Genomic DNA, 115,343 nt, shown 5'->3' with positions numbered 1-115,343 from the left:
AGAACCTCTGGAGACGATGGCTACAATGATTACTTTTATTCTGATTTGGGTGTAAATCTCAATTCTGTGGAAACCATTGTTTTTCATAATGGCAATTCCAGTTCAGACCAAAATGTGCTGAATAAAATAAACAAAGCAGAAGCCATTTGGTTTGCTGGTGGTGACCAATGGGATTATATTTCCTTTTGGAGAAATACACCGGTGGCGACGGCCATAAACAATGGTATTAACAATCGCAATATTGTTATTGGGGGTACAAGTGCCGGAATGGCAATCCAGGGTAAATTCTATTATACTGCCCAGAATGGGTCTGTGACTTCAAACGAAGCGCTAAGAAATCCTTACGATAATTATGTTACTATAAGTAATTCAACATTCATCCAAAATGATTATTTGACCGATGTTATTACCGACACGCACTATGATAATCCAGATCGAAAAGGGCGCCATGTGACATTTTTAGCGCGAATGGTTAAGGATTATGGAATTAGGGCAAAAGGAATTGCCTGTGATGAATATACCTCTGTTTGTATTGATGAAAAGGGTTTGGCTACCATTTATGGGGGAGCACCTGATTATGATGATAACGCGTATTTTATTCAACCAAATCCAGAAATTGAAAACAATGTACCAGAAGTTTGTGAAGATGGGGAACCTTTGGAATGGAATAAAAATAACAAAGCACTAAAAGTATATTCTGTAAAAGGTACTAATGACGGTAACCACACCTTCAATCTTAACGATTGGAAAACAGCTAATGGTGGTGAGTGGCAATATTGGTATGTGGAAAATGGTGAGTTAAAGGAATAAGCTTTTGAGTAACTCTAGATTTTATAGCTCAAAATTAAAGCCCTTTTGGGTAAGCTTTTCATATATGGCGGGATCAAACTTGTAGAGTTTGGCAGCTCGATGGGAAACGTCTTTTTGTTTTTCCTTTAGATCTACCAACAATTTCATTTTTAAAATTTTTCTTCGGAAGTTCGGTTTGTCCAATTCAACATTTAAGATTTCCTGATAGAGTTGCATCAATTGCAGCAATGTAAATTTTTCAGGAAGCAAATTGAAACCGATTGGTGCTTGTCGCACTCTGTTTTTCAATTGATTCAAGCTGTAATCAAGAATTTCCCGGTGATCATAAATAAGTTCGGGGATTTCATCAAGTTGGTACCATTTAGCGTCGGAAGCAGTAAATCCAGCTTTTACATCGTAGTCATCTTTTTTTATCAAAGCGTAATAACCAACGGTAATTACCCGGCCGAGAGGGAATCGCTCTGGATCGCCAAAAGCTTTAAGTTGCTCCAAATACACATCCGCTATACCTGTAAGCTCAAACAATAATCTATTGGCAGCTGCATCGATACTTTCATCTTCTTTTATCCATCCTCCGGGAAGACCCCATTGTCCTTTGCTTATTCCTTCGGCATGCTCAACCAATAAGACTTCCAATTTACCTTCGTTAAAACCAAAAATAACGCAGTCAATTGTAATGGCATTCATTACTTTTTGTTCGGTGATTTTTCCCGACTCTCTATCGATGAATTTCTTGATCATTTGTACGGTAGGTGATATTTATGCATAGATACGAAATTATTTATATATAGCTGTTTTCACTAAACTTAGTACAACTTTTGGTGGTTTTACACGTAAAACTTTGATAAAGATAAAATAATTAATTAGTATTGTAGTCATATTTACCATAAGTTGTTTTCTGAATAGCTTTTTTTATATCGGAACTATGTATTTTTTAGGAATAGATTTAGGGAGTTCATCAATTAAACTATCGGTTTTAGATGCTGAAGCGGGAAAATCTGTGGCATCGGTAACCGTGCCCGATTTTGAATTGGAAATAAATGCTCCCCAAGACGGTTGGGCCGAACAAGACCCTCAAATGTGGTGGCAATATGTTAAGGATGGAATCGTAAAGTTAAGAAATGAAGAAGGTGTCGATGTAAAAAAGATACAAGCTGTTGGGATTGCCTATCAAATGCACGGACTGGTGCTGGTGGATGAAAACTTAGCTCCTGTGCGTTCTTCCATAATTTGGTGTGATAGTCGGGCCGCTCAAATTGGTGATGAAACCTATGAAAAAATGGGTGCTAAAGACTGTCAGGAAAAAATATTGGGCAGTCCGGGAAATTTTACTGCCTCCAAACTAAAATGGGTAAAAGAAAACCAACCTGAAATTCTGGCGAAAGCTAAATATATGATGTTGCCTGGTGATTTTATTGCCGCAAAATTGTCTGGGGTAGCCCAAATAAGTACTTCTGGATTATCAGAAGGAGCCTTATGGAATTTTAAGGAAAACCGCTTGGCGACTGAAGTCCTTGAAGCAATGGATTTGCCAAGTTCCCTTATTCCTGAAATCGTTCCCAATTTTGGAAAACAAGCAAAAATTAATCCAGAAGTCGCAAAAGAACTGGGACTTTGCGAAGATGTATACATTACGTATCGCGCAGGAGATCAGCCCAACAATGCTTTATCACTTAATGCCCTCAATCCAGGTGAAATTGCAGCCACGGCGGGAACTTCTGCAGTGGTTTACGGAGTGAGTCAAACCGATGATTACGACGTAAACAACCGAATCAATACCTTTCTTCATGTAAATAACGCAGAGAATTTTAAGCGGAATGGAGTTATGGTATGCATCAATGGTTCGGGGATTTTGTATCAATGGTTGCGAAAAATCCTTTCCGAAGACAAAAAAGAATTGATAGATTATGAAAAGCTGAATTCTTTGGCTTCAGAAAGTGAAATAGGAGCGAAAGGCTTGCTTTTTTATCCTTTCGGAAATGGAGTGGAACGGATTTTTAATAACAAACCTGCCTTTTCAGGACTAAAAGGATTGAATTTCAACATTCATCAAAAAGAAGATTTGGTGCGTGCTGCTTGCGAAGGAATTGTTTTTGCATTGAATTACGGTTTTGAAATCATGCGAAACGTTGGTGTAGAAGGAAAAGTGGTAAGAGCAGGAAAAGCAAACCTGTTTTTAAACCCGATATTCAGGGAGATATTTGTAAATACCACCAATACTATTTTAGAATTGTATAATACCTCAGGAAGCGAGGGAGCCGCGAGAGGAGCCGCTTACGGATTTGGATACTTCTCCAGCCTAGAAGACGCTTTTAGCGGATTAGAGTGCGTAGAACGTACAACACCAGACCCAGATTTGGTTAAGGAATACAGAAAAGTATATGAAACTTGGAAAAACGGCATTAGTTAGCCCGTTTTAATAATACATTAAAAACAAATAAAAACTGAAGAGATGAAATCAACTTACTTTAAGAATATAGACAAAATAAAATATGAAGGCAGGGAAAGTGATAATCCATTAGCCTTTAAATGGTATGATGAGAATAAGGTAGTAGCGGGAAAAACTTTGAAAGAGCATTTACGTTTTGCAACTGCATATTGGCACACATTCAACAACAAAGGAGGTGATCCTTTTGGTGCACCAACCGAAACTTTTGAGTGGGATAAAAGTGATGATCCTGTTCAAAGAGCCAAAGATAAAATGGATGCCGCTTTTGAATTTATGAGTAAGTTGGGAACTCCATATTACTGCTTTCACGACGTGGACGTGGTAGATGAGGCTCCTTCGTTAAGCGAGTTCGAAGACCGTATCCAGCAAATGGTTTCATATGCAAGGGAGAAACAAAAAGAAAGTGGAATTAAGCTGTTGTGGGGAACTTCCAATTTGTTCAGTAACCCACGCTATATGAATGGTGCAGCTACCAACCCAAATTTTGATGTCTTAGCGCATGCTGGTGCTCAAGTTAAAATAGCAATTGATGCTACTATTGCCCTTGGCGGAGAGAATTACGTTTTTTGGGGTGGAAGAGAAGGTTATATGAGCCTTTTAAATACCGATATGGGTAGAGAATTAGATCATTTGGGGAATTTCTTGTCCATTTGTAGGGATTATGCTAGAAAACAAGGGTTCAAAGGGAACTTTTTAATAGAGCCGAAACCTATGGAACCTACAAAGCATCAATACGATTTTGATGCGGCAACTTCTTTAGGATTTATAAATAAGTACGGTTTGCAGGATGATTTTAAACTGAATATTGAAGTAAACCATGCTACCCTCGCCGGACATACTTTTGAACATGAATTACAAGTAGCCGCGGATAATGGTATGTTAGGAAGCATTGATGCGAACAGAGGTGATTACCAAAATGGTTGGGATACCGACCAATTTCCAGTAAATATTCAAGAGGTTACCGAAGCTATGTTGGTAATTCTTCAAGCGGGAGGCTTACAGGGAGGAGGAATAAATTTTGATGCAAAAGTAAGAAGAAACTCTACTGATTTGGAGGATAAATTTATCGCTCATATTTCGGGAATGGATACATTCGCGCGCGGACTTATTGCTGCAGATTACATTTTACAAAACACCGACTACCAAAAGCTTAGAAAGCAACGATACGAAAGCTTTGATAGTGGTAACGGAGCCAAGTTTGAGAACAAAGAGTTAACTCTGGAGCAGCTCAGCGAAATAGGAAAATCTAACGGTGAGCCTAAGCAGTTAAGTGGAAAACAAGAGCTTTTTGAGCAGATCATTGCCAATGCAATTTAATCTGTGCATTAGTTTTCAATATTTAAGGGGCGGTTTAAAATATAGTTTTAATCAGTAATTAAAGAATCCTTATCCCCAGAATAGTAATCAAAAGCTCCGAGAGCAGGAGCGTAGGTACGGAGCGACGCGGAGTTTTGATTTCGATTTTTCGACTTTATGGTCGAAGAAATTCCTTGGATAAGGCGCCGTTTTCTTTGTTTCGTTTCTTTTGGGCGAGCAAAAGAAATGAAAGGGTTATCTTTGAAACGAAGAATACTATGATTAATAACGTAAAGTTAAGCTATAGCCGATGATTACAATAAAATGGGGTTAATCTTTTTAAGATTAACCCCATTCCATTTTTGTGCCTGTATTACATTTTACGCAATTAGGTTCGCCAATTAATTTACCGTTCTTATCAAATTCATATTGGCAACATTCACTAAGTTTTTGCTTTAAAATTTCCTTGGCTCTTCTAACTCTTGCCTTTACATTTTCTAAACTTATGTTGAGGAAAATAGCAGCGTCTTTTTGCTTTTCACCTTTTATGTAAACCAATTCAATAACTTCTCTGTAAACTTTGGGTAAATCGTTTATAAAAGAATCAAAACAGCATAAATGTGCTTGATTCTCTGGTGGCGTTTCTTTTCCCTCGTTAGATTTTTCTACGTACATAGCCTCTTTTTTAAAATGATTGGCTATTTCGTTACGTGCTATTTGAAACGCCCAAGCCCTTGCTTTTTCTGTATTTTCAAGGGTGGATAAATTTCTGTGGATTTTTACAAATGTATTTTGGAAAACATCGTTGGAAGCATGTTTGTCTTTCATCTTTTTTAGGATGAAAAAGTACAATTCATCATTCAACTCATTCCATATTTGCTGTGTTTCCATATTCAAAAATAAAAAACCTTAACAACAATCACATTTGCTGCAGGTGCAATTTGTGCATGGGCAATTATTTGCTGAGCAGTTAACGCAGTTACAATTTTTACAATCGCAATTAGTACAGTTACAACTTTTCATAATAGTAAATTTTATTGTTCTTCAGTAAGTAGACTGAGAAACTTTAAAAAGGATACATTTTTATTCAAAAAAAATAATAGAAAGCTTACATATTTACAATCAGCAAACTATAAACATGAGATACGAATTGTGAATATCTATTTTAAGTAGCAGCAATATATTTCTTTATCAACGGTTATATTTGGCGTCCTATAAAAATTAAATATTATGAGCGCAACTTGGTACGAATGCAAGGTTAAATATAGAAAAACAGTTGAAACCGGAGCCCAGAAGGTGGTTACTGAGCCTTATTTAATAGACGCTGTTTCTTATACGGAAGCCGAGTCTAGGATTAACGAGGAAATGTCTGCTTACATTAGTGAAGAATTTAAGATTACCAATATAAAAGTGGCCAATTATGCGGAAATTCATCCGTTTGAAAATACCGACCGTTGGTTTAAATCCAAAGTTGCCTTAGTTGCTTATGATGAAGAAAGCGGAAAAGAGCGTAAAACAAATATCTATTTGCTGGTACAAGCCAATGATGTAAAGGAGGCGTACGACAATACCGTTGAGGTAATGAAAAACACGATGGGTGACTACACCATCCCGATGATTACAGAATCTCCGATTATGGATGTGTTCCCATATTTTTCTGGCGATGAAGAGGAATTGGAAAGCGTAGAGAAATTCAATAAAATTAAAGAATCCACCTTAGAAACTTCGGAGGACGAGGTAGAAGAGGTTACTGAAGAAACAGTATAAGAGATATTTCTTTGGAAATAAAAACTGGATTTAGAACTTAATGACTATTATAAATCCAGTTTTTTTTCAAATATGAATTAGGTATTACAACTGTCTAGATTGAATACAAACATGAAATTGATCTTGAAAGCTCGAACAATTTTTTCATTTTTGTCTTGACACAAAAACGAAACAAACCTGCCTGCCGGCAGGCAGGAAAGTCAAGACTGATTTAAAAAATATAAAAAAATCTACGGAAACCTCCCCCACAGATAAAAAGAACTCGCTACGCTCAAACAGCTTTTTATCTCTAAGCCCAAGCTGCTTCCTTGATTTTCAATATTTTTTAAATAGGTCGATTTTTATCAACAATTATAATTTTAAAATCTAACTGCTATTAATCTACAGTAATTGGTGTGCTATTTTCAGGGGCTTTAAAAAATTCACTGTTTTTATCTACAAATTTGATGTTTTTCAAAGTAGCAGTTCCAATGGTGTCTTCCAGTCCGGTTTCCTGTGACCAATTATGAAACGTCCATGCAGTAGCAATAGGAATGTTTTGAACTTTTTTATAGTTGTGATAAGCAATAGCATGCGGATTGGCTTCTGCTTTTTCCAATGTCTTTCCAAATGTCACTATGTATCCAGCAGCCTCCAACAAACCAGTTTCCTTATCGGCATAAAGTATATACCAGTCATCCGGAGCGTCGCCTGTATTTTTGTCAAAAGTCAGTTTTGCGGTGTGGTAGGAAAGGCTATCAAGTGAATGGTCTTTCAGTGTTTCAATATTCGTTCCTTGGTCACTCAATTTAAAGGGTAGCGCAAAAAAATACGCCCATGTAAACATATCGAATCGGGCGCCTTTCTCATTGGCGTCTTTAGGCGAAAGCATTACATTTTTTCCATCGTAAAATAAGGAAGTGCCGTCTTTTTTGTCGATTCTAATTTCACTTGAATTGGTATTCATGGTTACCGTACCTGCCAAACGGGGTTTGCCTCCAAAAAATACATCAATATCAAATTGGACATAGTTTTTATTTACTAAATCATTTTTACGGTGTGCTTTTTCAACACTTTCAACAAAAGGAGATTTGGATTTTGGAGTTTCTTCAACAACTTTCTCTTTGGTTTCGTTTTTACAGCTCAATAAAAAAAATGTACTTAAAACTAGAAATTTCAGTAAAATGCGCATAGTTAAATTTTTTAATTAGGACGAATTGTTTAATTAATGATTACAAAAAAGGCTGCCTAAATTTTAAAATGTTTTAGACAGCCTTGTGATATAACGTAATACTAAATTATTTAATCATATCGTAGCTACGCTTTACAAAATTGGTAAGCTCTTCACCTTTAAGCAAACCTTGTGATAAACGTGCTAAATCCAACGATTGTTTTATTAAGCGTTCTTGCTTGGCTTTTGTTTTGGTGGTAAGGATGTTATTAACCAAGTCGTGGTTTGTGTTTACCACCAGATTGTACATTTCTGGCATATTGCCCATACCAAACATACCGCCACCGGTAGCGCTCATTTCTTTCATTCTTCGCATAAATTCTGGTTGCGTAATAGTGAAAGGAGATGCTTTGCTGTCTAATGATTCCAGTTGAACCGTAAACTTTTCTTTTGGCACTACTTCCTCTAAAACACCTTTAAGGGTGTCTTTTTCCTCATCGGAAAGTTTAGAAATTTTTTCTTCGTCTTTTTTGATGAGGTTGTCTATAGAATCAGAATCCACTCTAACAAAAGAGATATTCTCTTTGGAAGTTTCCAATTTCTGAAGCAAATGCGAAACAATCGGAGAGTCTAGCAACAACACCTCGTAGCCACGTTCTTTTGCTTCATTTATATAGGTGTGCTGTGCATCTTTGTCGCTGGCATAAAGAATAACCAGTTTGTTATCCTTATCGGTTTGGTTATCTTTTATTTTCTCTTGAAGTTCTTCAAAAGTGAAATAGTTATTGTCTACGGTAGGGTACAGGGCAAACTTGTCTGCTTTATCGAAGAATTTTTCTTCTGAAAGCATACCGTATTCAATCACAATTTTTATGTCATTCCACTTTTTCTCGAAATCTTCCCTGTTTTCATTGAAAAGCGATTTCAGTTTATCGGCTACTTTACGAGTAATGTAGCTGGAGATTTTCTTAACGTTCCCGTCAGCTTGTAGATAAGATCGTGATACGTTCAATGGAATATCGGGAGAATCTATAACCCCTTTCAGCATTGTTAAAAATTCAGGAACAATACCTTCAACATTGTCTGTTACAAACACTTGATTTTGGTAAAGCTGAATCTTGTCCTTTTGCATGGTAAGGTCGTTCGACAGCTTAGGGAAGTATAAAATACCTGTAAGGTTGAACGGATAATCCACATTTAGGTGAATATGGAAAAGTGGTTCTTCGAACTGCATAGGGTATAACTCCCTGTAGAAATTTTTGTAGTCTTCCTCTTTTAGGTCTGCTGGTTGCTTAGTCCATGCTGGGTCTGGATTGTTTACAATATTATCTACCGTGAATTTTTCTTCTTTGGCATCATCTCCTTCACCAACCTTTTTAGTTTCTTCACGGGTACCGAATTTAATCGGAATCGGCATGAATTTATTGTACTTGGTCAACAATTCATTAATCCTTCCTTCTTCTAAAAACTCTTCAGAATCTTTATTGATATGAAGGATGATTTCAGTACCATGCTCTTTTTTATCGGCTTCTTCCAAAGAATATTTAGGCGAGCCGTCGCATGTCCAGTGCGCTGCAGGCTCTTCTTTGAAAGATTTGGTAATGATTTCTACTTTATCAGCAACCATAAAGGCAGAATAGAAACCTAATCCAAAATGACCAATAATTCCACTATCCTTTGCAGAATCTTTATATTTTTCAAGGAACTCTTCGGCGCCGGAAAAAGCCACTTCATTGATGTATTTTTGAACCTCTTCGGCAGTCATTCCCACTCCTTGGTCAATAATATGAAGCTTTTTTCCTTCCTTATCTATTTTTACTTCAATAATTGGATTTCCGTATTCCACACCAGGAGCTTCCCCGATGTTGGTAAGGTGCTTCAGTTTTAAAGTGGCGTCTGTGGCATTGGAGATAAGCTCCCTAAGAAAAATCTCGTGGTCGCTGTACAAGAATTTTTTAATCAGCGGAAAGATATTTTCAACAGATACATTAATATTTCCGGTTGTCATATGTATAGAATTTTTATTAGTATGATTTTTGAAGAGTGATAGTCAAAAAAAATACCAATGATTAACTTCTGACAAGATGACAGCAGAGATCTTCTGGGAGTAAAAAATATGTTGATTTGCTGAAAAGAAATAATTTAACAAAACATTTTGTTTAACTATTTTGATATATAATTAAACATTTGTTATCTTGTGCTAAATTAAGTATGGGAAAAACCGCTATGAAAAAGAGCACTTAAATTTCCATATGAAATTTGTTTATTTATTGGTTAGGTTGTTTGGAGAAGCGCATAACGCCCGTTATGCGCTTTTCTTATTAACGTTCGAACAAAAAAAATCCCACATCTATGCGGGATTTTTAAATGACTAAGAATATTTAAAAAGTCATAAACACAAATCCTATGTCAAACGCTAGATATGAATATCCGTCCAAATCTTTGCTGTCAAACGTTTGGTAATATCGTGAACTAAATTTTATTCCTGTATAAGAGTTTAGGTTATAAATAATACCGGCTTCGGGTTTAATGGTAAAGAACCAAGTGTCTACGGTAGAGGCAAATAAACCAAGGTCTACTTCTCGGTTATTGTAAATTGTACCGATGCCAAGACCAACATAAGGTTTTATTTTGCTATTATCGGTAAAAACGTAATCAGCTGTAATGGTCATTGGAATACTGGCATTGTATCGGGTTTGAAAACCACTTACTGATGCTGTTCCCTCAGTATAGGTGTTATATCCTTTTTCTTCGCTGAAATAGTTGTACCCAAGCTCTCCGCCTAAATAAATGTTAGGAGCAACCATACGTTTGTAGTCCAACGAAAAACCACTTCCGCTTACTCGGGAAATGAAGTCATTTAGATTTCCTGTTGGAACGCCAACACTATAATTAATGCTAGCTATCGATTTCATCTGTATGCTCTGCGCGGTAAGCGATAAACTTACCAAACAGAATATTATTATTGTAATTATCTTCTTCATCTCAGTAAGTGTTATTTAGTTAAGTAGGGAGATTGTGTAAAGGCTTGATCTACCGTGTTGCGTATCCTTTCTTGAATGGAAGTGGTGCTTCCTTCAAATAAACCATTTATGGAAGCCGTCCAAATAACAGGGATGTTGTCGTCTAAGCCAATGCCATCAGGGTGAGTCATTTGTAAAACCACAGTTCCCGATCGGTATCCAGTGATAAACGGAGGATAATAACCAGGGTACCACCAACCCCAACCAGGGAAGTAGCCCGGGTACCACCAACCCCAGTAGCCCCAATCGTAATAATAATAAAGATTAAGGGTAGACATAGCAGCGGGTAAAATGATTACATCTGGATTACTATCTTTGTCAACTCGCTGCCAGCCACGTTCATCCATGTTGGAAGCAATACTACTTAAAATAACATCGCCGTATTCGTCATCGATAAAGTCTGGCTCATCGCCATCGTCTAGAGGGAATGTTTCGTCATCAACTTTAATGACATTATCGGGTAGGGAATAGGTGGTAGTTGTACCGAAATCAAAATCGTCGTTGTAGTTTGTGTAAACTACATCCAGTTCATCTACGTAATCTGGGCCGTCTTCAGCACAGCTGTACATCAATAAACCTATTGATAACATACAGCACAAACGAATTAAGTTCACTGTTTTCATCATTTAAATATTAAAATTAATTTGAGTTTCCGTTCTTAATTTCAATGGTTGCAGAACCATTTAGCTTATAAGTTATAACAATCCCTAGTTTTTAATTTAAGATCTTTTGGAGCGGTTACAGTGCTATAATTTTTTACCTAGTACCAAACCGATAGAAAAAGTATCGTAAAACTCCTTGCGGGTATAAGTAAATGAAAGGGATAATTCTGTTTCTTTTTTCTCAAGAAATACATATTCGGTACCGAAGTGTCCAATTCCTAGGGTTTCATTTTTATCGGTTTCGATACCGCCGCCAGCAATAAGTGTCCACCCGGGTAGTACTTCGTAAACCAGTCCTAAGGATAGCACAATAGCATTTTCCCTTGCGAGTTCGCCCATCCCATTTTCTCTTTCGACTTCATATTTAATAATCTCCACATCATTATAAGTTCCTATGGCCCATCTTTCGGCAAACCAATATTCGTATGAGAATCCAAGAGCAGGTACTAATATTTTACCTCTTTCTCCTTCTTGATCTACTATTTTGGGTATCCAAGTATAACCAATAAAAGCGCCTAGTTTATGGCGTTTGAATTCTTCTTCCTCTTCTTCACTTTCCTGCTCTACTATGGTCTCACTTTCGTTAACGGTTTCTGTTTCGCTTTCTATTTCTTGAGCGAAATTAGCGGTGGTAACTAAGAGCATGGCTCCAAATAGTAATTGGGATTTTATCGAAGTAAAAATTTTTATCATAATTTCTGAAGTGTTAAAGTTCCCAGCCAAACGTTGTTTGGAATATGTAATCTACTTTCGAAGCATTCTGCACCGGTTTACTATCGAAGTTGTGGGTAAGTCCTACTTTGATGAAAAAGTCCAAAGGGAGGTCGTACGATAAATCCACACTAAAGTCGGTACGGACCCTTCCCGATTCGGTTAAACTGGGAAAAACAGTGAAATTGGAATAAAGACTGATATCATCAAAATCGAACATATTTAGTTCTAGTCCTAAAAATGCTTCCAAACTGTTTCTGTTGGGAGTTACAGCATCCGTAAAGCGTTCGTTGTTCCATGCCAAACCTGCACCTGAAGAAAAGTACACTCTGTTGGAATGAACAATGTACTTACCGATACCTGTTTTTATAGTACTTCGTAGTTTAAGTTTTTGTTCGTCGTTGGCTAAGAAATCTCCAGCTAATGTGTAGAACCAATCGTGTTTCATAAAATACCTTGCCCCGAGGGATGCATCGGTTCGATGCGTTTCAGGGACACTGTCTTGATTGCTTCTAACAGAGTTATAGCTCCCGTTAAATCCCCATTTATCCCCGATGTAGCCCACAGTACTTCGAACTGTAAGTTGACTGAGGTTATTGCTTTTTGTGAAGTTGTACCCTAATGAAATGGAGGCGCTCAAGCGTGAAAAGAAAGATGTTTTTAGCGCTTTTACATATACCACATCTTCAATAGGAACTGTAATGGTTTCATCAAATGAATTCAGCAAATCTACCGTCGCAGAATCGCTAGGCTTTGTTCTTAGACTGGTGTTGAGCCTTCTACCATCTGAGAGGGTAACTAGGTAATACTGATTACTATTAATTTTTTTAATATTAACCCATTTCACCTTAAAATCGCTATCACTATAATCGGTTTCAATGGTAAGAACACCATTTTTCATTTCTTTAATTTCACCCACTAGGATATCTTTATTGTCTAATACAATGCTATCGTGCGGTTCTTCTTCCTGCGAAAAACTAGTTTGGGATATTAATAGAACTGAAAAAGTAAGTAAAAATGTAAAAATTTTATGCATTCCCTTAGAGATTATTTATATTCAACTATCGTCTATAGGGTGAGGGGGAAGGAGTTAAGTTTTAACTTGCTACTATAAATATAGCAAAATTTTAAAATGGGTTAAATAAAAAAACGGTTAAGCTTGTTCTAGATTAACCGTTTTTCTCTTTCTTATAAAGGCGTAATAAAAATTATTGTGCTAAAATTTCGTCTTTCTGTAATTTGCCGATAATCGCTTCTGTGTAACCTTTTGTAAAGTCATCAATATTTGAAGGATTATAGGTTTTAGATTGCGCAGACCAAATAAGTTCTTGGCTATCAGCATCGTAAATATTAGTTTCTAAATAATATACCTTGTCGGTTGTGTAATATCCAGGATCATATCCGTAGGCATATACCGAATTATAGTATCCATAGAAATTTCCGTAGTAACCGTAACCAACAGGATTGTACATAGCATAATTATTAGTCCCTGGCACATAACGTGTTTCATTTTCTTCATGCTTAAGCGTAATGGTTAAAATGGCATCACTCTTGGCATTTCTAATACCTTCTAAAAGCGTTTCCTTTGAAGGTTTGTTCTCTTTTGTAAATGTTCCAGGAAATACATTGTGGCTTTTTGTAGAACTAATCCCTCTTTGTTGCAATTGAAATGCCAACTCATTTTCGATGGTAGTTTTAGCAGGAACATTTCCCGTTATGGCAGCGATAAAAACATTTTTGTATTTTTTCTGAGCAAAAGCTTCTTTATTGGCCCAAGAGGCTGTAATGTTTGTGGATGTACCACAGGAATAAACCAATGCCAATGTTAGCAGGGGTAGAATTACTTTCTTTATCATGATTTGTAAATTTTGAACTAAATTAATTTTATTTTCTTTAAAATACTAAATTTATAACAAACTCTTGTAAAAAAAACTGATGAACCCAGCTGAAACCTATATCCTTAAACAACCTGAAAAGTATAGGGAGATTTTAATGTATTTACAGCTCATTATTGAAAAATCAATCAATGATTTGGAGCTGAAATTTAAGTGGCATCTTCCTTTTTATTACTACAAAACAAAACCCTTCTGTTATTTAAACGTTACGCATGGTTATGTAGACCTCTGTTTTATGAAAGGAACTCAATTAACCCAGCATCAAGATAAATTAATAGGAGAAAACAGGAAACTTGTTAAGTCCCTTCGGTACTGGTCTTTAGACGAAATAAACAAAACAGTGATTCATGAGGTTTTGGAGGAATTAAAAGTTTTATACTGATTTTTTCTGATTTTAAAAGAGACTAAAAGGGTGATGCTGGCTAAAACCAACCAGAAAATGTCGATAAAAAAGGATTGAAATAAGTTTTCAGAATAAGATTTCCAAAACCAATTTCCTGTTATTATTCCATTACTAATAGGAATAAAAAAGCCAATAATACTGCCAATCAATAACGCATATCTATTGATGGAATAAAGACTTTGTTTACAAATAAATATGATTGAAAGTATAAGCCAACAGATAAAATAAAACTGATAAATAAAGGCTTTATCTGCAAAAGGAAAAATTTTAACAGCAATAAATGAAAGAGCTGTTGTTGGGTACATGGATAAACAGATAGCTATATAGATTGTAACCAGCCATTTGTTGAATTTACGTTTCTTTTCCGGTATGTGTCTTTTGTCTCTTGCCACCAACCAAATAAGTACCCCAGAAATAATTACAAAACAAGAAATAAGCCCCAGAAGAAAACTTATAATTTTTAAAGAATACCCGGAATAATCACCAAAATGCAAACGATAAAGGACATTTTTCACCCCATCTAGGTAAGTGGTTTCAGTAAAAGGATTCCTTTTGGATAGTATTTTATTTGTGCTGACTTGATACACTATTTTACCATTTCCTGTAAACTTCTCTTTTTTGTTTAATTCCCCTTCTACTGAAACTTTCATGTCTTTGTCCCCGAAATTGTGGATATGGATATGCGATATGGAAAAATCTTCCCAAGTGGCTTTTGTGTTGGTTACGTATTTTTCTACGGAAGGAATAGTTTTTAGTTTTTCGTAAGAAAGTGCTTCTGGTTTCTCTGTGTATTCTAATTCTTCATACATTTTTTGTTGGTCACCATCGTATAGAAAAAATATATTGGGAGCTGCCATGATAGCGCTTAGCATAAAAAATGCTCCTGTTACAGCATATACAAATTGAAAAGGAAAACCGATAAGACCCAATGCCGTATGTGCATCTGTCCAAATAGTTTTAAGTTTTGCTTTGGGTCTAAAAACATAAAAATTAGTCACAATTTTGTCCCAGTGGATAAGGATTCCTGTAATCAATGCAAATAGGAAAAAGAAGGCAACAAAACCTGAAAGATAATATCCATAAGGATAAGGGATTTGTGCAAAGAAATGCAATCGGTATAGAAACTCACCAAGGGTGTATGATTCTTGATAATTATAAGTGTGGAAGGTATTGGTATCTAAGTAGAAAAATGCACCTTTTTTTGACTCTTCAGAAGCGGTTGAATCTTTGCTCGCGGAAAGATTTACATCAATTCGTCTTTCGTTATAATGTTTGCCAATTTCTATATCGCGGCCATATAATTGATAAGTATTATTCAGCGAGTCCAGAACTGTATCTATATTTATGGTAATGCCTGTTTCTATGGCGGGCATTTCTTTATTTTTTTGCCAATTGGCTATTTCATCCCTAAAAAAAGCGAAGGATCCTGCGAAAAAAATAACAAAGAGAGCAGCACTTATTATAATGCCGCTAATGGTATGTAAATGAAAAAATATGTTGTAGGAGCGTTGATTCATTTAAAAAGTGGGATTATAAGTTTTTCCGAAGTAATATATTCCGAAGAAAAATAAAGTGAGGAGTAGGTAAAGCCCCCATATTTTCCAACCATTTTTAACCAAGAAAGTAACCACCATTAAAACAGACCAAATGATAAATCCAGAATAGGTCATGGTTATTACTATATTGGCTTTGGCAAACCACCCTGCGATGGCCAAATGTAAGCTTACGGTAACTAAATAAGAACCGAGAAATGCAGCAGAGATTTTGGCAAAACGTTGCCATGGGGAGTGCGTTAAGTATTTTTTATTGGCGGGCATAACTTAAAAAATAAAATTTTCAATCCATAAGATGCATGTAAAAACCACTAAAACAGTTTTGTAACTCATAATTTTTAATGGTGCAAGTAAAATTGTCAAACTGCCCAGCGTCATTAATAAGATAAACCATAAGAGTGTGCCAGACGCAAAACCATTCTCAAAAATGGATAAAACAAGCGAAATACTTAAAAGAAGAATTGCTGTGACCTTTGAAATTTTAAGGTTTTTCTGAAGCCATACTTCTATTTTTGAAGTATTGAGCGCCGCCCGTTTAGAGCTGTTGTATAAAGCATAGAATCCTATAAAAATCAAAAATATAATTAAAGATATCATTTGGTAGCAGTTTGTTTTCTTAATATTTACACAAGAACAACCCTGAAGGGTTCCCAGAGCTGTTTTTGTGATTTAGTAAAAGGTGTATTACGGGTATTTTTAATGCTATTTAGGGATGCAATAGGTGGCACAATGCCAAACAAATTGGTAACCCTCCCCGTTGTAAGTGCCTGGAACTTCTTCTTTTTTTGTTGTTTCTAAAATGTATTTGGTATTCCAAGGTTTTTTGAATGAAATGAATCCTTCATCATCACTTTCCAGTTTTTTAGACCATTGGTCGGCTACAAAAACGGTAACCTCATTTTTTGCCAAAGGTTCGTTTTTATACAAAATTTGAAGTTTTACCTCATTTTTTTCCGACGCAATCCTTTTTACAGTAATTCCTTCTTTATTTTCTGAAACAGACTCGTTGGTTTTGCTTCCTACATTTACAGTTGCTACCGAATGGTAATGTGTTTTAAAAATACCGAAATCGTATTGGGTATAATCAATAACATCAATTTCATCATTGTTTAAAAGAACCGTGTAAGTCCCTTCCTCCTGGGGAGTGAAATAAGCTAGGTAATACGTTTCTTTAGCAGAGGTTTCCAATGGTGTTTTCGCTCCAGAAGGAGAAACTAACCAAAGAGTGAATTTATTCACTTTTGAAAAAGCATCGCCTTCAACTTTTTCAATAACTCCATAGGTGTATTCACCAAAGTGTACTTTTACTTCTTGTTTTTCTCCAAGCTTTCCATCGGCATTGGTTTCCAACCAAAGGTAATGGGCAAAAGAAGAACTTGAAATACAAAGAAATGCGATAAGTGTAATTAGTTTTTTCATGTTTTTTCTATTTTTTTATTAATTAAAATCGGTAGGCTAAGGTAATTCTACCATTAATTCCTGGCTCACTTTGCCAGTATAGGTATTTTGCATAAGCGGAACCCGAATACAGGTATTCATCTAAAATATTATTGACGTTTAGGTTGACTCTAAAATTATTTTTGGCCCACGAGATACCTCCGTCCAGTCTAAAATAATCTGGAAGTAACGGGTTGTTTTCTGCACCCCACGCCCAGGAAGAACGGTCTACTTGGTATTGGTAGCCTAAGGAAACTCCAAATCCCTTTAAGAAGTTATCTTCATGAAATGTGTAATTTACCCATCCGTTGGTAATATGTTTGGCGTGGCCTGCGATACGAGTGCCAATATTGTCGGGGTTGGTATCTTCTGTGATTCTAACGTCCGTATGCGCGTAGTTGAAAACTACGTTTAAGCATTCCGTAATCTGTCCTTGCATGTCAAATTCAATACCTTTCGATTGAACTTCACCGGTTTGTGTTGAAAATCGGAAGCTACCATCTTCAGCGGGATGTTCAAAATCGGTTACCAAATAATTGTTTTTTGTTATTTGATAAGCAGTTATGCTGGTATTTAGTTTTCCGTTGAACCATTCTTTTTTCAATCCTCCTTCAATATCAACCGACTCCAAAGGGTCGAATCTTTGATTGTTGTAACTTTGTCCGTATTGTGGAGTAAAGGCTTCATCATAAAGTCCGTAAGCTGTAAAGCCAGGTAAAATATCAAAACTAACCCCTATTCTTGGAGTTACTTTTTCATCATTGCTTTCCTGTCCGTATGCAAAAATAGTGGCATCGTTGTAACGTGCAGCTAGTGTTATCCGTAAGCGATTATTAAACATCCAAGCTTCATCTTGAAGATAAAAAGCACGGTAGTTATTTCCTTGATAATTGGCTGCACCTCTCTCTTTTACAGATTGAGAACGATTAAAGACGGGGTAAACAGCATTCCCATAAACTGGATTGTAAATATTAAAAGGACCGTTTACATCAATGTTGCCTCCTTGACCCCAATCGGCCCAATATTCTAGATTTCTGTAATCAAACCCACCAAGAATTTTATGAGTAATACCACCAGTATTAAATTCACCGTTTACATAAATCTGTGCGAGTTCGTTGGTGCTTAATGCGTCCCAAATACTCACACCTCGATACATATCGCCATTGGGTAGCACTCCTTCTCCATTTGGGGTAACAGGCCAAGTGGAAGAACCTTCCAGGCTATAGTCCATGTACATATATTGACCTTGAACTTGCCATTTATCGTTGAAGTTATGTGTTAAATTGGTAAGCAGACTTAATTCCTCAATGTCGCTGGATGGAAAATCTTTGTCTATTCCTGAGAAGTCTTGTGGTAAACTTCCAAAGCCATCATCTATTGGAGCAAACACATATGCCGACCCAATCATTTGGTCTGCTTCCTGATATGTAAATTCTGTGGTTATTTGTGTCTTATCAGATATTTCATATCGAAGAGAAGGGACAATGCTAAACCTGCTTCCTTCTTCAAACTCCCTAAAAGATTCATTTTCTTGGTACATTCCGTTAAAACGGTATTGAAGTTTCCCATCTTTGGTAAGCGCCCCGCCAGAGTCGAATGTGGCTCGATAGGTATTAAAGCTACCAGCGGTTAATGTAATTTCATTAATATTTTCCTTTACAGGTTTCTTGGTTACAACATTGTAAAACCCTCCAGGTTCACCAGCGGACAACATAAAACCTGCAGGGCCTTTTACAAATTCGATATTATTTACCATTGACATATCTTCTGATAATGGTCCCCAAGGAAGTTCAACATTCATCCCATTTCTAAAAGCTGGTAATTTAAATCCGCGCATGTTGATTCGTGCAAAGGTCCCCCAGTGTTCTATCATTTGGGCACCACTCACGTTACGGGTTACACTCTCCATCATGTTGATGATGTTTTGGCTTTTTATCAATTCGTTACTAACAATTTGAATATTCTGTGGAAGCTTCAATACCTCTGTTTTAAGTCGAAGGGAAGAAGAAGGTGTTTTTACCACATAATCGTTGGAGCCATTTCCATTTAATACCACTTCATCGAGAAATTCGGTGGATTCCTTTAGAATTATGCCATTTAATTGCGTTGTTTCGTCATCTTGAACATTTACAGTTAGTTCTTGAGGCACAAAACCCATATAGGTGACTACGAGCGTATAATTGCCGGCATCAACATTTTGTAGATTGAAGTTTCCATTATGGTTGGTCTCCGTCCCTTTGTTGGTGTTTTTAAGCATGACATTTACCATGGAAATAGGAGTGCCGCTTTCTGTGGTTACTTTGCCCTTTATGTTTCCTTGGGAAAACCCATATAATGTGGTTGCTAAAAAAAGAAGTGTAACTATTTTTTTCATTCTCGATTAGTTATTTATATTTGGTCTAAATAAATTAGAGCACAAATGTAAGCAAGCTCACTTTCGGATTTATGACGCGATATGGATAAAAAAAGACGTGATTTTATAAATTGTGAAGTAATCAACCTGGCCAAATTGAAATGTGATTTCAAGGAGGTAATTGCCATTTCCAAACAGAAAAATGAAGCATTTGGTATTTTGAATACAGAGTATCAATTAAAAAACAATTATGGTGAAGGCTGCATCAGTCTTATAGAGTTTCAAGGGGTTTCCATTCATTATTGCAATTTTAAACTTACGAGGGATTTGGTTTTTTATGCTGAATCTAACGAGCCCTCCATACAGATGTCTTTTTTGATAGAAGGGGAGAAGATTATTTCTTTAAGAGGTTACGAAGATGTTTTAAACGAAAGCCAAGAAGGATATTTGGTGAAATCTGAAGACTTTAAGGGGTATGTAAGGGTTACGGGGCAACGTATTTTTAAAGAAATTAGAATATCCATCGCGATAGATTACTTAAAAAATAAAGGGTTAAAGGATTTGAATTCTGTTAAAAACTACAACGATAGTGGTATTATCCAGCCCTTTTATAAAAACATACATTCACTTATAATTTTTATTTTGGAAACCAATTTTCAAAATATTTCCGGGAGGCTACTATTGGAGTCAAAAATACTGGAATTGCTATCACTTCAATTGGAACAATCTAAAACGCAACGGCAAGTAAATGCCGCTGGAAACAATAAAATTTTGAAAAAAATTTATGAAGCCAAAGAGTTTATGGAAGCTAATTTAAATGAAAATTATTCCATAAAGGAAATGTCCAAAACCATGGCTTTAAATGAGTATATTTTTAAAAAGGAATTTAAAAGGATTTTCGGCTGCACTATTAATGAGTTTTATATGCAGCAGAAAATGAATAAAGCTTCAGAATTATTAAGAGCCTCCCAAAAACCTATTTATGAAATTGCAGAAGCTGTAGGATACAAAAATGCCACACATTTTAGTGCGGCATTTAAAAGAGTATATAAGTTATCGCCCAAACAATTTAGAAATAGACTGTTTGAAAGTGAAGCGATTGGAAATTCTTAAAAACTATTAATCGTCTTTCTCAGTGCCACTAAATTGGTTAGTAATTTCTCCAAATGATCCAAGTGCAACATGTTGGCACCGTCACTTTTAGCGTTGGCAGGGTCAAAATGGGTTTCCATAAAAAGTCCGTCTACGCCTGCAGCAATTCCTGCACGGGCCATTGTACCAATAAGTTCTGGTCGGCCACCTGTTACACCGCTGCTTTGGTTAGGCTGTTGCAGTGAATGTGTAACGTCTAGTACAACCGGTGCATATTGTTTCATGGTGGGAACTCCCCTAAAATCCACAATCATATCTTGGTAGCCAAACATGGTTCCGCGGTCGGTAATTACGGCTTGTTCATTGCCGCAGTCCAACACTTTTTGCACAGCATGTTTCATACTTTCCGGACTCATAAATTGTCCTTTTTTCAAATTAACCGTTTTGCCCGTTTCTGCAGCGGCAATAAGCAAATCTGTTTGACGTACCAAAAAGGCAGGAATCTGAAGAATGTCGACATATTCCGCAGCCATTGCCGCATCAGACGTTTCATGGATATCGGTAACTGTAGGTACGTGAAAAGTTTCAGACACTTTACGTAAAATTTTCAGAGCCTTTTCGTCTCCAATTCCTGTAAATGAGTCAATTCTGCTTCGGTTTGCTTTTTTAAAACTTCCCTTAAAAACATAAGGGATTTCAAGTTTATCAGTTATAGAAACTACTTTTTCAGCTATACGCAAGGCCATTTCTTCACCTTCTATGGCGCAAGGACCAGCCAGTAGAAAGAAATTGTTGCTATCAGAATGTTTTATTTGTGGTATTTTTTCTAGTTGCATTTCAATAAATATTAATAGCACAAAGATACTGTTTTACTTTATATGGGCATCTGTGAACCAATAAAGTATAACCCTTTATTTTCTTCTGAAGAAATTCTTAAAATACAAATGGTCATGGAATGTAAAATGAATATGATTTCTGAGTTAATAATTTAATAATCAATTAATTAAATAAATTCACTTTTTTATCTTTTCTATCATAATTAAACATTACCTTTGCGCCCTTAAAAGCGAGGATATAATTATGACATCCATTAAAAACATAGCAATTATTGCACACGTTGACCACGGAAAAACTACGTTGGTTGATAAAATTTTACATCACTGTGAACTTTTTAGGGATAATCAAGAAACAGGAGAACTGATTCTTGATAACAACGATTTGGAAAGAGAAAGGGGAATTACCATTCTTTCTAAAAACGTGTCTGTAATGTACAAAGACACTAAAATTAATATCATTGATACCCCTGGTCACGCCGATTTTGGTGGAGAGGTAGAGCGTGTATTGAACATGGCAGATGGAGTTTTGTTGTTGGTAGATGCTTTTGAAGGGCCAATGCCACAAACACGTTTTGTATTGCAAAAGGCAATCTCTATGAAATTGAAGCCAATTGTGGTTGTAAACAAAGTGGACAAGGAAAACTGTACTCCTGACGAAGTGCATGAATCTGTTTTTGATTTGATGTTTGAATTGGGTGCAGAGGAGTGGCAATTGGATTTCCCAACCGTTTATGGTTCTGCCAAAAACAATTGGATGTCTGACGATTGGCAAAATCAAACTGAAAATATCGAACCGCTATTAGATATGGTGGTGGAACATATCCCTTCTCCAAAGGTTGAAGAGGGGTCTACCCAAATGTTAATTACGTCGCTGGATTTCTCATCATTTACTGGGCGTATTGCTATTGGTCGTTTGCAAAGAGGGACCTTAAAAGCGGGAATGAACGTTTCTTTAGTAAAAAGAGATGGAAGTATTTCTAAGTCTAGAATAAAAGAATTGCACCTTTTTGACGGATTAGGACGTGTGAAAGTAGAGGAAGTACAGGCTGGTGATATTTGTGCCATTGCAGGATTGGAAGGTTTCGAGATTGGTGATACTATTGCAGATTTTGAAAATCCGGAAGCACTACCTTCTATTGCAATCGATGAGCCTACTATGAGTATGTTGTTCACCATTAACGATTCTCCTTTCTTCGGAAAAGATGGAAAATTTGTTACTTCTAGGCATATTAAAGAGCGTTTGGAGAAAGAATTGGAGCGTAACTTAGCGCTTCGAGTAAACCCAACCGATAGCGCCGATAAATTTTTGGTATTTGGTCGTGGTGTATTGCACCTTTCTGTATTGATAGAAACGATGCGTAGAGAAGGTTACGAACTTCAAATTGGTCAGCCACAGGTAATTATAAAAGAAATTGATGGGGTTAAATGTGAGCCTATCGAGGAATTAACTATTGATTTACCAGAAGAAGTTTCTGGAAAAGCGGTTGAAATGGTAACCATGCGTAAAGGTGAAATGCTAAGTATGGAGCCAAAAGGAGAGCGGATGAATATCGTTTTCAATATTCCTTCAAGAGGTATTATTGGTTTGCGTAATCAATTGCTTACAGCTACTGCTGGAGAAGCCATTATGAACCACCGTTTCTTGGAATATCAACCTTATAAAGGAGAGATTCCTGGAAGAAACAATGGTTCTTTGATTTCTATGGAAAACGGTAAAGCGATTCCTTATTCTATTGATAAACTTCAGGAAAGAGGAAAATTCTTTGTTGATCCGAATGAAGAAATTTACGAAGGACAAGTAGTTGGTGAGAATTCCCGTGGTGATGATATGACGGTGAATATCACAAAAACCAAAAAACTTTCCAATGTTCGTTCATCCGGTGCAGATGACAAAGCTAAAATTGTTCCTGCGATTAAATTTTCTTTGGAAGAGGCTTTGGAGTACATCCAAAAGGATGAATATGTTGAGGTAACACCGAAAACAATGCGAATTCGTAAAATTCACCTTAAAGAAACCGATCGTAAGCGATTAGGGAAGCAAATAGGGTAATTTTATTACATATAAATCTCACAGATTTTAATTGAGTTTGTGGGGTCGTAAAAAGCAAAACATCTCAAGGATTTTAAAATCCTTGGGATGTTTTTTTATGAAATAAAATATAAGTTTTGTGTAGTAGGAAAATAGAATAATTATTTACCGCCAAAAAAAGACTTCATAATCACTTTAAGACTATAAAAGCCCATGATAATCGCTGCAACCGCCAGTAGCAATCCAACGATTAAAACTGGCCAGTACCATGGGTGGGTTTGATTTTTGAAAGCTTGATAAATCACCGTTGGTCCCATAAACATCAAGACTACGGTATAAGCAAAGTATTTTAAACTTTTAAAAAAGAGTTCTCTATCCGTTCTTTCCATTGAGATAGCTATTTATTGCACCCCGAACGTTGCCATTTTCTTCCAGTAATTTAGAGGCTGTTTCGCGGTTTACCGGTATTTCGTCCATAATCATGCGTATTCCCCTGTCTACCAGTTTGTGGTTGCTCAGTTGCATATCCACCATTTTATTGCCTTTCACACGTCCCAATCGAATCATTACCGCCGTGGAAATCATGTTTAACACTAATTTTTGTGCTGTTCCAGCTTTCATTCTGGAGCTACCGGTAACAAATTCAGGTCCTACAACCACTTCAACAGGAAATTGTGCTTCTCGTCCCATAGGGCTGTTTTTATTACATGTTATACATCCGGTTGTAATCCCATTTTTATTACATTCCTTTAAAGCTCCAATAACGTAGGGAGTAGTTCCCGAAGCGGCGATACCCACCACTACGTCTTTTTCGGTTATGTTGTACTCCTGTAAGTCCTTCCAGCCTTGATCTAAGCTGTCTTCCGCAAATTCCACTGCATTTCTTATCGCTTTTTCTCCACCTGCAATAATACCTATAACTAAGTCGTAGGATACACCAAAAGTAGGCGGACATTCTGAAGCATCTACAACTCCTAAACGACCACTAGTTCCTGCTCCCATATAGAATAGGCGTCCGCCATTTTCTAGTTTAGGAACGATGGCATTTATTAGCATTTCAATAGACGAAAGCTCTTTTTCTACAGCCAATGGAACTGTTTTATCTTCTTTATTAATGTTGATCAATAGTTCATTAACAGTCATTTTCTCCAAATGATCATACTTTGAAGTCTGTTCTGTGGTCTTTGTGAAATTCATGCCTCAAAAGTAAAAATAATTACTCAATTGTATAGGTATATCGATCAGTTTGTGATAATCTAAAATAACCGAAGGCGAAATTATCGAAGTTAGTTTGGTTGATTATGTTTCCCCTTACCGTGGCGGGTTGGGTCTCAAAAGGACCACCACCATCTGTTCCTGTTTGGTCTAAAAGTGTGCTCATAAAACTGAAATACCTTTTGGAAACGCCATAAAGGCTAATCTCAACATCCTCGCCAACGGACAATTCTTCACTGGCGAAAAATGCGAAAATTTCGTTTCCATCTACGAGCCTATCCTCAATAACATCAATAGTGTTGTCGTTTTCTGCATCAAAGGTGTAGAAATAGTAATTTTCTTCGTTCGGCGGATCTTGAAAAAATGCTTTCAACTCTATGAATTCTTCAGAAAATACTTCACCATCACTCTGAGTTACATACTCAAAACTTGGTACGGGAAGCATGGTTTCTTCCGCAGTATAAGTTTCTCCTTCATATATAACTGTAAGAAAATAAGTTGAACCAATAACGGGTTCAAAATCAGTGCAAATGTAAAAACCGCTATTGCCATCTTCAATAAAATCAAATCGATCTCCAGCTTCATTCAGAATAAAAACCTCTGCATTATTCGCGGGTGGAACTTCCGTATCAAAATATGGTGCAGTTTGGGTTAGCCTTATTTGCTGATTGGTGCCGTTGGTTTGGTTTACCCAATTAATAGAGGCTTCAACTACCAATCTGGGTGGCGCAGTTTCCAGATCCACGTCGATTACTTCTTCACAAGAAAGGAATAAAAAAACGGTGAGTATGCCTATAATTACTTTTTTCATGATGCTAAAATTTAAAGTTATAGGTAATTGAAGGGATAATACCAAAAATGGAAAGCTGTACAGCTTCGTTTCTTTGTTCTTCTACATTTTCCCTAAAGGTAATGGATGCAGCGTTCATTCTGTTGTAAACATTGTAGACACTAAAAACCCATTCACTTTGCCATCCTTTAACTTTTCTGGGTTTTGGAACGTAGGTAGCAGAAAGGTCCAAACGGTTGTATGTTGGTAACCTATTGTTGTTTCTTAATCCGAAGCTAGGAACGGTAATACCTTCGTATTCGTACTGCCCATTTGGGAAGGTGGTAGGTCGGCCTGTTTGAAAAATAAAATTGGTACCGAAGCTCCATTTATCCGTGAGCGCATAATTTGTGGTCAAGGAGATATCATGGGTTTTGTCGAAAGGGGTGAAATACCATTCTCCGTTGTTAATTCCGGGTTCATTTGCATTTCTACCAGGTGTTCTCTGCATGGATTCTGATAAAGTGTAAGAAATCCAGCCCTGTAGTTTACCGACGTTCTTTTTGAAGAGCACTTCCATTCCGTATGCTTTTGCTTTTCCATTTAAAATTACTTGTTCTATAGCGTTATTGGCTATAAGGTCGGCTCCGTCAATGTAATCAATTCTATTTTTTATGTTTTTGTAGAACAGTTCTACCTCCAAAGAATAATCGTTGTTGTTGATGTTTTTGAAATAACCCACCGCATATTGATCGAGAATTTGAGGCTTTACGTATGGGCCACTAGGTGTCCAAACATCCAGCGGGGTAGGGGAGCTGGTGTTAGAAAGCAGATGAAGATATTGCGACATTCTGTTGTAACTGGCTTTTATCGATTGCGTATCGTCAAACGAGTAGGAAAGCGCTAGGCGGGGCTCCAAATTGGTAAACGATTTAATGGAAGTTCCCCTGCTGGCACTTACCGTGTCTATTGGGGTGGCCTTTTCGTAAACGCCTTGGTCTGCATTGTACTTAACGGGATTGTTATTTTCGTACACATTTAGTTCATCTTGACCCAAGCGATCAAAACGACTTTGTCGAATTCCGTATTCAACCGTTAAATTGTCGCTTATTTTTTGCTCTGCACCTAAGTAAACAGCAAATTCGTTTGCATACTTATCGGTAAGTTTAAAGTAGTTTACTCCGGAATTTTCTCCTTGAGGCTCTATTTCTCCGGGATTAAATCGGTAATATACATTGTTTACCCCGTAGTTGAGTTTGAAATTGTTTGAAATGTAATGCTTAAAGTCATATTTCACATTGAAATTTTTAATACCACTATTCCAATTGAAGCCTACAAAATCCAGTGCGAGTCCGTAATAGTAATCACTATAAATTGCCGATAGATTAGAGAAGAGTTTTTCTGAAAACAAATGGTTCCATCGGGCATTGAACACGGCATTTCCATAAATATTCTTGAAACTTTCATTGATGTCAAAAACATCCCTTCCGAAGTATCCAGAAACGTACAAACTGTTTTTAGAATCGAATTTATAGGAGAGTTTAGTGTTGAGGTCGTAGAAATAAGCAGAATTTTCGTTGTCGGAAAGTTTAAGAAAAAGATGAGCATAAGAGCTTCTTCCAGCCACTAGAAAAGAACCTTTGTCTTTTACAATGGGCCCTTCCGCGAGCAACCTACTGGCAACAGCTCCGATACCTCCCGTCATATGAAAATCTTTGCTGTTTCCGTCCTTTTGGTAAATATCCAATACTGAAGACACTCTACCGCCGTATCGCGCAGGGATTCCTCCTTTGTAAAGTTTGATATTCTTGATAGCATCCGGATTGAATACGGAAAAGAAGCCAAAAAGGTGGTCGGAATTAAAAAGAATTGCTTCATCCAAAAGAATCAGGTTTTGGTCTGCCGCTCCACCACGCACGTTGAAGCCTGAGGCCGCTTCCCCAGCATTACTAACTCCCGGGAGCAGTAAAATAGATTTTATAACATCGACCTCTCCAAGAACAGCTGGTATTTTTTTAATAGTTGCTGTAGATAGATTGTTAACACTCATTTGCGGACTCTTAATGCTTATTCTTTCCACATCTTCTTCCACTACTACTTCATCAAGTTCTTCGGCGGCATCATCAAGACTAAAGTTTTTTACGACATTGTTAGAAAGGTCAATTTCTTCGGAAATATTTTGGTATCCTAAATAACTAATCTGAACGGTATAGTTGCCCGGCGGTACCGATATGGAATAAAACCCGTATTCGTTGGTAGTGGTTCCCGTTTGAAGTTCCGGTATAATAACGTTCACTCCGATAAGAGTTTCGTTACTGGAAGATTCTTTAACAATACCGCTGAGAATGGATTTATTTTGACCATAGGAAATTGCTATTCCGCATAGGAAAATTAGCAAGGCTTTGCATAAGTTGGTCATTCTTTTTCTTTTTTTGATTAAAAATAAGGGGATTTATATAAATACGGGTAACTTTAGTATTAAAATAACAAAAGCCCCCAATAGTGGGGGCCTTTCAATATATGATGGTATTCTACTTAAATTTTCTCTAAAATGCTATTGAAAGTGGCGCTTGGCCTCATAGCTTTAGTAGTGGTTTCATTATCTGGCAAATAATAACCACCAATAGAAACCTCTTTTCCTTGTGCATTGTTTAGCTCTTCTACAATGACAGCTTCTTTTTCGGTTAATTCAGAAGCTATTGGGGTGAAGATTTCTTTTAATTCAGCATCTTCCGTTTGCTTAGCCAATGCTTGTGCCCAGTAAAGACCTAAGTAAAAATGACTACCTCTAGTGTCTAGCTCACCAACTTTTCTGGAAGGAGATCTATCTTCCTCGAGGAATTTTCCGGTAGCTTCATCCAAAGTTGTCGCTAATACTTTCGCTTTGCTGTTGTTGTTCACATTACCATAGTGCTCTAAAGAAACTGCCAATGCCAAGAATTCACCAAGAGAATCCCAACGCAAGTGCCCTTCCTCTAAAAACTGCTCTACGTGTTTTGGTGCCGATCCACCTGCACCTGTTTCAAACAAACCTCCTCCATTCATCAAAGGAACGATTGAAAGCATTTTGGCACTGGTACCCACTTCTAGAATTGGGAAAAGATCGGTAAGGTAATCCCTTAATACATTTCCGGTAACGGAAATGGTGTCTTTTCCATCTTTAAGACGGGCAAGCGTATAATGAGTTGCCTCCTCAGGAGACATTATTTTTATTTCTAAACCTTCAATGTTATGGTCTTCTAAATAAACATTTACTTTTTTGATAAGCTCTGCATCGTGGGCACGATTTTCGTCTAGCCAGAAAATAGCAGGTGTGTCAGTAGCTCTTGCGCGGTTCACAGCAAGTTTTACCCAATCTTGAATAGGAAGATCTTTCACTTGGCACATTCTCCAAATATCACCTTCGGCAACTTTGTGCTCAATGATAACTTCTCCATTCTCGTTGAGAACCTGAACGGATCCATTTCCTGAAATTTCAAAAGTTTTATCGTGAGAACCGTATTCTTCGGCTTTTTGAGCCATTAAACCAACGTTGGGAACAGTTCCCATAGTTGTTGGGTCGAATGCACCGTGCTTTTTACAGAAATCGATCGTAGCTTGGTAAATGCTGGAATAACTGCTATCTGGAATAACCGCTTTCGTGTCTTGGCTTTTTCCTTCAGCATTCCACATTTGTCCGGAATTACGAATCATAGCCGGCATGGAAGCATCGATAATTACATCACTAGGAACGTGCAAGTTGGTAATCCCTTTGTCAGAATTTACCATTGCTAAGTCCGGTTGCTCCTTTAAAATATTGGCAATAGTCGCTTTTACCTCTGTCTTTTCAGCATCAGGAAGTGCTTCAACTTTTTCTAGAAGGTCTCCTAATCCGTTATTTTCTTCAACATTAATTCGATCCAGAATCGCTCCATGTTTTTCAAAAAGTTCCTTAAAGAAAACTTTCACGGTGTGTCCAAAAATAATTGGGTCAGACACCTTCATCATGGTTGCTTTCAAATGCACGGAGAAAAGAACATCTTTATCCTTGGCATCCTTTACTTGTTCTTCTAAAAAGTTAACCAACGCTTTTTTGCTCATCACAGTAGCGTCTATAACTTCTTTGTCCAATACCTTTACTTGTTCTTTTAAAACTTCTGTTTGGCCATTATCTCCAACAAATTGGATTTTTAAGTTTTGGCCATTGGCAATGGTAAGTGATTTTTCATTAGAGCGAAAATCTCCTTCTTCCATTGTTGCCACATGGGATTTTGAACTGGATGTCCATGCACCCATACTGTGAGGGTTCTTTTTCGCGTAGTTTTTAACCGCCTTTGGCGCTCTTCTGTCAGAATTACCTTCTCTAAGCACTGGGTTAACGGCGCTACCTTTTACGCTATCAAAACGTGCTTTAATTTCCTTCTCTTCATCTGTTTTAGGCTCGTGCGGATAATCTGGAATAGAAAAACCTTTTGCCTGTAACTCTTCGATGGCGTCTTCCAATTGTGGGATGGAAGCACTAATATTTGGTAGTTTTATAATATTAGCCTCTGGGGTTTTAGCAATTTCCCCAAGTTCCTGAAGGTCGTTTGTTACTTTTTGATCTTCAGAAAGCATATCTGGAAATACAGCCAAAATTCTAGCTGCTAATGAAATGTCTTTGGTTTCAATATCTATATTAGATGTTGATGTATATGCTTTTACGATGGAGAGCCAAGAGTAAGTGGCTAATGCAGGAGCTTCGTCTGTTTTAGTGTAAAGAATTTTTGGTTTTTGTGACATTTATTTGAAGAACTAATTTTAAATTAAACTGCGCAAATATACAATTTAAAACAGTTTTAGAGTAATAGAAAGTTAACCAATTGTCTTAAAATAGTGATAAAACGACAAAAGCCATATCAATACAACGAATGTTTTGATATGGCTTTTTCTGAAATAGCTTTATAAACTTTCGTGTTTTCTGTAAAGAAATCCCACTACTTGTAAATGGCTATTTCAATGAAACATCTTAATCGTTTTCTCAATAATGTAATCAAGACCTAACGGGATGTTTCAATTTTGTTTTTACTTCCTACTCAAATTTAAAACACTCGGTTTCAATTTTTTCGGCACTGATCTAACTGTTTAAAGTTAAATTCAAACTTTCTGTCAATTTTTAAAGCGCTTAGCTGTAAAAACTATCGAGACCTTATAAAAACAAAACTATGTATAAGAACTTTTTTAAAGTTTCTTATTGTAAATATAGGGAATAAGTGTCTTGAAAGCAATTTTTCAACGGATTAGTAATCAACAAGTTACGAACTGACGTTATTAACAATTGTTGATAACTAAAAAAGCCCGCGAATAGCGGGCTTTTTGTGTGTTTATGGTAAAAGGGTTATGATCTAACCTCTTTGATTCTAGCTTTTTTACCAGTAAGACCTCTGAAGTAGAATATACGTGCTCTACGTACTTTACCTCTTTTGTTAATCTCAACTTTTTGCAATGCTGGCATGTTGATTGGGAAAATTCTTTCTACGCCCACAGTTCCAGACATTTTTCTAATAGTAAAGGTTTCTGAAGTACCAGTACCTCTTCTTTGAATTACAACTCCTCTAAAGAACTGAGTACGTGTTTTCTCACCTTCTTTAATTTCGTAGTAAACAGTGATAGTATCTCCTGCAGAAAACTGAGGGAATTCTTTCTTTTCTACAAATTCGTCTTGTACAAATTTTACTAAAGCTTCCATTGTGCTATATTTATAAAGTGTTGATTCACGCTAACATACACGAGTTTCGTCAGAGGTTAACCTGAAATAGGGTGCAAAATTAATTATTATTCCTTAATTTCCAATCTTTTGCATGTTTTTTATTGATACCACATGGAATTTTATTCAGTAAAGTTGCTTTTAGATACAATTTTTAGAATCAAGATTTAAGAATCACGAGCCAAGAGCCATGATGCAAGATTTAGGATTAAATTCCCAATACCCAAAATCGTAAGTTTAAGGTCAAGGGTTCAAAGTATTCAGTGGCCAGTTTCAAAGTTTTTTTGTTCGATAAGTTACCGCCTACTCCTTACCGCCTAAAGCCTACAGCTTCCAACACCTAAAATCCAACACCCAGATAACTTACTCTCCCAATAAATCCGGTCTGCGTTTTTTGGTGCGTTCATAGGCTTGGTCTTCCCGCCATTGTTCAATTTTAGGGAAGTTACCGCTTAATAAAATTTCGGGTACTTTATGACCTTTATAGTCGGCTGGCCTTGTGTAAACAGGAGGTGCAAGTAAATTATCCTGAAAAGAATCTGTTAAGGCGGAGGTTTCGTCATTTAAAACGCCAGGTACTAATCTTATTATAGCATCGCAAAGGACTGCGGCGCCTAATTCCCCGCCAGAAAGCACATAGTCGCCAATTGAAATTTCCCTTGTAACAAACAAATCCCTGACCCTTTGGTCTACACCTTTGTAATGCCCACAAAGAATTATTAAATTTCCTTTTAAAGATAATTGGTTAGCGATGTTCTGGTTTAGAGTTTCGCCATCGGGAGTCATGTAAATTACTTCATCATATTCCCGTTGTGCTTTTAGTTCGCTGATACATTTATCAATAGGTTCTATCAACATAACCATACCAGCGCCACCACCAAATTGATAGTCGTCTACCGTTTTGTAGTTGTTGGTGGTGTAGTCCCTTAAATTATGAAAATGAACTTCTACATGTCCTTTTTCAATAGCGCGTTTCATAATTGAGCCTTCAAACGGACTTTTCATTAAATCGGGGAGTACGGTTATGATATCAATTCGCATGGCAAACGGTCTTAATTCTGTTTATTTTTCTGTATTTTCTTCCTTTTCCTTGGACTCCTTGCTGGCATCATGAAACTTAATAGTTCCATCTACTTCGCCTTTGTAAGCTTCAATAAAGGCATTTTTAAAAATGCCCACAATAGTAGTGAAAATATTTGAGCCAACATTGTTTAAGTCACCTTCAACTGGTATTTTAGTGGCTAGGCTGTCTTCTTTTTGGTTCTTAAAGATAAATTTGAAGAAACCAACAAAGCCTTCCCAAGCTTTTTTAAAAATATCGCTGTCTTCCTTTCCGAAGTCATCTACTATTTTGGTATCTGTTAAAATAGGCTTGAAATAACCTTTTAGGTATCCGTCTTTTATGGCAACTTCACTAAACAAATCGAAATTTCCTTTTTCAAAATCAAAGCCGGCGTAAGCAAGTGTAAATGAATTCAGCGCTTTAACATCTGCATTCTCTAAAGAAAAATTGAAATCAATATCCGGTACCTGTTTTACCAAGTCCATTTCTCCGTCGAGGCTTACATTTCCTTGTCCGATACTTACGGCCGTTAAATGCACTGAAGACGGTAGTTTTTCTTCTTGATTTACTACATTTCGAAGGTTTGTGGCGCGCAAATCGATCTGATCGATAAACAAATCTACGTCCGGACTTTTATTGAACTGAATAAAACCTACTTTTCCATTGGTAACTGTTAGTTCGTTAATGTCTATAGGAACAAGGTCAGTAAGTGCTTTGCTCCAATCTTCATTGGTAGGTCCTGCGGAGTCCTTTGCTTGCTCTTCAAAAACATAGGTGATTTTGGGTCTATGAAGCTTAATTTCGCTCACTATTTTTCCGTCAAAAAGAGAACTCCATTGAAGTGAAATATCCGACTTTTCAAAATCCAAGAACGGAATGTTGCTTTCACCGTTCACCTTGTCTAATTTCAATTTATGGATTACGTAAGCTCCGCGATAAAAGTTAAGGTCGATATCGTCAACGCTTCCCCAGTAGCCTGGGATATTTTGTAAAGTGTTGTTAACATACCTTTTTACAGCATAAGGGAGGATGAGCCGAATAATTAGTAGCACCGCTATAATTATTAGAATGGTATAGGAGGCCTTCTTTCTTTTTCTCATTGATAGGGTTTTAAGGAGTAATATAAAAAAACTCCCCAAATGGGGAGTTTAATAAAATCATAAAAAAGTCAATTATCCTTATTTGGACTTTGCCAATTTCTGTTTGTTTATTTCGTCCTGTAATTGTCTTCTAGCTTTTTGTTCCCTTTCTAAGGCTTTTCTTCGGTGTTCTTCATATTCTTCTTCCAGTTCTGCCAAAGATTTTCTTGCGTCTTGTGTTATCGCATTAGCATTTCTAAACTTATAGACAAATAAAGCGAGAATAAGCGCAAGTAGGGCAACGATGCCCCACATAATTCCTTTGTAAGCAGGCTTGTTGATAAGTGCTCCGAAAAAGGAAATACTATCTTTTTCCTCGGTAACTCGGGATAGCTGCTGGTTGGTGGACGCCAACTGCTTGTTAAGGCTGTCTATTTTTGCTCTTTGAGTAGTTGTGAGTTCTTCAGAAGAAGCAAGTTCGTTTTCTAATCTAGCTACAGAATCCAACGTGTTTTTCTTCAAAAGCAAGAGCCAATTTCTTTTTACCACCTTATAATCTTGATAGTTGTTGGCTTTTTCAAAAATGTATTCAAACTGATTGTCAATAGTTCCTTCCGTTAAGGATAATTTGTTTTCATCCTCCTCTTGGGCCTTTACGGAAAAAACAGTTAAAAGAAATAATACGGTTGCTGTTAAAATAGTCTTTCTGGTCATCTTCAATTCGTTAAAAATTAAATTTGGGATTTGCAAAGTTAGGTTTTTTACTGCTAACGAGTGCAATCTTGACTTATTGTTTAGAAATTGTAAAAAATAACTATTCAACTTCAACAGGGTGAAGTTCCGAAGCTCTTTTTAAAGGGAAAGTTTTGTAGGCACGTAATTGAAAAATAATGTCGTTGGTTCGAATAAGCTCATCAAACTCTTGTCTCGTGTAATGATAGCCAACATTAAATTGAACTTTAAAGCTTGGGTCTACCACATAGCCTATGCCTGGGGAAAGGCGGATTACGTCATTAATTTGTTTGGATTTTTTAATGTTGAAAAAGAATTCTAGGTCGGTTGGGATATAAAAGCCCCTTTGTCCGTTAAAAATTAATCCTTCCAAATTGATAATTCCTCTTATGCGATAGCGTAGCCGAAGTCCGAATGAACTGTTACTTCGGAATAAATTGGTGAAACGTTCTTCCAGCCGGAGATATTGTTTAAAGTGCGTACGATTGGTGGGTTTGAAGCTTAATTTGTATCCCTGATGAAGGCGGTACTCAAAGGCATTGGTTGCGTTGAAGTTATCAATTATAAAATAGGAAACTCCACCAGCCAAAGCATGGTTAAACCGAAGGTTTTTTAAATTTAGTTCTTTAAGCTCATAAACGGCTTCAGCCCGAGTAACGAAATTCTGATTTGATTTCGGCTCATATCTTCTATAGCTTACAATGGTATTAAGCGTTGTTCTTTCGCTAAGTTTCCACGAAGGTCTAAAATCCACCCAAATCTGACTGGTTATATCATGGTCTACTATGCTGTCGTTTTGGGAAAAACAAGAGAATGCATTTACTGTTGCAATAAATATGCATAAAGCTACTTTTATGAATAGCGGAACTGTAGTGTATAGCTTCATGGATATTAACAGTCTTACATTTTGCTATCTAAAATAGCTATTTAATGTGAGACGATAAAATAGACAGATTCAAAAAAGCAAAATTGAAAAAGGACCTGAAATACAACCGATGTGATTGATAAAAGACGCTATTCCGCTTCGTATAGTTCAATGGGTAAACGGTCTGGGTCTTCAAAGAAAGTGAACTTTTTACCAGTGTGTTCATCTCTACGAATGGGTTCGGTAGTGATGTTTTTGGTGTTTAGGTAAGAAATTTCCTTTTCAATATTCTTTACACCAAAGGCAAGGTGCCTTAACCCTGTGGCTTCTGGTCGCGTAGGTCTTTTGGGCGGATTAGGAAAAGAGAAAAGCTCGATTAAATAAGTTCCGTTGAGGGAAAGGTCCAGCTTGTAAGATTGCCTCTCTTCACGATATACTTCATTTTCTATGGTAAAACCTAAAATCTCGGTGTAAAACTGTTTTGATACCTCATAATTTGAGCAAATAATGGCGATATGATGTAAGTTAACGATTTCCATTCGGTAAATATAAAGATGTTTGTGCTGGTTCTTCAATATAAAACTGAAAGTAAAAAGTATTTGCAAAATTCATCTTTGAAAAAATAGAGTATTTCTTTAAATGGATTGATGAAAATGGATGGTAAATAACAAATTTCTTGTCCCAGATTATCTTTTTCCTCAGTAGATTATAATAACTTTGAAGAATAAGGTTTTTTCTGAAATAAAACCTGGCAACCTCAAAAAATTAAAGCCCTGTAATGAAAAAGAAAATTGTGATTGTAGGAGGTGGTTTTGCCGGTATCGAATTGGTAAGTCAGCTTAAAGATTCCAGCGCCTACGATGTGGTTCTTGTAGATTTAAATAATTATAATTTTTTCCCGCCTTTACTGTATCAAGTGGCTTCCGGTTTTATGGAACCTTCCGCTATTAGTTATCCTTTTAGAAAAATATTGAGGGGAAAAAACAATGTAAGATTTCGTTTAGGTGCGCTGCAAAAGGTGGTTCCTTCAGAAAATAAAATTATTCTAAGCAATGGTGAGGTTCAGTATGATATTTTAATCATGGCAACAGGAACGGAAACCAATTTCTTTGGAAACGAAAATATAGAAAGAGATGCATTGCCCATGAAAACCATTGGTGATGCATTGGCGTTACGAAATTTGGTATTTACCCGTTTGGAAAGAGCTACACGGGTAGAAGACCCATTGCACAGAAAAAAACTGCTGTCTTTTGTAATTGCCGGCGCCGGACCGACAGGAGTGGAGCTTTCTGGTATTTTGGCAGAAATGCGCAAGCATATTATAATGAAGGATTACCCCGAACTTATTAAAGACGATTTAGGTGAAATTTACTTGCTGGACGGATTGGATGCAGTATTGGCATCCATGTCGGAAAAAACGCAACAATACACCAAAAGAAAATTGGAAGGATTGGGCGTAAAAGTAAAATTGAATACGTTAGTAAAAGATTTTGAAGACGGGGTAGTATTCTTGTCTGACGGAACTACCATCGCTTCTAAAAATTTGATTTGGGCTGCAGGGGTTTCCGCTAAAGTTTTCGACGGATTTAAAAAAGAAGATTACGGTCGCGGTCGCCGCTTAGTAACGGATGCTTTTAATAAGGTGAAGGGTTATGATAATATTTATGCCGTGGGCGATACAGCCCTTTTAGAAGGTGATGCCAAATATCCGGACGGACACCCACAAGTGGCGCAAGTAGCGATTCAAATGGCAGATAATCTTGGTGAAAATTTAAAAAAGAAAGAAGGTCAATGGCAACCATTTAATTATAGTGATAAAGGTTCTATGGCTATTATCGGGCGGAATAAAGCTGTTACCGACGGACCGAATGAGCGCTTCTTTTTAAAAGGATTTCCAGCGTGGTTTATTTGGATTTTCGTTCATATTATGTCTTTGGTGAATTACAAAAACCGACTTCGTGCGCTTTACGATTGGATAGGATATTACTTCAGTAAAGACCAATCGTTCCGAATGATTATTAAGCCTCGGGATACGTCTAGAAAATAAAGAGTATTTTTCCTCGGATGTACCAGCAGTTAATTCACTATTGGCGCATCCGAAGGCATTGATAACTGTTTTTATTTTTACTGTATCGCTTTGTTGACTTCTTTTTGCAATAAGTAGACAAAAATATACCAGGTTAAAAAAATAAAAAGTAACCACCCGAATGAAATAATTACTACGGTAGAAATTGGTGGCTGATATCTTGTAAGTATAATGATGTACATAAAAGCCAATAGTACGCCAATTATTCCCCAATTGATATAACGCCACACGCCCATAATCTTTTGTTTCTTTTTTTTACGCTTTATGACAGTTCTTTTTAAGGTAATCCAAATTCCAGTAAGGATTAAAGAAGAGATTCCCAATCCGAATACAAACCAAATGATTTTTGTTGTCAAACCTCCCCAATATCCAAAATGGAGTGGGTCTGCAATGTCGTTTAGGTACATTACAGTAGGAATGTTTTTGGCCTTTTGAACTTTTATAGGTTGATAGGTTACTGGATCCACGTATATCCTATTAGCACGTTCCCTAACTAATGGAACATCGCTTTTTCCAGTAATGTAAATTACATTGTTCGTTTTTTCAGGAATGTTAATATTACTGGTTTTTAAATTAGGAATGGCTTTTTTGGCGGTGATTATTGCTCGATCGAAATCGATACTTTTTATGTCTTCGACTTGTCTTTCGTTTTTAATTTCTGGATTTTTCGGATTGGAAATTGTTCCAATATTGCCAGTGTCCGTGCGTTCTAAGAAATACCAAATTCCGGTAACGGAAAAAAGAATGGAAAACGGCACCGACCAAAGTCCAACAAGTCTATGAAGACTTCTAAAAAAGACCAAAGATCCTTTTCCCGTTTGAAGTTCAAAAAGTTTTCGCCACCATTTTTTATAGAAGACCAATGCTGTCGCAAACGAAATAAAAAGAAGAAATGCAAAAATAAGGACGGTAAAATGCCCAATTTGAAAAGGGATAAATAAATAGTAATGCAAATCCCTAAAGAAACGTTGTACGGTTAATTTACTTTCTCCTTGAATTTCGCCCGTATATGGATTGGCAAAAACATAGCTGTTGTTTCCGTTTTCTTCCTTGTATATAATATCGCATAAGTAAGCCTCGTTTGGACGCGTCCAATAAGTCATTTTGCCTTCAGGATATTTCTCTTTAAAATTAGCCGCAATTAGGTTTCGGGAGGCTAATTCTTTTTGTGGGGTAGCTCGGATACTTGGATTAAATAGCCAATCCATTTCATGGCTAAGTGTGGCCAAAGTTCCTGAAAAGCATACTATAAAAAATAATATGCTTAATCGAATACCTATCCAGCTGTGGATTTTAAAAAAGTGTTTCTTTTTTATTCTCATTTTTTAAAAGGAGTATCCAACGCTTAATAAATAATTTCTCGGAGCTCCGGGATAAAGGCGAACATAGCTGTAGCCACCTACCCAATGCGTTTTATCAAATACATTATTTACTAAGAATGATATGTTGAAACGATCGACTTTATAACTTGCGCCAGCATCAAAGATGGTGTACTCCGGTAGGCGCAAGGTAGGCTCAAAAGTGTTCCTAGCGGAAGAAAATGTGCTTCCAAAGGTTAATCCCATTCCATTTAAAGCTCCAGAATTAAAGTGATATTTTCCAAAGAAACCACCTTGGTTTAGAGGGGCATTCTCTTTGGTTCGACCTATTTCTTCTGGGTTGTCACTTTCAGTAATCTCAGCAACATTATAGGCATAATTGGCCGTTAAGGTCAGGTTTGGCGATATTCTACCATTAATGTCGAGTTCGAAACCTTTTGCTACTTCTTGGCCTCTTTGTGTCAACAGGTCGGGATTACCAGGATCATTGGCATTTACCAAAATGTTATTATTTTCAATGTAATAAATAGCTAAGTTGGCCGCTAAATTTTTATTGAAAAACTCTCCTTTTGCACCACCTTCAACCATATAGGCAGTTACGGGATCAAAAGGTCCTCCTGCATTTGGATCTGTCTGGGATGCCAATCCTTGTGGCTGAAAACTTTGGGTGTAAGTACCATAAACATTTACATTATCCGTAGCTGAATATACCACACCCAATCGCGGCAAAAACTTGTTTTGAGTAGTGGTTTCTTCATCAGCTTGGTTGAAGTTTGTTACATCTACGTAGAACTCTTGTCTTCCTCCAACTAAAAATTGGAAATCATTCCATTTTATTTGGTCCTGGACATAAAAACCATAATTGTAATATTTTGTAGGGTCTCGCGGACTTTCATCAAAAACGTAATCGCTGATTCTTGCCACGTTGTATGAAGGATCTTCCAGATTAAAGTGAGGGACATTGGGTACGGGATTTCCATTGTCATCCCTTAAAAAATTCGGGAAATCTGCTGGACTATTGGAAACTCCTCCGCCTTGTAATCGGTAACCGCGGGCAAACGATTGTGCATTACCAACCGGTTGTCTTTGTTCGTTATAATCAAAACCAGCTACAATTTTATGGGAGGCGGGTCCTGTTTGCGCTTCATATAAAAAGTATGTCGATAAGTTATCCGCTACCCATTGTTGTTGCCTAGTAATTACCTGCATTCCCATTAAAGTTGGGATAGGCTGGCCATTTCCGTCAATAGCAAATTGATTGGAAGTACGGTGTTCTTGCAAATCTTCTTCATACATATAACGCATGTAGGAAGCGTTAAACGAAAAGTCATCAGTAAATTTATGGTTTAGTGATAGGGTAGCGTAGGCTACATCCGTCACTTGAAAATCACTTGTTTGTGCAATTGCAAAAGAAATTGGTGTCGAGTTTAGGTCGGTTCCTGCTGTGGCTCCAAAAATTGGCTGACCACGATCCAACTTACTATCAAAATTAGTGATTACCAAATCGAAGTTAATGCGTGTTTTTTCCGTTGGTAGAAATGAAATAGAAGGTGCAACAACATATGATTTAAAATCTTGAAGGTCTCTAAAAGAATCCGAATTTTCGTAGGCGAGATTGAGTCTATACAGTAAAGTGCCTTTATCGTTCATCGGGCCGGTAAAATCGGCAGTAGTTCGTAGCGTATTAAAACTTCCTACTGTGAAATTAATAGCATTTCTACTTTCGTAAAGTGGCTTTTTGGTCACCCTGTTCATTATTCCGCCAGGTGCGGAGTTACCAAACATAGCAGATGCAGGGCCTTTTAAAACTTCTACACGTTCTATGTTTGCTAACAATGGTTGCGGACCAAAAAGTCCGAGTACCCTTAAGCCGTTGATATAGGTTTCTCCTGAACGAAATCCTCTGAACGAAAAATCATCATAATAGGAAAATTGATTTACACCACTAATATTTTTTACAATGTCGTTAACACGGTATGCCTGCTGGTCGGCCATTACCTCCTTCGTGACATAACTTACTGCTTGCGGAATATCTTTTATTGGCGTGGCTGTTTTTGTAGCGGCAAAACTCACTTCGTTTTTATAAGATTTTTCTCGTCTACCGGTAATTTCCACAGCTTGGAGCTCCTCACTCGATGAAATGAGCTGAAAGTCGAGCGTTGCGGTTTCTCCATTCTCAACAGTTAGTTCCTTAGTTTGTGTTTCAAAACCAATGTACGTAGTTTTAACTGTATGAGTGCCCGGGTTTATATCTGCAATAGCATAATTCCCGTTCTCGTTGGTAGTAATTCCTTTGCTATCTACCATTACAGTGGCTCCAGGCAGAGGTTCGCCGCTTTCTGTAGTGATGGTTCCTTTTAAGGTAGCTTGTGCTTGTAATGTAAGATTAATCAAAAATATAAATACTAGAGTTATAATTAACTTTTGCATTGTCAGTTGGGTTTTTAAGTTGGCGCAAATATAAAAACTATAGTTTATTTAGATTAATTAAAAATAAAAAATTTAAAAAAAGTTTAGGTGTTGTTTTTACTGAAGGAATGAATGTAATTTTGAGAGGTGAAAGTTACTTATTGGTTAGCTCTATAAATAGACTCTCTAGATTTTTATTCTTTTGGTTTAACTGAAGTGTTTTTAGTCCGTTGTCGTGGGCGAAATCAAACACCGTGGCGCGCATGTCTTTATCGGTTTTAAAAGTGATTTCGTACACAAAACCAATGGTGTTTTTTACGTCTTTTACCAGCGGAAGTTGTTTTAATAAAACGTCTTCTACACGATAATCAAATTCCACTTGAACAATTTGTTCTTCGGAATTCCGAAGGTCGGATAATTTTTTATCGGCTACAATTTCTCCTTTATTGATGATGATTACCCGATCGCAAATGGCTTCCACTTCTTGCATGATGTGTGTAGAAAGCAGTACCGTTTTTTCTTTACCGATGGATTTTATTAGCTTTCTAATTTCCAAGAGTTGGTTGGGGTCAAGTCCTGTAGTAGGTTCATCTAAAATTAAAACTTCGGGATTGCCAATAAGTGCTGCAGCTAATCCAACCCGCTGTCGATATCCTTTAGAAAGCGCACCTATTTTTTTGTTGGCTTCGGGAAGTAAGCCGCACTGTGAAATAACTTCTTCAGTATTTTTTGTAGACACTTTATAAAGACTTGCCGTATAGTTGAGGTATTCACGAACATACATATCCAAATGAAGCGGATTGTGTTCGGGTAAATAGCCAACACTTTTTTTGACGTCCATTTTTTGGGTTTCGGTATCAAAACTGTTCACCATTGCTTTTCCTTCAGAAGGAGGGAGGTAGGTGGTAAGGATTTTCATCATAGTAGATTTACCAGCTCCGTTGGGGCCTAAAAAACCAACGATTTCTCCTTTATTAATGGAAAATGAAACTCCTTTGAGCGCTTCTTGCGACCCGTATATTTTTTTGATATTACTAACCGTGATGGACATGAGCCAAAAATAGTTTTAAAGTTTTAAAGTTGAAAGTATAGGAGTTAAAAAGTGAAAAAGTAAATGAGTGAAAGATTTAAAAGTTAAAAGTTAAGAGTGAAAAGTTAATAGTTGAAAAAACGGAACTTAACGCCGTAAGGATTAATTGTTCTCTTTCCATGTGTGGTTTGTATAATGGTTTGAAAACACTACCGAAAGCCCTTAGCCCTGATTGAGCCGACTACCGTGTAGTGGCGAAAGCGGGTAATAGCTTTTCCAAAAAATTCAAGGACAAAAATGCTCCTGATAAAGAAACATCAAGTAATTCTTAATAATTCTTTTGCCAAGGCTATCATTTTTGGCTCGCCTGTGTGTTTATTGGGTTCGTCAGAAAGTTTAACGGTGGGCAGCCATTCTTGGTCACTAGTTAAAACATCAGTAAGTTTTATAACGATGTTCATGGGTTGCAAGCCTACGTCGTTTGTGAGATTGGTGCCAATACCAAAGGACAAGCCAATTTTTCCTTTGCAGGCCTTGGTTATGGCCTCTACCTTTTTTGGGTTCAATCCATCAGAAAATATAATGTATTTGTAAAGCGGATTAATTCCGTGGTTCTTATAGTGAGCAATTGTTTTTTCGGCAAACTCAATAGGGTCGCCGCTGTCATGCCTTACTCCGTCGAAGAGTTTTGCAAATTTGGTATCGAACTGTTTGAAGAAAACATCGGTTGTGTAGGTGTCGGAAAGAGCGACACCCAAATCACCGCGATAAACATCTACCCAATGTTCTAATGACATGGCGTTGGCCATTTTGAAACCATACTCCGCGGCATGAAACATAAACCATTCATGGGCGTGGGTGCCAATTGGTTTAACGTTATAAAGCATTGCCATGTGGACATTGCTGGAACCGGAAAAACTTTGTCCTTTATAACTGGCAAGAGTTTTTGTTACTTTTCGGTGAGTGCGATAAGAATGTCTTCGGCGCGTACCAAATTCTGCAAAAGGAACGCCGAGTTCGTTGTAGAGTTTGATTTTTTCAAGGGTATTGGCTTCAATTTTTTCGGCCGTCCAACCTTCTTGGTCTGTCATTTTATAGAACAATTCGCTAATTAAAGCCAATAAAGGTACTTCCCAGAGAATGGTTCGATACCAATGCCCAGCAATGGAAACTTCAATGTCGCTTCCCGTTTGCGTAATGGTTACTTCGGAAGGGTCGTAGCGATAGCCTTCCAAAAAATCAATGTACGCCGGATTTAAATAGGGACATTGGGTTATTAAAAACTGTTTTTCATCTTTGGTAAGCTTCAACAGCGCCATATTATCTACGGCAGTGCGAAGTGCTTTGTCAAAATTCGGAGGGAAAACATGCTTCCCTCTATTTATAAACTTGTATTTCGCTTTGGTATTGGGAAACAATTTAACCACGGCGCATTGCATGGTAAATTTATAGAAATCGTTATCTAATATGGAATTAAAGACATTGTAGCTTTCTTCTATTATCATTGCAAATAATTTATTCGGAAAGTTACATTTTATTTCAAATAGAATGAAATCTCTATGGTGTTTATGTGCAGGTCATGGAAGTGCGCAATTAAAGATTGATAGAAAAACGTGAATTTTGAAATTAAATTTGAAAAAAAAGTTAAGAAATTATGTTTTTTTCAAAAAAATAAACCAGAAGGGTTTTTTATTCTAAATTAATAATTACATTAGCACCACAAACAAGAAACAATTTCATGTTAGCAAACGGATACATCTGGAACTTTTACTTTTTCTTCTTCTATTTTTTTAATAAAAGAACGGGACGGTTATAGGTTTTTGCTAACGAACAATATATAGAGTCCCGAAATTATTTCGGGACTTTTTTTTATGCAAAATTTAAATGAACAAGAAAGTAGCTATACAAGGAATTTTAGGGTCTTTTCATCATCAAGTAGCGCAAGAATACTTTGGGAAGGAAGTAGCAGTGCATGAATGCCTTTCTTTTGATGCTTTGGTGGATAGCCTTTTAGATAAAACCAGCGACATAGCAGTGATGGCTATAGAAAATTCCATTGCAGGTTCAATTATTCCGAATTACGCATTAATAGATAACAACAATTTGCACATTATTGGGGAGCACTACATAAACGTAAACCATAACTTAATGGCGCTTAAAGGGCAATCTATCGAAGACATTAAGGAAGTGTATTCCCACCCGATGGCATTATTACAATGTAAACCGTTTTTAAAGCAATACCCGCATATAAAATTAATTGAAGATTCTGATACTGCGGAAGTTGCTAGAAGGATTCATTTGGGTCAGCTTAAAGGTATAGGTGCTATTGCAAGCAAAGCGGCTGCAACGATTTTTGAATTGGAAATACTAGCGGAAAAAATACAAACGATAAAGTCGAATTCAACACGTTTTGTAATTGTAAAAACACAGAATTCCATACTTCCGAAGGAAGAAATAAATAAAGCTTCGGTAATGTTTGAATTGGGTACCAAGCGCGGAAGTTTGGCGACGGTGCTAAACGTAATGAGCGATTGCAAATTGAACCTTACTAAAATTCAATCTCTACCAAAAATAGAAACCCCGTGGCGTTATTCGTTTTTTGTGGATGTTACTTTTGAGCAGTACGAAGATTTTGAAAAAGCAAAGTCACTGCTAAGTATTATGGCATCCCATTTTAAAGTGCACGGAGAATATAAAAATGTAAAAAGATGATACAGGTCGCCGATAGATTACATACGGTTGAAGAATACTACTTCTCAAAGAAATTAAGGGAAGTTAGAAGCTTGTTAGCTCAAGGGAAGCCCATTATTAATATGGGGATTGGGAGTCCGGATATGGCTCCTTCTGAAGAAGTTCTGCAAGCCTTGGTAAGTTCGCTTAAAGAAGAAAAAGCACATCAATACCAAAGCTATCAAGGATTGCCGGAGTTAAGGGAGGCCGCAGCTCGTTTTTATGAAAATCACTTCGATGTTGCAATTGATAGTGAGACCGAGATAATGCCATTAATGGGTTCTAAAGAAGGAATTATGCATATTAGCATGGCTTTTTTAAATGAAGGTGATGAGGTGCTTATTCCCAATCCGGGGTACCCAACCTACACTTCGGTAACAAAATTGGTAGGCGCGAAACCAAGGTATTACGATTTAACCCAAGAAAGTGGATGGTTGCCAAGTATTGAAGCATTGGAAGCTCAAGATTTGTCTAAAGTGAAATTAATGTGGTTAAGCTATCCGCATATGCCGACGGGTGCAAACGCGAACAAAGAAATTTTCGCTGAGTTGGTGACTTTCGCTAAACGCAACGACATTCTTCTAGTAAACGATAATCCCTACAGTTTTGTGTTGAACGACGAGCGTTTAAGTATTTTATCAACGCCTGGGGCGGAAGATGTGGCTTTGGAGTTAAATTCGTTGAGCAAAACGTTTAACATGGCGGGTTGGCGCGTAGGATTTATTTTTGGAAACGCTACTTTTCTTGATGCCGTTTTAAAGGTGAAGAGCAATATGGATAGTGGAATGTTTTACGGTCTGCAAAAAGGTGCGGTTAAAGCATTGGAATCTTCCAGCGATTGGTATTCAGGATTGAATGAGGTGTATCAAAAAAGGAGAGCACTTATTTTTCAATTGGCTGAAAAATTGAATTGCTCCTATGATGAAAATGCATCTGGAATGTTTGTTTGGGCGAAGCTTCCGAAGGAAATAACTTCCGCAGAAGAATTTATTGATAAAGTATTGTACGACAAAAGCATATTTATCACGCCGGGAACTATTTTCGGCAGTAATGGTGAAGGGTATATTCGGTTTTCATTATGTGTAAAAGAGGAGAAAATTCAGGAAGCAATTGATAGGTTTTCAGAATAGAAGAGAGTATTGAGAGGTGAGTATTGAGAAGAGAAAATAGAAAAGAGAACAGGGAAAAGAGAATAAAGAAGGAGATTTACGGTTAAAAACCATAATTCGTAAATCGGAATTCATAAATCATAATTCAAAATGAATGTATTTGTAATAGGGTTAGGGCTCATAGGCGGATCGATGGCGTTGGACATTAAAGCCAGTAACGATAAGGTTACCATTTTTGGCTTTGATAAGAATGAAACCCACATGGATGAAGCGTTGGCACTAGGTTTTATTGATGAGAAGGCTGTTTTTGAAGATGTAGCTAAAGCAGATGTGGTTATAGTTTCTATCCCTGTAGATGCTGCTATTAGTGTTATTCCTAAGGTGTTGGACATCGTAAAAGACGACACTTTGGTTTTTGATGTAGGCTCTACAAAAGCTAATATTTGCAGTGTGCTGGAGAACCATCCTAAAAGAAGGAATTTTTTGGCAACCCATCCCATTGCGGGAACTGAGTTTTCTGGCCCCAAAGCGGCGATACGGGAATTGTACAGAAATAAAACGAACATTATTTGCGAGGTAGAAAAAACAGCATTTAAGTTGCAAGAACGTGCGTTCGGGATTTTTAATGATTTAGGTATGCGAATTCGGTATATGGAGCCCAAAGCGCATGATAGACACATTGCGTATGTATCGCATTTATCGCACATCAGTTCGTTTATGCTAGGGAAAACGGTGATTGATAAAGAGAAAAACGAGCGCGATATTTTTGATATGGCCGGGAGTGGATTTGAAAGCACCGTTCGGTTGGCAAAAAGTTCGCCGGCGATGTGGAGCCCCATTTTTCAGCACAATAAAGAAAACGTCATTGAAACTTTAGAAGAATATATTGCGAACCTTCAAAAGTTTAAAGAGTTAATGCAAGACGATAATTTTGAAGCTATTTATCAAGAAATGGCAGATACAAATAGAATAAAGGAAATATTAAAAGGAATTTCAATCAAAACTTCATAAGTAAATTTAAAAAATGGAAAATTCAGCAGGATTAAGAACATGGTTGGACGAGATGAACTTAGATCATCCATTAGTGATAGCCGGCCCATGTAGCGCAGAGACAGAAGAACAGGTAATGCAAATTGCACATGACCTAAAGGATACCGATGTAAATTACTACCGTGCCGGTATTTGGAAACCAAGAACAAGACCTGGAAATTTTGAAGGCGTAGGCGCTATTGGTTTAAAATGGTTGCAACGTGTTAAAGAAGAAACCGGATTAAAAACGGCTACTGAAGTGGCGAACAGAGCACACGTAGAATTGGCTTTGGAACATGATATCGATTTGTTGTGGATTGGTGCACGGTCGACTGTGAGTCCGTTTATTGTTCAAGATATTGCTGATGCTTTAGAAGGAACTGATAAAATAGTTTTGGTAAAAAACCCAGTGAATCCAGATTTAGCTTTATGGCTTGGAGGAATTGAGCGCTTGTACAGCAAGGATATTAAGAATTTAGGGGTTATCCACCGCGGATTCTCAACTTACGAAAAATCTAAGTACAGAAACAATCCAGAGTGGCAATTGGCTATTGAGTTACAAAACAAGTTCCCAGATCTTCCACTTATTTTAGATCCATCCCACATTACGGGTAACCGTGATTTAATTTTTGATGTTTCTCAAATGGCTTTAGATCTTAACTATGACGGTTTGATGATAGAAACACATTGTACGCCAGACAAGGCCTGGAGTGATGCTGCTCAACAGGTTACACCGGAATCTTTGAAGCAAATTATGAAAGATTTAAAAATCAGAAAGGAAACCGATCAAGAAGTTGATTACAATAGCAAGTTAACTAATTTCCGTGCTCAGATTGATGCTATTGACAATACGTTGGTAGAAACGCTAGGAAAGCGTATGAAGATTTCTGATGAAATAGGGGCACTTAAAAAGGAACGTAACGTTGCCGTACTTCAATCCAAACGTTGGAATGAAATTTTAGGTAAAATGATTATGGACGGTGAGGAAAAAGGCTTGAGCGAAGAATTTATTTTAAAAATCTTCAAGGCTATTCACCAAGAATCCATTAACCATCAAGAGAAAATTGTTAAGCCATAACAGTTTTTAAAAAGGAGGTCAAAAGTGCAAGTAAGATGGAAGTTGTTTATTGAAGTTATATATTACAACATTCAATAACTTCTAAATTTGTACTTTTGACTTCTAATTTTTTATTTAAATAAGGGGATAGATTTTAATTTGAAAACCCCTTGTCCTCAGAATAGTCATCAAAAGCTCCGAGAGCAGGAGCGCAAGAATGAAGCGACGCGGAGTTTTGATTACGGTTTTTTGACTTCATGGTCGAAAAAATTCCTTGGATAAGGCGCCTTTTTCTTTGTTTCGTTTCTTTTGGGCGAGCAAAAGAAATGAAAGAGATAGACTCAGTTCTAAAAGTCTTATTTCAATCTCTTATTTAATAAATATAAATGGGCATTTAAATTAATGATAGGTACCGTTTACAAATCTACAGGCAGTTGGTACAGTGTAAAAGCTGAAGATGGGCAATTCTACAATTGTAGAATAAAAGGGAAATTTAGGATAAAGGGTATTAAAAGTACCAATCCTGTTGCCGTGGGCGATAAAGTAGCTTTTGATCTTGAAACGGTTGGAGACGAAACCATAGGCGTTATTAACGATATCGAGGAACGCAAAAATTATATTGTCCGTAAATCGGTGAACCTATCCAAGCGAACCCATATTATTGGTGCCAACATTGATGTTGCTTTTTTGTTGGTTACCCTAAACAACCCAACAACATTTACAGATTTTATCGACCGTTTTTTGGTTACTTTGGAAGCGTATCAGGTTATGCCTGTTCTGCTTTTCAATAAAATAGATAGCTATAACGAAGAGGAAATCGGAGAAGTAAAGTATTTGGAAGATTTATATACCAATATAGGTTACCGTTGTTTGGAAGTTTCAGCAAAAGAAAAAATAAATATTGATGAGGTAAAGCAGCTAATGTTTGGTAAAACGAGTATTTTTTCTGGACATTCCGGTGTGGGGAAATCAACTTTGATAAATGTTATTGAACCAAGCTTGGACCTAAAAACGGCTGAAATTTCAGAGCAGCACAAACAAGGACAGCATACCACAACTTTTGCGGAGATGTACGATTTGAGTTTCGATGCCCGTATTATAGACACCCCCGGAATTAAAGGTTTTGGGATTGTTAATATGGAGAAACATGAGGTGGGGAATTATTTTCCGGAATTCTTTCAGCGAAAGGGCGATTGTAAGTTTAATAATTGTCTACATATCGACGAACCAAAGTGCGCCGTCAAGGAAGCTTTGGAAAACGATGAAATAGCTTGGAGCCGATATAAAAGTTATGTTCAGATTTTAGAAGGCGAAGAAGAAAACTACCGCACGGATATTTACGGGAGCTAGTATCTCGAAAAGTATATGTTACTTCGAGGTTATTATATCAAAAAAATCATCTGTGAAAAGGAAAGAAGAGCAGAAATATGTCAAAAATTAAAATTGGAATTCTAACGGTAAGCGATAGGGCAAGTGCAGGAGTTTATGAAGACATAAGCGGAAAAGCCATCATAGATACACTGAATGACTATTTGATTTCTGAATGGGAAGAAGTATATGAAGTTATTCCAGATGAACAACAGGAGATTGAAAAATCAATCATAAAAATGGTTGATGACGAAAACTGTTGTTTGGTAGTTACCACTGGTGGCACTGGTCCCGCAAAAAGGGACGTTACCCCAGAAGCTACGGAAGCTGTATGCGATAGAATGATGCCCGGTTTTGGTGAGTTAATGCGGATGGAATCATTAAAATATGTGCCAACGGCTATTCTATCTAGACAAACCGCCGGACTAAGAAACGGAAGTTTAATTGTTAATCTTCCTGGAAAACCAAAATCAATTCGAGAATGCCTTGACGCAGTTTTTCCAGCGATTCCCTATTGTATAGATTTAATGGAAGGTCCTTTTTTAGAGTGCAACGAAGCGGTGATAAAGCCCTTTCGCCCAAAGAAAAAGGGGTAAGAAGAGATAAAGTAAAAAAACAAAAATCATCAAACCTGAAAAACTAAATGCGAGTAGTAATTCAAAGAGTTAGTGAAGCAAGTGTGACCATCGAGGGAGAAGTGACTTCTTCCATTAAAAATGGTGTTCTTGTTTTGTTGGGGATAGAAGAAATAGATGATCAACGGGATATTGAATGGTTATGCCGAAAAATTGGGAGCTTACGAATTTTTAATGATGATGATGGAGTGATGAATGTTTCTTTAAAAGATATTGACGGTGAGGCTTTAGTGGTGAGTCAATTTACGTTGCATGCATCTACCAAAAAGGGGAATAGACCTTCCTATATAAAAGCTGCAAAACCAGAAATTGCCGTTCCTTTATACGAAGCTTTTGTTTCGCAGTTAGAAAAAGAACTCGGAAAGAAAATAGGCACAGGTACTTTTGGCGCAGATATGAAGGTTTCTTTGGTAAACGACGGACCGGTAACAATACTAATTGATTCTAAAAATAGGGAGTAATGAACATAAAAAACGCTCAGCTAGACGTAGATAAATGGATAAAAGAACATGGGGTTCGCTATTTTAACGAACTTACCAATATGGCGCAGCTTACGGAAGAAGTAGGGGAGGTGGCTAGAATTATAGCTCGACGCTATGGCGAACAAAGCGAAAAGGAGAGCGATAAAAATAAGGATTTAGGAGAGGAACTTGCCGATGTTGTTTTTGTAGTGCTTTGTTTGGCAAACCAAACTGGGGTAGATCTACAAGCTGCTTTTGATAAAAAATTGGACATTAAAACGAAGCGAGATCACGATAGGCATCATAATAACGAAAAATTAAAATAAGATTTTTTCAGCATAAATATTTATCATTTTGAAATTACATTTATCTTCCAATCAAAAGAACATACACCAGCATATACAAATTACAGGTTCTAAAAGTGAAAGTAACCGCGTGCTGCTTTTACAAGCTCTTTTTTCTTCACTGGTAACCGAAAACATATCAAATTCTGACGATTCCCAAGTAATGAAAAAAGGACTTCAAGTTCACCAAGGGGAAGTTGATATTCATCACGCGGGAACCGCCATGCGCTTTTTAACGGCATTTTTTGCTTCGCAGGAAGGTAGAGAAGTTACATTAACTGGCTCGCAGCGAATGACAGAGCGCCCTATAAAAATTTTGGTAGAAGCATTACAGCAATTGGGGGCTGATATTTCATATGTAAAAAATGACGGTTACCCACCTGTTAAAATTAAAGGAAAAAAAATAATAAAAAATCAGGTTTCATTGGCGGCCAATGTAAGCAGTCAATATATTTCTGCATTGCTATTGGTGGCACCGACTTTAGTAAACGGACTGGAGCTTAACCTAGAAGGTAAAATAACTTCGGTTCCTTACATAAAAATGACATTGGCTTTGCTGAATGAAATTGGTGTAAAAACTTCTTTTGAAGAAAATATAATAACGGTTCATTCCTCTGATGAGGTCAAAGAAAAGACGTTGGTAGTAGAATCCGATTGGAGTTCGGCTTCTTATTTTTATAGCATCATGGCTTTGGCTTCGGTAGGTTCTGAAGTTTCTTTATCGAGCTATAAGGCCACCAGCTTACAGGGGGATAGTGTGCTTCAGGAGATTTATAAACAATTTGGAGTTACTACTGTTTTCAATAAAAATGTGGTTACACTCAAGAAAACAAAAGAGGTGGCAAAAGACACTTTTATTAAAGTTGATTTGGCAAACGCTCCCGATATCGCCCAAACTATTGCGGTAACTTGTTTCGGTTTAGGTTTGGGGTGCGAGCTTACCGGGCTACATACGTTAAAAATTAAAGAGACCGATCGTTTGGAAGCTTTAAAAACGGAACTCGGCAAGTTGGGTGCTAATATTTCGGTAACGGACAAAGAGTTGTTTTTAAAACCTTCCGAAGAGATTAAAGAGAATATTGCCATTGATACGTACAACGATCACCGTATGGCGATGGCGTTTGCACCATTGGCTCTTCAGGTACCAATACTAATTAATGATGCTGAAGTAGTTTCTAAATCCTATCCCGATTTTTGGAAAGATATGGCCACACTGGAGATGAAGGTGGAAGAAATCTAATTTGTAAAGCTTAATTTGAAGAATTAGAGCTTCAATGCATCACATTTGAAATCTGGATTTTGTTGCTTAACTAAGACGAATGGGTTAGTAATTACTTGAAAATTAGAAATAATTGGTGTTTTACTTGACAACCCCTATCTGCATATTGTATATTTGCGGCTCGCAAAAAATATAATTATAGAAAATTAATTGGTCGTAACCCTAAGATTTTCTTTTTATAAACGGATTTGAATCTAACGAAATAACCATAAATAAATGCCGATTTTTCTAAGACCTTGAAGGGCTTTGAGAATATCGGTTTTTTATTGGTTTTCGGTAGATTCTTTAAAAACAAAAGTTAGCAAATGAAATTATCACATTTTAATTTTGAACTTCCTAAAGAATTATTGGCTGAATATCCTTCTGAAAACAGGGATGAAGCACGTTTAATGGTACTTCACAGAAAAGAGCAGAAAATTGAGCACAAAATGTTCAAGGATTTGATCGATTACTTTGATGAAGGAGACGTTATGGTTCTTAACAATACCAAAGTTTTCCCTGCACGCCTATTTGGGAATAAAGAAAAAACTGGAGCACGTATCGAGGTTTTTCTTTTGAGGGAGCTTAACGTAGAGCAGCGTCTTTGGGATGTGTTGGTAGATCCAGCTCGAAAAATTAGAATTGGTAATAAATTGTACTTTGGCGAGGATGAAAGTCTGGTGGCTGAAGTAATTGATAATACAACTTCTAGAGGAAGAACACTTCGTTTTCTATATGATGGCTCTTATGAAGAATTCAGAAGAAAACTGAATGAACTTGGGGAAACACCACTTCCAAAGTATATTAAAAGAGATGTTGAGCCAGAGGATGAAGAGCGTTACCAAACTATTTATGCTAAAACGGAAGGTGCTGTAGCAGCTCCTACTGCGGGACTTCACTTTTCTAAGCACTTATTGAAACGTTTGGAAATTAAAGGGATTGATTTTGCTGAACTTACGTTGCATGTCGGACTAGGAACTTTTAATCCGGTAGAGGTGGAAGATCTTTCCAAGCATAAAATGGATAGTGAAGAGCTTTTTATTGACGAAAAGGCAGCTGCTATTGTAAACAAAGCAAAAGACAACAAGAGAAAAGTTTGTGCTATCGGTACGACTGCTATGCGCGGACTTGAAAGCTCTGTTTCTTCAGATCATATGTTGAATCCATACGAAGGATGGACAAACAAGTTTATTTTTCCTCCATACGATTTTAGCATCGCAAACTGTATGGTAACTAATTTCCACACTCCGAAATCGACACTTTTAATGATGATTTCTGCTTTTGTTGGTCATGATTTTATGATGAAGGCCTATAAAGAAGCAATCAAAGAAGAATATAAGTTTTATTCTTACGGAGACGCTATGTTGATTTTATAATAATAGAATAATAAATGTTATAAGCTTTTAAGATATAACAACCCTCAAAAAATCCCCAATCTAGCTTTGGAAAGGGGATTTTTTATTTGGGTTAATTCGTTAAATGAGTTAATTGTTGACTAGTGTTGCAATAAGATGTAAGCCGTTTACATCGGGTCATAACTGAACAGGAGGAAGAAATCAAAAAACCTTAAATCAATAGAAATTTTCTGGGATCCAACTTCTGGCATCTAACCTCATGTATCCGTCTTCGGGCTTTTATCACAATAGCTTTTTAGCTTCCTCAAATTCAGAAACTATATTTTCTACAATTTTCGAAACCGGTAGAATGTCATTTATAAGTCCGCTAATCTGACCTATTTCTAGTTCGCCCTCTTCCAAATCGCCTTCAAACATTCCTTTTTTAGCTCTAGCCCGTCCAAGCAATTCTGCTAATTCTTCTTTATTGGTGCCTTTTGCGTAGAGTGCTTGAATGTCGTTAAAAAATTTATTTTTAATTAAACGTACTGGTGCGAGTTCTTTCAAAGTGAGTTGAGTATCGCCTTCTTTGCTTTCAATAACTTTTTCTTTAAAATTGATGTGTGAAGAAGCTTCTTCGCTGGCCACAAACCTACTTCCTATTTGCACGCCATCGGCTCCTAAGACCATGGCAGCCAACATACCACGTCCGGTTGCGATTCCACCAGCTGCAATTAACGGAATGGAATTTTTTTCTTTAACCATTGGGATAAGGGTAAACGTAGTGGTTTCATCCCTTCCGTTATGTCCACCCGCTTCAAATCCTTCAGCTACAACGGCATCAACACCTGCTTCTTGTGCTTTCAGTGCAAATTTCACACTACTAACCACGTGCACTACGGTAATTCCGTGCGATTGCAAATGAGAGGTCCAAGTTTTCGGATTTCCAGCGGAAGTAAAAACTATTTTTACACCTTCCTTAATGATGATGTCCATTATTTTGTCAATATCAGGATATAACAATGGAACATTCACGCCAAAGGGCTTGTCGGTAGCTTTTTTACATTTCTGAATATGTTCTTTGAGAACCTCAGGATACATGGATCCAGCACCAATTAAACCTAAAATCCCTGCGTTGGAAGCTGCGGAAGCTAATCGCCATCCACTGGCCCAAACCATTCCTGCTTGAATAATGGGGTATTGTATGTTGAATAGTTTTGTGATTTTGTTTTCCATACTCAAATATAGAAATAAATGCACAGCAAACGAATGCTAGATTCGATTCGTTCAGTCAGTCTAAAACCAATGAAATTCTTAGATTTTCAATAAGTCAAAAGCGAATTTTGCTGGTAAATCAACTAATTACACCAGACCCGATAAGTTCTTCGTTTTGATAGAAAGCAACAAACTGTCCTTCGGTAATTGCACTTTGCTCATTTTCAAAATCTACATACAAACCGCCTTCTACTTTATAAAGAGTGGCTCGCTGCAATGGTTGTCTGTAACGTATGCGGGCCATAACTTCCATAGAATTATCGACTTGCAAAGCCAAATCTTCACGAACCCAGTGAAGTTCATCATCGGTAACGAAAAGTGCTTTGCGAAACAATCCGGGGTGGTCTTTGCCCTGGCCAGTATAAATTACATTTTCCTCCACATCGGTTTCTATTACAAACAATGGCTCCGGAGTTCCGCCAACGGCCAGTCCTTTACGTTGCCCTTTAGTAAAATAATGTGCGCCTTGATGTTTTCCTACAACTTTTCCGTCCGAAATAGAATAAGTGGTTTTTTCGGCGTTAAAAGCAAGTTCATCATCTTTATTTTGAAAACCGTTACGACCTCTTTTTTCCAATACTTTCGATGCAGGAATTTCGATAATCTGACCTTCTTTTGGTTTTAATTTTTGTTGAAGAAAATCTGGTAGCCTAACTTTTCCTATGAAGCAAAGCCCTTGTGAATCTTTCTTTTCAGCGGTAATTAAATTATTTTCCGCAGCAATTTTCCGCACTTCAGGTTTTGTCAATTCCCCAATTGGGAAAAGAGTCTTGCTAAGTTGTTCTTGGGAAAGTTGACAAAGGAAATATGATTGATCTTTGTTGTTATCTGCACCTGCCAAAAGTCGGTGAATGGGTTTTCCCTTTATTTCAATGGTATCTTTTCGGCAATAATGACCTGTGGCAACATAATCCGCACCAAGGTCAAGAGCAATTTTAAGGAATACGTCAAATTTTATTTCCCGATTGCAAAGAACGTCTGGATTAGGAGTTCTGCCACGTTCATATTCGTTAAACATATAGTCCACAATACGTTCTTTGTATTGCTCACTTAAATCTACCGTTTGAAAAGGTATTCCCAGTTTCTCAGCAACCATCAAAGCATCGTTACTGTCTTCTAGCCAAGGACATTCATTGGAGATAGTAACCGAATCGTCATGCCAATTTTTCATAAATAAGCCAATTACCTCGTAGCCCTGCTCTTTTAAAAGATAAGCAGTTACACTAGAATCTACCCCGCCTGAAAGTCCAACTATTACTCGTTTCATGTGCCTTTATTGATTGTGATTTCAATCGCCTACAAAACCTCCACGTACAAACTGTCTTAGATATTTAAGAGAGAAATGTAAATGTTTCCTTTGAGCGAACTGAAATATGTGCAAAATTACAAAATTCGATCGAAGAGTTTAGTCGTGGATATGCGGGAAATCTTTCAATTTTAAGATTTTATAGTTTAGAACATTATTTTGTTTAACATTATATATAAAAGATTAATTATTGTATAGTGCTTGGTGTTGCTGGTTTTAAGAGTTAAATAATAGAAATATAATGTGTTAAAGGTTATTATTGTGATTGTTAAAAAAAGTTAATCTTTCATTTTTGTTTAACTTTTAAACTAATTTAGTTGAACAATATTTAAACATGTTCTTTTAGTAATCCAAAAAAATAATCAAAAATGAAAACAATCACCCATTTAAAAAAAGTTGCATTACTTGCATTAATGGTTGTAGGCGCAGTTGCCTGTTCAGATGATGACGACAACATGACGCCAACGCCCAATCCAGAACTTTCAATTACTGAAACTGCAGCTGCCGATTCTGAACTCACCATTTTAGTAGCTGCTCTTACAAGAACTGGATTAGACGCTACGCTTAACCAAGACGGAACTTTTACTGTACTTGCACCAACCAATGCGGCTTTCGAAGCAGCAGGGATAACGAATGTTGATGCCGTTGATGAAGACGTTTTGGAAAATATATTACTAAACCATGTTTTTGGAGAAGTAATGTTGTCTGGAGACCTTTCTACTTCATATAAATCAACCCTAGCAATGGGTCCAAACGAAACCATGATTAGTATGTTTATAAATACTGAAGGTGTGGTTGAATTTAATGGAGTTGCATCGCCAACTACTGTAGATATCAACGCTACCAATGGTGTTATCCATAAAGTAGATGCGGTTTTAAGAGAACCTACAGTTACGGGTCATGCCGTTGCCAATCCAGAATTTTCTATTTTGGTAGAAGCATTAGAGAGATTTGGTGATCAATACACCGGAATTTTAAGCGGAACGGAAGGTTCGCCATTCACAGTATTTGCACCAACAAACGATGCTTTCGCAGATCTTTTAGATATGCTTGGAGCAGAATCTTTAGCTGATATCGATGATGCTACTTTGGAGGCTGTTCTTACGTACCATGTAGTTTCCGGAGCTAACGCAACTTCCGGAGCTCTTACTGATGGACAAATGGTAGAAACCGTTCTTGGTGAAGAACTAACCGTTTCTAAAACTGACGGTGGCGTACAAATAATGGACGCTACAGAGGTAGACGCTAACGTGGTTGCTGCAGATGTTCAAGGTATAAACGGGGTAGTACATGCAATTGATAAGGTATTATTGCCTCAGGTTGTTTTAGACGCACTTAATCCAACGGTTGCTGGATTTGTATCCATGAGTGATGACTATTCTTCTCTTTTAGCAGCAGTACAAAAAGCAGGTTTAGTAGATGCTTTAAGTGCAGAGGATGCTGAGTTGACAGTATTCGCGCCAAATAATGAGGCTTTTGCTACTTTCTTGAGCGATAATAGTTTTGCTTCACTTGATGATGTCCCTACTGACCTTTTAACACAGGTACTTTTAAATCATGTTATTGATGGTAAAATAATGTCTGGTGATCTTTCTACCATGTATGGAAGTACTATGGCAACTAATGCCGATGGAGATAATTTGAGTATCTATATAAATACTGAAAGTGGAGTAATGTTGAACGGAGTTTCAACAGTTACTGCTGCAGATATTGAAGTTAGTAATGGTGTTATCCATGCGGTGGATGCCGTAATTGGATTACCAACAGTGGTAACCTTCGCAACGGCAGATGCTAATTTCTCTTCGCTTGTTGGTGCTCTAACAGATGCTGATACAGATTTTGTAAGTGTATTATCAGGAACAACAGATTCACCATTTACAGTATTTGCACCTACGAATGATGCTTTCGCCAAGTTGCCTTCGGTACCAGCGGAACCAACGTTGAGTGCGGTTTTAAGCCATCACGTGGTAGCAAATTCGAATGTACGTTCAGGTGATTTAACTGATGGCGCTATGGTAATGTCCTTAGAAGGAGATAATATTACAGTATCGCTTCCAGGAACTGGAGAAAACATAGCAGATTTAACTGATGGTGCTGGAAATACTGGAATTGGAGTGATAGCAGTAGATGTACAAGCTACCAACGGCGTTATCCACGCGATTGATACGGTTTTAATTCCAGACACTACAAACTAAGGATATAACTATTCATCATATATCATTGCTTAATGAAAGAGCTTTCCATCTGGGAAGCTCTTTTTTTGTTAAATGTTTTAAAAATATCTATATATTTACCGTACCAAATTTTAGAAACCATGTTAAAACAAAACCTAAGCTTAAAAGCTTTTATGCTTTTATTTATTTTCGCATGCTCACTTACTGCATGTAGTGATTCTTCCGACGAAGGAGGAGAAAAAGAAGATCCTATTGTATCAACCGATGTAAGCCTTTATACTTATTTAAAAGAAGACCCCAAATACAGTTTATTGGTGGAGGCTATCATTCAAGTTGGTTATCAAGATGCGCTAAATGTAGATGGCGGTGGATCTACTACTTTTTTTGCACCAACAGATGAAGCTTTTAAAGCATATTTGAAGGAAGAAGGTATGAATAGTGTGAAAAACATCCCTACGAATAGGCTGACTGAAATTGTTAAAAACCATATGTTGAATGGTAAAGAAAAATTCGCTGAAGAAATCTCAGCAGGTTACCATAAAACTCAGGCAAAACAATTCCCTTCTCAAGCAAGTATCAATCTTTTTGTGTCAAAAGAAAATGATGCGTTTGTAATTAATGATGGTATTTTGGTTACTAAAGCAGACATTGATGTTAACAATGGCGTGATTCATGAAGTGAACAAGGTGATAAAGCCAGCCACGTTGGCTACGTTCTTAAAAGTAGATCCTGTTTTTGCGCAATTGTATGATGCTTCCAAGCAGATTAACAATGAGGTGTATGAGAAATTATCAAATGAAACGGCAAAACTTACCGTTTTCATTCCAAATGGAAAGGCGTTTAGTGAGATGCCGTCTTTGACTTTTGAAAAAATAGACCAAACTTTACGCTACCATATTGTAGATGGAGAAGTAATAACTTCAACAAAGATTAAAAACAATGCAATGGTAAAAACATGGCAAGGAGAAAACCTAACTACTATGACAGGTAATGATATTACAATAACTGATAAGACTGGAGCATCTGCGAAAGTAGTTGCAAAAGACTTCGTAGCTTGGAATGGCGTGGCTCACGTGGTAGACAAAGTGCTTTTGTACGAATAGAAAATGAAAAGATATTTTATGGGAAAGCTGTTTGAGAAATCAAGCAGCTTTTTTTTGCTACCTGCTGAAGGTATAAATAAAAAAACCGCCCCATTTTATGAAATGAGACGGTGTGTATTTCAAGTGTCAATTACGATTTCCTAAATTCCTGTATAATTTGCAGGAGTAATAGCCTTTAGTTCTGTTTTAACTTCATCAGAAACTTCGAGGGTTTCAATAAAGGCGGCAATAGATTGCTTGTTTATCTTTTCGTTGGTACGCGTAAGTCCTTTCAAGGCTTCATAAGGATTTGCGTAGCCTTCCCTTCTCAAAATGGTTTGGATGGCCTCGGCAACTACGGCCCAGTTGTTTTCTAAATCTTCTTCAAATTTAGCACTGTTCAGCAGTAATTTATTCAATCCTTTTAAAGTTGACTGGAAAGCAATTAAGGTATGCCCAAAAGGAACACCAACATTTCTAAGCACTGTACTGTCCGTAAGGTCTCTTTGCAATCTTGAAATAGGTAACTTTGCTGATAAATGCTCAAAAATGGCATTAGCAATTCCTAAATTCCCTTCAGAATTTTCAAAATCAATTGGATTTACTTTATGAGGCATAGCTGATGAACCTACTTCCCCTTTTTTAATTTTTTGTTTGAAGTAATCCATAGAAATGTACGTCCACATATCCCTATTGAAATCAATAATAATAGTATTGATTCGTTTTAAAGCATCAAATAACGAAGCCATGTGGTCGTAATGCTCAATTTGTGTAGTAGGGAAAGAGTGGCGCAACTGCAAGCATCCTTCCACAAACTCAGTTCCAAATTTTTTCCAATCTACGGTTGGATATGCTACTTTGTGCGCATTGTAATTTCCGGTAGCACCACCAAATTTAGCTGCAATTGGGATATTTTTCAATCCGCTGAATTGTTCGTTCAAGCGAGCAATAAAAACTTCAATCTCTTTCCCTAAACGAGTTGGAGAAGCCGGTTGCCCGTGTGTTCTCGCCAACATGGAAACATCCTTCCAGTCCTGCGCCAAACTTCTAAGTTTAGTAACAATATCTTCGTAAAGAGGTAGGTATGTTTTTTCCAAAGCCTCTTTAATAGAAAGCGGAATGGCCGTATTGTTTATATCTTGCGATGTTAGTCCGAAATGGATAAATTCTTTATATTTTTCAATGCCCAGTGCATCAAACTTTTCTTTAATAAAGTACTCAACCGCTTTTACATCGTGGTTGGTTGTTTTTTCAATTTCCTTGATAGCGGCTGCATCGATAGCCGTAAAATTCCCGTAAATTGCTTTTAGGTCTTCAAAGAGCGAAGTATCAAAATCTTTTAGCTGCGGAAGCGGAACTTTACAAAGGGCGATAAAATATTCAATTTCTATACGTACTCTGTATTTTATAAGTGCCTCTTCAGAAAAAAAATCAGCTAAACTTTCAGTTTTACTTCGGTACCTACCATCAATAGGGGAAACAGCGTTTAAGGTTGTCAGTTGCATGTCTATATATTAGTCCCTCCACGAGGGGATTTGCAGGCTTTTACACCTGAAAATTAGTTAAATAATCACTTTATTTTTTTGGTTACGACCAAAGATGCAAATTTAACCTTATCTCTTAAAAGGGTCAACTATTTTTGGGAAAAGTTTCTGGGGGAAAGTGGTTAGTTGTGTAGTTGATAAGTCGATAAGCTGAAAAGTTCTAGAGGTTTCAAGTTAAAAGTGGCAAAGGTTCAGAGGCTCAGAGTTTCAAAGTTTTTAGATGTTAAAGGAAACTTTTAATCTGGAAAATTTCAAAATTCTTAACCCTACTAATTTAGAAGTAAAATTTAACGACCGTGATATTCCATTTTTGGTAACTGTTCATCATCTTTTAAAAACCTATCGAACCAGTTAATAACTTGGTCATTTACTTCGGTTTTATGCTCATTGATTCCATGATCTCCTCCTTCAAAAATTATTAATCTATATGGGATTCGATATTTTTCAAATTCTAAGGCAAGTTTAAGGGTTTGTTCTGGTTTTACACGCCAATCTGCATTTCCATGGAGCATTAAAATAGGTACATCTTTAGGGAATTTGTCAACCCACTTTATAGCAGATCTTTTAGTTAGCTCTAATTGCTTATTGCTTTTATACTCTGGAATTAATTCAGACCATACTTTCGTCTCCATTTCCGGTCTATTTTTTATACTCTCGAAACAATCGGAAACTGCACCGCCTACAACAGCGGCCTTGATTTTATTCGTTTTGGTCAAAGCCAAATATGTCATCATTCCTCCTCTGCTCCATCCATACATTCCAATTTTGGTAGTATCTGCTTTTTTAACCTCCTTCAATACATCCGTCAGAATAATTACATCGTTGACATCTTTACCGCCAAATTCTTCTTTGCCTTCACTTCCCCCATTTCCTCTATATTGGCTAGCTATTACCACATATCCCTCTTTCGCAATCCGACCAAGTGTAATGGCGCCATGTGCAGCGGTTAAAGCTCCAAACTCTCTATTGCCACCCCGGTTGTAAATGATACAAGGATATTTTCCAGTCTTTTTTGGTGCGGCGATTAGCCCACGAATTTTTAGTCCATCGCTTAAGTAAGTAATCCCATAGATATCAATGCTATCCAAGTATTTATATTCGTCTTTCCATGCATTCAAACTTTTATTGCTCTTAGTGAGCCTTGGATAAATTGGGTATATGGACCAATCTGAGATTAGTTGTTTACGCAGTAATAAATTGTTGGTTTGTGATTCACAGCTGGAACAGAATACAAAGATGAGAATAATGCTAAGATATTTCATTCAGGAAAATTTATACATTAAATATAAGGGATAAAACTATAAGCCAAAACTTATCGCTATCGATAAATCATTCCCGCGGCGAGGGGAGGGTCATCGGGTCGTGGGGAAGGTATAAGTACCCGAGGGAAACGCTGATTTGGCCGAGGGAAATGCTTTTTGGTGTGAGGGGAGGGTCATCATGATGAGGGAAACGTTACCGGGCCTGTGGGAAAGGTGATTTTATAGCAGGGGAGTCATATCGACCAACGAGAGATATCACATCCAGTTATTTAAGAAAGTAACGTGATTTCTCTTCCTTCCTAAAGTCGACATCGAAATGACTTGGAAATCCAGCCTCTAGCCTCTAGCCTCCAGCATACTTGTTAAATTCTTAAATTTTTCAATCTTTCAATATAACCCCGTTAACATTTCAGCAGTATCTTGAAAACCAATGCAAGTTTTTTCTTATATTTGAGTAAGAAGTAGCAAATATCCCCCAGACTATGCATTTTAAAGTTAGAATTGACATTAACAGTCAGTTTATAACCCTCACAAAGTGATTAAAAACAGCATAGATGAATTCATATTTTAAAGCATTCGTTTCCCCCAGTAAATTATTCTTTACGTTTTTCGTTTTAATAATGCCTTCACTTTCTTTTGCTTCAGCAGAAGATGGTATTGCAGAGGTGGTTAGTTGGTTTGCACTCATTGTAGCGCCTATTATTTGTATTGGAGTATTTCTATTTATCCATGTACTTCCCGAAAAAATAGCCGAGAAAAGAAATCACCCACAGGCGGAAGCTATCAAGGTTTTATGCTTACTTTCATTATTTTTTGGCGGACTTCTATGGCCGTTGGCTTGGCTTTGGGCCTATTCCAAACCAGTTTTTTATAAAATGGCCTATGGTACCGATAAAGGGGAATACCATGAGACGACTATAAAAGAATTTAAGGAAAAAAAGCGCAAAAAGAAAAAAAAGAATACCCCGCCGCCTACTGAAAAATAAGATAGTTGATGGTTGTTCGTCAACTAAGTTCATCATTTAATTGTAAATTATGGAAATACTGCTACTCGCTATTTATGGCTGTATTGTATGGCTCGTTTTTTTTAAGTACAAATTGCTTCCTTGGAATACGTTTACCCAAGCAGTGGCCATTATTATTCCGGTTGTATCGATTGCTATTTTAATATTGTTTCTGAATATTGTAGCTCCATCTTCACACGACGTAAGGGTTATTAATTACAATGTAGAAGTAGTTCCTGCTGTGTCAGGATTGGTGACGGAAGTAAATGTAGAGCCCAATCAACATGTAAAAAAGGGAGAAGTACTTTACAAAATAGATCCGGTTCCTTTTGAGTGGAAGGTAAAAGATTTGCAGGCGCGTATCCCAATGTTGGAGGCCAAATTAATTAGTGCGAAGGCCTATGATGCTGAATTGGAAAACCAAATTGAAGCAGCGTCTAGTAACGTAAGTATGATTGATGCTCAATTGGAGCTGGCAATGAAAAGACTAGAACAGACCCAAGAATTGGCATTGTCTGGCGCAGGTTCCAAGTTTGATTATGAAGAGGCCCAGGCCAATGTAAAACATTTGCAAGCTCAAAAGGCAGCGGCACAAGCACAAAAATCGCAGTATATTCAACGTATCTCTGCAGTGGTCTCCGATGGGGAACTCTCAGAAATTGCACAAGCCCGAGCCGATTTGGAGCAAGCGAAAGCGCAATTGGAAGAGGCTAAATGGAAACTCGAACAAACTGTTTATCGTGCTCCTGCCGATGGACGGGTAGTAAATTTACAATTGCGACCCGGAGCGATGGCCGTTCAATTTCCCATTAAACCTGTTATGACATTTATTGAAGACGAACAATGGGTTACAGCGCTCTTTCATCAAAATGAAATACGTTACGTAGAACCTGGTCAGGAGGCAGAAATTGCCTTAAAAACCTATCCTAACCGAATCATAAAATGTGAGGTAGACCATATCGTTTGGGCCAACGCGCAAGGACAATTAAAAGTAAGTGGGACGTTACCCGATACACAAGACACTCACCTTGAAGAAGGACGGTTTGCTGTTCGGCTAAAAATAGCCGAAGAGGACAGAGACTTATTTTTAGCGCCCGGTGCCGTTGGTCAAGGCGCTATTTATACCGACCATGGCGCTATTATTCATTTAGTTAGAAAAGTGATTATTCGCGTGGGTACTAAAATGGATTGGCTTGTTTTAAAACTTCATTAAAACATGGGAAATCTTTTTCAAAAATTTTACAGACTTTACTTTACGGTTGCTTTTTTATTATTGCTGAATAGTTGTGCGGTGAAAAAACCTCCTGTGGAAGAGGATTTATATGAAGCGGCATTTGCCAATTTTATATTGCCGTCTACTTGGCAGAATAGTGTTGATACCACTGCAATAAATGAAAATTGGTTAAGCACTTTTGATGATGAATTGTTAGATACTTTGGTTTCTGAAGCATTAATCTATAATCCCGATTTACGAATGAGCAGCGCTCGTGTGGAGGAATCACAAGGCTATGTGCAGGCGGCACAAGCGGCTTTGCGTCCGGCGTTATCAATTCTTGGGCGCGAAACCAATAAATTAGGAGGTAATTTAGGTGGCGGACTTAATGGTGCGCTATTTGCAGCTTCGTGGGAACTGGATATTTGGGGTGAATTGCGTAACGCTCGAAATGCCGAAGAATCTAATTTGGCTGCTTCGGAAGCAGAATTATCATTTGCCCGATTGTCGTTGGCGGCCCAAGTCGCACGGTCGTACTATTTGGCGTCAGAAACGTATTTACAAATTGAATTGGCGAAACAAATGATAGCCATTTCTGAAAAAATGAGGGAACTCTCTAAAAAAAGATTTGATGTCGGAATCGGTACCGAAATTGATTTTATGGTTTCGGAAGCTAATTTAAATCGTTTGAAAGATGCGTTGAAACAATTGGAATTGGGCTATAACAATCAGTTAAGAGCACTTGAATTATTATTGGGTAGGTATCCTTCCGCAGAAATTGAAGTAAAAAATGCTTTGGCTGAAATCACTACCAAGATTCCGACGGGAATACCTGTGCAAGTACTGGAACGTAGACCCGATGTCTTAGCTGCTCAATACCGATTTAATGCAGCTTTTTATAGAGTGGGGGAGGCCGAAGCAGCCAAGCTTCCCAATCTAAACCTAACAGGCGGTTTTGGTTTTATCGATAGCGAATTGATGAATTTAAGGTCGGAATTTTCGAATCCTATTCGAAGCATTGGCGGGGAGTTAATGGCTCCTATTTACCAAGGCGGGAAATTACGCGCCAATGTTGTGGTACGAAATGCACAGCAAAAACAAGCTGTAGAAATGTATAGCCGCACGGTACTTAATGCCTTAGCAGATGTTGAAAATGCGTTGGAAGAAGTGGAAACGGTAGACAACAGAGAGCAATTTTTGGCAGTGGCGGTAAGTAGCAATGAACGCGCTTTCGAACTTGAGCAACAACGCTATCGGGTGGGTATTGCAGATATGCGTGATCTCATAACCCAACAAATGGATTTATTCCGGAGTGAAATCGATTTATTAAGGCTTCGCGGAGAAAAAATAGTTCAGCGAATTAATCTTTTTGTGGCATTAGGTGGCTCGATGTAGTGGTCTTTTGCTAGTAATATGTAAAATTTCTTTCGTTTGCCTGAGAAAACTTGTTAAGTTTACTTCAGTACTGCGTCTAATCGTCAAATTTCAATAATTAGACATAACCGATTTAACTAATAAACTAAAAACAGATGAAATATTATTTTGGCTTTATCTTGCTTGCGTTTACCGTAATTGCATGTTCTTCAGAAAAAAAAGAGGAAAAGAAAGAACTTAATTTAGACCAGTATCCAAAAGAACTGGTAGAGGTTTTTAAAGCGCACGGAGGTTTAGAAACTTGGAAAGAGCAAAAATTACTGAAGTTCACCAAAGGGGAAGAAATTCATACTATTGATTTAAATAACCGAAAATCGTTGGTAGTTTCTCCAAAATATACGTTAGGCTATAACGGAAAAAGCACTTGGTTGGAGGAGAAAGATACAGCCGCTTTTAAAGGAAATCCTGATTTTTACCACAACCTATTCTTTTATTTTTATGCAATGCCGTTTGTCTTAGCAGACGATGGAATTGTTTACAGCGACGCCGATTCTTTAACGGTGGAAGGGGAGTCTTACCCTGGAATTAAAGTTTCGTTTAAGGATGGGGTTGGAGCTTCTTCTAAAGACAATTACTATTTGTATTACAATCCGAAGAGTCATGAAATGGAATGGCTGGGTTACACGGTTACATTTTTTGATAATAAAGCCAAAGATGAAGCTTCAATTATTAAATATGATGAATGGCAAGAAGTTAGCGGATTGAAACTTCCGAAGTCTTTAATATGGTATGAAAGGGATTCTTTAGGCAATGTTGTTCCGCCGCAAACTGTAAATCCGGTTACTTTTGAAGATGTTTCAGTAAGTATTGAGGAGGTTGATTCTACTTTTTTTGAGAAATCGGAATAGCTAAATTAAAACAATACTAAAAAAGGCGGATTTTAAAGGTTAAATGGTGAAACCTTTAAAATCCGCCTTTTCATTTTATTACAACGGTAAATTATTCAGCATAAAAAACCATGCTACTGTCTATTGCTTTATAAGTCTCTTGTTTAGCTCTTCTGAATTTAACTTCTACTTCATTCCAGTCGGAAGCCCATCCTTTCACCACATTGTTGAGGTAAAGAATTTCAATAGGATGCAACCCTTTTTTCAGGGCGATAGTTCCTTCAATAGGAAATCTTTTTAAAGTACTTTTAGGATTAATAATTAAGGAATCGGCGATTTTAACTTGTTCCTGTTTGCTTGCGAAATAGTAAACCCCGTCTTCTGGAATTTCAATATATCCCTTCAAGATTGAGGCCCCAAATTTGGTAGTGTCTATTTCTTTTCCCCAGTCGTAAGCTGTGTTTGTGGCTTCAATATTTTTAATTATTGAAATCTCTCCGTTTGGTGTTGGCACTTCATCGGCATCCATAAAATGCCCTTTAACCGTTTGTATTTGTAATCCGGATTGAACATTTTTCGGCTTTTGTGCCTCTTTATAAGTAACTTTTTTAAGTTGAAGTTTTCTAACCTTGCTCACTTTTCCGTGTGGTAGAAAAGATGCAATGTTTATTTCCGTGTTTTCCGAAAATGTAAGTGGCTGTTTGTAGGTTTCACTATTTTCAGTAGGCTGACTTCCATCTAAAGTGTATTTCATTGTCACCGGATGCGTAGTTTCAAATTCTACTGTCACGCTATCAATAAAAGCAATATTATCGGCAGTAGGTCCTTCTGGAAGTGGAATGTGATAGTTGATTTCGTAATGATCCAAAATTGGGTAAAGTAGCGCTAGTCTCTTTAAAAAATCTTCGTAATTTTTTGTTTTCTCTCCACTCCAAGTTAATTCTGCAATTGCTAAAATTCTTGGGTACATATAATATTCAATGTCTTTTCCTTCGTAGGCATATTCTGTCCAAATATTGCCTTGCATACCAAGAATGTGTTTTCTTTTATCATCGGCGATATCGGCAGGAATCGGATTGTAGTTATATACTTTTTCTAAAGGAACATCACCGCCGTGCGCCATAGGTTCTACCCGATAATCCCCTTGACTAAAATTGAGGTAAGCGTAACTTGCGGGAGCCATAATAACATCGTGGCCAGCATTGGCAGCTTTTATACCGCCTTCTTCCCCTTGCCAAGACATGATGTTGGTTGTTGGCGTGATGCCACCTTCTAAAATCTCATCCCAGCCAATCATTATTTTATCGTGCTTTTGGATTATTTTTTCTACCCTAGCCATGAAATAGCTTTGTAGTTCCTCTTCGTCCTTTAAGCTATTTTCTTTCATTGTTTTTTGGCATGAGGAGCAATTCTCCCAACTTCTTTTTGGAACCTCGTCGCCACCGGCATGATAGTATTTGTATGGAAAGAGCGGAACAATTTCAGCATAAACATCATCTAAAAATTGAAAAACCTTTTCATTTCCTGCGCAAAAAATATTGTAATCCACTCCCCATAATTCCCTGGGTTGATATTTTATATTTGGATTACAAGATAATTCTGGATACGCAGCAAGAGCGGCGACAGCGTGTCCAGGTGTTTCTATTTCTGGAATTACATCTATGAAACGTTCTTTTGCGTAGGCTACTACTTCTTTTACTTCTTCTTGCGTATAATATTCTTTTTTTGAGGATTCTTCATTTTTTTGAATGCCCTGCACGGTAAGTTTTGGATACTTCTTAATTTCAATACGCCAACCTTGGTCATCGGTAAGGTGCCAATGGAATTTGTTTATTTTAAAAAGTGCCAGTACATCCAATTGCTTTTTTATTTCTTCAACAGAAAAAAAGTGGCGAGAAACGTCTAGATGCCATCCTCTCCAAGAAAATTCGGGTTCATCAGTAACTGTACCGGTAGGAAGTTGTATTGCATCAAGATGATAACTTTCCAAAGAAATAGGTAATAATTGAAGCAACGATTGCATTCCGTAGAAAAGACCTTGATTGGTTTTTGCTTTTACCAAGATGTTTTCTTTTGAAATGGAAAGCCTGTAACCTTCATTGTTTACCTCAAGCGCATCATCTAAAACAAGTTGAATGGTGTTTTCCGTTTGACTTTCTCCAGCTAACGAAATTGATAAACCCGTATGACTGGCTATTTTATCAATAAAAAATTCGGCAATTGCTTTTGTTTCTTCAGTATTAAAAATAATGGAAGTTTCCTTTGACAGTTTAAAACTATTGTCTTCTACCGTTATTTTTTGGGGTTTGGGAGTTATGTTCTCTAAACTGATAGGATCGCTGTTATGTTTCTTTTGTTTAGAACAACTAGCGGTAATGAAAAAACAAATAAGAATATAAATAAACTTACTCATGTACGGGTATTTTAGGGTTGCTCGTTTCATATTAGTTCTTGGCTTGAAAGTTTTGTGAAGCAATGTATTTTATTAAGTTATCGATGGGCTTTTTAATGAAAGTGCTTGCTCGGTAACCTTTGGCAGTTAATTGCTTCGTGATAATATCTTGACCATAAAAAGCGATGGATCCTACAAAATGCACGGGATGCTTTTGTAGTTCCTCATGGTAATGGACTAAATAGGCATCAATAAAAGTCTCTATGGTGTTTTCGAGAATGGTTTTTACAAATGGCTCATTTCTGTGCTCAAAGGCAAAACGCGCAAAAGAAGCCAAATATTTATTCGGATTTTGCAAATGATAAACGTGTTGCAACACTTCATTTAAATCGGTATTGAAAGTTGCTTCAAATTTGGTTTCAAGGTTTTTGGGCATTTTCTTTTGAAAATAGGCTCGTAAAAGCTCTTTTCCGATGTAGTTTCCACTACCTTCGTCTGATAAAACATATCCCAACGATGGAATTCTCTGATGAACGTTTACACCATCAAAAAAACAGCAATTAGACCCGGTTCCTAGAATGCAGATAATCCCAGGTTTTGCAGTGGTAGCATGAATGGCGGCAACCACATCTTCTTTTATGCTGATATGGAGTGTGTTTTCAAATAAATCTTCCAACAAAATGCGCATTTTTTTATCAGCACTTCTTGTTCCGCATCCAGCACCATAAAAATGAATCTGCGTAATCAACGATTTATAGTTCATCAAATCGTTGCAGTTAGCAAGAATATTCTTAATCGTATTATCGGCTAATGTGGTTGGATTGATGCCTTCTGTTTTTGTTGAAAGAATTTGCGTTCCATTTGTATCAGAAATTACCCAATCGCATTTGGTAGAACCGCTATCGGCAACTAAAATCATTGTATATTTTTGTTTAGGGTGTTTTGAAAATCTAGTTTAGGAAGCACTTACTGAATAGGAAATGATAAAACAACCCCCTCAACAACGAAGGGGTTGCCTGTCAAACTAACCAAACATTGCTAACTTAAAACTTGAACTATATTTTAAAAATGATATCTCTTAAAAGCTTCGATCGCTTCGTATTCTGCCAACCCAAGATTATCATATAAAAGGGCGGTATTTCTGTTCCTTTCTTGTGCACGAACCCAAAATTCCCTCGCATCTTCACCTTGGAACATAACACGATCCTTTTGTGATTGGTGGAAAAGAATAGCATTTATCTTTTTGTTCATCTCATCCGGACTCAAAGGCACAGCCATATCGATATCGGCTATATCCCATTCGTGCCAAGCACCGCGATACAACCAAACCCAACAGTCATTCATAAACGGCTGCTGTTTAATTTGCTCTATACTTTCAAAAATGGCATCTAAACAAAGTTTATGAGTACCATGCGGATCTGCTAAATCCCCTGCGGCATAGATTTGATGTGGTTCAATGCTTGAAATGAGGTCGGAAATGATTTGGATATCCTCTTGCCCGATAGGATTTTTCTTCACCTTACCCGTTTCGTAAAAAGGAAGATCCAAGAAATGAACTTTCGAATCGTCCAGTCCCACATATCGGGTAGCGCCATACGATTCCATTCGGCGGATTAAACCTTTCAGTTTTCTCGTTTCCAAACTATCTTCGTACGCTGTTGTTTTGGAATTTAAAAATGAAATTACCTTTTTGAAATTGGTCTCGCCAGCATTGCAATCCATCAATTGTCCTACTTCAGCAAACTTCAACGCCTCTTCATCAGTAACGGCAATATTCCCAGAAGTTTGATACGCCACATGAACTTCATGTCCTTGATCGATAAGTCTGGAAAAAGTACCGCCCATGGAAATTACATCGTCATCGGGATGCGGACTAAAAATTAGTACTCTTTTCTTGGCTGGGGTTGACCTTTCGGGTCTGTTTTTATCATCAGCATTGGGTTTTCCGCCAGGCCAGCCCGTAATTGTACGCTGTACTTTATTGAAAATTTTAATATTTAAATTATACGCAGAACCTTCAATAGTGAGCAAACCAGACATACCATGTTCATTATAATCTTTGTCTGTAAGCTTTAAGATTGGTTTTTTAAGGGTTTCGCTCAACCAAGTAACCGCTTTCACTTTCAGCTCGTCTGTCCAAATACACTGACTTACAATCCAAGGTGTCTTAATCCTGGTGAGTTCCGAAGCCGCTTCATCATCTAAAATCATCGAAACATTATCGTGATTTTGAAGAAAAGTTGCTGGAATATTGGATGTTATTTGTCCTTCGATAGTTTCTTTTACAATAGAAGCCTTTTTATGTCCCCATGCGAGCATAATAATACGGTTTGCCTTCATGATGGTGCTTACGCCCATGGTGATGGCTTTTTTAGGCACGTATTCAATTCCATTAAAATCGGATGCTGCATCCCTACGCGTTACATGATCTAGAGTGATGATTCTAGTGCCCGAATTTTTGTGAGAGCCTGGTTCGTTAAAACCAATATGTCCCGTTCTTCCAATTCCCAATAATTGGAAATCGAGTCCGCCCAGTTGTTTGATTTTTAAATCGTAGTCAATACAATACTGATCCAATTCTTCCGCAGGAATTTCTCCAGAAGGAATATGAACGTTTTCGGGATTGATATCTACATGATCAAACAAGTGTTGGTGCATGAAGTAGTAGTAACTCTGTCGGTTTTCTGGTTCCATGGGGTAATACTCATCTAAATTGAAGGTAATTACGTTATAGAAACTCAGTTCCCCATTTTTATGAAGGTTTACTAGCTCTTCATATACTTTTATAGGAGAAGAACCCGTTGCAAGTCCAAGCACGCAAGGTTTCCCTTCCTGCTGCTTTTCTTTTATAATTTCGGCAATTTCATGCGCCACCAAAACAGAAGCATAATTTGAATCGTTAAAAATCTCGTTATGGATTTTTTCAAACTTGGTATCTTCAAATTTACCAACCTGCTTATATTTAATTTCTTGTATCATTTTTTATTCAATAGCCGTTAATGTTATTTCAGCTTTTAATTTATCCATAAAAGCTCTGTTCTCTAGGACAAGAGAAATAAGATCGCTTACAGGATAGTTTTGTTTGCTCAATTTTTTTAAAGACAGACTCTATAATAAAGCCTGTCTTTTACGATATCTTATTTTATATCCCACCAAATATTCGTTGTCATCTCATCTGGGCCTTGCTGTTGCACAGCTTTCTGAACGTTTTCTTCATTCGATACAATTTCCGTGGCAGAATAAGGAAGTCTTCTGGGAACAATTCCATTATTAGGTTGGGTTACAAAGAAGCTATTGTTGTCAGTTAATGCTGGAATTAAATCTGTTCTTCTTACTAGAGACCAGCTTTCATAACCGTTCATCAATGCTGCTATCCAACGTTGATTCCAAACCATTTCTAACTGGTCTTGTACACTACCACTTAAATTCGCAATATTCTCATTTGAAAGAAATGTTTGAATATCGGTAGCAGGTACTTTCCAGAAAGACATACTTGCTTCAATTCCTTGACGGTATAAGGTATTGGCATCCCCTCCATATCCCAAAAGGGCAGCTTCTGCTTGAAGGAAATAAGATTCTGCTGCTGATAGTATTTTAATTGGAGCTAAGTCTTCAATTTCAGTAGTTGACAATCCTACTACCATTTCGCTAGGATCGGCAAAATCTTCACGAGGTAATTGCGTTCTAGATCCAATAGGTGACCCTTTAAATTCTCCGTTAGTAACGGAAGGTGTAGAGATTTGCGACAGACGCGGGTCGTTATTGTCGGCCAATAAATTAATGTAACGATCGGTAAATGTAAATTTAGATCCTACTCCTGCAAAACCCCAATAGACATCTTCAAAACCGCCATCTAAAAACGAAAGTAAGAGCGGTGTTTCAGATCTTTTTAAAAGTCCTGAATTGGATTCGTTGATAAGTGTGCTTGAAAGACAATCATTTATAACACCGTCTATAAAGGCCTGTTCGCCATCAGCAATGAAAGCATCTCTAGACCTTATGGCCATTCGTAATCTAAGGGTGTTTGCTAGCGCTTTCCACTTTTGAGGGTCTCCACCATAAACGTAATCACCTTCGGCACCGTTAATTGGGGTGGTAGAATTACCTATCGCATCCATTTGGGCTTTTAAGTCCTCCATAATACCCATATAAATGCTTTTCTGGCTGTCATAAACGGGTTTTGGGTTTTCCAGAATGAGATTTTCTCCTGTAAGTTCGCTGTAAGGAACATCTCCAAAAATATCCGTCATTTTCTGGTAAAACCAAGACATCATTATGCGTGTTACCGCTATGCCATTTTCATCACCAATTTCAGTATACGATTTTAACAAGTTACGAGCATTCAGAGTAACTTTTTTATAGCTATTATCGAACATACCATTCGTCCAACCTTGGTTGTTTTGGTAGGCATCTGCACCAAACCAAGAGCCTTGGTAGTTATAGCTAAACTGATTAGCGAATTGACTGCTATAAATTAAATTTCCTCTCCACGTTAGGAAACGTGGCTCAGCAAATTCGAAATATTGTACTCCAGCCATTATACCTTCGATAGGAGCGGTTGTGGCATTGTAGGGGTCTGTGTTTATTTCTTCAAAGTCTTCTGTACAGGCAAACAGGGAACCCGCAAGTGCCAAGCCTGTTAAGATATATTTTATTGATCTCATGTGTTCTTCTGTTATAATATTCTACTATGTGATTTGTTTAAAACCCTATGCTTAATTTAAATCCGTGACTTGAGGTTGATGGAAAACCGAAGTATTCCACACCATTAAATCCACGGTTAAAACCAGTTTCGGGATCGAAGTTGTCTGTGTTTTTATGAAGAATAGCTAGATTTCGTCCGATGTAGCTTAATCTCAATTTTGAAAGGTTCAATTGATCAAGGAATTTACCTGAAAAGTCATAGCCCAGACTAATTTCCCTCAACTTTATAAAACTGGCATCATAAACCCAGTTTTCTGAGATTTGTGCAAGTCGACCCCAATAATTTTGAGGGTTTGCTCCACGCGCAGCTACATCTGGGTTAAGCGATCCATCTATCACCGCATTATCGGGTACGGTAAATCCATTACCTCCTGTGAAATACTCTCTGTTCTGAAGAGTTTTTACATCTGTACCGGAACTTGCCCTTACAATATCAGAGTAGGAGAATATATCGCCTCCGAACCTAGCATCGAATAAAACAGAAAGAGAAATGTTTTTATATCTAAATGTATTTTGAAAACCTGCAAGCGCATCTGGATTGGTACTTCCAATTTCCCCAATTTCTCCTACAATTGGCAATCCATCGGAGTCATAGATGATTTCTCCATTTTCGTTTCTTTCAAAAGTCGAACCAAATAAAGTCCATAAGGATTCTCCTAGTTTTGCACCTACTTGGACAACATCATTAAATTGTCTTTCTACAATTTGTACATCGATTCCTTGCGCTAACTCCTCAATTTTATTTTCATTTTTAGAAAAGTTAAGTGTTGATGTCCAACTAAAGTCTTCTCCCTTGATGATATCTCCCGAGATTACTAATTCCACACCTTTATTGGTAATTAAACCTGCGTTTATAAATTGAGAGTTTGCACCGCTCGCAGGGGGCAAGCTAAGTTGTAAGATTTGGTCTTCGGTATCTATAGCATAGTATGTACCGTTTATACGTAATCTGTCGTTAAAAAACCTTGCGTCCAGACCAACTTCGTACGATGTAGAAATTTCTGCAGTTAATTCTGGATTTCTTAGATCCGGTCCCGTTCCTGCTCCTTCTTCTGTAACTCCGTAGTAATTGAAGAGTTGACCATTATATGGCGCAGTTGAAACGTTATAGGTATTTGTTAGGCTATAAGGGCTTGTTGCATTTCCTGTTTTGGCGTAGTTTCCTCTCAATTTCAGATAAGATAGGCCTTCTCCCTTAATGGATGGAATGGCATCGGTTAAAACCAAACTTCCTCCAACGGATGGGTAAAAGAAAGAAGCATTATCTATTGGAAGGGTAGAGGACCAATCATTTCTACCTGAGAATTCCATAAACGCAAAACCTTTAAATCCAAAATTCACAGAGCCAAAAATAGAGTTAGAGCTACTTCTCAACCAACTGGAATCAATATTCTTTGAAACAAAATTATTGAAAGAGAATATATTGTCCTGAACAAAAGTCTCTCCGGTTGTTATAAGCACTTTGTCAGATTGATCGATATGACTTAAACCGAAAGTTGCTGCTACTGAAAAGTTTTTCCCTAAACTGGAGTTATAGTCCAATAGAAAATCGTAGTTATTAAGTTGTGACTTTGCATTAAATTCATCCATTTTTCCTTCTGGAGCAATATCGAAAGCTCCTTTTGGGCGGTATATAAATGCATTTTGAAATGATTGATCCTGAGATAATCTTAAGGTAGCTTTCATGCCTTTGAACAAATCGACCCCAACCGAAACCAAACCTATGTATCTTTCGGTTTCATCTTCATTCAAAAGTGTATTCGCTGGATAATACGGATTCATAATAAAGCTACCGTTCCAGTTATTCGGAGTTCCTTCTGGTGTTAAGTAGTTGTCGCTAAGAAGTTGATTAGAAATATTTCTTGGTTTAAGAGAAAGCGCTTTAACCGTATTCGATTGACCATCGGTTAATTCAGGTCTGTTTTCACCATTTTGATTACTATAATCAAGTTTGCCAAATACTTCTACGCGCTCTCCAACATCGATTCCTGCCGCGATTCCAAAATTGTGCCTTTTCAAATTCGTTCCAGGTTGTATAGATGAATTGTTTAAATAACCATAGGATAACTTATAGTCAAAACCGTCTTTTGCTTGAGAAATATTGATAGAGTTTAAACTAGTTATTCCAGTATCATAATAATCTTTAAAGTCATCAGGGTTGGAACTGTAAGCTGCTGTTCCAACGCCATCAAAACGTTCTCTTTGAGATCCGTCCATTTGTGGTCCCCAACTTCCACCGTCAGTAACAGAATAAATAAGTTGATCTGTTGCCGTATCATAACGGCCTTGACCGTAAACATTCTGTAGTTTGGGTTCTACCAATACATTATCAAAAGTGAGCGTGGAATTTATTTCGACTCTTGCTTTTTCTGATTTTCCTCTTTTAGTTGTTATAACCAAAACTCCATTTATTCCCCGAAAACCGTAGAGCGCAGTTGCGTTACCACCTTTTAAAACGGATACTGAGGCAATATCGTCTGGATTTAAGTTTGAAAGTCCGTCTCCGTAATCAAACCCTCCAGCAAAATCTCCTTGTCCCAATGAATTGTTATTAACGATTGCTCCATCGATTACCAGTAATGGCTGATTACTTCCACTTAAGGAACTTATACCCCTGATGTTAATATTCGTGGAAGAACCAGGTCCCGTAGCCCCAGATCGAATGTCTACCCCGGACACTTTTCCTTGGAGCGCAGTCGCAAGATTAGGATCGGAAGCTTCTGTTAGTGATTCAGAACCAACTTCCTCAACCAAATAACCTAATTTCTTAGCTTCTTTTTTGGCTCCAAATGCCGTTACCACTACTTCGTCCAAGCTTTCGCTGTCTTCTTCAAGACTTACATTAATAGTTGTTTGGGCACCTACGGTAACTTCTTTAGGCTTCATCCCTAAATAAGAAAATTTCAGCACATCACCCGGACTTGCCGTTATGGTGTAATTTCCGTCGAAATCGGTTTGGGTACCTTCAGAGGTACCTACAATCATAATATTTACGCCCGGCAAAGGAACGTCGTCAAAACTACTCGTTACCACTCCAGAAATTTGTACATCCTGGCCATACACCCCGAAAAGGGATACAAGCGATAAGAGAATGAAAAGTAAATTTTGTTGTTTCATTTGTTAGTGATTATTTGTTTATTGATTTTTAACCTGGTTAGCAGGAACCCAAAACACCATTTCTGTCTTTTTATTTATTAGGTTAATAGTCAAGTGAAAATGGCATTTCAGATTATCAATTTGTTAATTAATGGTTAAAAATTACTTCGAAACTCTTTCTGCAAAAAGCTTTTTATACAAACAACATCATTTTGGCAACAAACAACAAGTAATTTTAGATAACAGTTTTTTAACATTCCCTATTTTTAAAAATGTTTTGGTTATTCATGTAAATAATTATATTTTTTCACAGTTTTTTAATCAAAACACCGAAAACACTGAATATTATTTAATATGTTCGTAAATGAACTTGCTGTAAAGAAAACGATTGCGTGGAGATACCATATCTATTTTTGGGGTATTTATTTCTTGATTAACTTCATCCGATGGGGAAGTTATTTTGATGATTACGCATATTCCTTTGCATCCAACTTAGTAGAGTTTCCCTTACACATTATTATAGTGTACTTTAATGTGTATTATTTAATGCCCAAGTTTATTTACAAAAAAAAGTATACTCTTTACGTGATCTCCCTAGTTCTGCTTTTGGGAGTTCATTACATTATTAGGAGTGCATTAAATTACTGGTTGGTAACGGAAAATATCTGGCCAGAAGCTCAGGGAACTCAGGAAGCTTTTGGTATTAATCATATGGTAGCGGTAGTAATTGGGGAACTTTACGTACTCGGAATTACCGCTGCTATTAAGTTTACGGTTGATTTTATAAACGAAAGAAACCAAAACCAGAACTTAAGGGAACTTCAGTTTAAAACAGAATTAAAATACCTAAAAGCGCAAATGCAACCCCATTTTTTCTTTAACACGCTTAACAATTTATATGCCCTTACACTAAAAAAATCCGAACAGGCATCAGATGTTGTGCTGCGCTTATCAGATATTATGCAGTACGTTATTTACGACGCCAGTAAGAAGAAACTTCCTCTTATTCAGGAGATTAATTATATCGATAATTATATTGAACTGGAAAAATTGCGTTATGGGAACGATATTTTTTCAGAAATAGATATAGATGGAGATATAGATGATGTTAAAATTCCACCATTACTTTTTTTACCCTTTATTGAAAATTGTTTTAAACACGGAGTCCAGCATGATAAAAAGTTGAAGCTTAACGTCTTTTTTACAAGAAATGATGATGAATTAATTTTCAAAGTCGAAAATAATATGGATAGGAAAGATGAAAAAACGCCTTCTAAAAAAGGGGGTATCGGACTAAAAAATATGAGAAGAAGATTGGAAATATTGTACAAAGATAAATTTGATTTGAAGACAAACGCAATTAACGATATGTTTGTAGTGACGCTTAAAATTCCTATTCAATGATGATAAAGAGCCTAATTATCGATGACGAACCATTGGCCATTGAAGTTATTCAATCTTATATTAACGAGTTTACAAATATTGAAGTCGTTCATGTGTACAATAACCCAATTCAAGCCTTGGAGACCATAGAAAATGGTGAAATCGATGTAATTTTTTTAGACATCAACATGCCAAAAATGAACGGATTGGAGTTTCTTCGGAATCTAAAAGAACATCCGTTAGTGATTATTACCACTGCCTATCGGGAATACGCCATAGAAAGTTATGAGTTGGAAGTTTTGGACTATTTGGTAAAGCCTATTCCGTTTAACAGATTCTTAAAATCAATCAATAAACTTACCGCGAGATTGATGGAAATTAACGGAGTGAAGCAAATAGTTGATTTTGAACAAGATTCCCACATCTTCCTTAAAGTAGATAAAAAACTGATTAAAATCTTCTTGCATGATATTCTTTTTATTGAAAGCCTGAAAGATTACATTAAGCTTCACAGTAAAGATGGAACCTATATTTCCCATAAATCGCTTTCCAGTATTACGGAGGAATTACCTTCTGAAAATTTCATAAGAGTGCATAAGTCGTACACCATCGCCATTGATAAAGTTAAATCCTTGGAAGGGAATCTACTCGAAATAGAGAACAAACGAATTCCTATTGGTAGAAATTACGCAAAACATACCAAAGATAGTATCCTTAAAAACAAGGGAAATCTCTTAAACGAATAATCTAAAATTTTAAACTAACCTAATCAAATCATAATTATGACAGAAAAGTCTCAAGCCCCCAATACACTTGTGCCCATTGCAATTATTGCTGGGCTATTTTTCATCTTCGGATTTGTAACCTGGATAAACGGCGCCCTTATTCCTTTTATGAAAACCATTAATGAGTTAACGGATGCACAATCGTATTTGGTAGCATCAGCATCTTATATATCCTTTGTGGTAATGGCTTTGCCGGCCTCGTATGTAATTAGTAAAGTAGGTTATCGTTGGGGAATGTCCCTCGGACTCATAATCATGGCTTTGGGAGCGTTGGTTTTTATCCCTGCGGCAGAAGCGAGAACCTATTGGGTATTTTTAACCGGTATTTTTATCCAAGGAATTGGGATGACGCTCTTACAAACCGCTTCCAATCCGTATATCACAATATTGGGACCTATGGAAAGTGCTGCGAAACGCATCGCTATAATGGGAATAGCCAACAAAGTGGCTGGAGCGTTAGGGTCTTTTATTTTTGGAGCCATCCTTTTAACGGGAATAGACGAGATTAAAGAACAACTTACTCAAGTTACTTCGGAAGAAAAGACTGTCCTTTTAAATGAAATGGCTGATAGTGTGGTAATGCCCTACATCGTGATGGCAGGAGTGTTATTTCTGTTAGCAATTTTAATTACCAAAGCTCCACTGCCACATGTGGAAGCGGCGGAAGTGGAAGAGGAGCCAAATGAAGATGGGGTAGTGATAACCAAGAAAACAAGCATTTTCCAATTTCCACATCTTTGGTTGGGCGTTTTGGCTTTATTTGTTTATGTGGGCGTTGAGGTAATTGCCGGAGATACTATTATCTCCTACGGATTGTCACTCGGGATTCCAGGGGAAGAAGCTAAAACATTTACGCTGATGACGTTAATGGCGATGGTAGCTACCTATCTTTTAGGAGTGTTTCTCATTCCGAAATACATCAGTCAAACAATTGCACTTAGAGGTAGTGCGGTTTTAGGAATCGTCTTTGGGATAGGTATCATTAGTACCACGGGGTTTACATCTGTTCTTTTTGTGGCCGCTTTGGGTATTGCAAATGCACTTGTTTGGCCTGCTATTTGGCCCTTAGCGTTAAACGGATTGGGGAAATTTACCAAAACGGGTTCGGCATTATTAATTATGGCAATTTCCGGAGGAGCTATTATTCCTCCATTATATGGAGCCATTGTTGACGCCAAAAAAGAAGCGTTGTTAAGTAGCGGTATAGAAGTAACAGTTGCTACTGCAGAGGCATCTACTGCTGGTTACTATATTTTATTTCCTTGCTATGCCATCATTCTTTATTACGCACTGCACGGACATACCATTGGAGTAAAAAAGTAGTATTTATATTTTTTAAAAAGCTAGAGTTATAAAAAGCTTGGTTATATTTGGAATGTAAAGCTTTGCTGGGATATTGAAATATGTTTCCTTTCAAAGCTTTGCAATGCCGATGATTAAATAAATCGGTTTTCATGCCAAGTTTATAATGACAGCAAAACTTCAACAGATTAAAGGCCTATTTTACCGAGACGAAAACAGCACGTTGTGGCAACGATTTTTTTGGAATAGCCTATACATTGCTTTTTTTCTGCTACCGTTGGATATCAACTATCCCACGCCCTTTTTTATATTAGCGATAATTTCAGGAAGTATAAATATTTTCAAGGGAGAAAAAAAATACGATCCTAAAAATAAGGTCCTATTACTTTTTCCAGTGTATTTTTTAGTGTTGTTAATTAGCATGTTTTATACTGAAAATGTTGCTGATGGCTGGAAACTTATCCAGCGTTCGTTAAGTTTGCTCCTTTTTCCTATTATTTTCCTTTTCGTAAAAGAGGATGCCAACTCAGTTAGAAAATTATTCGATTTTTTAATGTATGGTTTATTGGTGTCATTTGTTATCAACCTCGGAATTTTAATTACGGATGTGATTCAACATTTGGATTCTTTGGATGCTGGCTTCTCTAAGCTTTATTATTTGGAAGAAATTTGGACAGCATTTATAACATCCCAATTTTCAAGTTTGGTAAACCCAGGGTATATTTCCCTATATATTTTATTGGTGCTAAGTTATTACCTCAAGAATGAGATAAATAATTTTTATCGTTTTGCAACAGTGCTTGTATTGTTTACGTACTTGTTTTTATTGGCTTCCAAAGCAGCCATTATTGCACTTTTCTTTATGTCCATATTATTAATTAGAAAGGTAAAAGAAAAGAGCAAACGGTTTTTATTGTGGTTGTTGTTTGGCTTGGGAATTATCGTTTTTGTTTCCAATCCTAGAGTGATAAACGGCGTTGTTTCAGATACGCAGGAAGTAAATGCTACCATTTCTTTTCAGCAGCGATTTTTAACGTGGCGAGCGGCAGCAGAAACCATCGATGAAGCACCGGTTTTAGGATATGGAATTGGCGACGCCCATGATGCATTGATTGCGAAATACAAAGAATTAGGTTTTACGGAGAATTATAAGAATAGGTACAATGCGCACAATCAATTTTTAACAACTTGGCTGGAGGCAGGTGTGTTAGGCATATTTGTGCTGTTAACCATATTTACTTGCCTAGCGGTTTATTTAAGGAGGAGTGTCAATGAGTTTTCTGTCTTTTTAGCCTTGTTTTTTGCTCTTTTATTTGAGTCAATGTTGGTGCGTTTCAATGGTATAGTTTTCTTTTCCATCGTAGTACCTTTATTGTTGAAAGAACGCAGTATTCTTAGCAGTAGGGTAATTCGTAATTCATAGTTGTTTAGATGCCTTTTTGGGAAGTTTCTGTCATTGACCACAAAAAAGAAAAGGCTGCCTTTTAAAATCAAGACAACCCTTTCTGCGGAATTAAAATAATCGTTAACTCTATATATTCAAACGTAATTCGTCTAACTTTTAAAGCGTTGCGATACGTTTTAACTTCTATATAAAATGAATGGCATACATTTTCATTTATAAAAATGCACACGTTCAATCAGGAATCTATAAACAACGGGATGTAATCTCGAGCATTCTTGATTGGTTAGTTTTCACTTTCCAAAGAAAAGAAAGAGATTTTAAGTAAGCGTTACTAGAGCAGCAAGCTTATGTTACCTATTTAGGCGAAAGTAAATTAATTGTTATGTAAAAAAGGATTTGAATGAAATCTATTTCTGATTATAACCAAATCGTTTTAATTGATTTTGATTAGAACGCCAATTTTTATTGACTTTCACGTAGATTTCAATATGGACTTGTTTTCCAAAAAACTGTTCCAAATCTTTTCTGGCCTGTATGCCCACTCTTTTTAGCGCGCTCCCTTTGTGGCCAATAATGATTCCTTTTTGGGAGTCCCTTTCTACCATAATTACAGAACGAATTCTAATGATTTCTTCATCTTCCAGAAATTCTTCGGTTTCAACTTCAACAGCGTATGGGATTTCTTTTTTGTAGTTGATTAGAATTTTCTCCCGAATAGTTTCATTAACAAAAAAACGCTCCGGCTTGTCGGTAATCTGATCTTTCGGATAAAATGGGGGAGAAGCGGGGAGCAATTCCAGAATACGGTTAAAAATCGTATCGATATTAAAGTTTTGCAACGCAGAAATAGGATATATTTCAGCATTGGGAACTTTTTCACTCCACCATTGTACCTGTTCTTCCAAAACATCTTGGGAAGAAACATCAATTTTATTCAGCAATAACAGAACAGGAAGTTTTGAAGCAGTAATTTTATTGAAGAAAGCTTCGTCTTTTAACTCTTTTTCGCCAATTTCTACCATGTAAATAAGTACATCGGCATCTTCAAAAGCGGACTTAACAAAATCCATCATGGATTGTTGCAATTCATAAGCAGGCTTGATAATTCCTGGGGTATCAGAAAAAACTATCTGAAAGTCATCACCATTAACAATCCCAAAAATACGGTGACGGGTGGTCTGCGCTTTTGAAGTTATTATAGACAACTTTTCCCCAACAAAAGCATTCATCAAAGTAGATTTTCCCACGTTTGGGTTTCCAATAATATTAACGAATCCTGCTTTATGATTTTCCATACTTTATCTTAATCTAGGGTGCAAAGATAAGTTTTTATACCATTCTTTAATTGATAATGCTGCAAAAGAAAGCGAAGAAAAATATAGTACAGCCTAAGCTACGGTTTTATTTAATGGTTAAGATAAAATTGAAAAGACACCTTGTATTCCAATAATTTCGCGGGATAAATGGTTTTATAATGATATTGATTCAGTTTACACGAAAAGAAAGCCTAAAATAAGATAAGCAATTATAGTCAATACGCCACCAATCAAAGCATACGGTAATTGCGTATTAACATGATCGATATGGTCACTTCCAGATGCCATGGAAGAAATAATGGAAGTATCTGAAATAGGTGAGCAATGATCCCCGAATACACCTCCGCCCAGCGTAGCAGCCACCACCAGCGGTAACTCTGTTGAGTGTGCAGTTGCCATAGGAATTGAAATAGCCATCATAATGGCGAAAGTTCCCCATGAAGTTCCCGTTGAAAAGGCGATAAAAGAGCTTATTATAAATACAATAGCTGGTAAAAACTCTGGTGATAACCATTCTTTAGAAAGGGCTGCGACATACTTTCCAGTTCCCAGTAGATCACAGGCATTGCCAATAGCAAACGCAAGCATCATTAAAAGAGCGAGCGGCATTAATTCACTGATTCCTTTTAACGTGAGATCTACCATTTCTTTTGTTTTCATAATGCCTTGTGCCCTGTAGAGGATCATGGCCACCAAAATAGCGGCAGTAACCGCATAAAGTACGGCAGACGATCCTGAGCCTTTTCCGATAGCCTGAAAAAGATGATCAAAAAAGGAATTGGAGTCCTTTACTTCGCCCCATCCGGTAAAAGCAAGGTTTATGGGCATCATAATAACCATGGTAGCCAATGGAACAATCATATTGTAAGCTTTTGCTTTTATCCCAGGTTTAGACTCAAAAGAAGTAATAGTATCCGAGAGCATAGGCTTCGCATTCTCATTCATTAAGGCACCTGTTTCTTTGGTTCTTTTTTCGGCTTTAGCCATCAAACCGATGTCTGTTTTAGAAGTAATTACCAAAAAAACAATCAAAATGGCCAAGATCGGATAAAAATTATAAAGGATAGAATTAATCATTAACGAAAACGGACTGTCAATTCCTTGCGTGATTAAAAGCCCCATAATAAACGCACCCCAAGCATTAAACGGAATCAGAATGGAAGAAGGCGCCGAGCTCGAATCGGCAATGTAGGCCAGTTTTTCCCGGGGGATTTTCAGTTTGTCAAAAACAGGACGGTACAAAGTTCCGACCGTGAGGGAGCTTATGCTGGTTTCCACAAACAATATAATTCCTGTAAACATCGCCAGTAACTGTACAATAACCCGGCTATATCCTTTCTGCTTGTTTTCGAAATAGGTAATTAATTTATTAAGTTGAATGATGAAGCCTTCAACACCTTTGGAATACTGAATAAACAACAATAACGCACCTACCAATGCGCTAAACATGATTGTCCTCGTGTTGCCAGGGGATTTAAATACGTTAACCAAGCTCTCGATGGTGGCCAAAGTTCCTTCAAGCGGATTCCAGTTATTCATAATCATCCATGAAAACCAAATCCCGAACAGCAACGCGATATACACTTGTTTTGTTCGTAATGCTAAGATTATAGCAATTATTGGGGGTAGAATCGAGAGAAAACCATAATCTTCCATGCAACGTTGTCTTATATTAGAAACACAAAGTAGGGGAATTTTATTTAAATATCAATTTTCACAGGACTGAAAAAAAATCAGGATTATTGTAAAACATTCAATGTAAAGGTTTTAAATGGTGGGTCAGTCTATCCTTGAAAATTAGCCAAGAAAAATTTTTAAATTTTATTGCATTTTTGTTTGGCAAACTAGAAATACCTCGTATATTTGCACTCGCAAACATCGCGGGATAGAGCAGTAGGTAGCTCGTCGGGCTCATAACCCGAAGGTCACTGGTTCGAGTCCAGTTCCCGCTACTAAGAAAGAAAAGGCTTCACAGAAATGTGAAGCCTTTTTTTGTATTTAAAATGTGGTATGGGTTGTAATTATTAGAATAGATCAGATTTAAATTATAATCCATTGCTAAAATATAGACTTGCGCATTTCAGTCTACCGATCAGAGAGAAGATTTAAGTTTTTTAAACTCAGCTTCCAATTGATCGAGTTTAGTTTTCAAATGCTCTTTTTTCAGCTCAGGTATTCGGTGGTAAATCACAAATTCAATTTTCCATATTTCATTTATTTTTGAAACCTCAAATTCACTATCCGATATTTTTGGATGATCTGCTTTAAAAGTATAATGAGTACCATTATGTGATATTCTTCTTACGGTTACGTCATTAGTTGTGGTGATTAAGTATATATTTGAATCATCTATGTTTGACCATTCTTCTTTGTTCAGTTTTTTACCAATTACAATATCTTCGGGAAACAATCCGTCGTTATTATTGCTCATTTCTAAATCGTGAACTAAAAAAGCCCGAAGTTCATGATCACTTTGGATTGGTAATTTTATTTGAGGCAGGTCCGCTATAAAATTCTCATTTGCATGATATTGAATATATCCATCAATTAGTGATTCTATAATGCATGGAATCTCAATCATATTGATGGGTTCTTTCTTTGTTTTAAAGTATTCAGAATCCATTTGGAAACTCGACAATTGATTAACTGTAAGTTCCTTTGTTAACATATCATCAATAGAAATGCTAAAATGATTAGCAATTTTTATCACAGTTTCTAGTTTTGGCTCACTTCTGCCTTCTTCGTAAGCTCCTAAAGTTCCTCTTTTCAGCGAGAAAAGCTCAGCAAATGACTGTTGGCTAAGCCCCTTCACAGTTCTTATTTTTTTTATGTTTTTACCAAATAAAGTCATTTTTTGCTAATTTTATTTGCAATATTAAATTTAATTCGTATCTTGGGCTAACAATATTAGCAAAAAACTTTGTCATTTGCTAACTAAAATAGAAGAATGTTACTTTCATTAACCACCATTAAAAACTTTATAGAATCGAGATGTTGCTAATTTTGATACAGGTAATTAAAAATCTTATTGAATATATTCATTATATAATTAATACTTTTTTGTAATATTAGACTTTTTAATTTTTAATACTAACCGTAAAAACCAATTATGAAAAACCACTTTAATATAACACGGGATTTTTTACTGGAATTGAATTTTGGTATTACTAAGGAGAATCCGAAAGATGGATTTCTTGTAGTTCAAAAGGAAAATTATGGAATTAGAAATCTCATTATTGGAGTAGCTCCGCCAATTTTGATTATGGAGCAATTTATTTTTAAGATCAATAACCATTCAGCTAAAATCTATAAAAATCTTCTTCAAAAAAATCGTGACATCGTTCATGGAGCATTTGTCTTAGATGATTCTGGGGAAAGGGTAATTTATAGGGATACGCTTCAAATAGAAAACATGGATCTTAATGAACTGGAAGGATCTTTGAATTCTTTAAGTCTGTTGATGAGTGAATATTCCGATCAAATCATTGAATTTTCAAAATACTAAAAACTTTAACTATGAACATTTTTAGAAGGTTATTTAAAATAGGAGAGGCAGAAACAAACGCTGCAATAGATAAAATGGAAGATCCCATAAAAATGACAGAACAAGGGATTCGAGATCTTAAATTGGATTTAGACAAAAGTCTTGAAGCTTTGGCTCAAGTAAAAGCTATGGCTATTCGTGCAAAGAATGATGAAGAGGATTTCCAGAATAAGGCAAGTGAGTATCAGAATAAGGCAATCATCATTTTGAAGAAAGGGCATTCCGGAGAAATGGATTCCACAGAATCAGATAGATTGGCCAAAGAGGCGCTTGTTCAAAAGGAAAATACCGAAAGGCAAATGCAAAGAGCTAAAGAAGAAGCGGTGAAATTCAATAATGATGTTGCTCAGCTGCAAAAAAACATACAAACGATAAAGTCGAATATTAATAGTTGGGAGAATGAGCTCAAGACCTTAAAAGCAAGAGTTAAAGTTAGTAACGCCACTAAGAATTTAAATAAGCAAATGGCGGAACTTGACAGTACCGGTACGGTTTCAATGCTTGAGCGAATGAAAGAAAAAGTGGCCCAAGAAGAAGCTTTAGCAGATGCCTATGGTGATATAGCTAGGTCCGCTACATCCGTAAATGAGGAAATTGATACTGCTGCAGATACATCAAAGGCAAAAGCGGATGCTGAATTGGAAAAGCTTAAAGCGCAGTTGGGTATGGGAAATTCTAAAGACGCATAAAATTGACGGATTTAACTAATATACTCTTTTCGGAGGTAAACATAGTATTGAGCATTTTGCTCATTATACTAATCCTTTACTGGATAGTAACTATGATTGGAGGGCTTGATTTTGAGCCCGATTTTGATGTCCAACTTGATGCCGATTTGGAAATTGATACAGGGATTGAAGGAGGTAATATGGATTTTGAAGACATTTCAAACACCGAAGTAAACCAAGAAGATATAGTTGGAAAAAGGCGTGAACCACTTAAATGGTGGCAAATTTTTCTAATTTATTTCAATTTCGTTGGCTTGCCCTTCATGTTTACTTTTACTTTTTGGATTTTCATATGGTGGTTTATAACAGCTATATCAACAGCCTTAACCTATACCTATGATAACTTTTTAGGGTTTGGAATTATGCTTTTGGCTATTTTTCCGTCACTCATTCTTACCAAAATGGTAACGGCTCCATTTAAAAGCTTCTTTAAAAACTTAAATAAAGATGGAGATGCGCCCCTGGATTATTTAGGAAGAAAAGCCACGCTACTTTCTTCTATTTCGGACGATAGAATGGGCAATGCACAAGTTAACATAAATGGAGACACATTGTCCATCTACGTTAAATCGCTAAACGGCGAGCCTTTACAATACGGAACTAGCATTTTGATTATCAAAAGATCTGCAGACCGTAATTATTACCTAGTACAATCTTATAACGAATAATTAATATTTTAAATATGGAATCAATTTTACCAATTGTTGGAATTGGAATAGGTATTTTACTATTCCTAATTATTGTTTACTTCGCTATAATTGCGATGTTCTATAAAAAAGTACCTCAAGGGCAGGCTTTAATAAGAACTGGTTTTGGAGGTACAAAAGTGGCAACGGATAAAGGTCTTTATACCGTGCCTGTTTTTCACAAAACGGAAATTATGGATATTTCTGTTAAAAAAATACAGATTGAGAGATTGGCTCATGAAGGACTTATCTGCAAGGATAATATGCGTGCAGATATAAAAGTTGCTTTTTTTGTTCGAGTGAATAATGACGTTGAGTTTATAAAAAGAGTTGCACAAACTATAGGAGTGGATCGTGCCTCTAAAATAGCCACCTTGGAAGATCTTTTTGAAGCAAAATTTTCGGAAGCTCTTAAAACGGTAGGGAAAAAATTCGACTTTATAGAGTTGTATGAAGCCCGTAGGGAATTTAGGGACGAAATTGTAAATATTATCGGTACAGATCTTAATGGCTACACTTTAGAAGATTGTGCTATTGACTTTCTTGAACAAACTTCGGTTAAGGAATTAAAACCAGACAATATTCTTGACGCAGAAGGTATTAAAAAAATCACAGAGCTTACGGCGGTTCAAAACATGAAAGCAAACCTCATTAAGAGGGATGAAGAAAAAACGATTCGAAAACAAGACGTCGAAGCTAGGGAAGCTATTTTGGAACTCGATAAGCAATTGGCTGAAAAGGAAGAACAGCAAAAGAGGGAAATAGCAAATATTAAAGCAAGGGAGGAGGCAGAAACCCTGAAGGTTAATGAAGAGGAAAGACTTAAGTCTGAAAGTGCAAGAATTGCTACGGAGGAAAAAGTTAAAATTGCTGAAGAAAACATGCAACGTCAAATTATCGTGGCTCTTAAAAATAAAGAGCGAACCGATGCTGTTGAGTCTGAGCGAGTTGAAAAAGACAGACTATTGGAAGCTACAGAGCGTGAGCGAGTAGTTACTTTAGCGCAAATAGAGAAGGAAAAAGTAGTAGAGGTAGAAAAGAAAAACATCCAAGATGTTATTCGTGATAGGGTAATGCTGGAAAAAGGAGTTGTAGAGGAGCAGGAAAATATGAAAGATATCCAAGCATTTAAAACGGCGGATAGGGATAAACAAGTTAAAATTACAAATGCTGAAGCGCTTGCTCAGGAAGATTTAATAAAAACCATCAAATCTGCTGAAGCGCAAAAAGAAGCGGCGAAGCAAAAAGCAGAAGAAATTAATATTGAAGCTTTAGCACATAAAGAGGCTAGCCAGAAACAGGCAGAGGCTAGAAAAATTCTCGCCGAAGCACAAGCCAAAGAAGAGGCCACCGTTGGTATGTCTGAAGCCCAAGTAATGCATGCTAAAGCAGATGCAAATGAACGTCAAGGCCTGGTAGAAGCAACCATTATAGAGAAAAAGGCTAAAGCTGAAGCTGCTGGGATTGAAGCGAAAGCAGATGCGAAACGGAAGGAAGGCCTTGCAGAGGCAGATGTGATTAAAGAGAAAGCCATCGCGGATGCATCTGGAATAGAAGAAAAGGCAGCTGCAATGAAGAAACTTGATGGCGTAGGTAAAGACCATGAAGAATTTAAGTTGCGACTTAACAAAGATCTTCAAATAGATCTTGCCAATATTAATATTCAGAAAGAGATAGCAGACGCGCAAGCCAAGGTAATTGGTGACGCCTTAAAAGCGGCTAAAATTGATATCGTGGGTGGTGAGACTATGTTCTTTGATCAAATTGTGGGACAAATTACCAGAGGAAAAGGATTCGATAGGTTGGTCCAAAATTCCAATAACATTCAGGAGGTAAAAAATGCCATTTTAGGTAGTGATGATGTAAAAGGTAATTTACTTGAGAAAGTAAAAGATTTTGCCAATAAGTACGGTGTCTCTTCAGAAGACTTAAAAAATGTGAGTATCGCTAGTTTGATAGCCGATATTAAGATGAGATCCGACAATAAAGAAGAGCAAACAATGCTAGGGAACCTTCTTAGCTTAGCTAAAGGTTTGGGTATTTCAGAACAGACGGTTTCGAAACTGAAAAAATAAAGAGAGGCCGGCAACCAAGCCGGCTCCCTTTGAATGTTTACTGGTACTCATTATTATTTCAAAATTAAATTCGGGCTACGATAGAATGGCAAAAGAATCTATAAAGGAAGAAGTTACTCAAAAGCTGGACGCTGGCACTTACGAAGTAATCCAAGGTAGGCTTCAGAAGCAAAAAACTGAATTACAAAAAAGATTAAAAAAGCTAAACCAAGATAGAAAAGAAGTTTTTGGTTCCCTAGAAACGAAACTTATCTCAAACGATCGTATTAACACAGAGAACAACTGTATTGCGCGGGATATTGTTTCTTTAGGTAATACTTGCTTGTTTGGTTACAATGTTCATTTCGGATTGAGAACGGATATCAATCTTAAAGACGTAATGAGTGTTTATCGGTTTCAGGATAATAGTTTTCAACCTGTATCACTTGATTTATTAAAGGATGATGTTTTTGAAACTGATTTTAAAAATCTTTATAAATATTATAGAAATACCATTTTTTCAAAATTCGCCATAATTGGGAACTATTTATATATGGTATTTCAGTTGAGCGATAGCGTAACCGATATAAAAACTTTTAAATGGTTAATTAAAGACAGTCAACTTCACTATGTAGATAACAGGAGCGACCATGAATACAAACTGCCAACCCAACATGAATTTAAATGGCAGGAAGTATCGAGGGATATGCATAGACAGGGGCTGCATGCCCATGTGTCTATTTTAGACCGTGTTTTTGTAGAAACGATTGGTGGTGACCTTACTATAAAAATTGAAGATAACACTGATGATGGAAAAGGAATTTATTCGAAGGAAGTTGTTCATAGGGACCAAACCCTGGATGATGGTCAATATAAATACGCGGACTTAGGGAATCTGGTTATCCTGGATATTAAACCATTTCAAGAAGATTCAAAATATTTTGTTTATAATCATAAGCTTAAGGAAGTTCAGAAAATTTCTAGTATAAAAGAAGCATGCGTCTTACTTCCCGATGATCACGGGATTATTTTTCCAACTGGATTTTACTTGCAAACTGGTGAGTATCATATTTTTGAAAACGATATATCGAATGTCAAATTTCAGCAAAGAATAAGCTCTCCCAATGGAGAGGATTATATGTATGTTTTCTATTCACCTGAAAGCGGTTTGTATAACCTTATGAGTTATAATGTAATTTCCCAGAAAATTCAAACCCCTATTATTTGCAATGGTTTTACTATTCTTGAAAATGGTGAGCTATGTTATTTTAAAAATGAGAATGAGCAGTCACGCCACCATCTAATCCAGATTTGGCAAACTCCATATTCGAAAGGGGATTTTATGCCTTCTGAACATAAGGATAGCTTTCTTTTTAAAATAGGAAACAAGGATATTGTAAAAGCCATGGCCGAGGTAAATGGTCTTATAAATCTTCTAAATAAAGAAGATAATTATAATGGACTTTATTCGGACGTTGCTAAACAATCTAAGGATATTCTCGACGCTTATTATTGGCTTAACGAGGAAAGTACTCAGCAGCTTAATGAGCCTTTAAATGAGATAAATCAAGCTGCTAATGCCGCTATTGATGAGTTTCAAAAAGTGCTGCAGTTAAAGAAAAATGCAAAAGAAGAAACTGAGACCATAAGTAAAAAAGCTGATACTCTATTTAACAGCATCAAGAGCGCTGGTTATAGAAAAATCAATGATTTTGTTACGGCACTCTCTCAGTTAAGAGAACTTCGGGGCGAAGTGATTACTTTAAAGGAGATCAGATATATAGACACCAAGTTCCTAGAAAGTTTGGAACAAAAAATTGAAGAAGAAACCAGTAGAATATCAGAAAGATGTGTTCGGTTTTTACTAGATGATAAAGCGCTGCATCCTTACGAAGAAGCTGTTAAAAGAAAGCAGGAGGATTTAAATAACATTAAAAAAGTTGTTGATGCGAAAAAATTGGAAGAAGATGTAAATCAAATATCCCAAGATCTAGAGCTGCTAATCAACATTGTCTCCAATTTAGAAATTGATGATACATCCCATTCTACCAAGATAATTAATAATATTTCTTTAATTTTTGCTACTATCAACCAGTTGAAAGCAGAAATAAAGGGTCGTAAACATGCTCTGGGAGAGAAAGAAGCCCAAGCTGATTTTGCTGCACAAATTAAGCTGATTGATCAAAGTATTATAAATTACTTGGATGTAGCAAATTCCCCACAGAAATGTGACGAATTTCAAACCAAGATTTCAGTTAAACTAGAAGAGCTGGAAGGCAAATTTGCCGATTTTGAAGAATTCATTGGTCTTATTATTGAAAAAAGGGAAGAGGTTTACAATGCTTTTGAAGGCAGAAAGAATAGCTTGATCGAAAAGCGAAACAAGAAGGCAATTTCCTTACAGAATTCGGCCCAAAGAATTTTAAAAGGTGTTCAAAAGAAAGCGGAATCGTTTTCAGAGGTTTCAGAAATCAACGCTTATTTTGCTTCGGATATTTTAGTAAATAAAGCGAGGGATATAGCAAAGCAGCTTCAGGAAATGGAAGATAGCGGTAAGGCTGAAGAAATTCAGTCATTATTGAAATCTACACGTGAGGATTCTTTAAGAAAACTTAAGGACAAAAAAGAGCTATATGAAGATGGTGAGAGTGTTATTAGGTTTGGTAAACATAAGTTTGGTGTAAATAATCAAGAGTTAGACCTTACAGTTATATATACTGACGGGAAATTAAAATATCATTTAACAGGAACCGATTTCTATCAAAAAATTGATGATGAAACTTTATTGAAATCTGAAGAATTTTGGCATCAGGATTACATTTCAGAAAATGAACATATTTACAGGGGATCATACTTGGCCTACAAGATTTTTCTAAATCATAAAAAGGAAATTCTTGAAAAGACAAATGAAGAGCTTTTAAGTTTTGTTCAAGAAGAAAGCAGTAGGGATTATTCCGAAGGGTATGTAAAGGGTGTACATGATGTAGATGCAACAAAAATTCTCTCCACGTATATCCAAAAATACAAAGATCTTGATTTGTTAAGATATCATCCTGAAATAAGAGCTTGTGCTCAATATTTTTGGAATTTTACAGATGAAAATACTAGAAATTACTTAAACGAGACGATTAAAGCATCTGGTAACGTCATCTCGTTTTTTCCGGAAGTCAATGAACAAGAGTACCCTTTGGAAAAACTGGAAAAATCAATTAATGAATTTTTAGAGAAATCAGGAATTTGTTCTACTGATCATACTAAGGAAACAGCAAAATACATTTTTGAGGAACTGCAAACGGATGATGATTTTCAAAAAAGTAGAATTGCACTTGATATTAAGGAAGATTTTTTAAATATCTTAAAAGAAAAAAAGGTAGATCTAACTTTTAGAAAAAGTTTAGAAAGTTTTAAAAGCGATGAAGCTAAGGTTTCGTTGGTTAGACAATGGGTAAAAGCATTTTTAAGTAGTAATACCGACAAACTTACATTGAAGTCAAAATATGTCGATGAAGTCGTTTGTTTAATATTGTTTGAAGACGAATCTACTTTAAATACTAAATATGTATCTCCTTCTGAAGAGATTAGTGGTTTAATAGGGGAACATTCATCTATTGAAAGAGGGGTGTTTACATTTAATTATCATGATTTCACCAATATTCACGATGATTATTTCAAAAATAAAGTTCCTGCATATTTAGCCTATAAAAAGGCGAAGCATGAAATTACAATTAAATTAAAAAAGGACTTAAAATTAGAAGAATTTAAGCCTAGGATTTTAAGTTCTTTCGTCCGAAATAAATTAATCGATCAGGTGTATTTTCCGCTTTTTGGGGATAATCTTGCAAAACAGTTAGGAACTGTGGGAGATACAAAAAGAACTGATAGAATGGGGTTACTTCTGTTAATATCGCCGCCAGGATATGGTAAAACGACTTTGATGGAATATATTGCTAATAGATTAGGCCTTGTTTTTGTTAAAATCAACGGGCCGGCAATAGGACACGATGTAACCTCTGTGGATCCAGCTTCAGCTTCTAATTCCGCAGCGAGGGAAGAACTTAAAAAACTTAATTTGGCATTGGAGATGGGAAATAATGTTATGTTGTACTTAGATGATATTCAACATTGCAGTCCGGAATTTTTACAAAAGTTTATTTCCCTTTCGGATGGTACAAGAAAGATTGAGGGTGTATACAATGGTAACTCTAGAACATACGACATGCGAGATAAAAAATTCTGTGTTGTTATGGCTGGTAATCCGTATACTGAAAGTGGGGAAAAATTTAGAATACCCGATATGCTCGCCAACAGAGCCGATATTTATAATTTGGGAGACATTATTGGAGACACCGCTCATTTGTTTAGGCTGAGTTTGATTGAAAATTCCTTAACCTCAAATCCGGTTTTACAACAGTTGGGAAGTAAAAATTTTGAGGATGTGTATAGGTTAATCGATCGTATCGAAAATGAAAATAAAGAAGTTCAATTAACAGGGAATTATACAAACCAAGAAATTCAAGAGTATATTTCTGTGTTGGAAAAAGTCATTCAAATAAGAAATACGGTTCTTAAAGTAAATGATACTTATATTAAAAGTGCGGCTATGGAAGATGAGTACAGGACCGAACCGGCATTTAAACTTCAGGGTTCTTATAGGGATATGAATAAACTCGTTGCAAAAGTGGTTCCTATAATGAATAAGAAAGAATTGGAAACACTTGTTCTTTCTCATTACGAAAGTGAGTCTCAGACGTTAACATCATCAGCGGAAGCAAATCTATTGAAATTCAAGGAGCTTACACACCGACTAAGTTTAGAGGAGGAAGAAAGGTGGGCAAAAATTCGTGAAACCTTTCAGAAGAACAATAAACTGAAAGGCTTAGGAGATAAAAACGAAATGGCTCAGTTACTTGCTCAATTGATGCAATTCTCTGAGAATTTGGAAGGAATTCAAAAAGTACTTCAGAAAGGATTTGATAAATAAAATTAATCTGTTCTCAAACCAGTCTTCATTTCGATATTACTGTCTAAACGGTAAATGTTCTAATTATCATAAAATCAAAAACTTTTAATTATTGGCTGATGCCTATCATAAATTTATAAAGCAAAGGATTGTTTATTTGCAATATAAATTTATCTATGGTTACGTAATTTTCTATACTGTTATTTAGAAAGGGGAAATTATGTCTTATTATGATATAAGTATAAACTAAATGCTAAAGTCTTAGGTCGAGATGTGCATAATTTTGCATGTCCAATTTTCTGTTATGGCTAGTGAAGTAGCTTCTGAATTTGGTTTCAAAAAAAAATGTCCAATAGAAACCAAAGGGATTAAAGGTTTAAAACCCAACTTAATCCAAAGCAATTCTTCAATGCCTAATAGAATTACTAAAACCAAAGCGAAATGCATACTTGTAAAAACTGTAAGTCATACGATTGTAGTTTGTTTAAATATTTAAACAAAAATGAAATCGGCGAACTCGAAGATTCCAAAAAGACTATCAACTTTAAGAAAGGTGATATTATTTTTTACGAAGGCGAGGTAGTTAATAAAGTGATTTGTATCAAAAATGGGGTGTGTAAATTAACCAAGATTAACGACAATGGTTTTGAGCAGACCTTGAGGTTAGTTTCTTCAGGCGGGTTGTTCGGGCAACGAGCAGTTATTACAAACTCTCCTTCGAAGTACAATGCTATTGCGGTTGAAGATGTTACTGTTTGTTATATTCCAAAAAACGAGCTTTTGAGTTTCTTGGAACGGAATAACATTTTTAATATTGAAATATTCCATACGATTTGTCAAGATTTGGATTTGACTGAGGAATACATAACAACCATGACCCATAAAACGGTTCGAGAAAGAATTATAAAAATGTTATTGTTGTTGTTTGAAAATTATGGGGAGTCAGAATCCGGAGACTTAAGAATTAAATTGACAAGAGAAGAATTAGCTTCTTTAGTGGGAACCACTCCAGAAAGTTGCATTAGAGTCTTGTCAGAATTAAAGAAAAATAAATTGATAAAGTTTTTAGATAAAAGGACAATTTCACTTAACGTAGCAGAGTTAGAAAAAAGAACTGTATAAGTTAGCGTTTTTTACCCTTTTAACTAGTAGTAAATAGATGTTGAAAAATAAAAAGTTGAGACATACTTTTTGGTTTTTTGTTATAATTCCGCAAAGAGATTCTTCTCCTTGCGGTTTTTTTTGTAACAATTTTGTTAATAAAAAATAGTGCGTCAAAGTAATCTTTACGGTTGGCCATACTTGGGCTAAAGAGCTTTTACTTATTACAAAATCAGTTAATTAAGTCCGATTTTTTTTGCATACATGATGGCCGTCATGTTGTGAATGATAACATCATTATAGTTTTGCCCCATAAAAATCATTAAGGTAAGTTAAATTTTATTGTATGAGAAAAGGATTACTTTTCAAGGGGCTATTTGTTTTTTCAATGATGACTATGTATTCTGGGTTTTCTCAGGTGGGCATTGGAACAAGTATCCCTGACGGATCGGCTCAATTAGATGTTGTGGCCAGCGATAGGGGTGTCTTAATCCCTCGAGTAGCATTGAGCTCCATTACCGATGTGACAACCATCACTAATGGAAATGTTAACAGTTTGTTGGTGTTCAACATCACCAATAGTACCAATATAAAACCAGGCTATTATTATTGGAGTAACAATGATAAAAGATGGATGCGAATTTTAAATACTAGTGATGTGGTGGGAGGCAATACTCCCGACAACGTAGTTATTTACAATCCATTGACAAACAATTTCACCTACGTTGATGCAAACGGTGATGAGCAGAATATTACTATTGAAGAAGTTGTTCGGTCTAACGAAACGTTGACGACTCTAATAAACAATAATGACGGGACGTATACCTATACTTCGGAAGACGGGACACCTACTATTATTGACGTACCTGCAGATGTGATCAACAACTTTGAGGAGATCGTACAGGATCCCAATGTTGTAAACCAGATTACCAATGTCTTCGAGAACACGGAGATCGGCGGAAACGTAAAATATGATGGCGACTCCTTTACCTATGTAGATGAAGACGGGAACAATCAAACAATTGATATTGAAGATATTGTAAGGTCGAACGAAACGTTGACGACTCTAATAAACAACAACGACGGGACGTACACCTATAACTCCGAGGACGGAACGGTTACGGTAATCAATGTTCCAGCGGACGTAATCAACAATTTTGAGGAAATTGCACAGGATGCGGATGTTATCAACGAAATCACAAAAATCGTAAACGACAACGGTCAGGGCGGAAACGTGAGCTATGACGGAACGGATTTTACCTATGTTGACGGAAACGGCGACGAGCAAACAATCGATATGGCACAGACCGTAAAGGACAACGAGACGTTGACCACTTTAACGGAAACTGCAACCGGCAGCGCTACATATATCTACACCAGTGAGGACGGAACCACAACAACGATCAACGTTGCGGCGGACGTAATCAACAAGGCCGATGAGATCTTCAACAATACGGACGTGATCAACAAGGTTACGGAAATCGTAAACAACAACGGTCAGGGCGGAAACGTAAGCTATGACGGAACTGACTTTACCTATGTTGACGGAAACGGTGACGAGCAGACGATCGATATCGCACAGACCGTAAAGGACAACGAGACGTTGACAACTTTAACGGAAACTGCAACCGGCAGTGCTACATATGTCTATACCAGTGAGGACGGAACCACAACAACGATCAACGTTGCTGCGGACGTAATCAACAAGGCCGAAGAGATCTTCAATAATACGGACGTAATCAACAAGGTTACGGAAATCGTAAACAACAACGGTCAGGGCGGAAACGTAAGCTATGACGGTACGGACTTCACTTACGTTGACGGTAACGGGGACGAGCAGACGATCGATATCGCACAGACTGTAAAGGACAACGAGACGTTGACCACTTTAACGGAAACGCCATCCGGAAGTGCTACATATATCTACACCAGTGAGGACGGAACCACAACAACGATCAACGTTGCTGCGGACGTAATCAACAAGGCAGAAGAGATCTTCAACAATACGGATGTAATAAATAAGGTTACGGAAATCGTAAACAACAACGGACAGGGCGGAAACGTAAGCTATGACGGTACGGACTTCAGCTATGTTGACGAAAACGGTGACGAGCAGACGATCGATATTGCACAGACTGTAAAGGACAACGAGACGTTGACCACCTTAACGGAAACTGCAACCGGCAGTGCTACATATATCTACACCAGTGAGGACGGAACCACAACAACGATCAACGTTGCTGCGGACGTAATCAACAAGGCAGAAGAGATCTTCAACAATACGGATGTAATAAATAAGGTTACGGAAATCGTAAACAACAACGGACAGGGCGGAAACGTAAGCTATGACGGTACGGACTTCAGCTATGTTGACGAAAACGGTGACGAGCAGACGATCGATATTGCACAGACCGTAAAGGACAACGAGACGTTGACCACTTTAACGGAAACGCCATCTGGAAGTGCTACATATATCTACACCAGTGAGGACGGAACCACAACAACAATCAACGTTGCTGCGGACGTAATCAACAAGGCCGATGAGATCTTCAACAATACGGATGTAATAAACAAGGTTACGGAAATCGTAAACAACAACGGTCAGGGCGGAAACGTAAGCTATGACGGTACGGACTTTATCTACGTTGACGAAAACGGTGATGAGCAGACCATCGATATGTCGCAATTGGTGAAAGATAATGAGACGTTGACGACTCTAATAAACAACAACGACGGGACGTACACCTATAATTCCGAGGACGGTACGCCTACCATTATCGATGTTCCAGCGGACGTAATCAACAATTTTGAGGAAATTGCACAGGATGCGGATGTTATCAACGAAATCACAAAAATCGTAAACGACAACGGTCAGGGCGGAAACGTGAGCTATGACGGAACGGATTTTACCTATGTAGACGGAAACGGCGATGAGCAGACCATCGATATGTCGCAATTGGTGAAAGATAATGAGACGTTGACGACTCTAATAAACAACAACGACGGGACGTACACCTATAACTCCGAGGACGGAACGGTTACGGTAATCAATGTTCCAGCTGACGTGATCAACAATTTTGAGGAAATCGCACAGGATGCGGATGTTATCAACGAAATCACAAAAATCGTAAACGACAACGGTCAGGGCGGAAATGTGAGCTATGACGGAACTGATTTCACCTATGTTGACGGAAACGGTGACGAGCAGACGATCGATATCGCACAGACCGTAAAGGACAACGAGACGTTGACCACTTTAACGGAAACTGCAACCGGCAGCGCAACATATATCTACACCAGTGAGGACGGAACCACAACAACGATCAACGTTGCGGCCGACGTAATCAACAAGGCCGATGAGATTTTCAACAATACGGATGTAATTAACGAGATCACGGAAATCGTAAACAATAACGGCCAGGGCGGAAACGTAAGCTATGACGGTACGGACTTTACCTACGTTGACGGGAACGGCGATGAGCAGACAATCGATATTGCGCAGACCGTAAAGGACAACGAGACGTTGACCACCTTAACGGAAACGCCATCTGGAAGTGCTACATATATCTATACCAGTGAGGATGGAACCACAACAACGATCAACGTTGCTGCGGACGTAATCAACAATTTTGAGGAAATTGCACAGGATGCGGATGTTATCAACGAAATCACAAAAATTGTAAACGACAACGGCCAGGGCGGAAACGTGAGCTATGACGGTACGGACTTTACCTACGTTGACGGGAACGGCGACGAGCAGACGATCGATATCGCACAGACCGTAAAGGACAACGAGACGTTGACCACTTTAACGGAAACGCCATCTGGCAGTGCTACATATATCTATACCAGTGAGGACGGAACCACAACAACAATCAACGTTGCTGCGGACGTAATCAACAATTTTGAGGAAATTGCACAGGATGCGGATGTTATCAACGAAATCACAAAAATTGTAAATGACAACGGCCAGGGCGGAAACGTGAGCTATGACGGTACGGACTTTACCTACGTTGACGGGAACGGCGACGAGCAGACGATCGATATCGCACAGACCGTAAAGGACAACGAGACGTTGACCACTTTAACGGAAACGCCATCTGGCAGTGCTACATATATCTATACCAGTGAGGACGGAACCACAACAACAATCAACGTTGCTGCGGACGTAATCAACAAGGCCGATGAGATTTTCAACAATACGGATGTAATCAACGAGATCACGGAAATCGTAAACAATAACGGACAGGGCGGGAACGTAAGCTATGACGGTACGGACTTCACCTATGTAGACGGTAACGGTGACGAGCAGACGATCGATATGTCCCAATTGGTGAAGGACAACGAAACGCTTACCACTTTGATCGAAAACACCGATGGGACGTATACCTATACTTCCGAGGATGGTACAGCTACAATTATTTCCTTACCAGATGTTGAAGAAGGTGGAAACGTAAGTTATGATGGGACTACGGAGGAACTTACCTATGTTGATGAAAACGGAGATACACAGACATTGCCAATAGACGAACTTGTAAAGGCTAATGAAACGGTAACTACATTGGTTAACAACACTGACGGAACGTATACTTATAACTCCGAGGACGGAACGGTTACGGTAATCAATGTTCCAGCGGACGTAATCAACAATTTTGAGGAGATAGCGCAGGATGCGGATGTTATCAACGAAATCACAAAAATCGTAAACGATAACGGTCAGGGCGGAAATGTAAGCTACGACGGAACTGACTTTACCTATGTTGACGGAAACGGCGATGAGCAGACAATCGATATGTCCCAATTGGTGAAGGACAACGAAACGGTAACTACATTGGTTAACAACACTGACGGAACGTACACTTATAACTCCGAGGACGGAACGGTTACGGTAATCAATGTTCCAGCGGACGTAATCAACAATTTTGAGGAGATAGCGCAGGATGCGGATGTTATCAACGAAATCACAAAAATCGTAAACGATAACGGTCAGGGCGGAAACGTAAGCTACGACGGAACTGACTTCACCTATGTTGACGGGAACGGTGACGAGCAGACGATCGATATGTCCCAATTGGTGAAGGACAACGAAACGGTTACCACTTTGATCGACAACAACGACGGGACGTATACCTATACTTCCGAGGATGGTACGCCTACAACTATTTCCTTACCAAATGTTGAAGAAGGTGGAAACGTAAGCTATGATGGGACTACGGAGGAATTTACCTATGTTGACGGGAACGGCGATGAACAGACTATCGACATGGATCAATTAGTTAAGGACAACGAAACGACAACTTCGCTGACTCAAGATAATGATACTGGTGTTATAAGGTATACGGATGAGGACGGCTTATTTCATCATGCTGACGTTGTAAGTGTTTCGACGGATAATATTCTTACAGTTGGAGCTGATGGTGGAGCTAAACTAACTCAAGATGATGTTAAAAATAATGAAACGGTAACATCATTGTCCCAAGACAATGCATCAGGGGTAATTTCTTATACAGATGAAGCTGGCGCTTCTGTTAGTGCAGAGGTAGTAAGCGCAGAAAGTGCTAACATTTTAACTGTTGGTATTGATGGTGGAGCCCTTTTAACACAGGCTGATGTTAGAAATAATGAAACTGTCACAGAATTCGAGCAAGATAATGGGACGGGAGTTATTACCTATAAGGATGAAGAAGGTTCACTTCTTGAAGCTAATGTAGTGAGCGAAGCTACAGATAACATAATAACTGTTGGCAGTGATGGTGGCGCAAAATTGACTCAAGCAGATATTAGCAATAATGAAACTGAGTCTACTTTAATTCAACACCCAGATAGTGGAGGGTATATATATACATCTGAAAAGGGTAATTCTCAGGAAATAGTTTTTGATAGCAAAAATTTAATAGGCGGATTAATTGGTTCAAGTTATCTTCAAGGAACAGATAGATTGGTGGTGAACCAAGGAGAAACGAAGAACATTCCTGGGCTTGCTTTAACAATAAATGTCCCTGAGGGACAGATGCATACAGTGCAGTTTACTGTACAAAGTTACGTGGTTTTATCAGTATCCAGTAATGGATCAGGACAAGGCGTAATAGGGTTGTATCAAAATGATGTAAAAATTTCATCGGCTTATCTATCTGTGGGAGCAGCACGAAATAATTTGTCAAATCTTCCTTCTCCAGTAACTTTTTTGAAGTCTGTTGATTTAACTGAAGGGTCATATACTTTTATTTTAAAAGTTTCCTCGTGGTATAACAATTTGGCGGTAAATCATGTGCCAACAAATTATTTAGGATTTGATGGCGATAATGAAGCTTTACTCACTAAAATGTCTATAAACATTTTTAGAAAACTATAAGCCTTTAATATAGAACCGATATTATGAGAACCAATAAAATGTACATCCACATAGTGCTTTTCTCCCTCTTCTGCTATACCCTTTGTGCTCAAGAGGGAAGGACGGCGACAAAGTCTTTCAACGAAGGTACCTTGGTAGTTCTTCCTGGGACGGAATTTTCGGTGGTCAACGACTTTCAGAACAATGGAGAGCTTTACAATGATGGTGAGACATACATCTATGCCGACCTTATAAATGATGGGGTTTTGGATCGTCTTGAGACTACAGGAAGGACATATTTCATAGGCAATACAAATCAGTTGATAACTGGAAATGAGGAAATGTATCTGTACAACGTATCGTTCGTCAACCGACTTGAGGGCGCACAGTATTATCTGGAAGGCAATCTTAATATCGATGGTGAAGCCGATTTTACCAACGGGATTGTCAACAATGATGATCATGGGGGCACTTTCAGACTTGGTAGCGCGAGCAATGTTGTCAACGCTTCAAAGAAAAGTTTTGTAGATGGAAATGTACACGTCGAAAATGCTGCGGAATATGCGCCTCTCCCTACTGGAGATGTAAACTATTACAGTCCCATTGGTTTTAGAAATAATTCCGGTTTGGAGTTAAACACAAGAGGAAAATATTATCGTGAAGATCCCACAATAAGATTTGATGGGTTATCGGCCGCAAAAGGAACCACTCTTACTGCAATCGATGAACGCGAATATTGGGAATTTGAAAGCGGTGAAGGTGATGGGTCAAACTATTTTCTTACCATTCCTGCTAATGGTACAGAAAGCAGTGAATTTGAAGATATTGATGATAATAAGCGAATAAAGGTCCTTTGGTGGGATGCTACAGATCAATCTTGGACGGTATATGATAGTGTGTACGACCGAGATACAGAAACGGTAACCGCACTGGTTTCCCATGATGGGTTTTTTACGCTGGGACTAGTTGTTGGGGAATCCCTCCCTTGCGACGGAATAGAAGTCTACAATGCAGTGACCCCGGATGGTGATGGAAGAAATGACTTTTTTAAGATAGCGTTTAAAAGTGGAGAGGATCGCTGTCCGTCTCTTGAAAGTACCATCCATGTGGAAATATACAACCGCTGGGGTGTGAAGGTTTTTGAAACCGAAAATTATGGTTCAAGTTTAGGAGAGGATGTTTTTACAGGAATTTCAGAAGGTAGAGCAACGCTTGTGGCAGAAGACGGCCTTCCTAGCGGCACATACTACTATATTATTAGGTTTAGTTATGATACTGGTCTTGGAAGCCTGAAACAGTACGACAAAGCTGGTTATTTATATGTAAGTGATAATTAAGAAGAAGGAAATGATACTATTAAAGAATAAAGGGATTGTTATACTAACAGTGTTGTTGCTAAGCGTTTTAGGCATGTGCTACGGACAGCAGAACAGTCAGTATACCCAATACATGTACAATACACAGTCTATTAATCCTGCTTATGCGGGAAGTAGGGAAGTACTTAGTCTAAATGGGGTCTATAGATCACAATGGGTAGGGCTGGATGGAGCGCCAAAAACGTTTGATTTCTCAATGAATACACCATTGGGGTATAGTAAATTAGGATTGGGATTAGGATTTAATAACGATCAAATCGGTCCTACAGTAGAAAATACGATTACTACAGATTTATCATATACCATCAATTTATCTAATTATACCAAATTAGGATTTGGGGTTAAAGCGGGATTAAATTTATTTGATTTCAACCCTGATAAATTAAATTATGAGATTGCAAATGACCCAAATTTGGTTCCGGTTAATGAGATAGATCCAATAATTGGAGCTGGAGCTTATTTATATAACGATCGTTGGTATATTGGGTTATCTGCACCAAACCTATTGGAAACTAAACGTTATGATGATTCTCAGTCGGACTCACAAATTTCGATAGCTTCAGAACGAATGCATTTCTATGCTATAGGTGGATACGTTTTCGATTTGAGTTATGATTGGCAGTTCAAACCAACCGTTTTGGTTAAAGCAGTTTCGGGAGCTCCTTTAGCAGTAGATTTATCAGGTAATTTTCAGTATGATCAAAAACTTACCCTTGGATTGGCTTACAGGTGGGATGCTTCAGTAAGTGCGTTGGCTGGTTTTCAAATAAGCGATCAAATAATGGTAGGGTATGCATATGATTATGATACAACCCCATTGGGTAATTACAACGCGGGTTCTCACGAATTATTTCTAAGATTTGAATTATTTACAAAAGTTCGAAAAGTAGTAAACCCGAGGTTCTTCTAATAGTAAGATTACAAACCCTTGCTATCAATTTATGGAGAAATTATAATTAAAGGTCATGGCGTAAACCACCTTTAATATATCAGATTGCAATCAATGCCAATAGCAAGTTCTATTTGTTTCATTCTGTAAAAAATAAAATGTTAAGTAGATGAAGAAAAATTATATAATATATACAATCGTTGCCATACTAATGCTACCCGTGCAAGCGCAGAAAGGTAAATACCTAAGTAATAAGGCGCTTGAAATGTATAAGAATCTTTCATTCGCAGATGCTTCAAATGCGTTTAAAAAAGCAATAAAAAAGGGGTATTCTAGTGCAGAAATGTACCGATATTGGGCTAATTCGCAATACTTCAATGGCAACTATGAAGATGCTGTAAAAGGATATACAGAACTTTTTTCAACATCAGACAATACTAAGTTTAACTTGAACGATTATATCCGTTACTCTCAATCACTCAACGCTCAAGGAGATAAGCAAAGTGCACAGAAATATTATCAACTATTTTTAGCACAGCAAGCAGAAAAAAGAGGGGAATATGAATTGGAGGACTACTTGCAAATGATAGAAGAAAATTCCAATCGTTATAACGTAGAACCTTTATTGGGTGTAAATACTGATAAAACGGAGTATGGTGCAGCTTTTTACAAGGACTACTTTATTTTCTCTTCAAATAGGGACTCTGTAGGTATTGTAAATTATAAAGACAGTTGGACAAATGATAACTTTTTAAACCTTTATGCGGTTAAAAGTGAAAATGAAGAATTGGTTGATAATGATGTAAAACGTCTTCGTGGAAAAATTAACGCTAGGGGAGGCCACACTACAAGCGCCTGTTTTACAAAAGATGGTAAAACCATGTATTTCACAAAATCCAGTGGTAAGAATAAAGAAAATGGTTTTGATGTTTTAAAAATTTATAGAGCAACTTTAAAAGAAGGTAAGTGGTCGAATATAGAAGAATTGCCTATAAATGGAAATAGATTTTCAACTGCCCACCCGGCATTAAGTCCAGCAGAGGATAGACTTTATTTTGCATCTGATCGGCCAGAAGCTATTGGAGGTACAGACATTTTCTATGCCCCTATTTACAGTGGTGGGAAAATTGGACGTGTGGAAAGTGTAGGGAGCGGAATTAATACCTATGGACGTGAATCCTTTCCCTTTATTAGCGATAGAGATGAATTGTACTTTTCTTCTGACGGACATTTTGGATTAGGGGGTTATGACATCTTTTATTCAAAAAAGGAAAAAGATAGTTTTGGAAATGTACTTAATGTGGGAGCTCCTGTAAATTCATCGAATGACGATTTTGCTTTTTATATGAATATTGACAATGGTAAAGGTTTCTTTAGTTCAAATAGAAATGAACATCAAGACGACATCTTTGCCGTTGAAGAATTGAGCACCATAAAAGATGTTTTTGTAAGTGAAGTGAATGGTCTGGTTTACGAGCGAATAATCAAAAATGATGTAGTTGTTTCAACCAATCTTTTATCAGAAGCAATGGTTTATCTTTTGGATGAAAACAATACGATTATAGATTCTATGGTTACCAGCCGGGAAGGGGCATATCACTTTCCTTTGAATCGATTTAAAAATTATAAAATCATCGCTAAAAAAGATGCTGTACATATTAAAGATGAATACGGAGGCGTTAAAAAAATTAGTTATATAAATTCTGAAATTGCGGTTTCAAAAGGTAAAAGAGTCAATAATCTGGATGATATAGTATTGGTGAAAACGGGGTCGGACCTGTTTACTGATCTAAAATTAGAACCTATTCTTTTTGACTTTGACCGTGCCAATATCCGTTCGGATGCAGCTATAGAATTGGATAAAATTATTGCATATCTGAAGAAGCATAAAGAAGTTAAAAAGGTAAGCATTCGTTCCCATACAGATAGTAAAGGTGCCGAAAGCTATAATTTGAAACTGTCTGAAAAACGTGCGAAATCTACCTACGAGTATATGGTTGCGAATGGTATCTCTAGAAGTAGGTTACTCTATAAAGGATTTGGAGAATCGAAACCAGTGAACGAGTGTGTAGATGGCGAAACTTGCTCTGAAATGGAGTATCAAGATAACAGACGTAGTGAATTTATAGTAATGGAGATAGACGGAGTGAAATAAAGTTTATAAAAATTAATTACAATTCTATTTAGCCTATTTAATTGCTGATAGGATTGGGGGGACGTTAAAGAAGACTGGTAGTCATGCCAACGATAAAAAAAAGCTGCCAGTTTTCCTTAACTTAGAACCTAAGAGCAGCGATAATCTGTGCGACAAATAGATTTTCTCGATATGAGTTTTCAACTTAAAAAGCTCCAGTAATTTACTGGAGCTTTTTTATATAAGTAAAACTAGGGTGGCTTCAAAGATTAAAAAATCAAACAGGGTTATTTATAAGTAGCCCCCAGAATTACATAATGCTTAAACCATAGCACCATTTCATGAGTCCTCTATACATATCAATATCAATTGCAATAAATTAAGAGTGTTGGCGGACTTTGAAAGTTTAATAGGTTTTATAAATCATGTAGTAAAGCTTCAATTATAATATAATTTTTCAATTTGTATATTTTTTTTCGCTAAACATGACGTACATCATGTTTAGGAGGTTTCTAATTGAGTAAGTTTACACTGTAATAAAAATTAAAAGAAAGGTCAGAAGCAAATCCTGGATTGGAAATCAGGTTTCAAGATTTTCATTTTGACTATAATGATATCAGTTTTTAGCTCAATTGGGTTTATTAATTGAATTTTGAGGGTTGTTATTGAAAGCTGGTAGTCGACATACTAGCTGCCAGTTTTCTTTAACATTTTAAATGGAATTAAAAATTTTGACAGTTTGAAAATATAAAGATAATGACTATTGTAAATGGTTAATTTTGTTTGGTAGTAATTTGATTTGTGGAAAGTCTCGGTAATTTTACCGAGGCTTTTTTTTGATAGAATCTTTCCTTAAAAAAATCTACTAACATACACATTATTTTCACTTCAATAAATGATGTCCGTCAGTATTTGTCCCTTAAAAAATCAACATATTCGAAAATAAATATAAATCCAAAATCAGTCGATAGTGGTTCTGTGCTTTTAAATTTTCAATAATAACATTTTTGGGATTATTATCGGACACGTAAATGAATCCCGCTTTAAAAGTCTTTTAAGGAAAGTAAAATGAAAGTTGTCAAATACATTTTTTTTGATGTTCCGTTTTTAGGTTCGCTCGTAAAATGGATTTTTAAATTTCTCCTTTTGTCATCAATGGCAATTATTGCCCGGAACTATTTTGGACTCTTTTTTATACTTTTTGCGCTTGCTGCAATAGATTTAATAAATAAGTCAAACAGAATTTCAAAAAAAAGTTTTGGAATAGAAATACTAATCATTGCTTTTGCTTGGCATATTTCTGATTTGTTTTGCTTTTCTCAAGAGTGGTGCTACGGTGTTGTTGTACTTCTTTTAAGTGTTCTCTTTTATGCTTTTCCATTTATACTACACAAACATGTGTTCAAAAAAGTTAATAATAGTATTGTTAGGATGGTTGGTTTTATATTGTTCTTTGCGATTTTCGAAATTAGTAAAGTCTTATTGAAAATTATTTTTGGAGATGTTTTGATTGATAATCTGATTCAACACGAATCATTATATATAGGAGGAAATGATTTAATAGCAGGGAATGGTAAATCCATTACTTTATTATTTGTGGCCCTTGTATTTTATGTGTTTGCTAGTAAAAAAAGAATTACTGACTTGAAATTATTACTGAAGTAATTGTTGCAGAATACCGCGTTGAAATAAAAAAATAAAAAATTCTGGTGTATTCATTTTTGAAAATATTCCCCCACCACTTCGCCGGCTTTTTAGGAGTACTTCCAAAAAGTCGGCTTTTTCATGATTCTATTCTTACTGAATTATGAAATCAATTGAAGTAGTAATTCCGTTTGGATATCATTTCGATAAACAATCTATATGGAATCAATTACAATTTCATATTCTTTAATTATATCCAATACCGCACTTTCTTCTTTGGAAAAATATGGTTGTTCTTTTCTTCTGTTCAATCCTCGAAAATAAGACTCAATGGAGCCTGTTTCGTACTGCTTAACCACTTCAGGATGTACATAGTACTTTCTACATACATTTCTTGTATTGCCTAATCCCTCGGCAGCCGCATCATATGCTTTTAAAATATTCTTTTTAATGCTTGTCTCTGAAGATTCTATTCCGTAATTAAAAAGAGTGTTGAAGAAAATTGTGGTTGCGGCCCACGTTCTAAAATCCTTTGCAGAAAAGTGGTCTCCGCTTAGTTGATGTATGTAGTCATTAACCATCCCAGAATCTACTGATTGATGCTGGCCGGTTTCATCGTAGTATTGGAATAACTCCCAACCTGGAATTTCCTTGCATTGCATCACCAATCGCTTTAAACGTTTGTTTTTAATAGTGATCTTGTGTTGTTTTCCTCTTTTACCCTTAAAATGAAATTTCATTTTATTATCGACAGTTTTTAAATGACGTGTGCGCATTGTCGAAAGACCGTAAGAGTTATTGTTTTTCGCATAAAACTCGTTGCCGATTCTAATATGGGTTTCATCCATCAATCTCACTATAAGGGCCAAAGCTTTTTTTTGTGGCATCCCTTTTAGTGCTAAATCGTCATCTACCTTTTTTCTTAAAAGGGGAAGTGCTTTACCAAAAGCACTCATTTTATAAAATTTAGTGCAATTTCTTATTTTAGTCCATAGTTCATGATAACGATATTGTTTTCGCTTTTTTAAATCCTCACCAATTACTTGTAAATGTGCATTTTCAATAGCAGCAATCTTAACATTTTCCCATGCAGGTGGAATTACTAACTTTTCAATTCTTTCAATAGTTTTACTATTTTTCAAAGGTTTATTATCCCGCAGGTACACAAAATCTTCACCTCTTCTTTTACGCAGAATGTCGAGTCTATCTTCATTGATATAAACGAGGTTTCCAAATTTTGCAGCCGCTTCCGGATTTGTTAGAATAGTATTAAGTTCTTTGGTAGAAATTTTCACAAACTAGCTAATTTTAAATAGATGCTTTAATTTACTATTTTCTTTTGTGAAGAGCTTGTTAATTATTTTTAAAAAAGCAATTGCGGTAATCATAGCATCCCCAGCAGCTGTGTGCCTATCTTTCACCGATATATTTAAATTTTCTGCAATTTCGTCTAAACTATATTGCTTCTCTCTATTTAACAAATTCGATTTAATCCGGGTTGCTCGGTAGAGCACCATGGTATCCAAAACTTTATTTTTTAAAACTGGTAATCCTATTCTTTCTAATGCACAATTAATCATTTCAATATCAAAATGCGCGTGATGAGCCACTAAAACCGAATTTCCTATGTAAGCTAAGAACTTTTTTACGGCTTCTTCTTCGCTTAGCCTCTTTTCAGATGAGTTATTTATTATTCCATGAATTTTTACAGTTTCTGGATTAAATTGTTCCTGATTAATGTAAACCTCAAAAGCATCTGAAACTTTCATTTGATTATTCTTTAAGGAAATTGCACCAATGCATAGCATTCTATCCGTAATGAAATTGAATCCAGTAGTTTCTGTATCCAAAACTACAAAACGGGTGTCATGGATACTTTCAGGCAAGCCTGTTTCAAATTGCTGTTCATAATCCTTCCAGAATTGTGGGTAATTGGGAGGTGCTTTTTTAAAAAATTTAAACCACTCCATTATAAATAAGGTGTTATTTTGAAACGTAGTTTCAACAGTTCTTGAACGTCGCTAACGGATTTAAAACAGCGCTTAAGTTTAATTTTCTCTTCTTTGGATAGTGTTTCGAGTTCAATAAACTTTCCAGTATCATTGTGTAATAATCCTTGTTTGGTCCTAAATTTCAATAAAGCCTTCACCGAGTAAGAACAGGAAAGGTACAACTCCCTATTTTCAGGTTCCAGAGCTGCTAATTTCTCATAGCGTTCCGCCGTGTTGTTTATATTTTTTATTTTATGCTGAAGGATAAGAACCCTCGCTGCATCGGTAATAGGCATTAAGGCCCTTTTTTTCAGATTAAAAAAGTCTTTGTGTTCTCCGTTGGCTTCTACCAAAAATTGTCTGAAAAAGCCTAGTGGCGATGGACTCCTAAGCGCGCTGGATGCGAGCGTATTTATGAAAAGCGAATTGTTTTCAGTAAGGTCAAAAATAATATCAGATAGCTGATTGGTAAGTGCGGGATTACCATAAGAGATATCGTAATCGAAAAAAATAGAGCATAAAAGTATTTCATCATCCCCAGGATGCGTAATCCATTCTGTGAATTGATGCTTCCATTCCGTTAGCGACAGCGTATAGTCGGGGTTTTTCGCCATCATGTCGGCGGGACAATATTCGTAACCAATATTGTTAAGGGATTTGTTGGCTATTTTGGCAAGCTTTAAAAAATATGCTTTGGTCTCTTCAAGTTTTTCTTCCGGAACGTCTTCAAAAACAATAGCATTATCTTGATCCGTATGTAAAAGTTGTTCTTTTCTACCTTGACTGCCAAGAGACATCCATGCAAACTTTACTGGGGGCGGTGTTTTCATTTTCTTGATGCTCCGTTCAATGACCCTTTTAATAGTGGCATCATTCAATTCAAACATAATTTTAGATACGTGCGTCATAGGTATATTTTGCTGAAGATATCCATTGAGCAAATGCATCACCCTGCTTCGGATAGCTTTTAAGGTTTTGGTTTTTTTGGCTCTTTTAATGGCTTTCATCAAAGCAGCCGGGTTGTTTCCCTGACTTACTAAGATGTCATGTTCAGAAACAATTCCTAATACCTTACTATTTGGAGTACCATCTTTGGTAATACAAATGTGACTAATCTTATGCTTCATCATTGCTACATGTGCTTGCGCAATGGTGAGCCCTTTGGAGTAACAAATTACTGGAGAGGACATTACTTTTTCTACGTCCACATCAATAGGGAAGAGGCCAATGGCAATGGTGTTTCTAATATCCTTATCAGTTACTACACCAATAGGTAAATCGTTTTCTACCACCAAAACAGAACCTACGTTGTTTTTAGACATTTGTTTGGCGACTTCAGTAACCGGAGTGTTTTTGGTGCAGCTAATAATATTCTTTACAAAATTTACAGGTTGCAACTGGAAAAGCTCGGGAGCCACTTCCTGCTTCGGTTCGCCTTCGGCATACAATCTACCGCGATGCTCCCTTGAATAGGGATTCCGTGTGTTGGAAGCGAAACTTTCTATTAAAAATTCGCCTACCCGGTAGTTTTGCTGAATAATGGGTTGGAAGTTTTCAATTGAAATAGCATAAAGTATGCACTCTTCATCTGCAATAGCACTAATTAAATAGTTTTCTTTGGCAAAAATTGGGCGCAGGCCGAAAACATCACCTTCGTCACACTTGTCCAACGTTTCCGTATTGTCATTTTCTTTTCGCTGAATGGAAACTGCTCCTTTGTGCACTACGTAAAATTGATGATGACCCGGTTCTCCTTGTTCAAAAATAACCGAGTCTTTTTGCTTATAAAGAATTTGGACTTCCTCTGCTATTTTCAGTAGTTCATCAGATTTTAAAAGCTCAAAAGGGGGGAAGCGTTTTAAAAAATCAGCAACCCGTTCTGCAATGGTGTTCTTCATTTGTTTGTATGGTAGTCTGGTTCAATCTTAACAAAAGTAATTAAAAAGCCCCTGAAATTTCAGGGGCTCGATGTTTATGTTATTTTTCTTCGGATGGCAGAAAATACCAGATCCAAATAATCAGGTTCTAGGGGGACGTAGTCTTTCATAAGTGCATAATTTCTTAATTCACCTAGATAAACATCAATATCTATTAGTTTCACTTCTGCTACTTCCGTTTCCTGAAGTTCAAGTGACTCAATAGGTTTTTTTAGTTCAACCAAATAGATATGATGAAACTCGCAATCGATAACATCTTTACTGTGCACCACAGAAGATCGATGAATACCGATTTTATCAAGTGCTTCTTGACTAACATTTAAGCCTAATTCTTCTTCAATTTCGCGAAGAGCTGAACTAATTGGAGTTTCTCCAGCGCTTATATGGCCAGCCACGGAAACATCCCATTTGTTTGGGAATGTCTTTTTGGTTGAAACTCTTTTTTGAATAAGCACTTCTCCCTTTTTAGAGTACAGCCAAATATGCACTGTAGGATGAAAAAGTCCTTTTTTATGTGCTTCAGACTTCAAAAGAACTTCCCCTGTTGGGTTTCCTTCCTTATCCAATATATCTACATATTCATCCAAACCTTAAAATAATTGTGCGTTAATCAAAATAGCTAAAAGTTTCGTTGGGCTTTATTTTTAACAACGTTTCATAAATTAATTGAATTACATTCTCCACATCTTCTCTGTGTACCGTTTCAACGGTTGTGTGCATATATCGAAGTGGTAAAGATATTAATGCAGAAGCCACTCCGCCATTGCTATAGGCAAAAGCATCGGTATCGGTACCAGTCATTCTGGAAGCTGCCATACGTTGGAAAGGAATATTTTTTTCCTCCGCAGTCTCAATAATTAACTCTCTCAACTTATTTTGAACCGCAGGTGCGTAGGATATTACCGGTCCTTTGCCAATCTCAGTATGCCCTTGTTTTTTCTTTTCAATCATTGGTGTGGTCGTGTCATGGCAAACATCAGTTACAATGGCTACATTTGGTTTAATGGTTTGCGTAATCATTTCAGCGCCCCTTAATCCTATTTCTTCCTGTACAGAATTGGTAATGTACAATCCAAAAGGAAGCTTTTCTTTATTTTCATGAAGCAATCGAGCTACTTCAGCAATCATAAATCCACCAGCACGGTTATCAATAGCGCGGCAAACAAACTTATCTTCATTCAGAATAAAAAATTCATCTGGGTACGTAATAACGCAACCAACATGAACACCCATTTTTTCTACTTCTTCTTTATCCTTCGCACCTATATCTATAAATATATTATCTAGTTTAGGCGGATTTTCATCTTTATTATCACGGGTGTGAATAGCTGGCCAGCCAAATACACCTTTTACAATCCCTTTTTTGGTATGGATGTTCACTACTTTAGAAGGAGCTATTTGATGGTCGCTTCCTCCATTTCGTATCACATAAATTAGCCCGTTGTCTGTAATGTAGTTTACATACCAAGAGATTTCATCAGAATGCCCCTCAATAACAACTTTGTAATCAGCTTCAGGATTAATCACACCAACTGCCGTTCCATACGTATCCGTTATAAATGTATCCACGTACGGCTTTAGGTATTCCATCCATAGTTTTTGTCCTTCCCATTCATAACCCGTCGGGGAGGCATTGTTTAAATATTTTTCTAAAAATTGAATAGACTTGTCGTTGATAATTTTCTTTTTCGCCATGAATCTTATTATTTTAAGTCCACGAAAATACTAATATTCACATACATTTAATAAGTGAGCCTAAACTAATTTGCTATTTTTGGACGCCATAAAAGCCAAGTTTTGTTAAAACACCTTATATATATAGTATGCTTTTTGTCTTTATCTATCCTTTGGTCGCAAGAAAAGGATAAGGATTCCCTTGTTGAAGTGGAAGTGGACTCTTTGAACCTACCTTATTACTTTTTTGAAGGAGATACTATTCCAAGAGAAATGATTGAACTCGACCCTGTCATTATTTTTCAGCCATTGCGTTTTGCTTCTTACAAGGATAAAGTACGGTATTATATATTGAAGCGGAAGACAATTAAAGTATATCCTTATGCAAAACTAGCTTCGGAAAGGCTTACCGAACTAAATGAAAGACTCGATAATATTGAGTCCAATTCCAAAAGAAGACAGTACACACGAATAATACATAGGTATATTGAAGATGAATTTTCTGCGGAACTGAAAAAGCTAACACGCACGGAAGGACAAATTCTTGTGAAGCTTATCCACCGACAAACAGGGGAGACCGCTTTTAACTTGGTGAAGGAGTTACGCAGTGGTTGGCGGGCCTTTTGGTACAATACCACCGCAAGCATGTTTGATATAGACTTGAAAATTGAATACCAACCGCAAGAAGTTCAAGAGGATTACTTAATTGAAGATGTATTGCAGCGCGCCTTTGCGGATGGGAAATTGGAAAAACAAGAAACTGCATTAGACTTCGATTATGCAGATTTAACCAATAAATGGAGGGATTTTAATGACAGAATTTCTTTTAAAAAAGATTAATGTGCTGATTTTTAAAAGAGTAGTTGTGAGATTCATTTTTTTTATTTAAATTAGCTACCCTTTCTTTCAAAATTAAATGGTGGTAGTTGTCACCTTTGGAAAGAAATATTTCTCGATTTTTATTGTATAGCAATACCCAATAAATCTGATTTACGGGAGAATATGTTATCTCTTTTATTTTTTTTATGTCGTAAACATCAGGTTTATAATATGTTGTGAAATGGTTTTAAAAAAGTTGAGATATTAATTTGGAAAGAACAAAAAATAGTTCCTATATTTGCACCCGCTTTGCAGGAGAGGCCACGGCCCCGACGACAGGGCGAAGTTCTTTAAAATAGGGTGTTCCGGCGGTTTTTGGGTGTTTTGGTCCTTTGCGAGAAGGTCCCGAAAAAAAACTAAAAAAAAGCTTGCACGGGATGGAAAAGGGGTTTACTTTTGCACCCGCTCTGAGATACGGGCGGCGTTCTTTAAAAAGTATTCTTTACGGTTGTTTCGGCGGTCTTCCTTAACGGGAACGGAAACGAAAAAAACTTTAAAAAATATTTGCAGGGAACAAAAAGAAGCATTACTTTTGCACCCGCTTTCGAAACGAAAAATTTTCGAGGGCACAGGAAAAGAGAATGAAAGTTCATTGATATATTGTTGACAGCATGGTTCCGTAGCGATGCGGAACCACCTAGTAAAAAATTAAGCAAAATTATTTTGAGTCCCAACTTGGAACTTTGGACGTTGGAGGTAGTAAGACATTTAACGATCAACGATGAAGAGTTTGATCCTGGCTCAGGATGAACGCTAGCGGCAGGCCTAACACATGCAAGTCGAGGGGTAGAAGGGAGCTTGCTCCCTTTGAGACCGGCGCACGGGTGC

Annotated in this window: 87 protein-coding genes, 1 tRNA gene and 1 rRNA gene (1 of these 89 running past the window's edge); 42 read left to right on the top strand and 47 right to left on the bottom strand. The window is 37.0% G+C overall.

What is annotated here, in order from left to right; all coding sequences use genetic code 11:
- Positions 1-810: the 3' portion of a cyanophycinase gene (locus tag NDQ75_RS00445; RefSeq protein WP_202028804.1), read on the top strand. The gene continues 261 nt to the left of window position 1, outside the view; only the last 810 of its 1,071 coding nucleotides appear in the window; its start codon lies off the left edge, out of view; its stop codon occupies positions 808-810.
- Positions 811-831: 21 nt separating this feature from the next.
- Here NDQ75_RS00445 and NDQ75_RS00440 read toward each other — a convergent pair whose 3' ends face one another.
- Positions 832-1,551, bottom strand: coding sequence for an NUDIX hydrolase (locus NDQ75_RS00440; RefSeq protein ID WP_202028803.1), 720 nt, complete (start codon positions 1,549-1,551; stop codon positions 832-834).
- A gap of 184 nt (positions 1,552-1,735) precedes the next feature.
- On the opposite strand from NDQ75_RS00440, the gene NDQ75_RS00435 reads away from it, so the two are divergent.
- Both NDQ75_RS00435 and xylA read left to right on the top strand, forming a co-directional pair.
- The gene (locus tag NDQ75_RS00435) at positions 1,736-3,220 is read left to right on the top strand and encodes a xylulokinase (protein WP_202028802.1); all 1,485 of its coding nucleotides are present in this window, start codon (positions 1,736-1,738) and stop codon (positions 3,218-3,220) included.
- A gap of 42 nt (positions 3,221-3,262) precedes the next feature.
- Positions 3,263-4,576 carry a xylose isomerase gene (xylA, locus tag NDQ75_RS00430; RefSeq protein WP_202028801.1) on the top strand — a complete coding sequence of 438 codons (1,314 nt, stop codon included), beginning with the start codon at positions 3,263-3,265 and terminating at the stop codon, positions 4,574-4,576.
- Positions 4,577-4,900: 324 nt separating this feature from the next.
- Here the strand turns inward: xylA and NDQ75_RS00425 are convergent, their stop codons facing one another.
- Positions 4,901-5,446 carry a sigma-70 family RNA polymerase sigma factor gene (locus NDQ75_RS00425; protein WP_202028800.1) on the bottom strand — a complete coding sequence of 182 codons (546 nt, stop codon included), beginning with the start codon at positions 5,444-5,446 and terminating at the stop codon, positions 4,901-4,903.
- Positions 5,447-5,785: 339 nt separating this feature from the next.
- On the opposite strand from NDQ75_RS00425, the gene NDQ75_RS00420 reads away from it, so the two are divergent.
- The gene (locus tag NDQ75_RS00420) at positions 5,786-6,322 is read left to right on the top strand and encodes a DUF4494 domain-containing protein (RefSeq protein ID WP_202028799.1); all 537 of its coding nucleotides are present in this window, start codon (positions 5,786-5,788) and stop codon (positions 6,320-6,322) included.
- A gap of 376 nt (positions 6,323-6,698) precedes the next feature.
- Here NDQ75_RS00420 and NDQ75_RS00415 read toward each other — a convergent pair whose 3' ends face one another.
- The 7 genes from NDQ75_RS00415 to NDQ75_RS00385 all read right to left on the bottom strand — a co-directional run bounded on the left by NDQ75_RS00415 (position 6,699) and on the right by NDQ75_RS00385 (position 13,724).
- Positions 6,699-7,493 carry a DUF6503 family protein gene (locus NDQ75_RS00415; RefSeq protein ID WP_202028798.1) on the bottom strand — a complete coding sequence of 265 codons (795 nt, stop codon included), beginning with the start codon at positions 7,491-7,493 and terminating at the stop codon, positions 6,699-6,701.
- Positions 7,494-7,599: 106 nt separating this feature from the next.
- Positions 7,600-9,480, bottom strand: coding sequence for a molecular chaperone HtpG (htpG, locus tag NDQ75_RS00410; RefSeq protein WP_202028797.1), 1,881 nt, complete (start codon positions 9,478-9,480; stop codon positions 7,600-7,602).
- 373 nt (positions 9,481-9,853) lie between these two features.
- Entirely contained in the window at positions 9,854-10,456 is a 603-nt protein-coding gene (locus NDQ75_RS00405) for an OmpW family outer membrane protein (protein ID WP_202028796.1), read from the bottom strand.
- An 11-nt stretch (positions 10,457-10,467) separates the two neighbouring features.
- Positions 10,468-11,085, bottom strand: coding sequence for a DUF4136 domain-containing protein (locus tag NDQ75_RS00400; RefSeq protein ID WP_202028795.1), 618 nt, complete (start codon positions 11,083-11,085; stop codon positions 10,468-10,470).
- A 156-nt stretch (positions 11,086-11,241) separates the two neighbouring features.
- Positions 11,242-11,850: a hypothetical protein gene (locus tag NDQ75_RS00395; protein ID WP_202028794.1), complete on the bottom strand. Its 609-nt coding sequence runs from the start codon at positions 11,848-11,850 to the stop codon at positions 11,242-11,244.
- Between the two features lie 13 nt (positions 11,851-11,863).
- Positions 11,864-12,904: a DUF481 domain-containing protein gene (locus NDQ75_RS00390; protein WP_202028793.1), complete on the bottom strand. Its 1,041-nt coding sequence runs from the start codon at positions 12,902-12,904 to the stop codon at positions 11,864-11,866.
- A gap of 172 nt (positions 12,905-13,076) precedes the next feature.
- Positions 13,077-13,724 carry a hypothetical protein gene (locus NDQ75_RS00385; RefSeq protein ID WP_202028792.1) on the bottom strand — a complete coding sequence of 216 codons (648 nt, stop codon included), beginning with the start codon at positions 13,722-13,724 and terminating at the stop codon, positions 13,077-13,079.
- Between the two features lie 79 nt (positions 13,725-13,803).
- On the opposite strand from NDQ75_RS00385, the gene NDQ75_RS00380 reads away from it, so the two are divergent.
- Entirely contained in the window at positions 13,804-14,145 is a 342-nt protein-coding gene (locus tag NDQ75_RS00380) for a DUF1801 domain-containing protein (RefSeq protein ID WP_202028791.1), read from the top strand.
- Here the strand turns inward: NDQ75_RS00380 and NDQ75_RS00375 are convergent.
- The 5 genes from NDQ75_RS00375 to NDQ75_RS00355 form a co-directional block, all read right to left on the bottom strand.
- The gene (locus NDQ75_RS00375; protein ID WP_202028790.1) at positions 14,109-15,683 is read right to left on the bottom strand and encodes a PepSY-associated TM helix domain-containing protein; all 1,575 of its coding nucleotides are present in this window, start codon (positions 15,681-15,683) and stop codon (positions 14,109-14,111) included. The two genes, NDQ75_RS00380 and NDQ75_RS00375, sit on opposite strands and share 37 nt — an antisense overlap.
- On the bottom strand, positions 15,684-15,983 hold the full coding sequence (locus NDQ75_RS00370) for a hypothetical protein (protein ID WP_202028789.1): 300 nt from the start codon (positions 15,981-15,983) through the stop codon (positions 15,684-15,686).
- Positions 15,984-15,986: 3 nt separating this feature from the next.
- The gene (locus NDQ75_RS00365) at positions 15,987-16,316 is read right to left on the bottom strand and encodes a DUF3325 family protein (protein WP_202028788.1); all 330 of its coding nucleotides are present in this window, start codon (positions 16,314-16,316) and stop codon (positions 15,987-15,989) included.
- 105 nt (positions 16,317-16,421) lie between these two features.
- Positions 16,422-17,138 (bottom strand): DUF4198 domain-containing protein, encoded by a 717-nt coding sequence (locus NDQ75_RS00360; RefSeq protein WP_202028787.1) that lies wholly within the window; start codon positions 17,136-17,138, stop codon positions 16,422-16,424.
- 22 nt (positions 17,139-17,160) lie between these two features.
- Complete coding sequence (locus NDQ75_RS00355) at positions 17,161-19,530, bottom strand: TonB-dependent receptor (RefSeq protein WP_202028786.1); 2,370 nt, start codon at positions 19,528-19,530, stop codon at positions 17,161-17,163.
- Between the two features lie 81 nt (positions 19,531-19,611).
- On the opposite strand from NDQ75_RS00355, the gene NDQ75_RS00350 reads away from it, so the two are divergent.
- Entirely contained in the window at positions 19,612-20,622 is a 1,011-nt protein-coding gene (locus tag NDQ75_RS00350; RefSeq protein ID WP_202028785.1) for a helix-turn-helix domain-containing protein, read from the top strand.
- Here the strand turns inward: NDQ75_RS00350 and kdsA are convergent.
- Positions 20,619-21,437 (bottom strand): 3-deoxy-8-phosphooctulonate synthase, encoded by an 819-nt coding sequence (gene kdsA, locus NDQ75_RS00345; protein ID WP_202028784.1) that lies wholly within the window; start codon positions 21,435-21,437, stop codon positions 20,619-20,621. The genes NDQ75_RS00350 and kdsA overlap by 4 nt on opposite strands.
- Positions 21,438-21,681: 244 nt before the next feature.
- Between kdsA and typA the strand changes: the two genes are divergently transcribed.
- Positions 21,682-23,487: a translational GTPase TypA gene (typA, locus tag NDQ75_RS00340; RefSeq protein WP_202028783.1), complete on the top strand. Its 1,806-nt coding sequence runs from the start codon at positions 21,682-21,684 to the stop codon at positions 23,485-23,487.
- Positions 23,488-23,627: 140 nt separating this feature from the next.
- On the opposite strand, the gene NDQ75_RS00335 is transcribed toward typA, so the two are convergent.
- From NDQ75_RS00335 to gloA2, 11 genes are all read right to left on the bottom strand, one after another.
- Positions 23,628-23,855, bottom strand: coding sequence for a DUF6095 family protein (locus NDQ75_RS00335; RefSeq protein WP_202028782.1), 228 nt, complete (start codon positions 23,853-23,855; stop codon positions 23,628-23,630).
- On the bottom strand, positions 23,839-24,663 hold the full coding sequence (gene murQ / locus NDQ75_RS00330; RefSeq protein ID WP_202028781.1) for an N-acetylmuramic acid 6-phosphate etherase: 825 nt from the start codon (positions 24,661-24,663) through the stop codon (positions 23,839-23,841). The genes NDQ75_RS00335 and murQ overlap by 17 nt, the downstream gene beginning before the upstream one ends.
- Before the next feature lie 19 nt (positions 24,664-24,682).
- On the bottom strand, positions 24,683-25,492 hold the full coding sequence (locus NDQ75_RS00325) for a DUF4249 domain-containing protein (protein WP_202028780.1): 810 nt from the start codon (positions 25,490-25,492) through the stop codon (positions 24,683-24,685).
- Positions 25,493-25,496: 4 nt separating this feature from the next.
- Entirely contained in the window at positions 25,497-27,869 is a 2,373-nt protein-coding gene (locus NDQ75_RS00320; protein WP_202028779.1) for a TonB-dependent receptor, read from the bottom strand.
- Positions 27,870-27,985: 116 nt separating this feature from the next.
- Entirely contained in the window at positions 27,986-30,211 is a 2,226-nt protein-coding gene (locus NDQ75_RS00315; RefSeq protein WP_202028778.1) for an NADP-dependent isocitrate dehydrogenase, read from the bottom strand.
- A gap of 595 nt (positions 30,212-30,806) precedes the next feature.
- On the bottom strand, positions 30,807-31,157 hold the full coding sequence (rplS, locus tag NDQ75_RS00310; protein WP_202028777.1) for a 50S ribosomal protein L19: 351 nt from the start codon (positions 31,155-31,157) through the stop codon (positions 30,807-30,809).
- A gap of 381 nt (positions 31,158-31,538) precedes the next feature.
- A complete protein-coding gene (gene trmD / locus NDQ75_RS00305; RefSeq protein ID WP_202028776.1) occupies positions 31,539-32,216 on the bottom strand; it encodes a tRNA (guanosine(37)-N1)-methyltransferase TrmD in 678 nt (225 codons plus the stop codon).
- A gap of 21 nt (positions 32,217-32,237) precedes the next feature.
- The gene (locus NDQ75_RS00300; protein ID WP_202028775.1) at positions 32,238-33,338 is read right to left on the bottom strand and encodes a DUF748 domain-containing protein; all 1,101 of its coding nucleotides are present in this window, start codon (positions 33,336-33,338) and stop codon (positions 32,238-32,240) included.
- 78 nt (positions 33,339-33,416) lie between these two features.
- The gene (locus NDQ75_RS00295; protein ID WP_202028774.1) at positions 33,417-34,031 is read right to left on the bottom strand and encodes a tRNA (guanine-N1)-methyltransferase; all 615 of its coding nucleotides are present in this window, start codon (positions 34,029-34,031) and stop codon (positions 33,417-33,419) included.
- A gap of 100 nt (positions 34,032-34,131) precedes the next feature.
- Complete coding sequence (locus NDQ75_RS00290; protein ID WP_202028773.1) at positions 34,132-34,935, bottom strand: DUF2490 domain-containing protein; 804 nt, start codon at positions 34,933-34,935, stop codon at positions 34,132-34,134.
- Between the two features lie 128 nt (positions 34,936-35,063).
- A complete protein-coding gene (gene gloA2, locus NDQ75_RS00285; RefSeq protein WP_202028772.1) occupies positions 35,064-35,453 on the bottom strand; it encodes an SMU1112c/YaeR family gloxylase I-like metalloprotein in 390 nt (129 codons plus the stop codon).
- 239 nt (positions 35,454-35,692) lie between these two features.
- On the opposite strand from gloA2, the gene NDQ75_RS00280 reads away from it, so the two are divergent.
- Entirely contained in the window at positions 35,693-36,961 is a 1,269-nt protein-coding gene (locus tag NDQ75_RS00280) for an NAD(P)/FAD-dependent oxidoreductase (RefSeq protein WP_202028771.1), read from the top strand.
- 77 nt (positions 36,962-37,038) lie between these two features.
- Here NDQ75_RS00280 and NDQ75_RS00275 read toward each other — a convergent pair whose 3' ends face one another.
- From NDQ75_RS00275 to pncB, 4 genes are all read right to left on the bottom strand, one after another.
- Positions 37,039-38,322 carry a PepSY-associated TM helix domain-containing protein gene (locus tag NDQ75_RS00275; RefSeq protein ID WP_202028770.1) on the bottom strand — a complete coding sequence of 428 codons (1,284 nt, stop codon included), beginning with the start codon at positions 38,320-38,322 and terminating at the stop codon, positions 37,039-37,041.
- Positions 38,323-38,325: 3 nt separating this feature from the next.
- Positions 38,326-40,749: a TonB-dependent receptor gene (locus NDQ75_RS00270; RefSeq protein ID WP_202028769.1), complete on the bottom strand. Its 2,424-nt coding sequence runs from the start codon at positions 40,747-40,749 to the stop codon at positions 38,326-38,328.
- A 133-nt stretch (positions 40,750-40,882) separates the two neighbouring features.
- Complete coding sequence (gldA, locus tag NDQ75_RS00265) at positions 40,883-41,779, bottom strand: gliding motility-associated ABC transporter ATP-binding subunit GldA (protein WP_202028768.1); 897 nt, start codon at positions 41,777-41,779, stop codon at positions 40,883-40,885.
- A gap of 296 nt (positions 41,780-42,075) precedes the next feature.
- Positions 42,076-43,263 (bottom strand): nicotinate phosphoribosyltransferase, encoded by a 1,188-nt coding sequence (gene pncB / locus NDQ75_RS00260; RefSeq protein WP_202028767.1) that lies wholly within the window; start codon positions 43,261-43,263, stop codon positions 42,076-42,078.
- A 379-nt stretch (positions 43,264-43,642) separates the two neighbouring features.
- Here pncB and NDQ75_RS00255 point away from each other — a divergent pair, with 379 nt between their 5' ends.
- The 10 genes from NDQ75_RS00255 to queA all read left to right on the top strand — a co-directional run bounded on the left by NDQ75_RS00255 (position 43,643) and on the right by queA (position 53,125).
- Positions 43,643-44,470: a prephenate dehydratase gene (locus tag NDQ75_RS00255; protein WP_202028766.1), complete on the top strand. Its 828-nt coding sequence runs from the start codon at positions 43,643-43,645 to the stop codon at positions 44,468-44,470.
- On the top strand, positions 44,467-45,618 hold the full coding sequence (locus NDQ75_RS00250) for a pyridoxal phosphate-dependent aminotransferase (protein WP_202028765.1): 1,152 nt from the start codon (positions 44,467-44,469) through the stop codon (positions 45,616-45,618). The genes NDQ75_RS00255 and NDQ75_RS00250 overlap by 4 nt, the downstream gene beginning before the upstream one ends.
- 129 nt (positions 45,619-45,747) lie before the next feature.
- Entirely contained in the window at positions 45,748-46,608 is an 861-nt protein-coding gene (locus NDQ75_RS00245; RefSeq protein WP_202028764.1) for a prephenate dehydrogenase, read from the top strand.
- A 13-nt stretch (positions 46,609-46,621) separates the two neighbouring features.
- Positions 46,622-47,704 carry a bifunctional 3-deoxy-7-phosphoheptulonate synthase/chorismate mutase type II gene (locus NDQ75_RS00240; RefSeq protein ID WP_202028763.1) on the top strand — a complete coding sequence of 361 codons (1,083 nt, stop codon included), beginning with the start codon at positions 46,622-46,624 and terminating at the stop codon, positions 47,702-47,704.
- A 381-nt stretch (positions 47,705-48,085) separates the two neighbouring features.
- Positions 48,086-49,033, top strand: a complete 948-nt coding sequence (gene rsgA, locus NDQ75_RS00235) for a ribosome small subunit-dependent GTPase A (RefSeq protein ID WP_202028762.1) — start codon at positions 48,086-48,088, stop codon at positions 49,031-49,033.
- Positions 49,034-49,110: 77 nt separating this feature from the next.
- A complete protein-coding gene (gene mog, locus NDQ75_RS00230) occupies positions 49,111-49,647 on the top strand; it encodes a molybdopterin adenylyltransferase (protein WP_202028761.1) in 537 nt (178 codons plus the stop codon).
- A 47-nt stretch (positions 49,648-49,694) separates the two neighbouring features.
- Positions 49,695-50,147, top strand: coding sequence for a D-aminoacyl-tRNA deacylase (gene dtd, locus NDQ75_RS00225; RefSeq protein ID WP_202028760.1), 453 nt, complete (start codon positions 49,695-49,697; stop codon positions 50,145-50,147).
- Positions 50,147-50,473, top strand: a complete 327-nt coding sequence (locus NDQ75_RS00220) for a nucleotide pyrophosphohydrolase (protein WP_202028759.1) — start codon at positions 50,147-50,149, stop codon at positions 50,471-50,473. Before dtd ends, NDQ75_RS00220 begins: the two co-directional genes overlap by 1 nt.
- 28 nt (positions 50,474-50,501) lie before the next feature.
- Complete coding sequence (locus NDQ75_RS00215) at positions 50,502-51,731, top strand: 3-phosphoshikimate 1-carboxyvinyltransferase (protein WP_202028758.1); 1,230 nt, start codon at positions 50,502-50,504, stop codon at positions 51,729-51,731.
- A 344-nt stretch (positions 51,732-52,075) separates the two neighbouring features.
- Positions 52,076-53,125, top strand: coding sequence for a tRNA preQ1(34) S-adenosylmethionine ribosyltransferase-isomerase QueA (queA, locus tag NDQ75_RS00210; RefSeq protein WP_202028757.1), 1,050 nt, complete (start codon positions 52,076-52,078; stop codon positions 53,123-53,125).
- 261 nt (positions 53,126-53,386) lie between these two features.
- Here queA and NDQ75_RS00205 read toward each other — a convergent pair whose 3' ends face one another.
- A complete protein-coding gene (locus tag NDQ75_RS00205) occupies positions 53,387-54,319 on the bottom strand; it encodes an NAD(P)H-dependent flavin oxidoreductase (protein WP_202028756.1) in 933 nt (310 codons plus the stop codon).
- 118 nt (positions 54,320-54,437) lie between these two features.
- Positions 54,438-55,625, bottom strand: coding sequence for a tRNA 2-thiouridine(34) synthase MnmA (gene mnmA, locus NDQ75_RS00200; RefSeq protein WP_202028755.1), 1,188 nt, complete (start codon positions 55,623-55,625; stop codon positions 54,438-54,440).
- Positions 55,626-56,032: 407 nt separating this feature from the next.
- On the opposite strand from mnmA, the gene NDQ75_RS00195 reads away from it, so the two are divergent.
- A complete protein-coding gene (locus NDQ75_RS00195; protein ID WP_202028754.1) occupies positions 56,033-57,859 on the top strand; it encodes a fasciclin domain-containing protein in 1,827 nt (608 codons plus the stop codon).
- Between the two features lie 119 nt (positions 57,860-57,978).
- Positions 57,979-58,941: a fasciclin domain-containing protein gene (locus NDQ75_RS00190; protein ID WP_251762006.1), complete on the top strand. Its 963-nt coding sequence runs from the start codon at positions 57,979-57,981 to the stop codon at positions 58,939-58,941.
- A 140-nt stretch (positions 58,942-59,081) separates the two neighbouring features.
- Here the strand turns inward: NDQ75_RS00190 and purB are convergent, their stop codons facing one another.
- The gene (purB, locus tag NDQ75_RS00185; protein WP_202028752.1) at positions 59,082-60,425 is read right to left on the bottom strand and encodes an adenylosuccinate lyase; all 1,344 of its coding nucleotides are present in this window, start codon (positions 60,423-60,425) and stop codon (positions 59,082-59,084) included.
- Between the two features lie 326 nt (positions 60,426-60,751).
- A complete protein-coding gene (locus NDQ75_RS00180; RefSeq protein ID WP_202028751.1) occupies positions 60,752-61,726 on the bottom strand; it encodes an alpha/beta hydrolase family protein in 975 nt (324 codons plus the stop codon).
- 554 nt (positions 61,727-62,280) lie between these two features.
- Between NDQ75_RS00180 and NDQ75_RS00175 the strand changes: the two genes are divergently transcribed.
- The 4 genes from NDQ75_RS00175 (at position 62,281) to NDQ75_RS00160 (ending at position 66,225) form a co-directional block, all read left to right on the top strand.
- Positions 62,281-62,712: a DUF3302 domain-containing protein gene (locus NDQ75_RS00175; RefSeq protein WP_202028750.1), complete on the top strand. Its 432-nt coding sequence runs from the start codon at positions 62,281-62,283 to the stop codon at positions 62,710-62,712.
- Positions 62,713-62,761: 49 nt separating this feature from the next.
- Positions 62,762-63,943, top strand: coding sequence for an HlyD family secretion protein (locus NDQ75_RS00170; protein WP_202028749.1), 1,182 nt, complete (start codon positions 62,762-62,764; stop codon positions 63,941-63,943).
- A 3-nt stretch (positions 63,944-63,946) separates the two neighbouring features.
- Positions 63,947-65,338 (top strand): efflux transporter outer membrane subunit, encoded by a 1,392-nt coding sequence (locus NDQ75_RS00165; RefSeq protein ID WP_202028748.1) that lies wholly within the window; start codon positions 63,947-63,949, stop codon positions 65,336-65,338.
- 134 nt (positions 65,339-65,472) lie between these two features.
- A complete protein-coding gene (locus tag NDQ75_RS00160) occupies positions 65,473-66,225 on the top strand; it encodes a DUF6503 family protein (RefSeq protein ID WP_202028747.1) in 753 nt (250 codons plus the stop codon).
- Positions 66,226-66,316: 91 nt separating this feature from the next.
- Here the strand turns inward: NDQ75_RS00160 and NDQ75_RS00155 are convergent, their stop codons facing one another.
- The 5 genes from NDQ75_RS00155 to NDQ75_RS00135 all read right to left on the bottom strand — a co-directional run bounded on the left by NDQ75_RS00155 (position 66,317) and on the right by NDQ75_RS00135 (position 76,417).
- Positions 66,317-68,617 carry a family 20 glycosylhydrolase gene (locus NDQ75_RS00155; protein ID WP_202028746.1) on the bottom strand — a complete coding sequence of 767 codons (2,301 nt, stop codon included), beginning with the start codon at positions 68,615-68,617 and terminating at the stop codon, positions 66,317-66,319.
- Between the two features lie 31 nt (positions 68,618-68,648).
- A complete protein-coding gene (locus NDQ75_RS00150) occupies positions 68,649-69,515 on the bottom strand; it encodes a BadF/BadG/BcrA/BcrD ATPase family protein (protein WP_202028745.1) in 867 nt (288 codons plus the stop codon).
- Between the two features lie 143 nt (positions 69,516-69,658).
- Positions 69,659-71,575 (bottom strand): glucosamine-6-phosphate deaminase, encoded by a 1,917-nt coding sequence (gene nagB, locus NDQ75_RS00145; protein ID WP_202028744.1) that lies wholly within the window; start codon positions 71,573-71,575, stop codon positions 69,659-69,661.
- Positions 71,576-71,733: 158 nt separating this feature from the next.
- Positions 71,734-73,260, bottom strand: a complete 1,527-nt coding sequence (locus tag NDQ75_RS00140; protein WP_202028743.1) for a SusD/RagB family nutrient-binding outer membrane lipoprotein — start codon at positions 73,258-73,260, stop codon at positions 71,734-71,736.
- 37 nt (positions 73,261-73,297) lie between these two features.
- Positions 73,298-76,417 (bottom strand): SusC/RagA family TonB-linked outer membrane protein, encoded by a 3,120-nt coding sequence (locus tag NDQ75_RS00135; protein ID WP_202028742.1) that lies wholly within the window; start codon positions 76,415-76,417, stop codon positions 73,298-73,300.
- 333 nt (positions 76,418-76,750) lie between these two features.
- On the opposite strand from NDQ75_RS00135, the gene NDQ75_RS00130 reads away from it, so the two are divergent.
- From NDQ75_RS00130 to NDQ75_RS00115, 4 genes are all read left to right on the top strand, one after another.
- Positions 76,751-77,800: a sensor histidine kinase gene (locus NDQ75_RS00130; RefSeq protein ID WP_202028741.1), complete on the top strand. Its 1,050-nt coding sequence runs from the start codon at positions 76,751-76,753 to the stop codon at positions 77,798-77,800.
- On the top strand, positions 77,797-78,525 hold the full coding sequence (locus NDQ75_RS00125; RefSeq protein ID WP_202028740.1) for a LytR/AlgR family response regulator transcription factor: 729 nt from the start codon (positions 77,797-77,799) through the stop codon (positions 78,523-78,525). The genes NDQ75_RS00130 and NDQ75_RS00125 overlap by 4 nt, the downstream gene beginning before the upstream one ends.
- A 36-nt stretch (positions 78,526-78,561) precedes the next feature.
- Positions 78,562-79,887: a sugar MFS transporter gene (locus NDQ75_RS00120; protein WP_202028739.1), complete on the top strand. Its 1,326-nt coding sequence runs from the start codon at positions 78,562-78,564 to the stop codon at positions 79,885-79,887.
- Positions 79,888-80,032: 145 nt separating this feature from the next.
- Entirely contained in the window at positions 80,033-81,289 is a 1,257-nt protein-coding gene (locus tag NDQ75_RS00115) for an O-antigen ligase family protein (protein WP_202028738.1), read from the top strand.
- A 389-nt stretch (positions 81,290-81,678) separates the two neighbouring features.
- Here the strand turns inward: NDQ75_RS00115 and era are convergent, their stop codons facing one another.
- Positions 81,679-82,566, bottom strand: coding sequence for a GTPase Era (gene era, locus NDQ75_RS00110; protein WP_202028737.1), 888 nt, complete (start codon positions 82,564-82,566; stop codon positions 81,679-81,681).
- Positions 82,567-82,761: 195 nt separating this feature from the next.
- On the bottom strand, positions 82,762-84,243 hold the full coding sequence (locus NDQ75_RS00105; protein ID WP_202028736.1) for a Na+/H+ antiporter NhaC family protein: 1,482 nt from the start codon (positions 84,241-84,243) through the stop codon (positions 82,762-82,764).
- 223 nt (positions 84,244-84,466) lie between these two features.
- On the opposite strand from NDQ75_RS00105, the gene NDQ75_RS00100 reads away from it, so the two are divergent.
- Positions 84,467-84,539, top strand: a tRNA-Met gene (locus NDQ75_RS00100).
- A gap of 140 nt (positions 84,540-84,679) precedes the next feature.
- Here NDQ75_RS00100 and NDQ75_RS00095 read toward each other — a convergent pair.
- Positions 84,680-85,438, bottom strand: coding sequence for a helix-turn-helix domain-containing protein (locus NDQ75_RS00095; protein ID WP_202028735.1), 759 nt, complete (start codon positions 85,436-85,438; stop codon positions 84,680-84,682).
- 258 nt (positions 85,439-85,696) lie between these two features.
- On the opposite strand from NDQ75_RS00095, the gene NDQ75_RS00090 reads away from it, so the two are divergent.
- The 11 genes from NDQ75_RS00090 (at position 85,697) to NDQ75_RS00040 (ending at position 108,055) form a co-directional block, all read left to right on the top strand.
- Positions 85,697-86,092 carry a type III secretion system chaperone family protein gene (locus NDQ75_RS00090; protein WP_202028734.1) on the top strand — a complete coding sequence of 132 codons (396 nt, stop codon included), beginning with the start codon at positions 85,697-85,699 and terminating at the stop codon, positions 86,090-86,092.
- A gap of 11 nt (positions 86,093-86,103) precedes the next feature.
- Entirely contained in the window at positions 86,104-86,820 is a 717-nt protein-coding gene (locus tag NDQ75_RS00085) for a PspA/IM30 family protein (protein ID WP_202028733.1), read from the top strand.
- 92 nt (positions 86,821-86,912) lie between these two features.
- Entirely contained in the window at positions 86,913-87,527 is a 615-nt protein-coding gene (locus tag NDQ75_RS00080) for a hypothetical protein (protein ID WP_242513684.1), read from the top strand.
- 14 nt (positions 87,528-87,541) lie between these two features.
- A complete protein-coding gene (locus tag NDQ75_RS00075) occupies positions 87,542-89,620 on the top strand; it encodes a flotillin family protein (protein ID WP_202028731.1) in 2,079 nt (692 codons plus the stop codon).
- Between the two features lie 85 nt (positions 89,621-89,705).
- Positions 89,706-94,580 carry a DNA repair ATPase gene (locus NDQ75_RS00070; protein ID WP_202028730.1) on the top strand — a complete coding sequence of 1,625 codons (4,875 nt, stop codon included), beginning with the start codon at positions 89,706-89,708 and terminating at the stop codon, positions 94,578-94,580.
- 420 nt (positions 94,581-95,000) lie between these two features.
- A complete protein-coding gene (locus tag NDQ75_RS00065) occupies positions 95,001-95,681 on the top strand; it encodes a Crp/Fnr family transcriptional regulator (protein ID WP_202028729.1) in 681 nt (226 codons plus the stop codon).
- Positions 95,682-96,006: 325 nt separating this feature from the next.
- Positions 96,007-102,012, top strand: a complete 6,006-nt coding sequence (locus NDQ75_RS00060; protein WP_251762005.1) for a beta strand repeat-containing protein — start codon at positions 96,007-96,009, stop codon at positions 102,010-102,012.
- A 23-nt stretch (positions 102,013-102,035) separates the two neighbouring features.
- The gene (locus NDQ75_RS00055; RefSeq protein ID WP_202028727.1) at positions 102,036-103,328 is read left to right on the top strand and encodes a gliding motility-associated C-terminal domain-containing protein; all 1,293 of its coding nucleotides are present in this window, start codon (positions 102,036-102,038) and stop codon (positions 103,326-103,328) included.
- A 10-nt stretch (positions 103,329-103,338) separates the two neighbouring features.
- Positions 103,339-104,277, top strand: a complete 939-nt coding sequence (locus tag NDQ75_RS00050) for a PorP/SprF family type IX secretion system membrane protein (RefSeq protein ID WP_202028726.1) — start codon at positions 103,339-103,341, stop codon at positions 104,275-104,277.
- A 148-nt stretch (positions 104,278-104,425) separates the two neighbouring features.
- A complete protein-coding gene (locus NDQ75_RS00045) occupies positions 104,426-106,411 on the top strand; it encodes an OmpA family protein (RefSeq protein WP_202028725.1) in 1,986 nt (661 codons plus the stop codon).
- A 1,125-nt stretch (positions 106,412-107,536) separates the two neighbouring features.
- Positions 107,537-108,055 (top strand): hypothetical protein, encoded by a 519-nt coding sequence (locus NDQ75_RS00040; protein WP_202028724.1) that lies wholly within the window; start codon positions 107,537-107,539, stop codon positions 108,053-108,055.
- Between the two features lie 194 nt (positions 108,056-108,249).
- Here the strand turns inward: NDQ75_RS00040 and NDQ75_RS00035 are convergent, their stop codons facing one another.
- The 5 genes from NDQ75_RS00035 to NDQ75_RS00015 all read right to left on the bottom strand — a co-directional run bounded on the left by NDQ75_RS00035 (position 108,250) and on the right by NDQ75_RS00015 (position 113,657).
- A complete protein-coding gene (locus NDQ75_RS00035) occupies positions 108,250-109,329 on the bottom strand; it encodes a DNA topoisomerase IB (protein WP_202028723.1) in 1,080 nt (359 codons plus the stop codon).
- Positions 109,330-109,332: 3 nt separating this feature from the next.
- Positions 109,333-110,004 carry a 3'-5' exonuclease gene (locus NDQ75_RS00030; protein ID WP_202028722.1) on the bottom strand — a complete coding sequence of 224 codons (672 nt, stop codon included), beginning with the start codon at positions 110,002-110,004 and terminating at the stop codon, positions 109,333-109,335.
- Positions 110,004-111,923, bottom strand: a complete 1,920-nt coding sequence (locus tag NDQ75_RS00025; protein WP_202028721.1) for a DUF294 nucleotidyltransferase-like domain-containing protein — start codon at positions 111,921-111,923, stop codon at positions 110,004-110,006. The genes NDQ75_RS00030 and NDQ75_RS00025 overlap by 1 nt, the downstream gene beginning before the upstream one ends.
- 74 nt (positions 111,924-111,997) lie before the next feature.
- Entirely contained in the window at positions 111,998-112,549 is a 552-nt protein-coding gene (locus tag NDQ75_RS00020) for an NUDIX hydrolase (protein ID WP_202028720.1), read from the bottom strand.
- 19 nt (positions 112,550-112,568) lie between these two features.
- Entirely contained in the window at positions 112,569-113,657 is a 1,089-nt protein-coding gene (locus NDQ75_RS00015) for a M42 family metallopeptidase (protein WP_202028719.1), read from the bottom strand.
- Between the two features lie 135 nt (positions 113,658-113,792).
- Here NDQ75_RS00015 and NDQ75_RS00010 point away from each other — a divergent pair, with 135 nt between their 5' ends.
- Both NDQ75_RS00010 and NDQ75_RS00005 read left to right on the top strand, forming a co-directional pair.
- Positions 113,793-114,476 (top strand): DUF4294 domain-containing protein, encoded by a 684-nt coding sequence (locus NDQ75_RS00010; RefSeq protein ID WP_262895549.1) that lies wholly within the window; start codon positions 113,793-113,795, stop codon positions 114,474-114,476.
- A 757-nt stretch (positions 114,477-115,233) separates the two neighbouring features.
- Positions 115,234-115,343 (top strand): 16S ribosomal RNA (locus NDQ75_RS00005); the annotation flags it as partial.

The sequence above is a fragment of the Galbibacter mesophilus genome, from assembly GCF_023721415.1.
GTDB classification, from domain to species: Bacteria; Bacteroidota; Bacteroidia; order Flavobacteriales; family Flavobacteriaceae; genus Galbibacter; species Galbibacter mesophilus.
This window is presented reverse-complemented; position numbering and strand designations above follow the sequence as displayed.

Coding starts and splice junctions, on each gene's coding strand:
- NDQ75_RS00300 (WP_202028775.1), bottom strand. CDS start 33,338: ATGAGAAAAAGAAAGAAGGCCTCCTATACCATTCTAATAATTATAGCG.
- NDQ75_RS00350 (WP_202028785.1), top strand. CDS start 19,612: ATGGATAAAAAAAGACGTGATTTTATAAATTGTGAAGTAATCAACCTG.
- NDQ75_RS00190 (WP_251762006.1), top strand. CDS start 57,979: ATGTTAAAACAAAACCTAAGCTTAAAAGCTTTTATGCTTTTATTTATT.
- NDQ75_RS00135 (WP_202028742.1), bottom strand. CDS start 76,417: ATGAAACAACAAAATTTACTTTTCATTCTCTTATCGCTTGTATCCCTT.
- murQ (WP_202028781.1), bottom strand. CDS start 24,663: ATGAATTTCACAAAGACCACAGAACAGACTTCAAAGTATGATCATTTG.
- queA (WP_202028757.1), top strand. CDS start 52,076: ATGAAATTATCACATTTTAATTTTGAACTTCCTAAAGAATTATTGGCT.
- NDQ75_RS00440 (WP_202028803.1), bottom strand. CDS start 1,551: ATGATCAAGAAATTCATCGATAGAGAGTCGGGAAAAATCACCGAACAA.
- NDQ75_RS00365 (WP_202028788.1), bottom strand. CDS start 16,316: ATGATATCTTTAATTATATTTTTGATTTTTATAGGATTCTATGCTTTA.
- NDQ75_RS00105 (WP_202028736.1), bottom strand. CDS start 84,243: ATGGAAGATTATGGTTTTCTCTCGATTCTACCCCCAATAATTGCTATA.
- NDQ75_RS00335 (WP_202028782.1), bottom strand. CDS start 23,855: ATGGAAAGAACGGATAGAGAACTCTTTTTTAAAAGTTTAAAATACTTT.
- NDQ75_RS00140 (WP_202028743.1), bottom strand. CDS start 73,260: ATGAGATCAATAAAATATATCTTAACAGGCTTGGCACTTGCGGGTTCC.
- pncB (WP_202028767.1), bottom strand. CDS start 43,263: ATGATAATAGAAGAAAGCTACAATGTCTTTAATTCCATATTAGATAAC.
- NDQ75_RS00245 (WP_202028764.1), top strand. CDS start 45,748: ATGAATGTATTTGTAATAGGGTTAGGGCTCATAGGCGGATCGATGGCG.
- NDQ75_RS00325 (WP_202028780.1), bottom strand. CDS start 25,492: ATGAAAAAAGTAATTATAGGCATACTCACCGTTTTTTTATTCCTTTCT.
- NDQ75_RS00095 (WP_202028735.1), bottom strand. CDS start 85,438: ATGACTTTATTTGGTAAAAACATAAAAAAAATAAGAACTGTGAAGGGG.
- NDQ75_RS00205 (WP_202028756.1), bottom strand. CDS start 54,319: ATGGAAAACAAAATCACAAAACTATTCAACATACAATACCCCATTATT.
- rsgA (WP_202028762.1), top strand. CDS start 48,086: ATGATAGGTACCGTTTACAAATCTACAGGCAGTTGGTACAGTGTAAAA.
- NDQ75_RS00130 (WP_202028741.1), top strand. CDS start 76,751: ATGTTCGTAAATGAACTTGCTGTAAAGAAAACGATTGCGTGGAGATAC.
- NDQ75_RS00320 (WP_202028779.1), bottom strand. CDS start 27,869: ATGACCAACTTATGCAAAGCCTTGCTAATTTTCCTATGCGGAATAGCA.
- NDQ75_RS00055 (WP_202028727.1), top strand. CDS start 102,036: ATGAGAACCAATAAAATGTACATCCACATAGTGCTTTTCTCCCTCTTC.
- nagB (WP_202028744.1), bottom strand. CDS start 71,575: ATGATACAAGAAATTAAATATAAGCAGGTTGGTAAATTTGAAGATACC.
- dtd (WP_202028760.1), top strand. CDS start 49,695: ATGCGAGTAGTAATTCAAAGAGTTAGTGAAGCAAGTGTGACCATCGAG.
- NDQ75_RS00165 (WP_202028748.1), top strand. CDS start 63,947: ATGGGAAATCTTTTTCAAAAATTTTACAGACTTTACTTTACGGTTGCT.
- NDQ75_RS00370 (WP_202028789.1), bottom strand. CDS start 15,983: ATGCCCGCCAATAAAAAATACTTAACGCACTCCCCATGGCAACGTTTT.
- kdsA (WP_202028784.1), bottom strand. CDS start 21,437: ATGCAACTAGAAAAAATACCACAAATAAAACATTCTGATAGCAACAAT.
- NDQ75_RS00220 (WP_202028759.1), top strand. CDS start 50,147: ATGAACATAAAAAACGCTCAGCTAGACGTAGATAAATGGATAAAAGAA.
- NDQ75_RS00425 (WP_202028800.1), bottom strand. CDS start 5,446: ATGGAAACACAGCAAATATGGAATGAGTTGAATGATGAATTGTACTTT.
- NDQ75_RS00255 (WP_202028766.1), top strand. CDS start 43,643: ATGAACAAGAAAGTAGCTATACAAGGAATTTTAGGGTCTTTTCATCAT.
- NDQ75_RS00170 (WP_202028749.1), top strand. CDS start 62,762: ATGGAAATACTGCTACTCGCTATTTATGGCTGTATTGTATGGCTCGTT.
- NDQ75_RS00065 (WP_202028729.1), top strand. CDS start 95,001: ATGCATACTTGTAAAAACTGTAAGTCATACGATTGTAGTTTGTTTAAA.
- NDQ75_RS00115 (WP_202028738.1), top strand. CDS start 80,033: ATGACAGCAAAACTTCAACAGATTAAAGGCCTATTTTACCGAGACGAA.
- NDQ75_RS00070 (WP_202028730.1), top strand. CDS start 89,706: ATGGCAAAAGAATCTATAAAGGAAGAAGTTACTCAAAAGCTGGACGCT.
- NDQ75_RS00090 (WP_202028734.1), top strand. CDS start 85,697: ATGAAAAACCACTTTAATATAACACGGGATTTTTTACTGGAATTGAAT.
- NDQ75_RS00085 (WP_202028733.1), top strand. CDS start 86,104: ATGAACATTTTTAGAAGGTTATTTAAAATAGGAGAGGCAGAAACAAAC.
- NDQ75_RS00150 (WP_202028745.1), bottom strand. CDS start 69,515: ATGATTTTAGTTGCCGATAGCGGTTCTACCAAATGCGATTGGGTAATT.
- NDQ75_RS00180 (WP_202028751.1), bottom strand. CDS start 61,726: ATGAAATATCTTAGCATTATTCTCATCTTTGTATTCTGTTCCAGCTGT.
- NDQ75_RS00155 (WP_202028746.1), bottom strand. CDS start 68,617: ATGAGTAAGTTTATTTATATTCTTATTTGTTTTTTCATTACCGCTAGT.
- gloA2 (WP_202028772.1), bottom strand. CDS start 35,453: ATGGAAATCGTTAACTTACATCATATCGCCATTATTTGCTCAAATTAT.
- NDQ75_RS00275 (WP_202028770.1), bottom strand. CDS start 38,322: ATGAGAATAAAAAAGAAACACTTTTTTAAAATCCACAGCTGGATAGGT.
- era (WP_202028737.1), bottom strand. CDS start 82,566: ATGGAAAATCATAAAGCAGGATTCGTTAATATTATTGGAAACCCAAAC.
- NDQ75_RS00385 (WP_202028792.1), bottom strand. CDS start 13,724: ATGATAAAGAAAGTAATTCTACCCCTGCTAACATTGGCATTGGTTTAT.
- purB (WP_202028752.1), bottom strand. CDS start 60,425: ATGCAACTGACAACCTTAAACGCTGTTTCCCCTATTGATGGTAGGTAC.
- NDQ75_RS00420 (WP_202028799.1), top strand. CDS start 5,786: ATGAGCGCAACTTGGTACGAATGCAAGGTTAAATATAGAAAAACAGTT.
- NDQ75_RS00125 (WP_202028740.1), top strand. CDS start 77,797: ATGATGATAAAGAGCCTAATTATCGATGACGAACCATTGGCCATTGAA.
- NDQ75_RS00360 (WP_202028787.1), bottom strand. CDS start 17,138: ATGAAAAAACTAATTACACTTATCGCATTTCTTTGTATTTCAAGTTCT.
- NDQ75_RS00435 (WP_202028802.1), top strand. CDS start 1,736: ATGTATTTTTTAGGAATAGATTTAGGGAGTTCATCAATTAAACTATCG.
- NDQ75_RS00390 (WP_202028793.1), bottom strand. CDS start 12,904: ATGCATAAAATTTTTACATTTTTACTTACTTTTTCAGTTCTATTAATA.
- NDQ75_RS00045 (WP_202028725.1), top strand. CDS start 104,426: ATGAAGAAAAATTATATAATATATACAATCGTTGCCATACTAATGCTA.
- NDQ75_RS00080 (WP_242513684.1), top strand. CDS start 86,913: ATGATTGGAGGGCTTGATTTTGAGCCCGATTTTGATGTCCAACTTGAT.
- NDQ75_RS00015 (WP_202028719.1), bottom strand. CDS start 113,657: ATGGCGAAAAAGAAAATTATCAACGACAAGTCTATTCAATTTTTAGAA.
- NDQ75_RS00030 (WP_202028722.1), bottom strand. CDS start 110,004: ATGGAGTGGTTTAAATTTTTTAAAAAAGCACCTCCCAATTACCCACAA.
- NDQ75_RS00375 (WP_202028790.1), bottom strand. CDS start 15,683: ATGAATCAACGCTCCTACAACATATTTTTTCATTTACATACCATTAGC.
- NDQ75_RS00025 (WP_202028721.1), bottom strand. CDS start 111,923: ATGAAGAACACCATTGCAGAACGGGTTGCTGATTTTTTAAAACGCTTC.
- NDQ75_RS00050 (WP_202028726.1), top strand. CDS start 103,339: ATGATACTATTAAAGAATAAAGGGATTGTTATACTAACAGTGTTGTTG.
- NDQ75_RS00175 (WP_202028750.1), top strand. CDS start 62,281: ATGAATTCATATTTTAAAGCATTCGTTTCCCCCAGTAAATTATTCTTT.
- NDQ75_RS00160 (WP_202028747.1), top strand. CDS start 65,473: ATGAAATATTATTTTGGCTTTATCTTGCTTGCGTTTACCGTAATTGCA.
- NDQ75_RS00400 (WP_202028795.1), bottom strand. CDS start 11,085: ATGTTATCAATAGGTTTATTGATGTACAGCTGTGCTGAAGACGGCCCA.
- NDQ75_RS00315 (WP_202028778.1), bottom strand. CDS start 30,211: ATGTCACAAAAACCAAAAATTCTTTACACTAAAACAGACGAAGCTCCT.
- gldA (WP_202028768.1), bottom strand. CDS start 41,779: ATGTCCATCACGGTTAGTAATATCAAAAAAATATACGGGTCGCAAGAA.
- NDQ75_RS00395 (WP_202028794.1), bottom strand. CDS start 11,850: ATGATAAAAATTTTTACTTCGATAAAATCCCAATTACTATTTGGAGCC.
- rplS (WP_202028777.1), bottom strand. CDS start 31,157: ATGGAAGCTTTAGTAAAATTTGTACAAGACGAATTTGTAGAAAAGAAA.
- NDQ75_RS00280 (WP_202028771.1), top strand. CDS start 35,693: ATGAAAAAGAAAATTGTGATTGTAGGAGGTGGTTTTGCCGGTATCGAA.
- mog (WP_202028761.1), top strand. CDS start 49,111: ATGTCAAAAATTAAAATTGGAATTCTAACGGTAAGCGATAGGGCAAGT.
- typA (WP_202028783.1), top strand. CDS start 21,682: ATGACATCCATTAAAAACATAGCAATTATTGCACACGTTGACCACGGA.
- NDQ75_RS00240 (WP_202028763.1), top strand. CDS start 46,622: ATGGAAAATTCAGCAGGATTAAGAACATGGTTGGACGAGATGAACTTA.
- xylA (WP_202028801.1), top strand. CDS start 3,263: ATGAAATCAACTTACTTTAAGAATATAGACAAAATAAAATATGAAGGC.
- NDQ75_RS00380 (WP_202028791.1), top strand. CDS start 13,804: ATGAACCCAGCTGAAACCTATATCCTTAAACAACCTGAAAAGTATAGG.
- NDQ75_RS00060 (WP_251762005.1), top strand. CDS start 96,007: ATGAGAAAAGGATTACTTTTCAAGGGGCTATTTGTTTTTTCAATGATG.
- NDQ75_RS00290 (WP_202028773.1), bottom strand. CDS start 34,935: ATGAAGCTATACACTACAGTTCCGCTATTCATAAAAGTAGCTTTATGC.
- NDQ75_RS00415 (WP_202028798.1), bottom strand. CDS start 7,493: ATGCGCATTTTACTGAAATTTCTAGTTTTAAGTACATTTTTTTTATTG.
- NDQ75_RS00120 (WP_202028739.1), top strand. CDS start 78,562: ATGACAGAAAAGTCTCAAGCCCCCAATACACTTGTGCCCATTGCAATT.
- trmD (WP_202028776.1), bottom strand. CDS start 32,216: ATGCGAATTGATATCATAACCGTACTCCCCGATTTAATGAAAAGTCCG.
- mnmA (WP_202028755.1), bottom strand. CDS start 55,625: ATGAAACGAGTAATAGTTGGACTTTCAGGCGGGGTAGATTCTAGTGTA.
- NDQ75_RS00270 (WP_202028769.1), bottom strand. CDS start 40,749: ATGCAAAAGTTAATTATAACTCTAGTATTTATATTTTTGATTAATCTT.
- NDQ75_RS00405 (WP_202028796.1), bottom strand. CDS start 10,456: ATGAAGAAGATAATTACAATAATAATATTCTGTTTGGTAAGTTTATCG.
- NDQ75_RS00295 (WP_202028774.1), bottom strand. CDS start 34,031: ATGACCAGAAAGACTATTTTAACAGCAACCGTATTATTTCTTTTAACT.
- NDQ75_RS00195 (WP_202028754.1), top strand. CDS start 56,033: ATGAAAACAATCACCCATTTAAAAAAAGTTGCATTACTTGCATTAATG.
- NDQ75_RS00075 (WP_202028731.1), top strand. CDS start 87,542: ATGGAATCAATTTTACCAATTGTTGGAATTGGAATAGGTATTTTACTA.
- NDQ75_RS00355 (WP_202028786.1), bottom strand. CDS start 19,530: ATGAAAAAAATAGTTACACTTCTTTTTTTAGCAACCACATTATATGGG.
- htpG (WP_202028797.1), bottom strand. CDS start 9,480: ATGACAACCGGAAATATTAATGTATCTGTTGAAAATATCTTTCCGCTG.
- NDQ75_RS00250 (WP_202028765.1), top strand. CDS start 44,467: ATGATACAGGTCGCCGATAGATTACATACGGTTGAAGAATACTACTTC.